The 112303-nt window shown below is 69.6% G+C and carries 113 protein-coding genes, 1 pseudogene and 1 riboswitch (2 of these 115 cut by a window edge); of the genes and pseudogenes, 76 read left to right on the forward strand and 38 right to left on the reverse strand.

Annotated features, from left to right (window positions below):
• Positions 1–1469, forward strand: the 3' portion of a protein-coding gene (locus tag ACIBGM_RS35025; RefSeq protein WP_396387973.1) for a copper-translocating P-type ATPase. 604 nt of this gene lie to the left of the window's left edge; 1469 of the gene's 2073 nt are visible here — the last part of the coding sequence; its start codon lies beyond the left edge, outside the window; its stop codon occupies positions 1467–1469.
• A 49-nt stretch (positions 1470–1518) separates the two neighbouring features.
• Here the strand turns inward: ACIBGM_RS35025 and ACIBGM_RS35030 are convergent, their stop codons facing one another.
• Complete coding sequence (locus ACIBGM_RS35030; protein WP_396387974.1) at positions 1519–2082, reverse strand: DUF305 domain-containing protein; 564 nt, start codon at positions 2080–2082, stop codon at positions 1519–1521.
• Between the two features lie 56 nt (positions 2083–2138).
• Positions 2139–2630, reverse strand: coding sequence for a hypothetical protein (locus tag ACIBGM_RS35035; RefSeq protein ID WP_396387975.1), 492 nt, complete (start codon positions 2628–2630; stop codon positions 2139–2141).
• A gap of 542 nt (positions 2631–3172) precedes the next feature.
• Here ACIBGM_RS35035 and ACIBGM_RS35040 point away from each other — a divergent pair.
• The 7 genes from ACIBGM_RS35040 (at position 3173) to ACIBGM_RS35070 (ending at position 11954) form a co-directional block, all read left to right on the forward strand.
• A complete protein-coding gene (locus ACIBGM_RS35040) occupies positions 3173–4519 on the forward strand; it encodes a purine-cytosine permease family protein (protein WP_396387976.1) in 1347 nt (448 codons plus the stop codon).
• 57 nt (positions 4520–4576) lie between these two features.
• Positions 4577–6133 carry a hydantoinase/oxoprolinase N-terminal domain-containing protein gene (locus ACIBGM_RS35045; protein WP_396387977.1) on the forward strand — a complete coding sequence of 519 codons (1557 nt, stop codon included), beginning with the start codon at positions 4577–4579 and terminating at the stop codon, positions 6131–6133.
• Positions 6130–7206: a DUF917 domain-containing protein gene (locus ACIBGM_RS35050; protein WP_360532821.1), complete on the forward strand. Its 1077-nt coding sequence runs from the start codon at positions 6130–6132 to the stop codon at positions 7204–7206. The genes ACIBGM_RS35045 and ACIBGM_RS35050 overlap by 4 nt, the downstream gene beginning before the upstream one ends.
• Positions 7203–8318: a DUF917 domain-containing protein gene (locus ACIBGM_RS35055; protein WP_360532824.1), complete on the forward strand. Its 1116-nt coding sequence runs from the start codon at positions 7203–7205 to the stop codon at positions 8316–8318. The genes ACIBGM_RS35050 and ACIBGM_RS35055 overlap by 4 nt, the downstream gene beginning before the upstream one ends.
• A gap of 81 nt (positions 8319–8399) precedes the next feature.
• A complete protein-coding gene (locus ACIBGM_RS35060; RefSeq protein WP_396387978.1) occupies positions 8400–9476 on the forward strand; it encodes a DUF917 domain-containing protein in 1077 nt (358 codons plus the stop codon).
• Complete coding sequence (locus tag ACIBGM_RS35065; protein WP_360532829.1) at positions 9473–10999, forward strand: helix-turn-helix domain-containing protein; 1527 nt, start codon at positions 9473–9475, stop codon at positions 10997–10999. Before ACIBGM_RS35060 ends, ACIBGM_RS35065 begins: the two co-directional genes overlap by 4 nt.
• Before the next feature lie 187 nt (positions 11000–11186).
• Positions 11187–11954 carry an alpha/beta hydrolase gene (locus ACIBGM_RS35070; RefSeq protein WP_396387979.1) on the forward strand — a complete coding sequence of 256 codons (768 nt, stop codon included), beginning with the start codon at positions 11187–11189 and terminating at the stop codon, positions 11952–11954.
• A 2-nt stretch (positions 11955–11956) separates the two neighbouring features.
• Here the strand turns inward: ACIBGM_RS35070 and ACIBGM_RS35075 are convergent, their stop codons facing one another.
• From ACIBGM_RS35075 to ACIBGM_RS35085, 3 genes are read right to left on the reverse strand one after another with little or no spacing between them, the layout of a single operon-like run.
• A complete protein-coding gene (locus ACIBGM_RS35075; RefSeq protein ID WP_360532835.1) occupies positions 11957–12919 on the reverse strand; it encodes an aldo/keto reductase in 963 nt (320 codons plus the stop codon).
• Positions 12916–13668, reverse strand: coding sequence for an SDR family NAD(P)-dependent oxidoreductase (locus ACIBGM_RS35080; RefSeq protein ID WP_396387980.1), 753 nt, complete (start codon positions 13666–13668; stop codon positions 12916–12918). Before ACIBGM_RS35080 ends, ACIBGM_RS35075 begins: the two co-directional genes overlap by 4 nt.
• Positions 13665–14981 (reverse strand): L-fuconate dehydratase, encoded by a 1317-nt coding sequence (locus ACIBGM_RS35085; RefSeq protein WP_360532841.1) that lies wholly within the window; start codon positions 14979–14981, stop codon positions 13665–13667. Before ACIBGM_RS35085 ends, ACIBGM_RS35080 begins: the two co-directional genes overlap by 4 nt.
• A 107-nt stretch (positions 14982–15088) precedes the next feature.
• Between ACIBGM_RS35085 and folP the strand changes: the two genes are divergently transcribed.
• Genes folP through ACIBGM_RS35100 form a run of 3 tightly spaced genes read left to right on the forward strand, consistent with a single transcriptional unit; the run spans position 15089 to position 17408 of the window.
• The gene (gene folP / locus ACIBGM_RS35090; protein WP_396387981.1) at positions 15089–15964 is read left to right on the forward strand and encodes a dihydropteroate synthase; all 876 of its coding nucleotides are present in this window, start codon (positions 15089–15091) and stop codon (positions 15962–15964) included.
• A 14-nt stretch (positions 15965–15978) separates the two neighbouring features.
• Positions 15979–16704 (forward strand): pyrimidine reductase family protein, encoded by a 726-nt coding sequence (locus tag ACIBGM_RS35095; protein WP_360532847.1) that lies wholly within the window; start codon positions 15979–15981, stop codon positions 16702–16704.
• 2 nt (positions 16705–16706) lie between these two features.
• Positions 16707–17408 (forward strand): class III extradiol dioxygenase subunit B-like domain-containing protein, encoded by a 702-nt coding sequence (locus tag ACIBGM_RS35100; protein WP_396387982.1) that lies wholly within the window; start codon positions 16707–16709, stop codon positions 17406–17408.
• Here ACIBGM_RS35100 and ACIBGM_RS35105 read toward each other — a convergent pair.
• Positions 17401–18027, reverse strand: a complete 627-nt coding sequence (locus ACIBGM_RS35105; protein ID WP_396387983.1) for a hypothetical protein — start codon at positions 18025–18027, stop codon at positions 17401–17403. The two genes, ACIBGM_RS35100 and ACIBGM_RS35105, sit on opposite strands and share 8 nt — an antisense overlap.
• A 134-nt stretch (positions 18028–18161) precedes the next feature.
• Between ACIBGM_RS35105 and ACIBGM_RS35110 the strand changes: the two genes are divergently transcribed.
• Complete coding sequence (locus tag ACIBGM_RS35110) at positions 18162–18788, forward strand: hypothetical protein (RefSeq protein ID WP_396387984.1); 627 nt, start codon at positions 18162–18164, stop codon at positions 18786–18788.
• Between the two features lie 33 nt (positions 18789–18821).
• Here ACIBGM_RS35110 and ACIBGM_RS35115 read toward each other — a convergent pair whose 3' ends face one another.
• Positions 18822–19796, reverse strand: coding sequence for an iron-siderophore ABC transporter substrate-binding protein (locus ACIBGM_RS35115; protein ID WP_360532858.1), 975 nt, complete (start codon positions 19794–19796; stop codon positions 18822–18824).
• Positions 19797–19871: 75 nt separating this feature from the next.
• Between ACIBGM_RS35115 and ACIBGM_RS35120 the strand changes: the two genes are divergently transcribed.
• The 8 genes from ACIBGM_RS35120 to egtD all read left to right on the forward strand — a co-directional run bounded on the left by ACIBGM_RS35120 (position 19872) and on the right by egtD (position 27762).
• The gene (locus ACIBGM_RS35120; RefSeq protein ID WP_396387985.1) at positions 19872–20885 is read left to right on the forward strand and encodes a FecCD family ABC transporter permease; all 1014 of its coding nucleotides are present in this window, start codon (positions 19872–19874) and stop codon (positions 20883–20885) included.
• Positions 20882–21910, forward strand: coding sequence for a FecCD family ABC transporter permease (locus tag ACIBGM_RS35125; RefSeq protein ID WP_396387986.1), 1029 nt, complete (start codon positions 20882–20884; stop codon positions 21908–21910). The genes ACIBGM_RS35120 and ACIBGM_RS35125 overlap by 4 nt, the downstream gene beginning before the upstream one ends.
• A complete protein-coding gene (locus ACIBGM_RS35130; protein ID WP_396387987.1) occupies positions 21910–22683 on the forward strand; it encodes an ABC transporter ATP-binding protein in 774 nt (257 codons plus the stop codon). Before ACIBGM_RS35125 ends, ACIBGM_RS35130 begins: the two co-directional genes overlap by 1 nt.
• On the forward strand, positions 22680–23339 hold the full coding sequence (locus ACIBGM_RS35135) for a (2Fe-2S)-binding protein (RefSeq protein ID WP_360532870.1): 660 nt from the start codon (positions 22680–22682) through the stop codon (positions 23337–23339). The genes ACIBGM_RS35130 and ACIBGM_RS35135 overlap by 4 nt, the downstream gene beginning before the upstream one ends.
• Before the next feature lie 391 nt (positions 23340–23730).
• Entirely contained in the window at positions 23731–24726 is a 996-nt protein-coding gene (locus tag ACIBGM_RS35140; protein ID WP_396388043.1) for a glutamate-cysteine ligase family protein, read from the forward strand.
• Positions 24723–26057 carry an ergothioneine biosynthesis protein EgtB gene (gene egtB / locus ACIBGM_RS35145; RefSeq protein ID WP_396387988.1) on the forward strand — a complete coding sequence of 445 codons (1335 nt, stop codon included), beginning with the start codon at positions 24723–24725 and terminating at the stop codon, positions 26055–26057. Before ACIBGM_RS35140 ends, egtB begins: the two co-directional genes overlap by 4 nt.
• Positions 26057–26800 carry an ergothioneine biosynthesis protein EgtC gene (gene egtC, locus ACIBGM_RS35150; RefSeq protein WP_396387989.1) on the forward strand — a complete coding sequence of 248 codons (744 nt, stop codon included), beginning with the start codon at positions 26057–26059 and terminating at the stop codon, positions 26798–26800. Before egtB ends, egtC begins: the two co-directional genes overlap by 1 nt.
• Positions 26797–27762 (forward strand): L-histidine N(alpha)-methyltransferase, encoded by a 966-nt coding sequence (egtD, locus tag ACIBGM_RS35155; RefSeq protein ID WP_396387990.1) that lies wholly within the window; start codon positions 26797–26799, stop codon positions 27760–27762. The genes egtC and egtD overlap by 4 nt, the downstream gene beginning before the upstream one ends.
• A 15-nt stretch (positions 27763–27777) precedes the next feature.
• Here the strand turns inward: egtD and ACIBGM_RS35160 are convergent, their stop codons facing one another.
• From ACIBGM_RS35160 to ACIBGM_RS35170, 3 genes are all read right to left on the reverse strand, one after another.
• Complete coding sequence (locus tag ACIBGM_RS35160) at positions 27778–29046, reverse strand: sugar ABC transporter substrate-binding protein (protein ID WP_360532884.1); 1269 nt, start codon at positions 29044–29046, stop codon at positions 27778–27780.
• 47 nt (positions 29047–29093) lie between these two features.
• Positions 29094–29927 carry a carbohydrate ABC transporter permease gene (locus ACIBGM_RS35165; protein WP_396387991.1) on the reverse strand — a complete coding sequence of 278 codons (834 nt, stop codon included), beginning with the start codon at positions 29925–29927 and terminating at the stop codon, positions 29094–29096.
• 67 nt (positions 29928–29994) lie between these two features.
• Positions 29995–30897 carry a sugar ABC transporter permease gene (locus ACIBGM_RS35170; protein WP_360532890.1) on the reverse strand — a complete coding sequence of 301 codons (903 nt, stop codon included), beginning with the start codon at positions 30895–30897 and terminating at the stop codon, positions 29995–29997.
• Between the two features lie 210 nt (positions 30898–31107).
• Here ACIBGM_RS35170 and ACIBGM_RS35175 point away from each other — a divergent pair, with 210 nt between their 5' ends.
• Both ACIBGM_RS35175 and ACIBGM_RS35180 read left to right on the forward strand, forming a co-directional pair.
• The gene (locus ACIBGM_RS35175) at positions 31108–32112 is read left to right on the forward strand and encodes a LacI family DNA-binding transcriptional regulator (RefSeq protein WP_396387992.1); all 1005 of its coding nucleotides are present in this window, start codon (positions 31108–31110) and stop codon (positions 32110–32112) included.
• Between the two features lie 28 nt (positions 32113–32140).
• Complete coding sequence (locus ACIBGM_RS35180) at positions 32141–32863, forward strand: alpha/beta hydrolase (RefSeq protein ID WP_360532896.1); 723 nt, start codon at positions 32141–32143, stop codon at positions 32861–32863.
• Between the two features lie 39 nt (positions 32864–32902).
• Here the strand turns inward: ACIBGM_RS35180 and ACIBGM_RS35185 are convergent, their stop codons facing one another.
• Complete coding sequence (locus ACIBGM_RS35185) at positions 32903–33598, reverse strand: CHAP domain-containing protein (RefSeq protein ID WP_360532899.1); 696 nt, start codon at positions 33596–33598, stop codon at positions 32903–32905.
• A gap of 107 nt (positions 33599–33705) precedes the next feature.
• Here ACIBGM_RS35185 and ACIBGM_RS35190 point away from each other — a divergent pair, with 107 nt between their 5' ends.
• Both ACIBGM_RS35190 and ACIBGM_RS35195 read left to right on the forward strand, forming a co-directional pair.
• On the forward strand, positions 33706–34389 hold the full coding sequence (locus ACIBGM_RS35190; protein WP_396387993.1) for an NBR1-Ig-like domain-containing protein: 684 nt from the start codon (positions 33706–33708) through the stop codon (positions 34387–34389).
• A 98-nt stretch (positions 34390–34487) separates the two neighbouring features.
• The gene (locus ACIBGM_RS35195) at positions 34488–36350 is read left to right on the forward strand and encodes an alpha/beta hydrolase (protein WP_396387994.1); all 1863 of its coding nucleotides are present in this window, start codon (positions 34488–34490) and stop codon (positions 36348–36350) included.
• Between the two features lie 72 nt (positions 36351–36422).
• On the opposite strand, the gene ACIBGM_RS35200 is transcribed toward ACIBGM_RS35195, so the two are convergent.
• The 3 genes and pseudogenes from ACIBGM_RS35200 to ACIBGM_RS35210 all read right to left on the reverse strand — a co-directional run bounded on the left by ACIBGM_RS35200 (position 36423) and on the right by ACIBGM_RS35210 (position 38007).
• A complete protein-coding gene (locus ACIBGM_RS35200) occupies positions 36423–36623 on the reverse strand; it encodes a hypothetical protein (RefSeq protein ID WP_396388045.1) in 201 nt (66 codons plus the stop codon).
• 598 nt (positions 36624–37221) lie between these two features.
• Positions 37222–37356 (reverse strand): annotated as a pseudogene (locus ACIBGM_RS35205) (type IV toxin-antitoxin system AbiEi family antitoxin domain-containing protein); the annotation flags it as partial.
• Positions 37357–37503: 147 nt separating this feature from the next.
• On the reverse strand, positions 37504–38007 hold the full coding sequence (locus ACIBGM_RS35210; RefSeq protein WP_360535514.1) for a MarR family transcriptional regulator: 504 nt from the start codon (positions 38005–38007) through the stop codon (positions 37504–37506).
• Positions 38008–38105: 98 nt separating this feature from the next.
• Between ACIBGM_RS35210 and ACIBGM_RS35215 the strand changes: the two genes are divergently transcribed.
• The 7 genes from ACIBGM_RS35215 (at position 38106) to rpe (ending at position 44394) form a co-directional block, all read left to right on the forward strand.
• A complete protein-coding gene (locus ACIBGM_RS35215; protein WP_396387995.1) occupies positions 38106–39020 on the forward strand; it encodes an ATP-binding cassette domain-containing protein in 915 nt (304 codons plus the stop codon).
• Positions 39017–40615: an ABC transporter permease gene (locus ACIBGM_RS35220; RefSeq protein ID WP_396387996.1), complete on the forward strand. Its 1599-nt coding sequence runs from the start codon at positions 39017–39019 to the stop codon at positions 40613–40615. The genes ACIBGM_RS35215 and ACIBGM_RS35220 overlap by 4 nt, the downstream gene beginning before the upstream one ends.
• Before the next feature lie 85 nt (positions 40616–40700).
• Positions 40701–41081 (forward strand): PPOX class F420-dependent oxidoreductase, encoded by a 381-nt coding sequence (locus ACIBGM_RS35225; RefSeq protein WP_360535518.1) that lies wholly within the window; start codon positions 40701–40703, stop codon positions 41079–41081.
• On the forward strand, positions 41074–42261 hold the full coding sequence (gene cbiE / locus ACIBGM_RS35230) for a precorrin-6y C5,15-methyltransferase (decarboxylating) subunit CbiE (protein WP_396387997.1): 1188 nt from the start codon (positions 41074–41076) through the stop codon (positions 42259–42261). Before ACIBGM_RS35225 ends, cbiE begins: the two co-directional genes overlap by 8 nt.
• Positions 42258–42998 (forward strand): precorrin-4 C(11)-methyltransferase, encoded by a 741-nt coding sequence (cobM, locus tag ACIBGM_RS35235; RefSeq protein WP_396387998.1) that lies wholly within the window; start codon positions 42258–42260, stop codon positions 42996–42998. Before cbiE ends, cobM begins: the two co-directional genes overlap by 4 nt.
• Positions 42995–43726 (forward strand): cobalt-precorrin-6A reductase, encoded by a 732-nt coding sequence (locus ACIBGM_RS35240; RefSeq protein WP_396387999.1) that lies wholly within the window; start codon positions 42995–42997, stop codon positions 43724–43726. Before cobM ends, ACIBGM_RS35240 begins: the two co-directional genes overlap by 4 nt.
• Positions 43727–43731: 5 nt before the next feature.
• Positions 43732–44394, forward strand: a complete 663-nt coding sequence (gene rpe, locus ACIBGM_RS35245; RefSeq protein WP_360535526.1) for a ribulose-phosphate 3-epimerase — start codon at positions 43732–43734, stop codon at positions 44392–44394.
• On the opposite strand, the gene ACIBGM_RS35250 is transcribed toward rpe, so the two are convergent.
• The gene (locus ACIBGM_RS35250) at positions 44362–45576 is read right to left on the reverse strand and encodes an MFS transporter (RefSeq protein ID WP_396388000.1); all 1215 of its coding nucleotides are present in this window, start codon (positions 45574–45576) and stop codon (positions 44362–44364) included. The two genes, rpe and ACIBGM_RS35250, sit on opposite strands and share 33 nt — an antisense overlap.
• Before the next feature lie 45 nt (positions 45577–45621).
• Here ACIBGM_RS35250 and ACIBGM_RS35255 point away from each other — a divergent pair, with 45 nt between their 5' ends.
• Complete coding sequence (locus tag ACIBGM_RS35255; RefSeq protein WP_396388001.1) at positions 45622–46422, forward strand: HAD-IIA family hydrolase; 801 nt, start codon at positions 45622–45624, stop codon at positions 46420–46422.
• Here ACIBGM_RS35255 and ACIBGM_RS35260 read toward each other — a convergent pair.
• The 5 genes from ACIBGM_RS35260 to ACIBGM_RS35280 all read right to left on the reverse strand — a co-directional run bounded on the left by ACIBGM_RS35260 (position 46419) and on the right by ACIBGM_RS35280 (position 51160).
• Positions 46419–47138, reverse strand: a complete 720-nt coding sequence (locus tag ACIBGM_RS35260) for a polysaccharide deacetylase family protein (protein ID WP_360535532.1) — start codon at positions 47136–47138, stop codon at positions 46419–46421. The genes ACIBGM_RS35255 and ACIBGM_RS35260 overlap by 4 nt on opposite strands.
• A 144-nt stretch (positions 47139–47282) precedes the next feature.
• Positions 47283–48023, reverse strand: coding sequence for an amino acid ABC transporter ATP-binding protein (locus tag ACIBGM_RS35265; protein ID WP_396388002.1), 741 nt, complete (start codon positions 48021–48023; stop codon positions 47283–47285).
• Positions 48007–48774: an amino acid ABC transporter permease gene (locus ACIBGM_RS35270; RefSeq protein WP_396388003.1), complete on the reverse strand. Its 768-nt coding sequence runs from the start codon at positions 48772–48774 to the stop codon at positions 48007–48009. Before ACIBGM_RS35270 ends, ACIBGM_RS35265 begins: the two co-directional genes overlap by 17 nt.
• Positions 48774–49682 carry an ABC transporter substrate-binding protein gene (locus tag ACIBGM_RS35275; protein ID WP_360535538.1) on the reverse strand — a complete coding sequence of 303 codons (909 nt, stop codon included), beginning with the start codon at positions 49680–49682 and terminating at the stop codon, positions 48774–48776. Before ACIBGM_RS35275 ends, ACIBGM_RS35270 begins: the two co-directional genes overlap by 1 nt.
• A 641-nt stretch (positions 49683–50323) precedes the next feature.
• On the reverse strand, positions 50324–51160 hold the full coding sequence (locus ACIBGM_RS35280) for a hypothetical protein (RefSeq protein WP_396388004.1): 837 nt from the start codon (positions 51158–51160) through the stop codon (positions 50324–50326).
• A 184-nt stretch (positions 51161–51344) separates the two neighbouring features.
• Here ACIBGM_RS35280 and ACIBGM_RS35285 point away from each other — a divergent pair, with 184 nt between their 5' ends.
• Entirely contained in the window at positions 51345–53414 is a 2070-nt protein-coding gene (locus ACIBGM_RS35285) for a VWA domain-containing protein (protein ID WP_396388005.1), read from the forward strand.
• 563 nt (positions 53415–53977) lie between these two features.
• Here ACIBGM_RS35285 and ACIBGM_RS35290 read toward each other — a convergent pair.
• Complete coding sequence (locus tag ACIBGM_RS35290; protein ID WP_360535543.1) at positions 53978–54658, reverse strand: hypothetical protein; 681 nt, start codon at positions 54656–54658, stop codon at positions 53978–53980.
• A 36-nt stretch (positions 54659–54694) separates the two neighbouring features.
• Between ACIBGM_RS35290 and ACIBGM_RS35295 the strand changes: the two genes are divergently transcribed.
• Positions 54695–55207 (forward strand): CGNR zinc finger domain-containing protein, encoded by a 513-nt coding sequence (locus ACIBGM_RS35295; protein ID WP_360535545.1) that lies wholly within the window; start codon positions 54695–54697, stop codon positions 55205–55207.
• Between the two features lie 156 nt (positions 55208–55363).
• On the opposite strand, the gene ACIBGM_RS35300 is transcribed toward ACIBGM_RS35295, so the two are convergent.
• Positions 55364–56746, reverse strand: a complete 1383-nt coding sequence (locus ACIBGM_RS35300; protein WP_396388006.1) for a protein kinase — start codon at positions 56744–56746, stop codon at positions 55364–55366.
• A 160-nt stretch (positions 56747–56906) separates the two neighbouring features.
• On the opposite strand from ACIBGM_RS35300, the gene ACIBGM_RS35305 reads away from it, so the two are divergent.
• The 8 genes from ACIBGM_RS35305 (at position 56907) to ACIBGM_RS35340 (ending at position 64173) form a co-directional block, all read left to right on the forward strand.
• Positions 56907–58052 (forward strand): MFS transporter, encoded by a 1146-nt coding sequence (locus ACIBGM_RS35305; protein ID WP_396388007.1) that lies wholly within the window; start codon positions 56907–56909, stop codon positions 58050–58052.
• A 57-nt stretch (positions 58053–58109) separates the two neighbouring features.
• A riboswitch (FMN riboswitch) is annotated at positions 58110–58243 on the forward strand.
• A gap of 123 nt (positions 58244–58366) precedes the next feature.
• Positions 58367–59395 carry a bifunctional diaminohydroxyphosphoribosylaminopyrimidine deaminase/5-amino-6-(5-phosphoribosylamino)uracil reductase RibD gene (gene ribD, locus ACIBGM_RS35310; protein ID WP_396388008.1) on the forward strand — a complete coding sequence of 343 codons (1029 nt, stop codon included), beginning with the start codon at positions 58367–58369 and terminating at the stop codon, positions 59393–59395.
• On the forward strand, positions 59396–60007 hold the full coding sequence (locus tag ACIBGM_RS35315) for a riboflavin synthase (RefSeq protein ID WP_396388009.1): 612 nt from the start codon (positions 59396–59398) through the stop codon (positions 60005–60007).
• Positions 60004–60672 (forward strand): nicotinamide riboside transporter PnuC, encoded by a 669-nt coding sequence (gene pnuC, locus ACIBGM_RS35320; RefSeq protein WP_396388010.1) that lies wholly within the window; start codon positions 60004–60006, stop codon positions 60670–60672. Before ACIBGM_RS35315 ends, pnuC begins: the two co-directional genes overlap by 4 nt.
• A gap of 1 nt (position 60673) precedes the next feature.
• Entirely contained in the window at positions 60674–61912 is a 1239-nt protein-coding gene (locus tag ACIBGM_RS35325; protein WP_396388011.1) for a bifunctional 3,4-dihydroxy-2-butanone-4-phosphate synthase/GTP cyclohydrolase II, read from the forward strand.
• A complete protein-coding gene (gene ribH / locus ACIBGM_RS35330; RefSeq protein ID WP_360535559.1) occupies positions 61912–62382 on the forward strand; it encodes a 6,7-dimethyl-8-ribityllumazine synthase in 471 nt (156 codons plus the stop codon). Before ACIBGM_RS35325 ends, ribH begins: the two co-directional genes overlap by 1 nt.
• 4 nt (positions 62383–62386) lie before the next feature.
• The gene (locus ACIBGM_RS35335; protein WP_396388012.1) at positions 62387–63016 is read left to right on the forward strand and encodes a methyltransferase; all 630 of its coding nucleotides are present in this window, start codon (positions 62387–62389) and stop codon (positions 63014–63016) included.
• 59 nt (positions 63017–63075) lie between these two features.
• Positions 63076–64173 (forward strand): MFS transporter, encoded by a 1098-nt coding sequence (locus tag ACIBGM_RS35340; RefSeq protein WP_396388044.1) that lies wholly within the window; start codon positions 63076–63078, stop codon positions 64171–64173.
• Positions 64174–64623: 450 nt separating this feature from the next.
• On the opposite strand, the gene ACIBGM_RS35345 is transcribed toward ACIBGM_RS35340, so the two are convergent.
• The 4 genes from ACIBGM_RS35345 to ACIBGM_RS35360 form a co-directional block, all read right to left on the reverse strand.
• Positions 64624–65292, reverse strand: a complete 669-nt coding sequence (locus ACIBGM_RS35345; RefSeq protein WP_360535565.1) for a dihydrofolate reductase family protein — start codon at positions 65290–65292, stop codon at positions 64624–64626.
• A complete protein-coding gene (locus ACIBGM_RS35350; RefSeq protein ID WP_396388013.1) occupies positions 65292–65795 on the reverse strand; it encodes an SRPBCC family protein in 504 nt (167 codons plus the stop codon). Before ACIBGM_RS35350 ends, ACIBGM_RS35345 begins: the two co-directional genes overlap by 1 nt.
• Before the next feature lie 3 nt (positions 65796–65798).
• Entirely contained in the window at positions 65799–66140 is a 342-nt protein-coding gene (locus ACIBGM_RS35355; RefSeq protein ID WP_360535569.1) for a metalloregulator ArsR/SmtB family transcription factor, read from the reverse strand.
• Positions 66141–66472: 332 nt separating this feature from the next.
• Positions 66473–67438, reverse strand: a complete 966-nt coding sequence (locus ACIBGM_RS35360) for a hypothetical protein (protein WP_360535571.1) — start codon at positions 67436–67438, stop codon at positions 66473–66475.
• A gap of 61 nt (positions 67439–67499) precedes the next feature.
• Here ACIBGM_RS35360 and ACIBGM_RS35365 point away from each other — a divergent pair, with 61 nt between their 5' ends.
• Complete coding sequence (locus ACIBGM_RS35365; RefSeq protein WP_360535573.1) at positions 67500–68468, forward strand: transcriptional regulator; 969 nt, start codon at positions 67500–67502, stop codon at positions 68466–68468.
• Here ACIBGM_RS35365 and ACIBGM_RS35370 read toward each other — a convergent pair.
• Positions 68456–68941, reverse strand: a complete 486-nt coding sequence (locus ACIBGM_RS35370; RefSeq protein WP_396388014.1) for a MarR family transcriptional regulator — start codon at positions 68939–68941, stop codon at positions 68456–68458. The two genes, ACIBGM_RS35365 and ACIBGM_RS35370, sit on opposite strands and share 13 nt — an antisense overlap.
• Positions 68942–69008: 67 nt before the next feature.
• Here ACIBGM_RS35370 and ACIBGM_RS35375 point away from each other — a divergent pair, with 67 nt between their 5' ends.
• Positions 69009–69647 (forward strand): NAD(P)-dependent oxidoreductase, encoded by a 639-nt coding sequence (locus ACIBGM_RS35375; RefSeq protein WP_396388015.1) that lies wholly within the window; start codon positions 69009–69011, stop codon positions 69645–69647.
• Complete coding sequence (locus ACIBGM_RS35380) at positions 69647–70135, forward strand: anthrone oxygenase family protein (protein ID WP_396388016.1); 489 nt, start codon at positions 69647–69649, stop codon at positions 70133–70135. The genes ACIBGM_RS35375 and ACIBGM_RS35380 overlap by 1 nt, the downstream gene beginning before the upstream one ends.
• On the opposite strand, the gene ACIBGM_RS35385 is transcribed toward ACIBGM_RS35380, so the two are convergent.
• Positions 70075–71091: a P1 family peptidase gene (locus ACIBGM_RS35385; protein ID WP_396388017.1), complete on the reverse strand. Its 1017-nt coding sequence runs from the start codon at positions 71089–71091 to the stop codon at positions 70075–70077. The genes ACIBGM_RS35380 and ACIBGM_RS35385 overlap by 61 nt on opposite strands.
• Between ACIBGM_RS35385 and ACIBGM_RS35390 the strand changes: the two genes are divergently transcribed.
• The 4 genes from ACIBGM_RS35390 to ACIBGM_RS35405 are packed head-to-tail and all read left to right on the forward strand — an operon-like array spanning position 71090 to position 73462.
• A complete protein-coding gene (locus tag ACIBGM_RS35390) occupies positions 71090–71791 on the forward strand; it encodes an MBL fold metallo-hydrolase (RefSeq protein ID WP_360535583.1) in 702 nt (233 codons plus the stop codon). The two genes, ACIBGM_RS35385 and ACIBGM_RS35390, sit on opposite strands and share 2 nt — an antisense overlap.
• Positions 71792–71831: 40 nt before the next feature.
• Entirely contained in the window at positions 71832–72095 is a 264-nt protein-coding gene (locus ACIBGM_RS35395) for a phosphoribosyl-ATP diphosphatase (protein WP_360535585.1), read from the forward strand.
• 46 nt (positions 72096–72141) lie between these two features.
• Positions 72142–72990, forward strand: coding sequence for an ATP phosphoribosyltransferase (gene hisG, locus ACIBGM_RS35400; protein ID WP_360535587.1), 849 nt, complete (start codon positions 72142–72144; stop codon positions 72988–72990).
• Position 72991: 1 nt separating this feature from the next.
• Positions 72992–73462 (forward strand): PH domain-containing protein, encoded by a 471-nt coding sequence (locus tag ACIBGM_RS35405; protein WP_360535589.1) that lies wholly within the window; start codon positions 72992–72994, stop codon positions 73460–73462.
• 28 nt (positions 73463–73490) lie between these two features.
• Here ACIBGM_RS35405 and ACIBGM_RS35410 read toward each other — a convergent pair whose 3' ends face one another.
• Positions 73491–74378, reverse strand: a complete 888-nt coding sequence (locus tag ACIBGM_RS35410) for an aldose 1-epimerase family protein (protein ID WP_396388018.1) — start codon at positions 74376–74378, stop codon at positions 73491–73493.
• A gap of 96 nt (positions 74379–74474) precedes the next feature.
• On the opposite strand from ACIBGM_RS35410, the gene ACIBGM_RS35415 reads away from it, so the two are divergent.
• Genes ACIBGM_RS35415 through ACIBGM_RS35425 form a run of 3 tightly spaced genes read left to right on the forward strand, consistent with a single transcriptional unit; the run spans position 74475 to position 76858 of the window.
• Entirely contained in the window at positions 74475–74831 is a 357-nt protein-coding gene (locus tag ACIBGM_RS35415) for a YciI family protein (protein WP_360535593.1), read from the forward strand.
• A gap of 6 nt (positions 74832–74837) precedes the next feature.
• Positions 74838–76070: an RNA polymerase sigma factor gene (locus ACIBGM_RS35420; protein ID WP_396388019.1), complete on the forward strand. Its 1233-nt coding sequence runs from the start codon at positions 74838–74840 to the stop codon at positions 76068–76070.
• The gene (locus ACIBGM_RS35425) at positions 76067–76858 is read left to right on the forward strand and encodes a class I SAM-dependent methyltransferase (protein ID WP_396388021.1); all 792 of its coding nucleotides are present in this window, start codon (positions 76067–76069) and stop codon (positions 76856–76858) included. The genes ACIBGM_RS35420 and ACIBGM_RS35425 overlap by 4 nt, the downstream gene beginning before the upstream one ends.
• Here ACIBGM_RS35425 and ACIBGM_RS35430 read toward each other — a convergent pair.
• Positions 76812–77477 carry a hypothetical protein gene (locus ACIBGM_RS35430; RefSeq protein WP_360535599.1) on the reverse strand — a complete coding sequence of 222 codons (666 nt, stop codon included), beginning with the start codon at positions 77475–77477 and terminating at the stop codon, positions 76812–76814. The two genes, ACIBGM_RS35425 and ACIBGM_RS35430, sit on opposite strands and share 47 nt — an antisense overlap.
• On the reverse strand, positions 77464–77958 hold the full coding sequence (locus ACIBGM_RS35435; RefSeq protein WP_360535601.1) for a hypothetical protein: 495 nt from the start codon (positions 77956–77958) through the stop codon (positions 77464–77466). Before ACIBGM_RS35435 ends, ACIBGM_RS35430 begins: the two co-directional genes overlap by 14 nt.
• A gap of 178 nt (positions 77959–78136) precedes the next feature.
• Between ACIBGM_RS35435 and ACIBGM_RS35440 the strand changes: the two genes are divergently transcribed.
• Together ACIBGM_RS35440 and ACIBGM_RS35445 are read left to right on the forward strand one after the other, a co-directional pair.
• The gene (locus ACIBGM_RS35440) at positions 78137–78631 is read left to right on the forward strand and encodes an SseB family protein (protein WP_396388022.1); all 495 of its coding nucleotides are present in this window, start codon (positions 78137–78139) and stop codon (positions 78629–78631) included.
• Positions 78628–79338, forward strand: a complete 711-nt coding sequence (locus ACIBGM_RS35445; protein WP_360535605.1) for a TetR/AcrR family transcriptional regulator — start codon at positions 78628–78630, stop codon at positions 79336–79338. The genes ACIBGM_RS35440 and ACIBGM_RS35445 overlap by 4 nt, the downstream gene beginning before the upstream one ends.
• Here the strand turns inward: ACIBGM_RS35445 and ACIBGM_RS35450 are convergent.
• Positions 79335–80501: a glycosyl hydrolase gene (locus ACIBGM_RS35450; protein WP_396388023.1), complete on the reverse strand. Its 1167-nt coding sequence runs from the start codon at positions 80499–80501 to the stop codon at positions 79335–79337. The two genes, ACIBGM_RS35445 and ACIBGM_RS35450, sit on opposite strands and share 4 nt — an antisense overlap.
• Positions 80502–80537: 36 nt before the next feature.
• Positions 80538–81554, reverse strand: a complete 1017-nt coding sequence (locus ACIBGM_RS35455; protein ID WP_396388024.1) for a LacI family DNA-binding transcriptional regulator — start codon at positions 81552–81554, stop codon at positions 80538–80540.
• Positions 81555–81639: 85 nt separating this feature from the next.
• Between ACIBGM_RS35455 and ACIBGM_RS35460 the strand changes: the two genes are divergently transcribed.
• The 6 genes from ACIBGM_RS35460 (at position 81640) to ACIBGM_RS35485 (ending at position 86122) form a co-directional block, all read left to right on the forward strand.
• The gene (locus ACIBGM_RS35460) at positions 81640–82932 is read left to right on the forward strand and encodes an ABC transporter substrate-binding protein (RefSeq protein WP_396388025.1); all 1293 of its coding nucleotides are present in this window, start codon (positions 81640–81642) and stop codon (positions 82930–82932) included.
• A complete protein-coding gene (locus tag ACIBGM_RS35465; RefSeq protein WP_360535613.1) occupies positions 82932–83810 on the forward strand; it encodes a sugar ABC transporter permease in 879 nt (292 codons plus the stop codon). The genes ACIBGM_RS35460 and ACIBGM_RS35465 overlap by 1 nt, the downstream gene beginning before the upstream one ends.
• 115 nt (positions 83811–83925) lie before the next feature.
• On the forward strand, positions 83926–84843 hold the full coding sequence (locus ACIBGM_RS35470) for a carbohydrate ABC transporter permease (protein ID WP_360538414.1): 918 nt from the start codon (positions 83926–83928) through the stop codon (positions 84841–84843).
• A gap of 41 nt (positions 84844–84884) precedes the next feature.
• Positions 84885–85325, forward strand: a complete 441-nt coding sequence (locus ACIBGM_RS35475) for a winged helix-turn-helix domain-containing protein (RefSeq protein ID WP_396388027.1) — start codon at positions 84885–84887, stop codon at positions 85323–85325.
• A gap of 63 nt (positions 85326–85388) precedes the next feature.
• Positions 85389–85868 carry a DUF2975 domain-containing protein gene (locus ACIBGM_RS35480; RefSeq protein WP_360538418.1) on the forward strand — a complete coding sequence of 160 codons (480 nt, stop codon included), beginning with the start codon at positions 85389–85391 and terminating at the stop codon, positions 85866–85868.
• Positions 85868–86122, forward strand: a complete 255-nt coding sequence (locus tag ACIBGM_RS35485; protein WP_360538420.1) for a helix-turn-helix transcriptional regulator — start codon at positions 85868–85870, stop codon at positions 86120–86122. Before ACIBGM_RS35480 ends, ACIBGM_RS35485 begins: the two co-directional genes overlap by 1 nt.
• A gap of 78 nt (positions 86123–86200) precedes the next feature.
• On the opposite strand, the gene ACIBGM_RS35490 is transcribed toward ACIBGM_RS35485, so the two are convergent.
• Complete coding sequence (locus tag ACIBGM_RS35490) at positions 86201–86578, reverse strand: DUF1844 domain-containing protein (RefSeq protein ID WP_360538421.1); 378 nt, start codon at positions 86576–86578, stop codon at positions 86201–86203.
• Positions 86579–86940: 362 nt separating this feature from the next.
• Between ACIBGM_RS35490 and infC the strand changes: the two genes are divergently transcribed.
• The 7 genes from infC to ACIBGM_RS35525 all read left to right on the forward strand — a co-directional run bounded on the left by infC (position 86941) and on the right by ACIBGM_RS35525 (position 91342).
• Positions 86941–87585 carry a translation initiation factor IF-3 gene (gene infC / locus ACIBGM_RS35495; protein ID WP_396355221.1) on the forward strand — a complete coding sequence of 215 codons (645 nt, stop codon included), beginning with the start codon at positions 86941–86943 and terminating at the stop codon, positions 87583–87585.
• 87 nt (positions 87586–87672) lie between these two features.
• Positions 87673–87867: a 50S ribosomal protein L35 gene (rpmI, locus tag ACIBGM_RS35500; protein WP_360538422.1), complete on the forward strand. Its 195-nt coding sequence runs from the start codon at positions 87673–87675 to the stop codon at positions 87865–87867.
• Positions 87868–87943: 76 nt separating this feature from the next.
• Positions 87944–88336, forward strand: coding sequence for a 50S ribosomal protein L20 (gene rplT / locus ACIBGM_RS35505; protein ID WP_131367113.1), 393 nt, complete (start codon positions 87944–87946; stop codon positions 88334–88336).
• A gap of 28 nt (positions 88337–88364) precedes the next feature.
• A complete protein-coding gene (locus ACIBGM_RS35510; protein ID WP_396388028.1) occupies positions 88365–89177 on the forward strand; it encodes a TrmH family RNA methyltransferase in 813 nt (270 codons plus the stop codon).
• Positions 89174–90088 carry a CehA/McbA family metallohydrolase gene (locus ACIBGM_RS35515; protein ID WP_360538425.1) on the forward strand — a complete coding sequence of 305 codons (915 nt, stop codon included), beginning with the start codon at positions 89174–89176 and terminating at the stop codon, positions 90086–90088. Before ACIBGM_RS35510 ends, ACIBGM_RS35515 begins: the two co-directional genes overlap by 4 nt.
• Positions 90089–90223: 135 nt before the next feature.
• Positions 90224–90793 carry a hypothetical protein gene (locus ACIBGM_RS35520; RefSeq protein WP_360538427.1) on the forward strand — a complete coding sequence of 190 codons (570 nt, stop codon included), beginning with the start codon at positions 90224–90226 and terminating at the stop codon, positions 90791–90793.
• Between the two features lie 42 nt (positions 90794–90835).
• Positions 90836–91342 carry a hypothetical protein gene (locus ACIBGM_RS35525; RefSeq protein ID WP_360538429.1) on the forward strand — a complete coding sequence of 169 codons (507 nt, stop codon included), beginning with the start codon at positions 90836–90838 and terminating at the stop codon, positions 91340–91342.
• Between the two features lie 662 nt (positions 91343–92004).
• Here ACIBGM_RS35525 and ACIBGM_RS35530 read toward each other — a convergent pair.
• Positions 92005–92709 (reverse strand): TetR/AcrR family transcriptional regulator C-terminal domain-containing protein, encoded by a 705-nt coding sequence (locus ACIBGM_RS35530; RefSeq protein ID WP_360538431.1) that lies wholly within the window; start codon positions 92707–92709, stop codon positions 92005–92007.
• A gap of 56 nt (positions 92710–92765) precedes the next feature.
• Between ACIBGM_RS35530 and ACIBGM_RS35535 the strand changes: the two genes are divergently transcribed.
• The 7 genes from ACIBGM_RS35535 (at position 92766) to ACIBGM_RS35565 (ending at position 108180) form a co-directional block, all read left to right on the forward strand.
• Positions 92766–94289 (forward strand): MFS transporter, encoded by a 1524-nt coding sequence (locus ACIBGM_RS35535; protein WP_360538433.1) that lies wholly within the window; start codon positions 92766–92768, stop codon positions 94287–94289.
• Positions 94290–94502: 213 nt separating this feature from the next.
• Complete coding sequence (gene pheS, locus ACIBGM_RS35540; RefSeq protein ID WP_360537539.1) at positions 94503–95612, forward strand: phenylalanine--tRNA ligase subunit alpha; 1110 nt, start codon at positions 94503–94505, stop codon at positions 95610–95612.
• Positions 95612–98227: a phenylalanine--tRNA ligase subunit beta gene (gene pheT / locus ACIBGM_RS35545; protein ID WP_360537537.1), complete on the forward strand. Its 2616-nt coding sequence runs from the start codon at positions 95612–95614 to the stop codon at positions 98225–98227. Before pheS ends, pheT begins: the two co-directional genes overlap by 1 nt.
• Before the next feature lie 4 nt (positions 98228–98231).
• Complete coding sequence (locus ACIBGM_RS35550) at positions 98232–99779, forward strand: gamma-glutamyltransferase (RefSeq protein ID WP_360537535.1); 1548 nt, start codon at positions 98232–98234, stop codon at positions 99777–99779.
• 71 nt (positions 99780–99850) lie between these two features.
• Positions 99851–100822 (forward strand): glycosyltransferase family 2 protein, encoded by a 972-nt coding sequence (locus tag ACIBGM_RS35555; protein WP_396388030.1) that lies wholly within the window; start codon positions 99851–99853, stop codon positions 100820–100822.
• Complete coding sequence (locus tag ACIBGM_RS35560; RefSeq protein ID WP_396388031.1) at positions 100819–103026, forward strand: hypothetical protein; 2208 nt, start codon at positions 100819–100821, stop codon at positions 103024–103026. The genes ACIBGM_RS35555 and ACIBGM_RS35560 overlap by 4 nt, the downstream gene beginning before the upstream one ends.
• Positions 103027–103215: 189 nt before the next feature.
• Complete coding sequence (locus ACIBGM_RS35565; RefSeq protein ID WP_396388032.1) at positions 103216–108180, forward strand: Ig-like domain-containing protein; 4965 nt, start codon at positions 103216–103218, stop codon at positions 108178–108180.
• Here the strand turns inward: ACIBGM_RS35565 and ACIBGM_RS35570 are convergent.
• Genes ACIBGM_RS35570 through ACIBGM_RS35580 form a run of 3 tightly spaced genes read right to left on the reverse strand, consistent with a single transcriptional unit; the run spans position 108177 to position 110158 of the window.
• A complete protein-coding gene (locus tag ACIBGM_RS35570; RefSeq protein ID WP_360537529.1) occupies positions 108177–108695 on the reverse strand; it encodes a GNAT family N-acetyltransferase in 519 nt (172 codons plus the stop codon). The two genes, ACIBGM_RS35565 and ACIBGM_RS35570, sit on opposite strands and share 4 nt — an antisense overlap.
• A 33-nt stretch (positions 108696–108728) precedes the next feature.
• A complete protein-coding gene (locus tag ACIBGM_RS35575) occupies positions 108729–109628 on the reverse strand; it encodes an RNA polymerase sigma-70 factor (RefSeq protein WP_396388033.1) in 900 nt (299 codons plus the stop codon).
• Positions 109607–110158, reverse strand: a complete 552-nt coding sequence (locus ACIBGM_RS35580; RefSeq protein ID WP_396388035.1) for a carboxymuconolactone decarboxylase family protein — start codon at positions 110156–110158, stop codon at positions 109607–109609. The genes ACIBGM_RS35575 and ACIBGM_RS35580 overlap by 22 nt, the downstream gene beginning before the upstream one ends.
• A 165-nt stretch (positions 110159–110323) precedes the next feature.
• Between ACIBGM_RS35580 and argC the strand changes: the two genes are divergently transcribed.
• Together argC and argJ are read left to right on the forward strand one after the other, a co-directional pair.
• Complete coding sequence (argC, locus tag ACIBGM_RS35585) at positions 110324–111355, forward strand: N-acetyl-gamma-glutamyl-phosphate reductase (protein ID WP_396388036.1); 1032 nt, start codon at positions 110324–110326, stop codon at positions 111353–111355.
• Positions 111352–112303, forward strand: partial view of a bifunctional glutamate N-acetyltransferase/amino-acid acetyltransferase ArgJ gene (gene argJ, locus ACIBGM_RS35590; protein WP_396388037.1) — the 5' portion only. Its footprint extends 251 nt past the window's final position; 952 of the gene's 1203 nt are visible here — the first part of the coding sequence; it begins with the start codon at positions 111352–111354; the stop codon falls past the right edge of the window. The genes argC and argJ overlap by 4 nt, the downstream gene beginning before the upstream one ends.

Below are 112303 nucleotides of genomic sequence, written 5' to 3' on the forward strand. Positions count from 1 at the left end.
GCGTGCCGGCCGACGGGACGGTGGTCGACGGGCAGGCCGAGGTCGACGAGTCGATGATCACCGGCGAGTCGCGCCCGGTCGCCCGCGCCGTCGGCGACCCGGTCGTCGCCGGAACCGTTGCCACCGACAACGCCCTGCGGATCGAGATCACCGCGGTCGGCGACGACACCGCGCTGGCCGGGATCCAGCGTCTGGTCGCGGAGGCGCAGGCCTCGTCGTCCCGCGCGCAGGCGCTGGCCGACCGGGCCGCCGCGTTCCTCTTCTACTTCGCGTCGATCGCCGGCGTGATCACGTTCGGAGTCTGGACGTTGCTCGGTGAGATCAACGAGGCCGTCACCCGGACCGTGACCGTCCTGGTGATCGCCTGCCCGCACGCCCTCGGCCTCGCCATCCCGCTGGTGATCGCGATCTCCACCGAGCGCGCCGCGAAGGCCGGCGTGCTGGTGAAGGACCGGCTCGCGCTGGAGCGGATGCGGACGATCGACGTCGTACTGTTCGACAAGACGGGCACGCTGACCAAGGGCCAGCCGGTCGTCACCGGCGTCGCGGCGACCGGTTCGGTGACCGAGGACGAGTTGCTGGAGCTGGCGGCCGCGGTCGAGGCGGACAGCGAGCACCCGCTCGCCAAGGCGATCGTCCGGGCGCACTCGGAACGCGTTCCGGCCGGCGGACGGGGGAGTGTGACCGCTTCGGACTTCCGGTCGCTGACCGGCCGCGGCGTACAGGCTGTTGTCAATGGCAACGAGGTTGCCGTCGGCGGTCCGGCGCTGCTGCGGGAGTACGGCGTACCGGAGCCGGCGGAGCTGGAAGCAGACGTAGCCGCCTGGAAGGGGCGGGGTGCCGCGGTGCTGCACGTGGTCCGGGACGGGCAGGTGCTCGGCGCGGTCGCGTTGGAGGACGAGGTCCGTGAGGAGTCCAAGCAGGCTGTGGACGCGTTGCACCGGCGGGGGGTGAAGGTCGCGATGATCACCGGTGATGCGCACCAGGTGGCCGAGGCGGTGGCGAAGGAGATCGGGATCGACGAGGTGTTCGCCGAAGTCCTGCCGCAGGACAAGGACGCCAAGGTCGCGGAGCTGCAGGCCCGTGGGCTGAAGGTCGCCATGGTCGGCGACGGCGTGAACGACGCGCCCGCCCTGGCCCGCGCCGAGGTCGGTATCGCCATCGGCGCCGGCACCGACGTCGCCATCGAGTCCGCCGGCGTGGTCCTCGCCGCCGACGACCCGCGCGCGGTCCTGTCGGTGATCGAGCTCTCCCGCGCCAGCTACCGCAAGATGTGGCAGAACCTGGCCTGGGCCACCGGCTACAACGTGATCACGGTCCCGCTGGCGGCCGGCGTACTGGCCTTCGCCGGAGTCGTCGTGTCCCCGGCCGTCGGCGCCGTCCTGATGTCCGTGTCCACCATCGTCGTAGCCCTCAACGCCCAACTCCTGCGCCGCCTCAACCTCAACCCGGCCGACCTGGCGCGCTGACCCCTGCTGGGCTCTCACTGACGCGGTGGGAGCCCAGCAGTCTTTTAGGTCAGCTGTTCTTGAGGAGGTTCTGCATCGTGGTGATCTCGGCGGTCTGAGCCGCTTGGATCTTCTTGGCCAAGGCGATGGCGGCCGGATCCTTGCCGCTCTTCTGCTCGGCCGTCGCCATGGTGACGGCACCCTGATGGTGCCTGATCATCAGCTGCATCCAGGCCTGGTCGAACCCGGCGCCCTTCGCCTTGCCGAGCTCGGACATCTCCTCCTCGCCCATCATGCCCGGCGCTTCCTCGGCCGCGCCGTGGCCGCCGTGCTCCGGGCTGGGCACCGGCTTACCCCAGGCGGTCAACCACCCGGACATCACCTTGATCTCCGGATCCTGCGCGGCCTTGATCGCCACCGCAAGACGCTTCACCTCAGGCGTGGTCGCCTGGTAGCCGGCCATACTCGCCATCTGCACCGCCTGCTGGTGATGCGGAATCATCTGCGTCGCGAACCTGACATCCGCGTCGTTGAACGCGGCGGCGGTAGCGGTCGAGCCAGGCTCTGGTGCCGCGGCCTCACCACAACCGGCCAACGCCAACACCAACACAGTCGAACTGAAAACGCGCTTCATCACATGCATTCCTTTGAAGTCGAAGATTTCGGGTACGGCGGAAGGCGCGCGTCGGCCTATATCCGCAACACACCCAACTTCGACAACTCGGGCCTCGGCCACGGTGGAGAGCGCTCACCCGCCACCAGTCGCCCGACTGGCGGAATCACCACGACGGGTCGCCACGCCAGCAGACTCCGCAAACCCAGCGCGAGCGCCAGCAACAACAGAAGCCCGGTCAACACAGCCACACAGACCGAAACCATCTCGTGCTGCTCACCAGCGGGCGCGATGTCCACCCGTCCAAGCGCATCGAGCAGCACAAGCGGCAACACCACCTCGTGCTGCCCAGCAGGCATCACGCTCTCGTGCTGCTCCTGCCGGCCCGCTCCTGCCGGCTCCGCCATGTCCCCGTGGTGGCCGGACAGCGCCGGATGAGTGGGCGGGGCGGCCATCGCCGCGTCGTGGTGGGCTGTCAGGCTGTGCATGGCGAAGACTCCAACGGCCAGCGCGAGCACACCGAGGACGCGCAGCAACAGCGCTCCGCGGAACTCGGGCCGGTGATCCATCGGGCCCAAGGCTACAGATCCCAGCCAGGACTCGTGGGACCGCGGAGGAAGCCGTGGGGTTGAACAGGAAATACCGGCTCTTGTGAAGGATGTGTGGGCGCGGGTTGACCGGGCGCACACCGTTGGGTTGTCGGGTTTGTGAGCGCCGAGGGCGGACCGCCGGGCCATCACAATCGGCCGGCGTCGGCGGTGCCAGGCGGGTGCCGGGTTGGAGGTGGTGATTGTGATGGCCTGGCGGTCCGCGGCATCGGGATCCCGTTCACGGGTGGTCCGGGTGGCATGGGCGCGGTGCACTCGACCGCCCTGGGTGGCGAACTAGGGCACCAAGTTGACCCACACATCAGTCAGAAGAGCCGGAATACGCTGTTCAACCACCCCGGATGGGCTCCACACCACCGAGTTCTGGCTGAGTGGACGAGGTGGTCAACAGGTGGGGGATGGGCTGGGTGCACAGTTGGGTGGGGTTGGGTGTGCACAATCCACGGTGATCGGGGTCGGCTTGCGTCGTACGTTCGGTGGAATCCCCAGTGCTGGAGGTTCCTATGGCCGGTTCACAGGTCGGTACCGATGACTATGCGCTTGCCCGCGTTCCGGCGAGTGCGCGTTATTCGTGGTGGTCTGTCGCGACGCAGCGGTTCGGGCAGATCTCTGCGCTCAGTCAGTTCCTGCTCGGGGCGACGCTCGGGTTCGGGATGAGTTTCTGGACCGCGTTCTGGGCGTTGACGCTCGGCGCGGTGATCCTCGAGCTGGTCGCGATCCTGATCGGCATCATCGGCGCCCGCGAAGGGTTGCAGACGTCGGTGATCGCGCGCTGGGCCGGGTTCGGCCAGGCGGGGTCGTCGCTGATCGGGCTGGCGATCGGGATCAGCCTGATCGGCTGGTTCGGCATCCAGTCCGCGGTGTCCGCGGCCGGTCTGAGCTCCCTGATCGGCGTGCTGCCGACCTGGGGCTGGTCGCTCGTGTTCGGGCTCGCCGTGACCCTCGTCGTACTGCGTGGGTTCCACTCGATGGCCTGGGTCGCCTACGTGACGGTCCCGGCGTTCCTCATCCTGGTCGGCTGGTCGATCATCAGCGAGCTGTCCGACCACAGCCTCGGCGCGCTGGCGAGTTCGGCGCCGCCCGGGCCGGAGCTCAGCCTGCTGCAGGGTACGACGCTCGTCGCCGGTGGATTCATCGTCGGGGCGGTGATCACCCCGGACATGACCCGCTTCAACCGCGGCACCGGCGACGTGGTGAAGCAGACCCTCGTCGGCATCACGCTCGGCGAGTATGTGATCGGCCTGTCCGGCGTCCTGCTCGCGCACGCGGTCGGTTCGGCGGACGTGATCACCATCGTCACCTCGTCGGTCGGCTGGGTCGGCACGCTCGTCATCATTCTCGGCACGCTGAAGATCAACGACTGGAACCTCTACAGCTCCGGCCTCGGCGTGGTGAACTTCATCGGCACCGTCTTCGGCCGGCACGTCAACCGGGCCGTGGTCACGCTCGTGGTCGGCGTCCTCGGCAGCCTGCTCGCGGCCGGCGGGATCCTGGACAAGTTCACCGACTTCCTGATCCTGCTCGGGGTCGCGTTCCCGCCGATCGCCGGGATCATGGTCGCCGAGTACTTCGTGGTGAAGCGCTGGCGCCCCGACCTCGACCGGTCCCGTGAGCACGGCGCGCTGCCCGCGACCGCGCCGACCTGGGTGCCGGCGACGATCGTGATCTGGATCGGCGCCGCCCTGATCGGCAAGTACGTCGAGTGGGGCCTGCCCAGTATCAACTCGCTCGTGGTCGGCTTCGCCGCGTACGTCGTGGCCGGCAAGCTCGGCCTGGTCCGTGGCGTCGGCACCAGCCGCACCATGGACAGTGAGGACACCGAAGTCACCGCCGTCCCGGCCACCAGCTAGTCATCGCGGTACGGCGGCCGGTGTCGGCCGCCGTACCTGAAATCCAGGAGGATCCGAATGCGTATCGGCATCGATGTCGGTGGCACCAACACCGACGCCGTGCTGCTCGAGGGCAACACCGTGCTCGCGGCGAACAAGTCGGCGACGAGCGAGGACGTGACCGCGGGCATCATCGACACCCTCGACCGGTTGCAGGCCGAGCGGTCGTTCGACCCGGGCCAGGTGCAGGCGGTGATGATCGGCACGACGCACTTCATCAACGCGCTGGTCGAGGCCCGGCGGCTGGCTCCGACGGCCGCGCTGCGGCTGGGGCTGCCCGCGACCGCCTCGCTGCCGCCGCTGGTCGACTGGCCGCAGCGGCTGGTGGACGCGGTCAGCGGGCGCAGCTACCTGGCGCACGGCGGGCACGAGTTCGACGGCCGGCACATCGCCGAGCTGGACGAGGACGAGCTGCGCCGGCAGGCCGCGGACATGGTTGGGCACGGCATCCGGTCGGTGGCGATCTCGTCGGTGTTCTCGCCGGTCAGCAACGAGTTCGAGCTGCGGGCGGCGGAGATCCTGCGGTCCGAGCTGGGCGACGACGTGGCGATCTCGTTGTCGCACGAGATCGGCCGGATCGGCCTGCTGGAGCGGGAGAACGCGACGATCATCAACGCGGCGCTACGGGAGCTCGCCGCGAGTATCGTCGACGGTCTGGCCGGCGCGGTCGCCGGTCACGGCATCGCCGCCCCGCTGTACCTGAGCCAGAACGACGGCACCCTGATGGACGTCGACTTCGCCCGCCGCTACCCGGTCGCGACGTTCGCGTCCGGCCCGACGAACTCGATGCGCGGCGCGGCCCTGCTGTCCGGCCTGGACACCTGCGCGGTCGTGGACGTCGGCGGTACGACGAGCGACGTCGGCGTACTCACGCACGGTTTCCCGCGGGAGGCGACCACCGAGGTCGACGTGGCCGGCGTACGGACGAACTTCCGGATGCCGGACGTGCTGAGCATCGGCATCGGCGGTGGCAGTTTGGTGGCCGAGGACAACGACCTGGTGACGGTCGGCCCGCGTTCGGTGGGCTACCGGCTGACCGAGGAAGCACTGGTCTTCGGCGGTACGACGTTGACCGCGACCGACGTCGCGGTTGCGTCCGGACGGGCCGAGGTCGGGGACTCGGCCCTGGTCACCGAGCTCGACCCGCGTCTGGTGAAGGAGGCGCTCGCCCGGGTCGCGGCGGACATCGCGGACGCCGTGGAGCGGATGCGGACGTCGCCCGAGCCGCTGCCGGTGGTGGCGGTCGGCGGTGGGTCGATCCTGCTGCCGGACGATCTGCCGGGCAGTCTCGCCGTCCATCGGCCGGATCACTTCGCGGTCGCGAACGCGATCGGCGCGGCGATCGCCCAGGTCGGCGGCGAGGTGGATCGGGTGTACGCGATCGATCCCGGCCGGCGCGACGCGGTGGTCGACGAGGCTCGTCAGGAGGCGGTGGACCGGGCGGTCGCGGCCGGTGCCGATCCGGCGGCGGTCCGGATCGTCGACTTCGACGAAGTACCGATTCCCTACTTGCCGGGCAACGCGACCCGGATCCGCTGCAAGGCGGTCGGCGACCTGCGGTTGGGGCAGTCATGACGACGCTGACTGCCGCTGATCTGCAGGCGCTGGCGCGCGGAGCCGCCGTACTCGGGACTGGTGGTGGCGGGGATCCGCACATCGGGCGGCTGCTCGCCGAGCAGGCGTTGCGTGCGCACGGTGACGTCGAGATCGTCGGTGTGGACGAACTGCCGGACGACGCCTGTGTGTTGCCGGTGGCAATGATGGGCGCGCCGACCGTGATGGTCGAGAAGCTGCCGTCCGCGGACCAGATCGCGATCGCCGTCGAGACGCTGGCCAAGTACGTCGGCAAGACGCCGACGCACATCGCCTGTATCGAGGCTGGTGGGGTCAACTCCACGGTCCCGGTGATCGCGGCCGCGCAGCTCGGTCTGCCGCTGGTCGACGGCGACGGGATGGGACGCGCGTTCCCAGAGCTGCAGATGGTGCTGCCGACTCTGGCCGGGATCGAGGCGACGCCGATGTCGATTGTCGACGAAAAAGGAAACCGCGGGGTTTTCGACACGATCTCCAACACCTGGGCCGAGCGGCTGGCGCGGTCGGCGACCGTGGACATGGGGTGTTCGGCGATCGTCTCGCTGTATGCGATGACCGGGGCCGAGGTCCGTGCGTCGTTCGTGCCGGGCACGCTGAGCCAGTGCCTCGCGATCGGTCATGCGATCGAGCTTGCGCAGCGTGAGCTCAGTGATCCGGCGGCCGCGGTCGTGGACCGGCTCGGCGGGCGGTTGCTGCATGTCGGCAAGGTGGTCGACGTTCAGCGCCGTACGACGACGGGCTTCGCGCGGGGTGACGCGGCGGTCGACGGGCTCGACGCGTCGCTCGGGCGCCTGCTGGTGCTGCGGTTCCAGAACGAGCATCTGGTCGCGGAGATCGACGGCACCGCGGTCGCGACCACTCCGGACCTGATCATCGTGCTCGACACTGAATCCGGCGAGCCGATCACCACCGAAGCGCTCCGCTACGGGCAACGCGTCAGCGTCCTGGCCGCGCCGTCCGACGAACGCTGGCACTCGCCGGCCGGCATCGAGCTCGTCGGCCCGCGCTACTTCGGCTACGACCTGGACCCGATCCGCGCCTTGGAGACGGTATGAGCTGGCAGTTGGGGATCGAGCATCTGCGGGATCTTGCCCGTGGGGCGGCGATCCTGGGCACCGGTGGTGGCGGGGATCCGCTGATCGGGCGGTTGCTGGTGGAGCAGGCGATCCGGGAGCACGGGCCGGTGACGGTGCTGGATCCGGACGAGCTCGACGACGACGCGTTCGTCATCCCGACCGCGCAGATGGGTGCGCCAACGGTGATCGTGGAGAAGATCCCGCGCGGCAGCGAACCGGTCGGCGCGCTCCGGGCCCTCGAACACCACCTCGGCCGCACCGCCGACGCGACCATGCCGATCGAGTGCGGCGGGATCAACTCGATGATCCCGCTCCTGGTCGCGGCCCGGACCGGCCTGCCGGTCGTCGACGCCGACGGGATGGGCCGCGCGTTCCCCGAGCTCCAGATGGAGACCTTCTCGGTGTACGGCGTACCGGGGTCGCCGATGGCGATTGCAGGCGAGCACGACGAGACGGTTGTCATCAATACGGGTGTCGACAATCGACAGATGGAGTGGCTGGCCCGCGGGATCACGATCCGGCTGGGCGGCGTCGCGCACATCGCGGAGTACTCGATGACGGGCGCCGACGTGAAGCGCACCGCCGTACCGCGGACGCTGTCCCTCGGATTGTCGCTCGGGCGTGCGGTCCGGGAGGCGCGCGAGTCGCACAGCGACCCGATCGAGGCGATCCGTACGGCGTTGGCGCCGACGCTCTACAACCACCTGCGGGTGTTGTTCCGCGGCAAGGTGGTCGACGTGGAGCGCCGTACCGTCGAGGGCTTCGCGCGCGGGCGGGCGCGGTTCACGTCGTACGACGGAGAGTCCTCGCTCGAACTGCGGTTCCAGAACGAGAACCTGGTCGCGGAGGTCGACGGGACGGTCGTGTGCACCGTGCCGGACCTCATCTGCGTGCTGGAGGGTGACACCGCCGAGCCGATCACCACGGAGGGCCTCCGCTACGGGCAGCGCGTCACGGTGGTCGGCATCTCCACGCCTGACCTGATGCGGACACCGGAAGCACTGGCCGTGTTCGGGCCGTCGTGCTTCGGACTGGACGTGGAGTTCGCCCCGGTCGAACGCCTTACCGACCTGGTTGGCACGACCCCCTGAGACCTCGGCCCACCGTTGCGACCCCTCCGCGGTGGGCCAGGGTTCCACCCACAGCCGTGCTCGCGGTGACATCATCGGCCCATGACGACGGTCATCCGGGAGCAGGATCTGGGGGCGTTGGTCGTCGGCGTCACGCTGCTCGGGTCCGGTGGTGGCGGCGACAGCCGGGCGTTCGGACGGATCCTGCAGCGCCGGCTGGGGACCGGTGACCTGTCGCTGCGCGACGCGTCGGCGGGTGTCGAGGGCAACCTGAGCCCGGTCGGTGTGGTCGGGGCGACCAGTGTGCTCACCGAGAAGCTGCCGAGCGGGGGTGAGTTCGCCGCCGCAGTGCAGGCGGTCAGCCGGTGGACCGGTCAGCCCGTGGACGGGTTGATGTCGCTGGAGGCGGGCGGCCTGAACGGTCTCAGCGCGCTGGTCGCTGCAGTGGACATGGGCCTGCCGTTCGTCGACGCCGACCTGATGGGCCGGGCGTTGCCGCGACTCGACCAGTTCTCCTGGGCGGTGGCCGGGCGCTCGCTGACACCGTGTGCGTTGAGCGAGCCGGGCGGACAGGTCGTTGTCGTCGACAACATCGATCCGGCCGGGCTGGAGCGCGCCGTACGGAGCTTCGTCGTCCACACCGGCGGCTGGGCAGTGCTGGCCCTCGCGCCGACACCGGCCGCGGCTGCGACCGCCGACGCGGTCAACGGGAGCCTGGCACGTGCACTCGAGCTCGGCCGCGTCCACGCCGATCTGCCTGTCTCGGCAGCGCCGTCCGAGGTGGCCGAGGCACTCGGTGGACGGCTACTGGGCGACGGGCGGGTCGATGAGGTGGCCCGGTACGGCGGTCGGTCGCACGGCCCGGGTGGTGCGTTCGGGCGGGGCACAGTCTGTGTTGTCGATGAGCCGAGTCGGGCTGTGGTCCGGATCGAGACCGAGAACGAGTACCTGCTGGCGATGGTCGACGGCGTACCGGTGGTGACCACACCGGACCTGGTGTGCGTGCTGGACCGGCGGACGCTGCAGCCGATCGCGGTCGACGCGATCCGTTCGGGTGACGAGGTGCTGGTGCTCGGGTTGCCGGGGCCGGACTGGTGGCGGCACGGCGAGCGGCTGACCCACGTGGGTCCGCGAGCCTTCGGTCTCACGTGCGACCCACTGTTGCTGGAGGCATCGTGACTGCGCTGGCTGCGATGCTGACCTCGCCAGGCTGGCGGGACGTCGTCGTACTGGGTGGTGGGCAGGCGGAGCCTGGGCCGTCGCTGAAGGGCTCGCGGGTGTTGATGGATGTCGCTGGGCATCCGGCGCCGATGGGCGGTGAACTGCTCGTCGTACTGCTCTCGTCGGACCACACCGACTGGCGGATCGATGCGCTGATCAGCAGGGCCTCGGCCGCGGGTGCTGCGGCGGTGTTGCTGGCTGGGGTGGAGCCGTTGGGGCGTGGGGCTCAGTTGCTTGCCGAGCGACTGCAGTTGCCGGTGCTGGGGAGTCCGGATCCGTTGGCTGCCCACGACTACCTCAACCGGGTGACGGCGGAGCCGGAGTTGGTGCGAGCCGATCTGGTGCAGCGGGCGGTGACTGCGCTGCGGCGGTCCGACGGTGAGCTGGAGTCGGTGCTGCGTACGGCGGCCGACGTACTGGAACGGCCCGTCACGCTGGCTGGGTCTGACGGCGGCACATTGGCTGGTGAGCCGTTGGAGCCTTCTGAGCGACCGGAGTTGGTTGCTGCGTTGCCTGCGGTGCCGGTGGCGTGGGCAGCGCCGTACCGGGTGGATCTGTCGAGTGGTGCAGTGCTGATTGCGGTGTCCGTGTTGGGTGCTGGGCCTGCTTGTTGGTTGGTGGCTCGGTTGCCCGGGGTGGTCGCGGCTGAGGTGGCCGCCGTACCTGAGGTGCTGACTGTGGTTGCGCCGGCTGTGGGGCAGCGGCTGGCGTTGCGGCGGTTGGAGCTGGAGCGGGACGCTCGGCAGCGCACGTCGTTGCTGGGGGAGTTGTTGCATGGCGAGCCGTCCGAGGCGACGCGGCGACGTGCCGTGGACCTGGGGTGGCAGCTCGACGGGTGGCACACGGGTATCCGCATCGGTGCGGACGGGCAGGTGGATGTGGCTGGTCGCCGTACTGATGTGGTCGAGGCGTTCGATGCTGAGGGGTTGCAGGCGGTGGTGGTCGAGCAGGGGGACGGCTGGTCCGCTTGGATCACCGCCGCGCGTGAGCCGACGGCGACTGAGGTGCAGCAGCAGGCTGCAGCCATCCGGCGTGTCCAACGCCGTTTGGTGCAGACCGTGGACGCGTATGTCGGCGTTGGTCGCGTACAACCCGGGCCGAGCGGCATCGCCACCTCCCTTGCTGAGGCCGGCGATGCTGCCGGGCTCGCCCGCGGTCGCCCGGAGACTGGCCGCTTCCTACACGTCGACCGGCTCGGCCTCGCGCAACTGCTGCTGGCCTGGACGCGCACCGACACGTTCCAACCGGCCGCCCGCGCCCTCCTCGCCCCGATCGAACACCAACCCGGCGACCTGGTCGGCACTCTCGCCACCTACCTCGACACCGAATCCTCCTTGGCCGAAACCGCCGCCGTCCTCGGCATCCACCGCAACACCGTCTCCGCCCGGATCAGCAAGATCCAGCAACTCCTAGGCGTAGACCTGACCAACCCCGACGAACGCCTGGCCCTCCACCTAGCCTGCCGAACCGCCCGCGACTGATCGCTGGAAATTGGGGCGCGGGATGGGGTGGGGGTTGGTAGCGTGTGGGCGACCGTGTGAGTGTGAGGAGGTGAGTCCCATGAAGGTTGTACGTACGTGGGTGCTCCCCCTCGTCGCCACGGTCGGCGATTGACGTAGGGGTCGCCGGGAGCGCCGGACCACTTGGCACTCCCGAAAGGCAATTCCCATGCATTCTTTGCGTTTCACCAACGAGGCATCGTCGAACGGTGTCGTCGAGCGTGACTTCATGGTGGGCGACGTCCCCGGCGTACTCTGGTCGCCAGCAGCTGGTCTCGAGCATGCGCCGCTGGTGCTGATGGGGCACGGCGGCGGCATGCACAAGAAGACGCCTGCACAGGTGGCGCGTGCTCGCGATGCAGTCACGCAGTGGGGCTACAACGTGGCCGCCATCGACGCGCCAGGGCACGGCGAACGGCCGCGTACCGCGGACGACGAGCAGGCCCGCCTCGACCTCCGGCAGGCGTTGACGGACGGCGACCACGAACGCTTCAAGGCGGTCAGCATCCGCTTCGCGATCTCGCTTGCGGAGCGCGCCGTACCCGAATGGCAGGCGACTCTGGACGCACTCCAGGAGCTGCCCGAGATCGGTACCGAAGCACCGATCGGGTACGGCGGGGGCATCTCGCTGGGCACGGCGATCGGCGTACCGCTCACGGCGACCGACTCCCGCATCTCAGCCGCCATCTTCGGTGGCGGCTTCTTCGTGTACGACGAACAACTCGAAGCCGCCCGCCGGATCACCGTCCCGATCCAGTTCCTGCTCCCGTGGGACGACGAACACGTCGACCGTCAGTCCGGCATCACCTTGTTCGACGCCTTCGCCACCCAGGAGAAAACCCTCCACGCCAACCCAGGCGACCACCGCACCATCCGCTGGATCGGCCTCGACAACGAGTTCCTCCCCCGCCACCTCGGCCGTCCACCAGCCGCCTGAGCTCAGGGCGTGGGGGCGTCCTCGCGGAGGAGGCCGGTGGATTTCAGGTCGGACCAGAGGCCACCTGGGATTTCCGTTCGGGCCAGCTCGGCGTTGGTGTGGACTTCGGCGGGGGTGCGGCAGCCTACGGCCAGGCCGGCCACGGCGGGGTGCGCTAGCGGGAAGGCGAGGGCCGCGGCGGGAAGAGTGACGCCGTGGGACTCGCAGACGTCGGCCAGTTTGTTGGCCTTGTCCAGCAGCGACGCGTCGGCGGGAGCGTAGTTGAAGGTGGCATCGGCGGCGGGGCGGGGCCGGGAGAGGAGGCCGGAGTTGAAGATGCCTACGGCAACGATCTGGACGTCGTTGGCGACACAGGCGGGCAGGACGTCGTCGAGGCCGTCGGGGTCGATCAGGGTGTAGCGGCCGGCCAGCATGATCACGTCGATGTCGACCTCCTGGACGAACCGGGTGAGCATCGCGCTCTGGTTCATCCCGGAGCCGATCGCGCCGATCACGCCCTGGTCGCGAAGCTCGATCAGGGTCGGGAAGGCGGTGCCGACGGCCTCGTCGTAGTGGTCGTCGGGGTCGTGGACGAAGACCACGTCGAGCCGGTCGGTGCCGATCCGGCGCAGCGAGTCCTCGATGCTCTGCAGAACGCCGTCCCGCGAGAAGTCCCAGCGCCGGCGACGATTCGAGTTGATCGCGAAACCTTCGTCGTCGGTGGCGGCATCGTCGGCGGTGTAGATGATCCGCCCGACCTTGCTCGACAGCACGTACGCGTCCCGCGGCTTCCCGGCCAGGCCGCGGCCGAGCCGCTCCTCGGCCAGCCCGAGACCGTAGTGCGGCGCGGTGTCGAAGTACCGCCAGCCTTCGTCCCAGGCTGCGTTCACTGTGGCGACGGCGTCGGCTTCGCTCACCTCGCCGAGCAGGTTCCCGATCGGCGCCCCACCGAGGCCGACCCGCTGATCCGCTGGAAACAGTTTCATGACCGCGCCGCCGGAAGCCTAAGGTTCTGCATCCCGCCGTCGACGGCGAGCGCCGTACCGGTCGTGGAACCGGACAACGGGCTGGCGAGATACGCGATCGCGGCAGCTACCTCGTCGGCCGAGACCAGGCGCCCCATCGGCTGGCGGGCCTCGAGTGCGGCCCGTTCCGCCGCCGGGTCCGCGGCGACTTCGAGGAGGCGGCCGACCCATGGCGTGTCCGCCGTACCAGGGTTCACGCAGTTCACCCGGATGCCTTCGCGCACGTGGTCCGCGGCCATTGCCATGGTCAGAGCCAGTACGGCGCCCTTCGACGCCGAGTACAGCGCCCGGTTCGGCAGACCCGCGGTGGCGGCGATCGAGCAGGTGTTGACGATCGCGGCGGCCGACGACTTGCGCAGGTACGGCAGCGCGGCCCGGGTCACCCGGGCGATGCCGACCACGTTGACGTCGAGGACGCGGTGCCACTCCTCGTCGTCGTTGGCCGCGACCGTGCCCTGGGCGCCGATGCCGGCGTTGTTCACCACGATGTCGATCCCGCCGAGTTGCAGCGCGGCTGCGGCGACCGCGTCCCGGACCGAGCTGTCGTCGGTGACGTCCGCGGCGATCCCGGTCAGCGGCTCGGAGACGTCAGGCTTGAGGTCGAACACGACCACCTGGGCGCCCCGCGCGACCAGCAGCGTGGCGGCCGCGAGGCCGATCCCCGAAGCACCTCCGGTCACCACGGCCTTCAGGCCGGCGAAGTCGGTCACTTGCCCTCCTTGGTCAGGTCGGTCCAGATCTTGCCACTCGGGTACCGGTAGTCACAGAGCGTCTCAGCATCCATCTCGGCCCCGAACCCGGGCTTCAGCGGCGCGACATAGTGCCCGTCCTTGATCACGACCGGGTCGAGGAAGTGCTCGTGCAGGTGGTCGACGTACTCGATCACGCGGTCCTGTGCCGAACCGCTCACCGCCACGTAGTCGAACATCGACAGGTGCTGCACCAGCTCGCACAGCCCGACCCCGCCGGCGTGCGGGCACACGGGCACACCGAACTTCGCGGCCAGCAGCAGGATCGCGATGTTCTCGTTCACCCCGGCGACCCGGGCCGAGTCGAGCTGCAGGACCGACAGCGAGCCGGCCTGCAGCAACTGCTTGAACACCACCCGGTTCTGCACGTGCTCGCCGGTCGCGACCCGGATCGGCGCGATCCCGGCCGCGATGGCCGCGTGCCCGAGGATGTCGTCCGGGCTGGTCGGTTCCTCGACCCACCAGACGTCGTACGGCGCCAGCGCCTTGACCCACGTGATCGCGTCGGCCACGTCCCAGCGCTGGTTGGCGTCGATGGCGATCCGGATGTCCGGGCCGACCGCCTCGCGGGCCAGCCGCATCCGCCGTACGTCGTCGTCCAGGTTGGCGCCGACCTTCAGCTTGATCTGGGTGAACCCATCGGCGACGGCCTCGTGGCAGAGCCGGACCAGCTTGGCGTCGTCGTACCCGAGCCAGCCGGGCGTCGTCGTGTACGCCGGGTAACCGCGCTCCCGCAGCAACGTCTCCCGCTCGGCCCGCCCGGACTCGGCGGCGCGCAGGATCTCCAGCGCCTCCTCGGGCGTCAGCGCGTCGGTGAGGTACCGGAAGTCGATCAGGTCGACGATCTGCTCGGGGGTCAGGTCGGACAGCAGCTTCCACAGCGGGACGCCGGCCCGCTTGGCGGCGAGGTCCCACACGGCGTTGACGACGGCGCCGATCGCCATGTGCATGACGCCCTTCTCCGGGCCGAGCCAGCGCAGCTGCGAGTCGTGCACGAGCGAGCGCCAGAACCCGCCGAGGTCCTTCAGCGTCGAGTCGAGGTCGAGTCCGATGACGTGGTCGCGGAGCGCCTCGATCGCCGCGGTCTGGACGTCGTTGCCGCGGCCGATGGTGAACGCGAACCCGTGCCCTTCCAGCCCGTCCTCGGCGTCGGTCCGCAGGATCAGGTACGCCGCGGAGTAGTCCGGGTCGGTGTTCATCGCGTCGGAGCCGTCCAGGTCCAGCGACGTGGGGAAGCGGACGTCGTACGTCTCTAACTCGGTGAATCGTGGCATGAGGACCCGATCTGCTGCGGTGGGCGGGCTGACGCGTCGAATCCTATAGGATATGTGGCGGATTGGGCAGTGGTGGGGCCTGGCGGCCGGCCACGTAGAGTCGGCCCATGGCGGAGCGCGGGGTACTGCGGCTGGGCGGCCGGACGTTCGGCGAGGGCGAGTTCGCGCTGATGGCGATCGTCAACCGGACCCCGGACTCGTTCTTCGACCGCGGCGCGACGTACGCGACCGAAGCGGCGTACGAGGCGATCGACAAGGCGGTCGCCGACGGCGCCGACCTGGTCGACATCGGCGGCGTCAAGGCCGGGTACGGCGAACCCGTGAGCGAGGCCGAGGAGCTTCGCCGGACCGTGGACTTCGTCGCCGGGATCCGGTCCCGGCACCCCGGGCTCGTGATCAGCGTCGACACGTACCGCAGCGGTGTCGCCCGCCAGGTCGCCGAGGCGGGCGCGGACTTGATCAACGACACCTGGGCGGGCGCGGACCCGGAGGTGGCCGGGGCCGCCGCCGAGTTCGGCGCCGGACTGGTCTGCAGCCATGTCGGCGGCCTCTCGCCGCGCACCGACCCGCACCGGATGGCGTACGACGACGTGGTCGCCGACGTGATCCGTACGACGACCGCCCTCGCCGACCGCGCGGTCGCCGCCGGGGTCCGGCCGGACGGGATCCTGATCGACCCGACCCACGACTTCGGCAAGAACACCCTGCAGTCGCTCGAACTGACCCGCCGCCTGGACGAGCTGGCCGCCACCGGCTGGCCGGTCCTGGTCGCGGTGTCGAACAAGGACTTCATCGGCGAGACCCTGGAGCTGCCACCCGGGCAGCGCGGCAACGGGACGCTGGCCGCGCTCAGCGTGTCCGCCTGGCTGGGCGCCCGGGTCTTCCGCGTGCACGACGTGCCGGCCGCGCGGCAGGCGCTCGACATGATCGCCGTACTGCGGGGCACCGGTCAGCCTGCCGGAACCCGACGAAGCCTCGCCTGAAGGAGCCTGACCTGATGCGCCGACTGGAAGACCTCAGCGACGCCGACCTGGCGGCGGCCTACGAGCCGGCCGACCGCTCGGTGCCACACCTGCGCGCGAACTTCGTCAGCAGCCTGGACGGCGCGGTCGAGATCGACGGCCAGTCCAAGGCGTTGTCGAGTGACTCGGACAGCCGGTTGTTCAGCCGGATCCGGATGCTGGCCGACGTTGTGATGGTCGGCGCCGGGACGATCCGGGACGAGGGCTACAACCCGCTGCGGTTGTCGGCGGCGAGCCGCGAGTGGCGGCGGGCGTCCGGCCTGCCGGAGAACCCGACCCTCGTGGTGGTCTCGTCGCGGCTCGAGCTGAGCCCGGTGAACCCGATCTTCCAGTCGGCGGTGCGGCCGATCGTGGTCACGCACTCCGCGTCCCCGCCGGAACGCCGCGAGGCGCTGGGCGAGGTGGCCGACGTCCTGGTACTGGGAGCGGCCGAGGTCGATCTGACCGCGGTCGTCAAGGAGTTGGGGGAGCGGGGGATGCCGCAGATCCTGTGCGAGGGCGGTCCGCACCTGCTGGGGTCGCTGACCGAGGTGGACCTGGTCGACGAGCTGTGCCTGTCGCTGGCGCCGCTGCTGGCGGGTCCGGGCGCCGGGCGGATCACAGCCGGCCCGGAGACGACACTGACCCGGCGGATGAAGTTGGAGACCGTGCTGACGGCGGACGACGGGTATGTGTTCCTCCGCTACCTCCGGGAGGGGTGAGCGTGCCAGTAGTGAGTGCTGCGGTCTGCCCGCACCCGCCCTTGCTCGTCCCAGAGGTCGCATCCGGTGCGGCAGGAGAGCTGGACGACCTGCGCGCTGCCTGTCTGACAGCGATCGAGCAACTGGCCGCAGCGGATCGGCTGCTGGTTCTCGGCTCGGCTCCGGCCGGTACGACATCGGTCGGGCCCGTTTCCTACGATGGCTCCGCCGGTGGGTCCTTCGGCGCCTACGGTGCGCCTGGCGTGCGGGTCGGGGCCGGTGACGCGGTGCTACCGCTGTCCTTGGCCATGGGTGCCTGGCTGGTCGAACAGACCAAAGCCGCCGGGCTGCCACGCTCCTACCTCGCCGTTTCCAGCGCCACCTCGCCTGCGCAGTGCGTGCAGCTCGGCCGGGAGATTGCGGCAGGCAACGATCGGATCGGGTTGCTGGTGATGGGTGACGGCTCGGCTCGGCGCAGTGAGCACTCTCCGGTCCACCTGCATCCACGGGCGGAGATCTTCGACACCACGGTCGCGACCGCGTTGGGTGCCGCCGACTCCGTCGTACTGGCTGCTCTCGATCCCGACCTTGCCGCCGAGCTCCAGGCGGCCGGGCGTGCGCCTTGGCAGGTGCTCGCTGGTGTCCTGGAGTCTGGGCTGACCGGCAATCTCGCCTACCACGCGGCGCCGTACGGCGTCGGCTACTTCGTGGCCACGTTCACCTAGGGACAGGCGGCCAGCGGTCAGCTGTGTCGGCCAGGTCGTCGCGACCGGCTGCCCGTAGTTGTTCGACGAGGTCCGAGCGAGCCGCTTGTACGGCGGCCACCGCGGCGTCGGCGGTGTCGTGCGGACCGGACCAGTTGCAGACCGCGTCACCGGCGTACCAGACGCCCGTCGACGAGCGCCGTACGTGGGACGCGGCCAGACGTGCGGCCGGCAGGTCCGTCGCGGCCAGCTGAATGACGGCGTCGACCGCGACAACATCAGCGTCCAGGTCCAGCAGCGGCCGCAGCTCTACTGCGTCCGTCAGCACGAACTCGTACCCGGCAGGCGCTCGCTCAACCAACCAGGCGAGCGCCTCCTCGGCAGTCTCCTGCAGCAGCCGCGCGTTGTCCGGATCGGCCAGCGTCTGCACACCACACAGCCGCGTATGAGTAGGCCGAAGCTCGTTCTGCCACAGCCGAACCTGCAACTCGTCCCGCCCCGCCAACCGCCGCCCGAGGATGCGCGCCAGCCCGACGACATCGAAGTGGAGCTCGTCCAGCGTTCGGGTCCGCCCCGGCTCGCCGGGCCGGGTGCCACGCGTCGTCCACGCACCCACATGCCACCGCTCCAGCGCCGTCATACGCCCGACCTTATCGAGCGCGCACGCCGGTCACTCTCCGCTGTGGACGCAGTCACGGTTTTGGTCCATGGTTGAGCATCACACCGGTGGCCGGGGGGCCATCGAGTACGACGTATCACGTGGGGGGAACCACAGTGAGCCAGACCAAGACAGGCACGCCTGCCGGAAAACCGGACCAGCAGAAGGAGGGCTGGCACCGGCATCCTGCCTTCATCGCGATGATCACCGCGCTCGGCGCCATCGTCAGCGCGGCATTGGCCATCTTCCTCGGCCAGACCGGCGCGCTGCCCTCCAGCATCAACCCGGCGCCGGCACCGACCACCATCTTCGCGACCGAAACCGTCACTGCCACCAGCACGGTCACCCAGACGGTCACGGAGAGCCCGACCACGGGTCCGGACAGCCCCAGCACCACGCCGACGGTGGAGACGCCGCCGCCGGGTAGCTTGGCGATCACCGTGGAGCTGGGGCGCAACGGGAAAATCGGGCCGGACGAGTACCGGGCCGGATCGTTTCCGCACGCTGCGGCGGTGGTCTACGACGAGACCGGCAAGTACCTGACCAGGGGGTGCTACCTGACCTGGGAGCTGAAGCGCGGGTCGACGGTGATCAAGTCCACCCGCACCGAGACCTGCGGCGGGACCACGTTCTACTTCCAGCCCGGGTACCTCGAGGTCGCCGGGATCTATCAGCTGTCGGTCTCCGGTCTCACCGACGCCGGAGCAAAGGGGACGAAGGCCGTGCAGTTCAAGGTCATCTGAGGTGATGGCCCGCCCGGGCGGGCCATCACACAGTCACGCCTTTGCCGGGGCCGGGACGTCGAAGGTCTTGGCCAGGTCGGTGAGGATGACCCAGGCGCCTTGGAGGCCGACGGCGGTCATCCAGGTGAGGTCGGGGACCTCGTGGACCTTGGCGGCCAGCGGGGTCCAGAGCGGGTTGGCCCTGAACTGGGCGGCGGTCTTGGCGCTCAGGCCCTTCTCGTCGGCGTACTCGGTGACGAAGATCGCGTCGCCGTCGGCGTCCTTGATCCGCTCGGGGCTGATCTCCAGCGCGAAGTCCTCGACGTCCTGCGACTTCGGCCGGGCCAGGCCGGCGTCCTTCAGCACGATGCCGGAGAAGCTCTTCTTCTGGTACAGCCGGGTCGGGCCGTCGACGAACCGGACGATCGAAATGGTCGGGTCGCCCGCCTTGGCGTTGATCGCGTCGCCGACGGTCTTGGCCGCCTTCTCGTACGCCGAGAGCTCCTGCTCAGCGAGCTCCTCCTGGCCGAGCGCCTTCGCCTCCAGCCGGATGTTGTCCTTCCAGGTCGGCCCGGTGGTCTCCGACATCACCGTCGGCGCGATCGCGGACAGCTGGTCGTAGAGCTTCTCGTGCCGGACCTTCGCGGTGATGATCAGGTCCGGGTCGAGGGCGGCGATCTTCTCCAGGTTCGGCTCGGCCAGCGTGCCGACGGCCTGCGCCTCCGACCCGTACGCCGTCCGGTCCTCGCCGAGGTAGTCCGGCAGCTTCCCGTTGATGCTGCGGTAGTCGGTGTAGCCGACCACCGGGGTGTCCAGGATCAGCGTGGCGTCGACGAAGCTCGCGTCCAGGGCGACGACGCGCTTCGGCTTGGCCGGGATCTCGGTCGTGCCCATCGCGTGCTCGACGGTGCGCGGGAAGCCGGCATCCGAGCCGGCGGCGGCCGATGGCTCCTCGTCGGACGAGCCGCCGCACCCGGTCAGGGCGAGGGCGGCGACAGCGAACAGGGCGGTCAGGCGGGTCAGACGCACGGGTGTTCTCCAGGGGGACAAGGACGCAGGTTAAGGTGGCTCACCACCTCAGTGAAGTAAGGCAACCCTAACCATATGCGCTCCGCTGTCCCTGTCGCACTTCCGGTACGGCGTACCGGCGCGCTGCTGCTCCTGGTCGCGATCCTGGTGCTGGCGTTCGCGGCCAGCCTTGCGTTCGGCTCCCGCTGGCTGGGTCCGGGCGCGCTCTGGCACGCGCTGATCTCGAACACCGGCACCGACGCCGACGTGATCGTCCGCAACCTGCGCTTCCCACGCACTGTGGTCGCCGTGCTGATCGGGGCCTGCCTCGGCATCGCCGGTGCGTTGATGCAGGGCCACACGCGGAACGCGCTGGCCGAGCCGGGGATCTTCGGAGTGAGCTCGGGCGCTGCATTCGCCGTCGTACTCGGGCTGCAGCTCGGTCTGGTCGAGTCGGTGGCGTCGACGGTCTGGGTCGCGCTCGCGGGTGCGCTGCTCGCGACCTTCGGGGTGCAGCGGCTCGCATCGCGGGGGAGTGGTGCGTCGCCGGTCGGGCTGGCGCTGACAGGCGCCGCGGTGGCCGCGATGCTCGGTGCGGCGACGTCCGCGATCGTGCTGCTCGACGCGAACACGCTGGACAGCTATCGCTTCTGGGCGGTCGGTTCGGTGGCCGGTCGCGGGCTGGACGTCGCTGGTCAGGTGCTGCCGTTCGCTGTGGTCGGTCTGCTCCTTGCCGCAGTCAACGCCCGCGACCTGGACCTGCTGGCGCTCGGTGACGACGTGGCCGCGGGGCTCGGGTTGTCCATCCGTCGCGCCAGACTGGTCGGGCTCGCGGCGATCGGCCTGCTGACCGCGGCGGGAGTCGCAGCGTGCGGTCCGATCGGATTCCTCGGACTGCTCGCGGGGCACGTCGCGCGGCGGATGTTCGGCGCCCGCAACAGCTGGCTGATCCCGGCAGCGGGCCTGATCGGTGCGATGTCGCTGGTGATGGCGGACCTGGTCGGTCGCTTGGTCGGTGGTGCCGGTGAGGTGCAGGCCGGTGTGGTGCTAGGCATCGTCGGAGCGCCCTTGTTCGTCCTTGTCGTCAGACGTCGTGCGGTGGCCTTGTGAAGTCGCGGACTGTCTTCCTGAGCGTTCTCTTCGCGGCCCTGGCTGTCGTGGTGGCCTTGGTGTCCTTGAGTGTCGGTACGACGAAGCTCCCGGTCGCGGATGTGGTCGAGGTACTGCTCGGCGGAGGCCGCCGCGGCACCAGACTGGTCGTCCTGGAACTCCGCCTGCCTCGGGTAGCGACTGGTCTGCTCGTCGGCATCGCGTTCGCCGTGTCAGGTGCGCTGCTGCAGACCCTGTCGCGCAACGCACTCGCCAGCCCGGAGATCGTCGGCGTCAACTCAGGTGCGTCCGCCGGCGCGGTCGCCGTGATCGTCCTCGCCGGCACCGGTGGCGGGAACATCTCCGGCGTCGCAGCAAAGGTCGGCATCCCGTTGGCCGCCGTACTGGGCGGACTGCTCGCTACGCTGATCGTCGGCGCGTTGTCGATCCAGCGTGGCGTGGTCGACGCGGGGCGAGTGGTGCTGATCGGCGTTGGTGTCGCAGCCGCGGCCAACTCGCTCGTCGCCTGGTTGCTGGTGATCGGTGACGTCAACGACGCGGGTCGCGCTGCGGCGTGGCTGGCCGGTTCGCTTAACGCCCGCGCGTGGAGCGACGCCGTACCGGTCGGACTGGCCGTGTTGTTGCTCTTGCCAGTAGCAATGATGTTCAACCGGGACCTGTCCGCGCTGGTGCTCGGTGACGATGTCGCGTCGTCGCTAGGCGTGCGCGTGGCCCGCATCCGGCTCGCGTTGCTGGTCATCGCGACCGTGCTGGCCGCTATGGCGACCGCAGGTGCTGGGCCGATCGCATTCGTCGCGCTGGTCGCGCCGCAGATCGCGCAGCGGCTGACCCGGATGGAGCGGCCGCCGTTGCTGACGACTGCGATGCTCGGCGCGCTGTTCGTCGTACTGGCGGATCTGCTGGCCCGGAACGGGTTGCAGTGGCTGCAGGTCGGGCCGTACGAGCTGCCTGTCGGCGTGGTCACGGCCGCGGCGGGCGCGCCGTACCTGCTACATCTCATCGGTCGCCAGCAGAGGGGACGCTAATGCACGTAGAGAACATCACCCTCGCGTACGGCGCTGATGCGCCGGTGGTGACCGGGTTGACGCTGGAGGTGCCGGCTGGGCGGCTGACTGCTGTCGTCGGGCCTAACGGGTCCGGCAAGTCGACACTGCTGCGTGGGATGAGCCGGCTGCTGACTCCGCAGAGCGGTCAGGTGCTGCTGGACGGGAAGGACATCCACAAGCTGCCGGCTCGCGACTTGGCCCGGCAGCTCGGTGTGCTGCCGCAGGGGCCGGTCACGCCTGAAGGGATCACCGCAGCGGAGCTGGTGTCGCGTGGTCGGCATCCACACCGGGGGCTGTTCGGCCGGCTGACCGCTGAGGACGACGCAGCGATCGACGAGGCGCTGGCAGCGGTCGAGCTGACCGAGCTGCGCGAGCGGTCGGTGGACCAACTGTCCGGTGGGCAGCGGCAGCGGGTGTGGATCGCGATGGTGCTGGCGCAGGGTACGCAACACCTGCTGCTCGACGAGCCGACGACGTACCTGGACCTGGCTCACGCTGTCGACGTCATGAACGTCGTGCACGCGGCTGCTGCGTCCGGACGGACTGTGGTCGCCGTACTGCATGACCTGACTCTGGCGGCCCAGTACGCCGACCACCTGGTGGTGATGGGGGATGGCCGGATCGCGGCTGAGGGGCGGCCGGTCGACGTACTGACCGAGGAACTGCTGGACGATGTGTTCGGGCTGCAGGCCACCGTGGTGGAGGTCGGGGGCGCGCCGGTCGTCGTACCCGACCGTAGGCTGGCCGGGTGACGTACTCCGTCGATCGCCTGGCCGCCATCGTGGACGACGCGGTGGCGTGGGTCTCTGTGCGCGTCGCGGACGCCGTGCCGGGGCCGGAGTGGGTGTCGTGCGCGGACGTGGTCGCGGAGCAGCAGGCCGGTGGCGACCCGACATACGGGTGGCGGAAGACGGTGCGGGAGGACTACGCCCGCGAGTACGCCATCGAGCCGCCGGTGCGGATCGCGGCCATGATCACGCTGATGTGGTACGTCCAGGTGCCGTCGATCATCGCCGGAGTCGCTACCGCGGTGACCGGCATGTCACCGGACGTATCGCCGGGGTCGCTGGCCTTCCGGCGGCATCCGACGGCGCACTACCCGTTCGAGGTCGCGCTGCTCACGGATCAGGTCGTCACCGTCGACGAGGCGGCCGCACAGCTCAGCAAGCACACGACTGCGTTCCTGGAGTCCTACCGGCCCGAGGTGAAGCTCGGCTCGCTGCAGCGGTTCGGGGCGGTGAAGGACGAGCTCCGGCAGGCGATCCGGATGCCGGAGGAGGCGCCGTACGCGGATCGGGCGGCCGCGGCTTTCGACGTGTCGCTCGAGGACAAACTGCGCATCTCGTGTTGCTACTACTACGCGCTGCCCAACATCAAAGCCTGCACGACCTGCCCTCGTTTTCGGTGACTTCAAAACTGCCTGACCGGGGCGGTGGGGTGGTGGGGAAGGAAAATGTCGGTGGGGCCGGGCACGATGGCCGGCATGACTTTTTCAGCGTGTCCGGCGTCACTGACGGGTAACCTGCCGTCGGTTGTCCGGCCGGTGGTCCGGGGCTAGGTTCGACGACGTGGCCTCGCCCGGTGGTGCCCCGGCGACGACTCCGATCGGCTCTCGGGCCGATGCGGAGGGGTTCGTCGCGATGGTCTGTTTCAAGCATGGTCCTCCGCTACTGCACGGTGTCGAGCTGGAGTGGACCGTGCATCACGCGGAGGATCCGCGGCGGCCCCTCGACGCCGATCGACTCAGCAAGGCCCTGGGCGATCATGCGCCCGCCACCCTGGTCCGCGGCAGCCCGCAGCTGCCTCTCGGCCGGGGTGCTCTGGTCACGGTGGAACCGGGTGGCCAGGTGGAGCTCTCCGGTCCCGCCGTGGAATCGATCCCCCGGTTGATCGACGACACCGCCGCCGACGCGGCCGAACTGACCTCCCTCCTTCTCGACGCGGGGCTCGTCCCGGGCGATCACGGCCTGGACGCCTTCCGCGCCCCCCGCCGCATCCTGACCGTCCCGCGGTACGCCGCGATGGAGGCCGCTTTCCAGCGGCTCGGCCCGCACGGTCCACGGATGATGTGCAGCACGGCCGGCCTGCAGATCTGCCTCGACGCCGGCGAACCGGATCAGACCGCTCTGCGCTGGCGAGCCCTGCACGACCTCGGCCCCGCCCTGGTCGCGCTGTTCGCCAACTCGCCGCGCCGGGCCGGCGCCGACACCGGCTGGGCGTCCGCCCGCACCGAGGCGACCTTCGGGACCTGCGCGCCGTTCACCGAGCCGCCGCCGCTCGACAGCGACCCCGCTGCCGCCTGGGCGCGGACGGCGATGGAGGCGCCGGTGCTGTGCTTCCGCCGTGGCGACTCCTGGGACGCACCGACCGGGCTGACGTTCGGCGCCTGGGCGGACGGCGAGCTGCCCGGCGACAGACCGACGTACGACGACCTCGAGTACCACCTGTCCACCCTGTTCCCGCCGGTGCGGCCGCGCGGGTATCTCGAGGTGCGCTACCTCGACGCGCAGACCGGCGACGGGTGGATCGCCCCGACCGTCCTGCTCACCGCTCTGATGTCCGGCCCGGTGCCCATCGACCAGGTGCTCGCCGCCGCCGAGCCGGCGGCCGGGCGCTGGTTCCCGGCCGCGCGCGAAGGGCTCGAGGACAAGGCCGTCCTCGACGCCGCCCGCGCAGTGGTCGAGCTGGGCACAAGCGTGCTGGACCAGACCGGCGTCACCCCCGAACTCAGCGATCAAGTCGCGACCCGACTCCATCGCATCGTCGACGACACCCACGGAAGGCGAGCCTCATGACCCACCAACTCTCTGAACTCTCTGCCGAGGGGCTACGGGCGTATGTCGCCGAGCAGCTCGAGCGGTCGCGGGCGCGGACCGTCCAGCTGGCCGACGCGGTCGACACCGACGACCTGATCAAGCAGCACTCCAGGCTGATGTCCCCGCTGATCTGGGACTACGCCCACGTCGGCAACCAGGAGGAGCTCTGGCTGGTCCGCGACGTCGGCGGCCGTGAACCGCTCCGGCAGGACATCGACGAACTGTACGACGCGTTCATGCACGCCCGCGCCGACCGGCCCACACTTCCGCTGCTCGGCCCGTCCGAGACTCGTTCGTACGTCGGCGAGGTGCGGGACAAGGTGCTCGACGTCCTCGACCACGTGAAGTTCGACGGCGGCCGCGAGCTGGTGGACAACGCCTTCGCGTTCGGCATGATCGCGCAGCACGAGCAGCAGCACGACGAGACCATGCTGGCGACGCACCAGCTGCGCGCCGGCGTGCCGGTGCTCGACGCGCCGCCATCTCCGTCCGGACGCCGACTGGCCGCGCCCGAGGTGCTCGTGCCAGGTGGTGTCTTCGAGATGGGTACGTCGGTCGAGCCGTGGGCGCTGGACAACGAGCGACCCGCGCACGCCGTACACGTCGCGCCGTACGTGATCGACACCGCGCCGGTGACGAACGGCGACTACCTGCGCTTCGTGCTCGCCGGCGGGTACGCCGATCCGCAGTGGTGGTCCGCGGACGGGTGGGCGCACGTGCAGAAGGCGTCGCTGGTCGGGCCGCGGTTCTGGGAGCTCGCGGATGGCGAGTGGTGGCGGGTGCGGTTCGGGCACCGGGAGCGGTTGCCGCTGGACGAGCCGGTGATGCACGTCTGCTTCTACGAGGCCGAGGCGTACGCGAGGTGGGCCGGGAAGCGGCTTCCGACCGAGGAGGAGTGGGAGTTCGCGGCGCGGTTCGACCCGGCCACCGGGCGGACGCGGCGGTTCCCGTGGGGCGACGAGAACCCGGGTCCGCAGCACGCGAACCTCGGCCAGCGGCATCTCGGTCCGGCGCCGGTCGGGGCGTATCCGGCGGGCGCTTCACGGCTGGGCGTCGAGCAGTTGATCGGCGACGTCTGGGAGTGGACGTCGAGTGACTTCCGGCCGTACCCGGGCTTCCGGGCGTTCCCGTACGACGAGTACTCGCTGGTGTTCTTCGGGACCGACTACAAGGTGCTGCGCGGCGGCAGCTTCGGGACCGACGAGGTGGTGGCGCGCGGGACCTTCCGGAACTGGGACTACCCGATCCGCCGGCAGATCTTCGCCGGCTTCCGCTGCGCCCGCGACCCGCGCCCCGAGGAGCTCGCCTAGTGTGCCGCCACCTGGCCTACCTGGGCCCACCGGTCACTCTCGCGTCCCTCGTCCTCGAGCCCAGGCACTCCCTCTACGAACAGAGCTGGGCCCCCGCCGACATGCGAGGCGGCGGCACAGTCAACGCCGACGGCTTCGGCCTGGGCTGGTACACCGACGCCACCCCGATCAGATATCGGCGGAACGTGCCGATCTGGACCGACCAGAACCTGCTGGAGTTGGCCGGCTCCATCCGATCGGGCGCCGTGCTCGCCGCGGTGCGCAACGGCACCGTCGGCATGCCGTACGGCGAGGCGGCGGTCGCACCGTTCAAAGCGGGCAACTGGCTGTTCAGCCACAACGGCCGGATCCCGGGCTGGCCGGAGTCCACGCTGAAGCTCGCGGAACGACTCCCGGTCGCCGACCTCCTCCAGCTCGAAGCACCCGTGGACTCGGCGTTCCTGTGGGCTCTGATCAGGCATCAGTTGAACGAGGGCCGGCAGCCCGCGGACGTGGTTGCCGAGGTCGTGCAGGAGGTCGACTCGCTCGCGCCGGGGTCGCGGCTGAATGTGTTGGCGACCGATGGGCAACAACTGATCGCGACCACCTGGACGCACTCGTTGTGGGTGCGGCAGACCTCCGACTCGATCACCGTCAGCTCGGAGCCGTTCGGCGCCGACGGCTGGACCGAAGTACCGGACCACTCACTGCTCGCGGCCACCGCCACCACGCTGCGCATCACGCCGATGGAAGGACAGTTGTGACCCAGATCGACGTACACCTGACCCCGGACTACGCCGCCCGCTCCCTCCGCGAGGACGTCCGGGCCGGGCTGACCGCAGAACCGAAGTGGTTGCCGCCGAAGTGGTTCTACGACGCCCGCGGCAGCGAGCTGTTCGAGCAGATCACCCGCCTGCCGGAGTACTACCCGACCCGGGCCGAGCGCGAGATCCTGCAGGCCCGCGCGGGGGAGATCGCCGCGATCACCAAGGCGCACACCCTGGTCGAGCTCGGCTCGGGGTCGTCGGAGAAGACGCGGCTGCTGCTCGACGGACTGCGCGACCACGGCACGCTGACGACGTTCGTGCCGCTGGACGTGTCGGAGTCCGCGCTCCGCGACGCCGCCGACGCGATCAACGTCGACTACCCGACCCTCGACGTCCACGGGGTGGTCGGCGACTTCACCGCGCACCTCGACAAGCTGCCCGGTGACGCGCCGCGGGTGGTCGCGTTCCTCGGCGGCACCATCGGCAACCTGCTACCGGCCGAGCGCGAGCTCTTCTACGCCTCGGTCCGCGACGTCCTCGAGCCAGGGGAGTGGCTGCTGCTCGGCACCGATCTGGTCAAGGATCCGAAGACCTTGGTCGCCGCGTACGACGACAGCGCCGGCGTCACCGCGGAGTTCAACAAGAACGTGCTGCGGGTGATCAACCGCCAGCTCGGCGCGGACTTCGACGTGGACGCGTTCAGCCACGTCGCGCTCTGGGACGCCGAGAACGAGTGGATCGAGATGCACCTGCGCGCCGAGCGGGCGATGCAGGTGCTGATCCCGGAGATCCACCTCGAGGTCGACTTCGCCGCGGGCGAGGAGCTCAGCACCGAGATCTCCGCCAAGTTCCACCCGCACACCGTGCACGCCGAGCTGGACAAAGCGGGCTTCACCGAGGCGGCCTGGTGGACCGACTCCGAAGCCCGCTTCGCCCTCTCCCTCTGGCAAGCCGTGTGACTCAGCCGCCCGACGTCAGCCGCCTTGTTTGATCAGGTCGTTGATCTTTTCCACGTAGCCCTGGAGGTCGGAGACGGGCTTCTTGCCGTTGAGGATCGGCAGGTAGTTGGCCGTGGTGAGGTCGGCTACCTGCTGTGCCCACTGGGTGGTGTAGCGGACGCCGACCGTCTTCTCCGCACCCAGCCCGGCCTTCACGGTCTCGACGACGGTCGGCTGCTGGGCCTTGGTCAGCGCGTCGAAGTAGCTCGTCTGTGCCGGGGTGTACGCCGGCGGCGCCACCGGCGAGGCGGGCAGTACGGCGTTCCACACATCGGTGTTGATGTACTGCAGCACCTTGAACGTCGCGTCCTGGTTCTTCGTGTACGACGGCGTGCAGACACCGACTGCGTCGTACACGGTCGCCGGGGTGTCGACCTGTGGCAGCGGCGCGAACCCGTACTTCACCTTCGGCTTGTCGGTCTGGAACCCGGCGGCCAGCCACTGCCCGCCGAACATCATCGGCACCTTCCCGGCCGCGAACAGTCCCTGCACGTTGGAGACGTCGTACCCGGGCGGCGCGACGGTGCCGGCCTTGATCGCGTCGACCAGCTTCTGCACGCCCTCGCTGTACTTGGCGTCCGCCTCGGCCTTTGTCGGGTGGTTCACGTTGTCGGTGAACGGCGCGCCGCCGGCCGAGACGGAGTACGTGCTCATCGTGAACGGCCCGTCCAGCGCGGTCAGCGGGTCCGCCACCAGACCGTACTTCGCGCCGTTCTTGCCGGTCAGCTTCGCGGCGGCGGCGTACATCTCGTCCCAGGTCCAGCCGGCCTTCGGCTCCGCCAGGCCCGCGGCCTTGAACGCGTCCGCGTTGTACCAGATGCCCGACACGTTCATCAGCGACGGCAGGCCGCCCATCTGGCCGTCGGCGGTCTTCCAGTTCTCCATCGCGGACGGGACGAACTTGTCCGCCTTGAAGTCCCCGTCGCCGTTCTCGATCTTCTCGGTCCAGTCGACCAGCAGGCCCTGCGTCGTGTACTGCTGCTCGGTGTCGTTGCCGCACCAGAACAGGTCCGGCAGCTTCTTGGCCTGGGTCAGCGAAGCCAGCTTGTCGCCGTAGTTGCCGCTCGGGGTCTCGAGCAGCTCGACCTTGATGTTGTCGTCCTTGAACTCCGCCAGCGCCTTCTTGATCGCGGCGTTGGTCTGGACGGACTCCCACGTCATCACGGTCACGGTGACCGGGCCGTCCGCCGTACCGCCGGAGTCCGAGCCGCCGCTGCACGCCGTTGCCGTCAGCAACCCGGCCAATGCCAACGTTGTACCAAGGTGGATGCGTTTCACGCCGATGTTCCCCTCTATTTCTGGTTCGTGCTGCCGAGAGCGCCGAGACCCTGGATGAAGTAGCGCTGCGCGGCGAAGAAGATGATCAGCGGCGGCAGCATGTACAGCAGGTTGGTGGCCATGTAGTAGCTCCAGTCCGGGGTCTGCCCGGCGAAGGACGAGATGAACGACGCCATCCCGACCGACAGCGGCCACTTCTCGGCGGAGTACAGGTAGACCAGCGGGTTGAGGAAGTCGTTCCAGGACGCCTGGAACGCCAGGATCGCCATCGTGATCCAGGCCGGCCTGGTCAACGGCAGCATCACGCTGGTGAAGATCCGGAAGTGCCCGGCGCCGTCGATCTTGGCGGCCTCGTCGATGGAGTACGGGATGGCCAGGAAGTACTGCCGGGCCAGGAAGATGAACAGCGGGTTGCCGCCGAAGAAGGCCGGCACGATCAGCGGCAGCCAGGTGTCGTACCACCCGATGCTCTTGTAGAGCTGGAACAACGGGATCAGGCCGACCACGCCGGGTAGCAGCATGCTGCCGACGAACAGGTAGAACCACACCTTCCGGCCCGGGAACCGCAACCGGGCCAGCGCGTACCCGGCCATCATCGAGGTCAGCACCCCGCCGAGCACGCTGAGCGCGGTGATGATCGTGGAGTTCAGCAGCAGCCGCGGGAAGTGGATCGCCTCCGGGCCGTTGACGAAGTTGCTCCAGTTCCATTCGGTCGGCAGCAGCTTCGGCGGCACGTCGAACACCGCCGTCTTGCTCTTCAGGCCGATGGTGATCATCCACAGCAGCGGGACGACCATCACCGAGCAGATGAACAACGCGGTCACGTACCAGGCCGTCGTACCGGCCACACGGGGCTTCTTCTTCGGTCGCGGCGACGAGGGCTGCTCCGTCGTCGGGGCGACCGGGGCGGCGACGTCAGTCGGGAGTGTTGTCACTGTAGGTCCAGAGCGAGGAGAACTTCGCGGTCAGGGCGATGACGGCGATGATCAGCACGAACAGCACCCACACCTGCGCCGACGCGTACCCGAGTTGCGGGACCCGGCCGAGGTTGGAGAAGCCGTTGTTGTAGATCGCCAGCATCAGCACGTTGGTGCTGAAGCCGGGTCCGCCGCCGGTGAGGATCTTCGGCTGGTTGAACGTCTGCAGGGCGGCCGTGGTCTGCAGGATCACCTGGAGCAGCATGATCGGGCTGATCATCGGCAGCGTGATGCGGAAGAACACCGGCCACGAGCCGGCGCCGTCCACCCGGGCCGCCTCGTAGAGCTCGGTCGGCACCGCCTGCAGCGCGGCGAGGAAGATGATCATCGTCCCGCCGACACCCCACAGCATCACCAGCACGATCGACGGCATCGCCATCGTCGAGCTCTGCAGCCACTGGCTGGTCGGCAGGCCGAGCCGGTCCAGCACCGTGTTCAGCAGGCCGACCTGCGGGTTGAGGATGAACTTCCACAGCGTGATGGTCGCGACCACCGGGAGGACGACGGGCAGGTAGGCGAGCGTGCGGACGATCCGCACCCCGGCGAACCGCTGGTTGCAGAACATCGCCAGCGCCAGCCCGATGATCAGCGACAACGGCACGTAGAGCACCACCAGGTACGCCGTCGCACGCAACGACGGCCAGAACGCCGGGTCCACCGTGAACAGCCGGCGAAAGTTGCCCAGGCCAACGAAGACCGGATCGCTCAGGCCGTTGTACCGGGTCAGCGAGAGGTAGAAGGAGCGGATCAGCGGATACACCACGAACACGGTGAACCCGATGATCGCCGGGGCGATGAACAGGTACGCCGCCTTCGTGTCGGAGCCAGCGTTGCGACTCATGCCGCCGGCACGGGCCCGGCGCGTCGGCTGCGGTCCGCCACGGGCACGGCGTACCCGGCTCGATCCGCCGCGAGACGAAAGACTCACCCGGCCTCCTGGACGGTAACGTTTCCAAGGTTTTACTGTGGGGTGACGATGCCGTGTCGTGAAAAGGAAGTCAACCCCGTGTCCGAAACGTTTCCAACGCAACCTGAGGCGAGCCGCCCGACGATGATCGACGTGGCCCGCCGGGCCGGGGTCGGGCTGGGCACCGTGTCGCGGGTGGTGAACGGCGGCCACGGTGTCCGGGAGGAGACCGCGCAGCGGGTCCGGGCCGCGATCGCCGAGCTCGGCTTCCAGCGCAACGAGGTGGCCCGCGCGCTGCGGCCGGGCAAGAAGTCGTCGAGTCTGGCGCTGGTGCTCGGCGACCTGACCAACCCGTTCTACGCGACCATCGCGAAGGCGTCCCTCGAGGTCGCCGGGCAGTCCGGGTTCGCCGTCGTACTGGGCAGTGTGGACGAGGACCCGGAGGGCGAGAAGCGGGCGATCCAGGAGTTGGTCAGCCGCCAGGTCGCCGGGTTGATGATCGTGCCGGACCAGGGTGACCACTCGTTCCTGGCCGGCGCCGGCGTACCGGTGGTGTTCGTCGACCGGCCGGCGCACGGGATCGAGGCAGACATCGTGATGGTCGACAACGAGGGTGGTGGCCGGCTCGCGACCGAGCACCTGCTGGAGCAGGGGCATGAACGGATCGCGATGCTGCTGGCCCCGTCGTACTACACGACCGGGCGGCGGCTGCGCGGGTACCGGCGGGCGCATCGGTCCGCGGGGATCGAGGTCGACGAGTCGCTTGTCGTCCAGTTGCCGGAGGGCAACGCCGCGGCCGCCGAGAAGGCGACCCTCGAGCTGATGCTGCGGCCGGATCCGCCGACCGCGTTGTTCGCCTCGACCAACTTCCTCACCGAGGGTGTGCTGCGGGCGCTGCAGGAGGTCGGCCAGGAGCCGGCCGTGGTCGGGTTCGACGACTTCCGGCTCGCCGACATGCTGCCGACCCCGGTGACGGTCGTTGCCTCCGACATCCACGAGCTCGGGCGGAACGCGGCTCAACTGCTGCTGGACCGGGCTTCCGGTTCCGACAACCGGCCGCCGCAGCGGATCGTGCTGCCGTGCGCGCTGATCCCACGCGGTTCGGGCGAGCGCCCGGTGGATTCTGCCCGGAAGAGAAGGGCTCGTTGAAGCGAACCGCCGTGGTTATAGTCGCCGGGTGCACTACGAGAGCTTCGGTGACGGCCGGCCGATCTTCTTCCTGCCCGGCTGGGGCGGCGACGCCGGTGAGGGTCGCGACTTCCATGAGCCGGTGTTCGCCGGCCGGGAGGGGTGGCGGCGGATCTACGTCGATCCACCGGGGACCGGCAAGTCTCCGGCCGATCCGTCGATCACGGACCAGGACGGCATGGTCGGGGCGATGCTCGGCCTGATCGACGAGCTCGCCGGCGGCGCGCGTTTCGCCCTCGCCGGTACGTCGGCCGGCGGCCTGCAGTCCCGCGCAATCGTCAAGCGCGACCCGTCCCGCGTCCTCGGCCTGCTCCTCCGCGTGCCCGGCATCATCGCCGACCGCACGCAACGGACGCTGCCGGCCGAGGACGTTGCCAGGACGCCCGCCGTGCTCGACAAGGAGCGCAAGTACTACGACGTCGCCGACGCGGCCGCGGATTTCGACTTCCTGGACCGCATCCAGTCCGACATCCGCACCTACGCGCTCAGCGAGGACCCGGCCACGCGCTTCGACGGGCCGACGCTGATCGTGACCGGTCGCCAGGACACCATGACCGGCTACGCCGACGCCTGGTCGATCCTCGACGACTACCCCCGTGCCACCTATGTCGTGCTCGACCAGGAAGGCCATGGGCTGCCTGTGCAGAGCAAGGCCGTCTACCACGCGCTGGTGGCGGACTGGCTGGACAGAATCGAGCACCTGGACGCGTGAGGGGCGGAACGCGCGTCCAGGTGCTCGAGATCGGGTGGCTCAGAAGTTCGGCCAGGCCCAGCCGAGGTAGTTGCTGAAGTACGGGAGCTTGGCCAGCCCGATCTTGCCGCCGACGCTGGTGGCCCAGAAGTAGCCGTCACCGCGGGCCACTCCGACGTGGCCGTACGGTGCGGCGAGGTCCCAGAACACCAGGGCGCCCTTCGGCGGGTTCAGGTCACCGCGGTGGGCGGCGCCGCGGGCGACGGCGTCGTTCCAGTTGGCCTTGGCGGAGGCGTAGATCCCGGTCTTGCCGTAGGAGTTCTCGGCTGCCATTTCGCAGTACCCCTGGTACGCCGTCGAGCCGTTGCGGGCCGCGTACCACGCGATGGACTTGTCGGCCCGCGGGTTGCTCGCGCACAGCGGGGCGACCAGGCCGGAGCTTCCGGTGTCGACGTACGCGTCCGAGATGAAGCCCTTGCCGGGGACGTGGTCCCAGATCAGGCTGCGGCCGAACTTGCCGGTGACCGGCTCGCCGTAGAGCTGGCAGTCGATCTCGACCGGGCCGTTCGGCTGGGTCCCGACCGCGCTGAAGCTGGTGGCGTTACCGGATCGGATGGTCACGCCGACCCCGCTATCGGTGACCACGGTGCCGGTGGCGGCGTGTGCGGGCAGGGTGCCCGCGCCGACCAGGGCGCCGGCGCCGAGCAGGGTGATGGCGGTGAGGCGGGCGGTGCTGCGCAAGAGGGCGGTACGCATGATGTTTGTCCTTTTCGCTCAGTGGGTGGCGAACTGGCACTGACTTTCAGAGAATCAGAGGGTTACGGTGTTGTCGCAGTGGGCAACGATCGATTCGGGAGTGCGCCGTGAGGCCAGCACAGGCTCGTGTTGTGATCGGCTGCCGGATGCGTGAGCTCCGGGAAGCGGCCGGCGTACCGCTGTCGCGCGCCGCCGCCCTGTCCGGCTGGGACAAGGGCCACCTGTCCCGGGTCGAGCGCGGCCACACCAAGCCCAGCCGCGAGCTGATCGAGTGGTACGACGCCTCGTTCGGCGCCGGCCAGGCGCTCGTCAACCAGTTGATGGAGCTGGACGCCGCCGTACGGGCCAGTCGCGACGTGTCGCTGCGGGACATGCGCCGGCACGTGCAGCCGGTGCTGCTCGGCGGATCCGTTCCGATCGACCACCACCCCGACGACCGGGCCGAGCTGGTGGGGGAGACGGTGCCGGACGGGACGCGGGTGTGCCGGGACGAGGAGTTCGAGAAGACGTGGGAGGTCCGGAACAGCGGTGAACGGCCGTGGCGCGACCGCTGGCTGACCCGGCAGGGCGCGGCCGGGACGCCGGGCTGGCTGCGATCACCACATCGCGCTCGGCTGCCGGACGCCGTACCGGGGGAGATCGTGACGGTGTCGATGACGATGCAGGCGCCGTCGCAGGTCGGCGCGTCGACGGCGTACTTCAAGATCACCGACGACGCCGGCCGGCTGTACTACCCCGGACTGGAGTCACCACCGATGTACTGCACGATCTTCACTCTCTACGAACTTTAGGGATTGCCCTTGACCTTCGGTCGACGGGTGTTGCTGACGGCCCGATCCGGCTTACGTTGCTGTTCCTGAACCCGCCCGGACCCACAGGAGTTGGCAGCGTGATCAGACTTCCCAAGATCGCACTGGCCCTGGCTGCGGCACTCGTCGTACCGCAGGTGGCCATCAGTTCGGCAGCGGCGGCGCCCGCGGCCAGAGGCCCGGTGGACCCGCCGGTCCCGTCCATCCCGCAGCGGTACCTCGACCAGCCGGTCAACTGGCAGGTCTGCGCGTTCGACGCCCAGGTCAAGCAGCTGTACCCGCAGGCGCCGACCACGAACTGCGCGAAGGTCAAGGTCCCGATGGACTGGGCGAACCCGGACGCGCACCCCGACGTCGAGGTCGCGATCGCCTACAGCAAGGCCACCGGGACGTCGAAGGGCCTGATGACCACCAACCCGGGCGGACCGGGTGGCGCCGGGCTGACGCTGTCGGCGTCGCTGGCGATCGAGAAGACCCGGCTGTTCAGCGACTTCGACCTGCTCGGCTTCGACCCGCGCGGGTTCGGCCAGAGCACCCCGCTGCAGTGCCTGACCACGACCGAGAAGCTGAACGCGCTGCCGACCACGCCGGACTTCAAGGAACGCACCCGGCAGACCCACCAGGTCGAGGTGGCCGAGGCGAAGCTGTTCGCCGAGGCGTGCTCGGCCACCGAGTTCGGCCAGTTCGTCAGCAGCCAGCAGACGGTCTACGACATGGAGTTCCTGCGGGCGCTGTTCAAGGCCCGGCAGCTGAACCTGATCGGCTACAGCTACGGCACCTGGCTCGGCGGCTGGTACGCCGACACCTACCCGTCGAAGGTCGGCCGGTTCGTGATCGACTCGAACATGGACTGGACCCACACCCAGTGGGACAACGTGAACTTCGACCCGTTCTCCGGCCAGCGTCGGCGCGACACCCAGCTGTTCCCGTGGATCGCCCGGCACGCCGACCAGATCGACGGCCTGGGCAGCACCTTCAAGCAGGTTCGCGGCAACTACAACGCGATCCGCGCCGGGCTGGTCAAGCTGGTCAAGGCCGGCACCTCGACGGTGCGCGGTGACGACCTGGACGGCACGATCTACAGCACCCAGTACGGCAACGTCCGGTTCATCCGGGCGACGCTCGACATCCTGGTCCACGACGAGTACCTGAAGGACCCGTCGGCCTCGGGCGACATCGAGCTCCGGCACGTCGATCGCGCCTGGGCCCGGATCTCACCGGAGCTGCAGGCGTTCGAGACCCTCGCCGCGATGCGCGCCCGGTACGGTGTGACGCCGGCGCCCGCCGCGACCGCGGCCGCCGTCAAGGTGGACTCGACGCACTCGATCCTCGCCGATGCCCGCGAGGCCGCGGCGAAGTCGTCCGGGGACGCCGTGGTCAACCTCGGCGCCGTCGGTACGACGGTCCGCTGCAACGACACCAGGTGGAACGCCGACCCGCGGTTCTACTTGCGCGAGGCGGACCGGATGGCCGCCAGGTACGACTTCTTCGGCTACATGAACGGCGTGCCGTTCTGCGCCTTCTGGCCGTACGCGCCGCAGGACCGCAAGCTCGACCTGAAGGGCTCGCCGCGGATGCTGATGATCCAGGGTGAGCTCGACCCGGCGACGGCGTACGAGGGCGCACTGCGCACCCACAAGGACACCGCCAAGGCCACCCGCTTCGTCGCCATCGACGACGAGGGCCAGCACGGCCAGTACGTCGGGTCCGCCTCCGCCTGTGCCGAAGCCATCGGCGACACCTTCGTCTTCACCGGCGAACTCCCCGGCAAGAACCAGCTCTGCGGCACCTCCCCCCTCCCCGCCGAGCTGTCCGTCTACCCCGTCAACGGCCCCGTAGACGGCAACGCCGTACACCTCCCCAACTCCAAACCCCGCGGCGACCGCATCAACCCCCTCCTCCAACGAAACCTCGACATAGTTGCCAACGGCACCCTCCGCTAGCCGGTTGGTCCACCGCATGGGGACCTCGGACATCTGACCAGATGTCCGAGGTCCCGGCATGCTGTCCACGGGTCAGGCCAGCCGGCGCAGCAGCCGCGCGGCGGTGGCGCGGGGGCGATCCAGGTCCGGCCAGATCACGCGGGCGACCTGGTACCCGTGCTCGCGGAGGCGGTCCTCCCGCCACTTCTCGGCGATGACGGCTTCGGCGGTCTCGCCGTACTTCAGGGCGCCGTCGAACTCGACGACCAGCTCGCCGGGCAGGAGGAAATCCACCCGGGCCGATCAGTTGGCGGTCATCCGCGAGGATCTCCACCTGGAGGCGTGGCTCCGGCAGTTGGCAGTTGTCCATCAGGACGCGCAGCCGGGACTCGCCGACCGATTCGCTCAGCCCGTCGGCGAATCGCGCCGCGGCACGCGCTGCGGGTGACCCGGCCCAATGCTGATGGCGATCCGCGGTCCGGACGAGCCGCTCGGAGCAGGTCAGCCCGTCCCGGAGCGCTGCGTCAGCGAGGACAACGCCGACCTCGTACGACGCGGTGCACGCCGCCTCCGTGATCGCTCGGTCGACGGTCGTCACGCGCACACCGCCGACCTCTGTGATCTCGTCTGCCTCCAGCGGGGACCGATGCACCGACAGCGTTTCGCTGGACCGAATGCGCCCTGTCGATCGGGTCACGTGGACCCGACGGAGGTCAAGACCCCAGGTCGGCAGGCCATGCACAACAGCCGCCGATTGATGGCTGACGACGACGTTCTCGAGCCGATCCGTCACGGCCCGGACAGCCAGCAGGTGCAGCCTCCTCGCCCGCTCCCATGGCGGCTCGTCCACCGGCCACTCACTCCGCTCGACGAAGGCATCACGACTGAGTCTCGCCCACTGCCCCCGACGCAGCCGCCTCCGCAGCTCCGCGTCGCTGTACCCCGCCGCCATCACATCGCTCCGCCTGAACCACCCCTGCCGCCGTTCTACCGTCACCTTCAATTTCGGATTCACACCCAACAACATGCCGCCGTTCTCCCCACCCCTCCGCCGCGCATCCGTCACCTGTGGACAACTTCGCGAGGTAGCTCGGACACGAAACGGGGACCTCGGACATCTGACCAGATGTCCGAGGTCCCCACGTGGTGTCCGAGGTACGGCGTGACGCGATGGCTAGGCGCCGTACTCGGCGTTTAGTTCGGCGTCTAGTTCGGCTTTGCGTTTTACCCAGCGTTCGCTGAGGCCTTTGACTTCTGCGCCGATGAAGTCGATGAAGGCGAGGGAGACGCGGATGCGGCGGTGGGCGGAGGTGCCTTCGCCGGCGGCGTCGAGGACCTTCTGGAGGGAGGCGGCCCAGCGGACCAGGGCCTGGTCCTCGCTCATCATGGTCTGGTACCAGGCGTCGTCCTGGACGACGTAGACGTCGCGGCGGCTGCCGGGTTCGCGTTCGCGGTTGGCGAGGCGGAGCTGGAGCAGGTAGTTGACCGCGCCCGAGACCGCGGCGGGGCTCGCCTGCAGTTGGTCGGACAGCTCGGCTGCGGTCATCCGCCCGTCCTCGCTGGACAGGATGGCGGCGAACACACGCGCGGCCATCCGCGGCCAGCCCGTGTCGGCCAGCAGGTTGCCGAACTGCTCGGCGTACCGCCGGACGGCTTCGTCGTCTCGTTGTGCACTCACCGCCCCATCATCCCCTCTGTGGTGACCGATCCACCGATCGTGTGAGAACCGTGTTAGTAAGATTCACAATCTTCTGAATGAAGTGTACGTTATGAATCATGACATCAGCCATCGTGGTCTCAGGACTGCACAAGTCGTACGGGAGTACGCACGCCCTCGACGGTCTCGACCTGGAGGTCAGGACCGGTGAGGTGCACGGGTTCCTCGGGCCGAACGGCGCCGGGAAGTCCACCACCATCCGGGTGCTGCTCGGGCTGCTGCGCGGTGACGCCGGCGATGTCTCGCTGCTCGGCGGCGACCCGTGGCACGACGCGGCGAAGCTGCACCGCCGGCTCGCCTACGTCCCCGGTGACGTGAACCTCTGGCCGAACCTGACCGGCGGCGAGGTGATCGACCTGCTCGGCCGGCTGCGCGGCGGGCTGGACGCGAAGAAGCGGGACGACCTGCTGCGCCGGTTCGACCTCGACCCGACGAAGAAGGGCCGCACCTACTCGAAGGGCAACCGGCAGAAGGTCGCCTTGGTCGCCGCGCTGGCCAGTGACGTCGAGCTGCTGATCCTGGACGAGCCGACGTCCGGCCTGGACCCATTGATGGAGGAGGTGTTCCGGCAGTGCATCGAGGAGGAGCGCCAGCGCGACCGCACCGTGCTGCTGTCGAGCCACATCCTGTCCGAGGTCGAGGCCCTGTGTGACCGGATCAGCATCATCCGCCGCGGCAAGGTGGTGGAGACCGGCACGCTGTCCGACCTGCGTCACCTCACCCGTACGTCGATCCACGCCGAGCTGGCCGGGTCGCCGAACGGCCTGGCGTCGCTGCCCGGCGTCCACGACCTCGATGTCGAGGGCAACCGGGTCCGGTGCGAGGTGGACACCGCCCAGCTGGACGCGGTGATGCGGCAGCTGTCCGCGAGCGGGATCAAGAGCCTGGTCGCGCAGCCGCCGACGCTGGAGGAGCTGTTCCTGCGGCACTACGAGGACGAGGTCGAGGCCGAGCCGATGGCGGCGGTCCGATGACCGACTTCGTCGGGACCGGGACCCTGGTGCGGCTCGCGCTGCGGCGGGACCGGATCCTCATCCCGGTGTGGATCGTGGTGTTCGTCTCGATGGCGGCCGGGTCGGCGCAGGCCTCGATCGACCTCTACCCGGACGTCAACTCCCGCATCGAGGCGGCCCGTACGTCGAACGCGTCGCCGGCCCTGGTGTCGCTCTACGGCCGCATCTTCGACGAGAGCTCGCTCGGCGAGCTGTCCCTGTTCAAGCTGACCGCGTTCGGCGCCGCGCTGGTCGGGTTGCTGGCCGCGATCCTCGTCGTACGACACACCCGGACCGAGGAGGAGACGGGCCGGCTGGAGCTGCTCAGTGCGGGTGTCCTTGGCCGGTACGCCGCTCTGACCGCAGCGCTGATCGTGTCGGCGGCGACCGTCGTACTGCTGGGCCTGCTGACCGCCCTGTCGCTGATCGGCGTCGGACTGCCCGCCGCAGGCTCGTTCGCCTTTGGACTGCAGTGGGCTGGAGCCGGGCTGGCCTTCGCTGGCGTCGCTGCGGTGACTGCTCAGCTCACCGAGGGCGCTCGGGCTGCGAACGGGTTCACCGCTGTCGTCCTGGGCGTGGCCTACGTACTGCGGGCGATCGGTGACTCGTCCGCCGACGGCAGGTCCGAGTGGGTCTCGTGGCTGTCACCGATCGGCTGGTCCCAGCAGGTCCGCGCGTACGCCGGCGACCGGTACGCCGTACTGCTGCTGCCGCTCGTGTTCCTCGTCGTGCTCGTGCTCGCTGCGATGACGCTGATCCGCCGACGTGATGTCGGTGCGGGTCTCGTGCGACCACGGCCGGGGCCTGCTACCGCGTCGGCGTCACTGCGGTCGCCGCTCGCGCTCGCCTGGCGTCTGCACCGAGGCTCCTTGTACGGCTGGGGTGCTGCGTTCCTGCTGCTCGGACTGCTGGTCGGCAACATCGCCAGCAACGTCGACGGCTTCGTGACCAGTGAGAGCGCCAAGGAGATGGTGTCGAAGCTTGGTGGCGTCGAGGGCATCACCGACGCGTTCCTGTCGACCGAGATGGGCATGGTCGGGCTGTTGGCCTCCGCCTTCGGCATCCAGGCCGCGCTGCGGCTGCGCTCTGAGGAGACTGCGCTCCGGGCCGAGCCGCTGCTCGCGACCGGAGTCACACGGGCGCAGTGGCTGGGCAGTCATGTGCTGATGGCGCTGTTCGGCACCGCTGCGCTGATTCTGGTCGCCGGGCTGGGCTCTGGCATCTCCAGTGGGGTTTCGCTCGGCAACATGGGCCGTCAGGTGCCGCGCATGCTCGCGGCCGCGGCTGTACAGTTGCCCGCGATCTGGCTGGTCACCGCGCTGGTCGTCGTACTGTTCGGCTTGGCTCCGAAGCTGGTCACGGGGGCCTGGGTGCTGTTCGGCATCTTCCTGCTGATCGGGCAGTTCGGCGCCCTGTTCGACCTGCCGCAGGCGGTGATGAACCTCAGCCCCTACGGCCACACCCCGCGGCTGCCGGGCGGTCACTTCTCCGTCACACCGGTCATCTGGTTGACGGCGATCGCCGCAGCTCTGACAGCGACCGGCCTGGCCACATTCCGCCGCCGCGATATCGGGTAAGGAGACGTGCGCCGGTCTGAGGGGTCCGGCGCCAACGGCCCGCCCGGCTGGTTGCCGGGCGGGTCGGTCTGTCTACGATCTCGGAGTGCCTTGGAGTGACGGACTTGTCGAGTTCTGGACCGAGCGGCATCTGTGTGTGCTGAGCACCGTCCGTGCGGACGGAACAGTGCACTCGACGCCGGTCGGTGCCACGTTGGACGTCGAGGGCGGACTGGTGCGGGTGATCTGCTCCGGTACGTCGCACAAGGCCCGGACGATCCGCAAGGCCGGCTCGGCCGCCGTCTCGGTCACCCAGGTCGACGGACGGCGGTGGTCGTCGCTGGAGGGTCGCGCGGTCGTCAGCGACGACCCGGAGCGCGTGGCGGACGCCGTACGGCGGTATGCGAAGCGCTACCGTGAGCCGCGGCCCAACCCGCGCCGGGTGGTCATCGAGATCACCGTGACGAAGGTGCTGGGCAATGCCTGAGCCGGTGACAGTCGTGGGGATCGGTGCGGACGGCTGGGACGGGCTGTCACCCGCTGCACAGAGCGCGGTCCTGGCGGCCGACGTACTGATGGGCAGCACGCGGCAACTGGCTCTGGTGCCTGGCGACGGTTTCGAGCGGGTCGCATGGCCCTCGCCGCTGTCCGAAGCGCTGCCCAGGCTGCTGTCGGAGTACCAAGGCCGGCAGGTCTGTGTGCTGGCGAGTGGGGATCCAACGTTCCACGGCATCGGTACGACGCTGGCCCGGCTGCTCGGCGCGGACGCCGTACGGGTGATCCCACATCCGTCGAGCGTGTCGCTGGCCTGTGCACGTCTCGGCTGGCCGCAGGACCAGGTACAGGTGATCAGTCTGGTCAACCAGCCCGTCGAGCGGCTCCATCCACACCTTCAGCCGGGGAGGCGTCTGCTGATCCTCAGCCGGGACGCTCAGACCCCCGCGCAGGTGGCCGGACTGCTCGCCGAGCGCGGCTACGCCTCCAGCACCTACACAGTCCTCGAACAGCTGGGCGGACCGACCGAGCGCATCCGCTCTGAGCTGTCCGGCGACGTCGATGCGCTCAACGTGATCGCCGTACGCTGCCAGGCGGACGCCGGCGCTCCACTGCTCTCGACGGTGCCCGGGCTGCCGGACGACGCCTACGAGAGCGACGGCCAGCTCACCAAGCGGGAGGTCCGCGCGGTCACGCTCTCCCGGCTCGCGCCGGTGCCCGGCCAGTTGCTGTGGGACGTCGGCGGCGGCGCGGGCAGCATCGCGATCGAGTGGTCCCGCCACCACCCCACCTGCCGTGCGATCGCGATCGAACGCGACCCGGACCGAGCCAAACGCCTGGAGCGGAACGCGGTCTCACTCGGCGCCTCGGTCGCGGTCGTGCTGGGCAAAGCGCCCGACGCGTTGAGCGGCTTGGAGACCCCCGACGCGATCTTCATCGGCGGGGGAGCGACCGCGGCCGGGATGGTCGAGGCCTGCTGGAACGCCCTCGCCCCCGGCGGCCGGCTCGTACTGAACGGCGTGACGCTCGAGACCGAGACCCTGATCGCCCGCTGGTACGGCGACCTCGGCGGCGACCTGATCCGGTTGGATGTCCAACGTGCCTCGGCGGTCGGAACCATGACCGGCTGGCGTCCCGCCATGCCCGTGACGATCTGGAGCGTGACCAAGTGAGGGTGCACTTCATCGGCGCAGGTCCCGGCGCCGCCGACCTGATCACCGTCCGCGGCCGCGACCTGATCGCGTCCGCCCCGGTCTGCCTGTACGCCGGCGCGTTCGTCCCGGTCGAGCTCCTCGGCCACTGCCCACCCGGCGCCCGCAAGGTCGACACCGCCAACCTGACCCTCGACGAGATCATCGGCGAGCTCGCCGTCGCGCACGCCGACGGACTCGACGTCGCCCGGCTGCACTCCGGCGACCCGTCGGTGTTCAGCGCGATGGCCGAGCAGATGCGCCGCCTCGACGACCTCGGCATCCCGTACGACGTGACGCCCGGCGTCCCCGCCTACGCGGCAGCCGCGGCCACCCTCGGCCGGGAGCTGACCGTCCCCGAGGTCGGCCAGACAGTCATCCTCACCCGGATCGCGGGCCGCGCGTCGGCCATGCCGCCGGGGGAGGACCTGGCCACGCTCGGCGCGAGCCGCGCCACGCTCGTGTTGCACCTCGCCGTCCAGGTCATCGACCGCGTGGTCGAGGAGCTCACCCCGGCGTACGGCGCCGACTGCCCGGTCGCTGTGGTCGCGCGGGCGTCCCGCGACGACGAGGTCGTCCTGCGCGGCACGCTCGCCACCATCGCGGACCAGGTGCGGGCTGCGGACATCCGCCGTACCGCGGTGATCATCGTCGGGAAGGTCTTGTCAGCGACCGCTTTCCGCGACAGCCACCTGTACTCGACCGCCCGGGCTCGATGAAACTCCTCCTGCTCGGCGGCACCGGCGAGGCCCGCTCGCTCGCGCAGGTGCTGGCTGGCTCCGGGGTTGACGTCGTCTCCTCGCTGGCCGGACGCACCACCGACGCACGGCTGCCTGTCGGCGCGGTCCGGCGGGGCGGCTTCGGCGGTGCTGACGGCTTGACCGACTGGCTGCGAGACAACGCGGTCGATGCCGTGGTCGACGCGACCCATCCGTTCGCCGCCACCATGACCGAGCATGCCGCCGCCGCTGCGCATCAGCTCGACCTCCCGCTCCTCGTCCTCCGCCGCCCGGGCTGGACCGCGGCCGAGGGCGACGTCTGGCACTGGGCCGACTCACCCGACGCCGCCGCGCGCCTGCTGCCCGACATCGGCTCGCGCGCCTTCCTCACCATCGGCCGCCAAGGCCTCCACGCCTTCGCTGACGCTGGTGTCTGGATGCTCGCCCGGTGCGTCGATCCGCCGGAGCCGATGCCGACCTGGTGCGAGCTGATCCTCGACCGCGGCCCGTACGACGTCCCCGGTGAGCTGACCGTCTTGCGCGAGCACGACATCGACGTACTCGTGACCAAGGACAGCGGCGGCCCGCAGACCTCGGCGAAGCTGGTGGCAGCGCGGCAGCTCGGCCTACTGGTGATCGTGATCCGGCGCCCGCCGCTGCCCGCAGGCGTCCAGGTGGTCGAGACGACGACCGAGGTCCTGGCCTGGGTCGAGGCTCACGTAGATTGACGCCCATGGGGATTCAGATCGCGCCGAGCATCCTGTCCGCCGACTTCGCCCGGCTGGCCGACGAGGCGCGCGCGGTGTCGAACGCCGACTGGCTGCACGTCGACGTGATGGACAACCACTTCGTGCCGAACCTCACCCTCGGCATGCCGGTGGTCGAGTCCCTGGCGAAGGCGACCGACACCCCGCTCGACTGCCACCTGATGATCGAGGACCCGGACCGCTGGGCGCCCGGGTACGTCGAGGCCGGCGCCTCGAGCGTCACCTTCCACATCGAGGCGTGCCGCGCGCCGATCCGCACCGCGCGGGAGATCCGGGCCAAGGGCGCCCGGGCCGCGATGGCGCTCAAGCCGGCCACCCCGATCGAGCCGTACGAGGACCTGCTGCCCGAGCTCGACATGATCCTGATCATGACCGTCGAGCCCGGGTTCGGCGGGCAGAAGTTCCTCGACGTCTGCGTGCCGAAGATCCGCCGGACCCGCCAACTGCTCGACAAGCACGGCCTCGACCTGTGGGTGCAGATCGACGGCGGTGTCTCGGTCGACACCATCGAGCGCTGCGCCGACGCGGGCGCCGATGTCTTCGTGGCAGGCTCGGCCGTGTACGCGGCCGACAACCCGAACGCGATGGTCGACCAGCTACGCACCCTCGCTGCGGACGCCGCTGGCTGACACGTCCTCGGCGGCTTGCTCCGGCGGGATCCGGAGCAACAGGACGAACGACGCCGCGGCCAGCACGGCGGCGAACAACCACACGTAGCGGACCCCGTAGCTTTCGACGATCGCCCCTGCCACCGCCGAACCGATCGCGGCGCCGCCCATCGCCGCACTGCCCATCCAGCCGAAGACCTCGGTCCGCACGGTGTCCGGGGTGAGCGCGCCGAGACGCTCGTACAACGCACCGATCGCCGGAGCGAGTGTCAGCCCCGACAACGTCAGCGCGATCCCCAACGACACCGGCGACCGGGTCGCGAACACGCACAGCAGCATCCCGACCGTGACCAGAGCCGCTCTTCGCCACAGGTACGACGTACGGCGGCCGGGCAACGCACCCGCGATGGCGCCGCCGACGAGACTGCCGAACGCCCAGACGGCCTCCAGGATCCCGGCGATCAGCCGCTGACCGTGCTCGTCCGCGAACGCGACGATGCCCAGTGAGATGCCGTTGAACGCCGTCACCCACAGGCCGAAGGAGAGGATGAGCGGCAGGCGGTGGCGGTGCCAGAGCAACTGCCGCGCGGTCAGCCGTGGCCCGTTCGCCTCGTCGTGGTGGAGTGCCGCCGGTTGCTGCAGCGCGTACCACCAGATGAAGGCTGCGGACATCGCGGCCGCGAGCAGCACACCGAGCCGCGGGCTCGCCACACTCACAGCCGTTGCCCCGAGCATCGGGCCGACGATGAACAACAACTCCTGTGCGGTGGCGTCCACGGCGTACGCCGTCCGTAGGGCTGGACCGCGGACCACGCGCGGCCAGGCAGCACGCAGCGTCTGCATGACGGGTGGCACGAGCGAGCCGGCGAGGAAGGTCAGCGCCGGCATGACCCGGTAGAGCGCGTCCGGTAGAGCTGCCAACGCGGCCAGCGCCACGCTCCAGGACATGCCGGTGACAAGGAGCACGCCACGCGCGCCGCGGCGGTCGGCTGTCCTGGCCCACAGCGGTCCTGCGATCGCCATCCCGATCGAGTAGGCCGCTGCGACGACTCCGGCCCAGCGGAACGATCCGCTCAGGTCCTTGGCCAGGAACGCGACCGGCACCATCGTGGCCAGCACCGGGAGTCGCGCCAGCAGCGACGCGGCCAGCAGCGCCATCACGCCGCGGGTGCGCCACAGCTCGCGATACCCGGAAAGCTCCATGCCCGCATTCTCACGCCGCCCACCGACAATTTTGCGAGCACTACGATGGGGGCCATGTCAGAGCACAAGCCCGTGGAGAGCTGGCTGACGGATATGGACGGCGTCCTCGTGCACGAGGAGCGCGCCATCCCCGGGGCGAGTGAGTTCATCGCCGCGCTGCAGAAGTCCGGGAGAAAGTTCCTGGTGCTGACCAACAACTCGATCTTCACACCGCGCGACCTGCGCGCCCGACTGCTTGCCGGTGGCATCGATGTCCCCGAGACCGCGATCTGGACCAGCGCGCTCGCGACCGCGCAGTTCCTCGACGACCAGCGTCCCGGTGGGACGGCGTACGTGATCGGTGAAGCCGGCCTGACCACGGCGCTGCACGAGATCGGCTACGTGCTGACCGACCGGGCGCCGGACTACGTCGTGCTGGGGGAGACCCGCACGTACTCGTTCGAGGCGATCACGAAGGCGATCCGGCTGATCTCCGACGGCGCCCGGTTCCTCGCCACCAACCCGGACCCGACCGGCCCCTCGACCGAGGGACCGTTGCCCGCGACCGGCTCGGTGGCTGCGCTGATCACGCGGGCGACCGGCGTCGCGCCGTACTTCGTCGGCAAGCCGAACCCACTGATGATGCGCAGCGCGCTGAACCAGATCGAGGCGCACTCAGAGCTTTCGGTCATGATCGGCGACCGGATGGACACCGACGTGATCAGTGGCCTCGAAGCCGGCCTCCGCACCGTTCTCGTCCTGTCCGGCTCCACCGGTGAACACGAGGTCGACCGCTTCCCCTACCGCCCGACCCGCATCGTCGAGTCCATCGCCGACATCGTACCCCTGGTGGAAGCGCTGGCCTAGCAGGTCACCGTGCGGAAGCCGTAGCCCTGGGCCTTGAGGGCCTTCAGGATGGTGGGCAGCGCGGCCACCGTCTGTGTACGGTTGCCGCCGCCGTCGTGCATCAGGACGACCGAGCCGTTCTGGACGCCGGACAGCACGTGCTTCACGATCGCCGCCGTACCGGGTTTGGTCCAGTCGCGTGAGTCGACGGTCCACACGACCAGCTGCTTGTTATAGGCCTTGGCGCGTTGGGTGACCTGGCTGCTGATCCCGCCGTACGGCGGCCGGAGGCAGCCCGGCACCTGGCCGGTCTGGGCACGGATCGCCTGGTCCGTGTCCGCGACCTGCTTCTTGAACGCGGTCGCGGACAGGTGCCGGAGATCTGCGTGCGTCCAGGTGTGGTTCTGCACGCTGTGGCCGGCGTCGTGGATCCGCTTGGTCAGCGCCGGGTGCTTCACCACGTTGCGGCCGACCTCGAAGAACGTCGCCTTGGCGTCATACTGCGCCAGGATGTCCAGGATCTTGGGGGTGTAGACGGGGTCTGGGCCGTCGTCGAAGGTCAGAACGACGTACTTCGCCGGCTTCGCGGCTGCTGCTGCCGATGGTGGTGGAGCTGGGCTGGGCTGGGGGTTGCTGGGTGTGCGCGCTGCCGCGACCACGACTGTGCCGATGACTGCGCTGACAGCCATCATCATCGCCAGACCGACCAAGCGGTTGCCGGCGCGCGTCAAAGCCATGTGTCCCCCAGGGCGGTGGCGGTCATCACTTCCCGTCCACTTTCGGTGCGATCCACCGAAAACCCGGCAGGGCACGCCGCTGCCGCGTCAACAATCCCCGGATACCGGACGCCGCGCGATGACCCGGTTCGTCGCGCCAGGGGCTCAGAGCACCTGGGACAGGAACTGCCGCAGCCGGGGCGACTCCGCCGCGGTGAAGATCTCCTCCGGCGCGCCGGACTCCACCACGACCCCGTGGTCCATGAACGCGACCTGGTCGGCGACCTCGCGGGCGAACCCCATCTCGTGCGTGACGACGACCATCGTCATCCCGGCCTGCGCGAGATCCGCCATCAGGCCGAGCACGCCCTTCACCAGCTCGGGGTCCAACGCCGACGTGGCCTCGTCGAACAACATCACCTCGGGCTTCATCGCCAGCGCCCGCGCGATCGCGACCCGCTGCTGTTGCCCACCGGACAGGGTGCCCGGCCGCGCCGGAGCCTTGTTGGCCAGGCCGACGAGCTCGAGCTGCTCCAGCGCCGCTGCCTGCGCCTCCTCCGGTCCGAGCTTCTTGATCTTGCGCAGCGGCAGCGTGATGTTCTCGAGCACGGTCTTGTGCGGGAACAGGTTGAAGTGCTGGAACACCATCCCGATCCGCCGCCGCAGCTCGTCCGGGTTGCCCGTCAGCACCGACTCACCGGCCAGCCGGACATCCCCGGCGTCCGGTTCGAGCAGCCGGTTGACCGCCCGCAGCAACGTCGACTTGCCGGACCCGGACGGCCCGATGACACACGCCGTACGCCCAGCCGGTACGGCGAGGTCGACGCCGCGCAGCACCTTGTTGCTGCCGAACGCCAGCTCGACGCCCTCGACCTCGAGACTGGCCGCCTCAACGGTGGTCTGCATGCGCGAGCTCCTCCCGTACGACGGTGTCCGTACTGCTCTCGTCCGACGGGCGGCCCTCACGCAGGCGCTTGTCGAAGTAGTTCACCAGGTGGGTCAGCGGCACCGTGATCACCAGGTAGAAGATGCCGGCCAGCAGCAGCGGCGACAGGTTGCCGTTGGTCGCGGCCGCGTCCTGGCCGATCCGGAACAGCTCCCGCTGGCTGGCGAGCAGGCCGAGGAAGTAGACCAGGCTCGACTCCTTCACCAGCGCGATGAACTGGTTCACGAGCGCCGGCAGCACTCGCCGTACCCCTTGCGGGATGACCACCATGCGCATGCCGGACGTGTAGCTGAAGCCGAGCGCCCGGGCCGCCTCGAGCTGGCCCTTCTCCACGCTCTGGATGCCGGACCGGAAGATCTCGCCGATGTAGGCGGCGGCGATCAGGGACAGCGCGAGGATGCCGAGCGGGTACGGGTTCGGGCCCCACCAGTGCCGGGTGATCGGCGACAGACCCTGCCCGATCAGCAGGATGGTCAGGATTGCCGGCAGGCCGCGGAAGATGTCGGTGTAGACCTTCGCCGGCCAGCGCAGCCAGCGCCTGCGGGACAGGGCGAGGACCGCCACGACCATGCCGAGCAGGGTGCCCAGCACGACCGAGGCGGCCGCCAGAATCAGGGTGTTGACCAGCCCCACCTTGAGCATCTCGGGCAGGACTTCCTTCATCGACCCCCAGTCGAGGAAGGTGTCGTTCAGCGTGGACCAGATGTCCATCAGCCGGCTGCGGGGCTGCTGCTGGCCGCGGGCGTGCTGCCGGCCGCGGGCGTGTTTCCGGCCGCCGGCGTGCTGAACTTGACGGTGCCGCTGCCCGGCTTGAAGTTCGCCGGTACGGCGCGACCCGGGTAGTACTGCTCGACCAGCTTCGTCCAGGTGCCGTCGGCGATCACCTCGTCGAGCGCCTTGTTCAGCGCTTCGCGCAGCTTGTCGTTGTTCTTGGCCACCGCGAACGCCATCGGCGCGTCACTCAGCTCCTTGGCAGCCAGGATCACCGTGCCGCCGCCCTGCTCCTTGGCCATCTTCTCGCCGATCTCGGCCGGCGAGACCCACGCGTCCGCCGTACCGGCCTTGAGCTGGCCGAGCGCGGCGTTGTAGTTCGGCACCCGGACCGGGTTCAGGTTCTTCTGGGTGGCGTAGTCGTCCTGGACGGTTCCCTGGACGACCACCACGCGCTTGCCCTGGAGCTGGTCGAACGTGCTGATGCCGGAGTCCTTGGTGGTGTTCAGCCCGAGGTAGCCGAAGTCGTACCCATTGCTGAAGGCAACCGTCTTCTTGCGCGCCTCGGTGACCGTGATGGACGAGCTGCCGAGGTCGAACTGGCCGCCGTTCACCTGCGACAGCAGCGCGGAGAAGTCGGTGCCGACGAACTCCGGCTTCAGGTTCAGCTTCGCCGCCACCGCGGTGATCAGGTCGTTGTCGAACCCGGTGAACTTGCCGTCCTTCACATACACGTTCGGCGGCGCGTCCGTCAGCGTGCCGATCCGCAGCGTCCCACCGTCGATCAGCCCCAGGTCGTCACCGGCCGCGGCCGAGTCGCCATCGCTGCCGCAGGCAACCATCGAGAACGCCAGGGTGACCGCGGCTCCCACCGCAACGATCCGCCGAAAGCCGCTGAACGCGCGCACAACATCTCCTCAGAACGTCGAAAGCAGGCCCAACCGCCCGCCCCCGAACCCAACACCACCCCCACTTCCGCCATTCCACCCCGACACCCACTGAGACACCCCCACAATGTCCACCCACCCCGTGCTATATCGACCGCGAAATCCCTTGTATTGACGCCAATCCAAGTGACCCCGACCACACGCCGCCCCTCCGGCGTGGCACGAATCACCCCATGACCCGCTCTATTGCGCCGTGGAGAAAAGCGTCACGCCTCGGTGAATCGACCGCTCCGATGTCGGTGCGAGTGTTGAGAGCCGCAACCGCGGCCTGCTCGAAGCCAGCCTCCTCAAACGCGGCGTACACAACTGCGGCGTGCTCACCCGCCGAGGCTCACCCGCGGAGGCTCAACCACGAAGGCCCAACCCACGAAGGCCCAACCCACGAAGGCCCAACCCACGAAGGCCCAACCCACGAAGGCCCAACCCACGAAGGCCCAACCCACGGCGTCCTCGGCCGCGTGCCAACCCGCGGTGTGCTCAGCGATACGTGCTCAACCGGGGCGCGCTGAAGGCCGACGTGCTGAACCGGGCGTGCCCGAGGAAGGCGTGCTCAACTGCGTGCCCAACTCCGGCGTGCTCGGAGTGGTCGGCCGTGGTTGGGCTCAGCCGTGGTGGTGATCGTAGTGGGCGAGGGCGTCGGCGGTGCGGCCGGTGCCGTATGCCAGCAGCAATTCGGCCAGCGCGGGCGAGTCACCCGCGATCGCCGCCGCCGCCCGCTGGATCTCGTCCGCCGAAGCAACAGCCCGCAACAGATCCTGGATCTCACGTACGACGGCCCGCGCCGACGGCTCTCCCACCGCCGACACCGCCGGCGCCGCCACGGAATGCCCCGCCTGAGGTTGCACCCCGATACCCAACGTCGGCGGAGTGGCGAACGCCGCGCCAGCCGCAGACCCCGCCCCGGCCTGCCCGCCCGCACCACCTACACCGGCTATCTGCCCGGCCGCACCACCTGCCTGCCCGCCTGCACCACCCGCACCGGCTACCTGCCCGGCTGCACCGCCCGCACCGGCGACCTGCGAGCCCGGACCAGCGACCTGGCCGGCTGCGCCAGCGACCTCCCCGGTCGCACGACCCGCCTCCCCGGGCGCACCGGTCCCTGCCCTCGGCAGGTGGGCCGTGTCTGAGCGCGTGAAGGCACCGGTGGTACCGCGGATCGCGTCGAGCTCCGCCGCGATGTCGTACTCCGCGACCTCCCCGATCATCGCCAGATGGGCAAGGTCGTCGAGCGCCTTGAGTCGCGAGACCACCGCCGGGTTGCCGATCTTCACCCGCTGCGCGCTCATCAGCTGCGACAGCATCGGCGCGGACATCCCGATCACCTGCGCGACGCCGCCTTGCGTCAGCCCGAGCGGCCCGACCACCCGACGGACGAGCTCGCCGAGCGGCTCGCCGTACAGCTCGGTCTGCTGCTGCAGGTTGTGCGCTGTCTGATCCATGCCTGTGATCCCTCCAGCCGCCGCTCGGTAGCGACTGCAAACCATCTTCGCAGTTGCGAACACAGATTTCCAGTCGATCCCACCGGCTGTGGATAGTCTCAGCTCAGGGCTGGTCGAAAATGAGTTGACATTTGCGATTGCAAACTGCGAGAGTTTGCGGCAGCGAATCTCACTGGAGGAAACGATGACGGCTCTGCAGCGACACCGCCGCCCCGCGGTGTGGGCGATCCTCGCCATCACGCTGACCGCCCTACTGGCCGGCCTGACGACCGGATCTGCGTACGCCGACCCGGAGCCAGGCAACAGCAAGCTGGTCCTGGTGCTCGACTCGTCCGGCTCGATGAAGGAGCCGGCCGGCGACGGTCAGACCAAGATCGTCGCCGCACGGACGGCTCTCGGCCGCGTGGTGACCAAGCTACCGGCGGAGGCCGAGGTTGGCCTGCGGGTGTACGGCGCGACGGTCTTCAAGCGCAGCCAGCCCGGCGCGTGCACGGACACCCAGCTGACGGTGCCAATCGGGACGAACAACCGGCCGCAGTTGCAGGCCGCGATCGCGAAGTACAAGCCGTACGGCGAGACCCCGATCGGCTACGCGCTGCAGCAAGCCGCCAAGGACCTCGGTCCGGACGGCCGGCGCACGATCGTGCTCGTCTCCGACGGCGAGGCGACCTGCGCGCCGGATCCGTGCGAGGTGGCGCGATCGATCGCCAAGCAGGGCATCGACCTGAAGATCGACGTCGTCGGCTTCCGCGTCGGTGGGAACGCCCGCAGCCAGCTGCAGTGTGTCGCCCGTGAGGGGCGCGGCGACTACTACGACGCCGACTCGACGATCGACCTCGAGGCCGGCCTGGACCGCCTGTCCACCCGAGCGTTCCGCCCCTTCCGCATCTCCGGTACGCCGATCGTCGGTGGCCCGCAGCAGGAAGGCGCTCCGGTGGTTGCCCCAGGCCACTACTCGGACACGTTCGGCGGCGACGAGACCGCCAAGTACTACCTGATCAAGCGCAGCATCAAGGGCTCGACCTTGCGAGCCGGAGTGAGCTTCCGGCGCATCCCCGGCGAAGAGCTGGTGATCCAGGCGGAGGTGAAGCTCAAGACCCTTGGCGGCGACCAGTGCGGCTGGAGCTACCCGCGGGTGTTCGGCAGCGACCAGGGCCTGGCGACCGGCACTGCCTCGACTTGGTCGGACTGGCAGGAGGAGTGTGCGGATTCCGACCAGATGGTGCTGACCGTCTCTCCGGGCAAGGACTACCGCGAGCTCAAGGGTGTGCCGTTCGAGCTGCGGGTCGACGAGGAGCCGCCGGTGACCTCGACGACGAACCTGCCCGATGAGGCCGGCGATCCGGTGTGGACCCAGATGCCCGGCTCGACTCCGCGCGAGATCATCCCCGGATCGAGCTTCCCGGACGCTCCGTTGCTCGAGGCTGGCAGCTACAAGACGACGATCATGCCGGGTGAGCTTCAGCTGTACCGCGTGAAGGCCGACTGGGGTCAGCGGATCCAGGCCCAGTTCACGGTGCCCAAGCTCGGCGCGGCGACCAGTAAGGCGCTGGGTGGCATTCGCTACCTGGACACGGCGCTGATCTCCCCGATCGGCGAGGACGTGTACTCCGTGTTCGCGAAGAACGTGCCGGGTGGAGCGGGCAAGCGCGGGGTGCTGTCCAAGGATGGCGTGATCCAGGCGCTCACCACCAAGGAGATCCGCTACCTGAACCGCAACGGCGCCAACAACCAAGACACCGGTACCTCGATGCCGGGCGAGTACTACGTCGCCGTCTCCCTGACCCGCAAGGACAACGACCGAGCCTTCACCGTCCCGCTCACCCTGACCGTCGGCGTGGTCGGCACACCTGGCACCGGCAAACCCGAGTACGTAGATGGCGCGACCCCGGTGGCCGGGACCTCAGTCACCCCCACACCCACCGCCACCCCGACCGCCACCGGCACCGAATCCGGCAACACCCCTCAGGCCGGCGGTCCCACCCAAGGCAAGGCGCCCACCACCGACACCACCCCGGTAGCCCTGATCGCCGGCCTCTCCGGCGGCGGCGCAGTCCTCCTCGTAGTTGGAGCTCTGGCCCTCCTCCGCCTCCGCCGCAAACCAGCCATCACCCAACCCAGCGCCACTGCCTGGCACCCGGCCCCCCAGCAGTACCCCAACCAAGCCGGCCACCCCAACCAGGGCGGCCACCCAAGCCAGGGCAGCCACCCCAACCAGGGCGGCCAACCACAGTCCCAGCCGCCGTACAACTAACCACCCCACCAGAGCCCGGGCCCAAAGCCCGGGCTCTGTCCACGTCAGCCCCGCCCACTCCTCACCGCCAGCCGCCATCGATCGCCCACAACCCGAGCATGAAGTGATCCCGCGGCATCTCCCCGCAGCAACCAACCCCACCGACCGACCAGCCGACCGACCCAGCTTCCACCGCCTGCTCGTGGCGATCGGCTCGCGTCTCACCTGCCGGTGATCACAGGCCGCCTCGCCAGTCGTACGACGAATCCGCCGGTCGAACGGCTGGCCGACTCAGCTTCCGTCGCCCGTCTCCTGGCGATCATCACGCGTCGACCGCCGTACAACCGACCCCGTCGTCCGGGCTGTCGGCCGATCTGGCTTACATCACTCGTGCCCCCGGGATCGCAGCCCGGCTTACCAGTCGTGCGACCTCCTGCCGGTCGAATAGCCGGCCGACTCAGGTCCCGTCGCCCGAAGCGCTGGCGACCACAGTCCGGTGTCAGTAGTCGCGCGGCCAAGCCCGCCGGTCGGACGGTTGGTCGAGCGGGAGTCGAGGCTTGTCGTGCTTGCTCGGGGTGGTGGGGTTAGCTGTCGGGGTGGAGCCAGGGGATTCGGAGTTTTTGGGCGGCTGGGCGGAAGGTTTGGGTTAGGTCGGCGCGTTCGGGGTCGTCCTGGGGGAGATCTTCGGCGAGGGTGGCTTGGGCGGCGACTGTTTGGGGGCGGGCGCCGAGGGCGGCGCGTAGGTGGAGGGATCGGCGGAGCATGGCGATTCGTTCGGTGGGCTCCTTGAGATGTGCGAGGTGCCGGATGATGTACGACTCGAGGTAGCAGTCGTTGGTTTTCGTTGCGATGTCTAGGGCTGTCCCGTAGCGCCGGAGGGCGCCGTCCGGGTCGTCGTCGATGTTGTCCAGCAGGACGCCCCAGTGGTACTCGGCCCAACCTCGCTGCTTCTCGTTGCCGGTCTCGACCGCTGCGCGGTAGCCGGCCTCGGCCACGGCGCGGTCGTCGGCGCGCGGGTGGTGGCGGAACAGCAGGCGGCTGTAGGCCATTCGTGCCGTGAGCAATTGTGCTGTCGGTGATGCGGGATCGAGTGCCGCGACTGCTTTCTCGGCCTCCTCATGGTGCTCGATCTGGAAGAACCAGCGGTCTACGGCGATCTCGGCGCGCAGTTCGGGATCGGCGTCCGGGCCCAAGGTGGCGAGGGCGGCATCCCACTCGCCGAGCAGGTGCAGGCGCCGGGCGATGTAGGTGTCATCGGCTAGCATGACGCCTACCATAAGAATCGTGATGTAGGTGGTCAAGTGTCTTACGGTGACTACATCGGGAACGTGACGCGGCTGGCTGTCGAGCTGGCCAACACGGGCACGCTCGATCAGGACGGCGAACTGGTGGCTGCGTTCTTCGCAGAGCACGAGATCACGCCGCCGCCGGACGGCGAGTACGGCGAACTGCCTGAGCTCGTGCGGACGGCGCTGGCGCAGTCTGTCGATGGTGGCGCTCCCGATGCCGTGCATCGCTTGCTGCGTGAGTACCCGCCGGATATGCACTTGTCTGATCACGACGGCGGCTGGCACGTGCACTTCAGTCGCAACGGCACTCCGGCCAGGCGCTGGGTCGGTCAGTTGGTTGCCGCCAAGCTCGCCTTGGTTGCTGCGGGGGATCCGTCGGTGACGCTCGGGCGGTGCGCGGCGGCGGAGTGCGGCAACTACTTCGTGGATCAGTCACGGAACCGGACACGGCGGTTTTGCTCCAACCCGTGTGCGAGTCGGACGACGGTCGCGGCGTACCGGGCTCGGGCGGCGAAGGAGTCCTAGCAGGTCTGCTCTGGAGTCGCAGGGGCTGCTCTGGAGTCGCCGACAGGTTGATCGCGCGGCCAAGGCTGGGCTAGGGCCGCGGCCACGCTGAGGATCGTCACCTGCCTGGCGGGACGTGAGCTGCGGGCGGTGCTGAGTGCGTGCCGGGTCTGTGGGTTAGTTCAGGAGGAGCCAGGCGGCGGTGGCTAGGAGTGCTAGTCCGCCTGTGAGGCTCAGTGAGGCGAGCCAGACCAGTGGGCGGTTTCGGGGGCGAGTGCCTTGCGTTGGGGTGACAGTGGGCGAGGCGGGGGTGCTGGGCGCGGTGGCGGTTGCTGGCGAGGCGGGCGTGCCGGGGGATGTGGAGGTGCTGTGCGGGGCGGGGGAGCCGTGCGGGGCGGGGGAGCTGGGGGATGCGGGGGTGCTGTGCGGGGCGGTGGTGGTGGAGCTGGAGCCGGTGGGGGAGCTGGAGGTAGTGGGGGATGGGGCTGCGGGGTCCGTGGGGTGGCTTTGGGTGGAACTGGGTCTGGCGGGGTTGGGGTTGGTGGTGGCTGCGGACGCGGTTGGTGTGGGTGCGGCGGTGGGGTGGGGGGACGGTGGTGAGGTGAGGTGTATGGCGGCCGTGTGAGTTGGTGCTGCCGGCTGATGGTCGGTGTTGGTTGGGGATGGGGTTGCGGGTGAGGGGGTGCCGGCGGGCGCTGAGGGCTTGGGCGCGGGGCCGGTGGGGGTCCAGGGGGGTGGGAGGGGTGGGAGTTGGTCGAAGACTTCGGGGGAGTCGGGGTGGGTGGACCAGGGAGCGGTGTTGGCGGGTGGGAGGGCGCCGGACTCGGCCAGGAGACGGCCGGCGGCGTGGGCTGTGGTGGGGCGGTGGGTGGGGTCGGTCGCCGTACTGCGGTGGATGAAGTCGGCGAGGGGGCCTTCGACGGGTGGGAGTTTGCCGTCGGGGCCGGGGCGTTCGCCGGTGAGGAGTTCGGCGGCGACGGCGCCGACGGTGTAGAGGTCCTGGCGCGGGTCGGGGTCGGCGCCGGCGAGTTGTTCGGGGGCGAGGTAGCCGGGGGTGCCGAGGATCGTGCTGTGGCGGGTCATGCGTGGTTCGTCGAGCAGGCCGGCGATGCCGAAGTCGGACAGGCGCAGGTGCGGGCGGCCCTCGCCGGTGGCGTCGAGGAGGAGGTTGGCGGGCTTGAGGTCGCGGTGTACGACGCCGGCCGCGTGTACTGCGGACAGGCCGTGCAGGAGTTGGTCGAGCAGTACGGCGACGTACGACGTCGGCAGCGGGCCGTGGTCGCCGAGCAGAGTCGCTACCGAGCCGCCGCGGACGAGGTCCATCGCGAACACGACCTTGTCGTCGTCGGCCGCCCAGCCGTGCGGTGCCACCACGTGTGGGTGGTCGATGCGCAGCGACTGTTCCCGGACGAACCGCAGCAGCGTCGCGGCGTCGTGCTGGCCGAGTACCTTAGCCGCCACGTACGCCGACCGTCGCAGGTCCCACGCCCGCCAGACCGAGCCCATTCCACCGGTCCCGATCAGGTCGATCAGCCGGTACCGCCCCGCAAACGCCTCCACCGGCAAGAACCTACCGCCCCACCAGTCGACCCATCGACCGCGCTCGAGGACGCATGCAGGCGGGGTAATCGGGAGGCGGGGGTGGGGGTGGGGTGGTGGAATGGGGTGAGTGAGGGACTCCAGGGTTGTGGCCGCACCGGGGGTGGGGGTTCGGCGGGTTGTGGCGGCGTTGGCTGTCACGACGACGGTGGGGTACGGGGTGCTCACGTATGCGTTCAGCGTGTTGCTGGGGCCGATGTCGCGGGAGTTGGGGATCTCGACGACGACCGCGGTGGGGGCGTCGACGGTGGCGGTGCTGGTGACCGGGGTGATGTCGATTCCGGTGGGGCGGTGGCTGGACGCCCGGGGTGGGCGCGCGTTGATGACGACCGGGTCGGTGCTGGCGGCGGTCGCCGTACTGGGGTGGTCGCAGGTCCAGAACACAGTCCAGTTGTACGGCGTCTTCGTGGGGATCGGGATCGCGTCGGCGATGGTGCTCTACCCGCCTGCGTTCGCGGTGGTGGTTGCCGTGGCGAGGCCGGAGTCGCGGACCAAGGCGATCCTCACGATCACGCTGGTCGGTGGGCTGGCGAGCTCGATCTTCATCCCGTTGACCGGGTGGCTGGAGCACGCGCGTGGGTGGCGGGGAGCGTTGGTCGTCCTTGCTGGTCTGGTGGCCGTGATCGCGATTCCGCTGCATGCGTTCGCGGTACGGCGGAGCATGCCGCGGCTCGCGCCGGGACAGCCGAAGGGATCGCCGCGGCGGGTGCTCAAGGACGCCGGGTTCTGGGTGCTCGCCGGCTCCTTCGTCGTACATAGTGCGGCCTTGGCCGTGATCTCGGTCCACCTGGTGCTGTACCTGATCAGCCTCGGCCACCGACCGGCGACAGCGGCGACGCTCGCCGGGTTGCTGGGGCTGCTGTCGGTGACCGGACGGATCGTCGCCAGTGTCTCGGCCCGGTGGTTGCCGATGGCCACCATCACGGCCTGCGTCCTGACCGTGCAGGGCGTGGCCATCTCGTTGCTGCCGGTAGTGGGTCAGCAGATCGGCGGGGCGGTCGTCTGCCTGACGCTGTTCGGGCTCGGGTTCGGGGTGTCGTCGATCGCGACGCCGGCGATCCTGCTCGACCGGTACGGCGCCGACGGGTTCGGCACCATCTCCGGGATCCTGACCACGCCGGTCACGATCGCGAAGGCAGTCGGGCCGCTGGGTGGCGCGGCGCTGGCCGAGGCATTCGGGTACCGGCCGCTCATCCTGACCGTCGCGGCGGCCTGTCTGACCGCCGCGGCCGGGCTCGCCGTCACGCAGCGGATGCCCAGGATGTGACCTGGGTCCTGGCCCGCTGGACCAGTGGTGGCACACTTGAAGTACGAGTGAACCCACTCGCGTGCTCCGGGGTCGGTGTAATTCCGAGCCGGCGGTGACAGTCCGCGACCCGGCCGCAGCAGTCGAGCGGCCGGTTGACCTGGTGGAATTCCGGGACCGACGGTGAAAGTCCGGATGGGAGGCGCACGCGATCGGCGGGTGCGCTCTGACGTTCGGCAACGCGACCCACAAGGTCGACGCGACCCCGGACGGCAGTGCGTGTGCGCCGGTTGTCACGAACCCCGGAGTGCGTCCGTGACAACGAGGGACCGTGAGTGAACAACGCTTCGCCGATCGACGTCGCCTGGATGCGGCGTGCGGTCGAGTTGGCCGCCAAGGGCATCGGTAGCACGCACCCGAACCCGGTGGTCGGCTGTGTCATCACCGGCCGCGACGGGCATCCGGTCGGTGAGGGATTCCATGCCGTTGCCGGTGGCCCCCATGCCGAGGTCGAGGCGCTGGCCATGGCCGGCGAGCGGGCCCGCGGCGGTACCGCGTACGTGACGCTCGAGCCGTGCAACCACACCGGCCGGACCGGTCCGTGTGCCGACGCGTTGATCGAGGCCGGTGTCGCCCGCGTGGTGTACGCCGTACCGGATCCGAACCGGCAGGCCGCCGGCGGCGCCGAGAAGCTGCGGAACAAGAACATCGTGGTCACCGAGGGCGTGCTGCGGGACGAGGCGGAGGCGGTCAACCACGTGTGGCTGCACAGCGTCCGGATGGGCCGCCCGTTCGTCACCTGGAAGTTCGCCACCACCCTGGACGGGCGGTCGGCCGCCCCGGACCGGACCAGCCGGTGGATCACCGGGCCGATCGCGCGCGCCGACGTACACCGGAAGCGCGCCGAGTGCGACGCGATCGCGGTCGGCACCCAGACGGTGCTGGACGACGACCCAGAGCTGACGGTCCGCGACGAGCACGACGTACCGGCGGCCCGGCAGCCGCTGCGGGTCGTGGTCGGCGACCGGGAGATCCCGGAGACCGCGCAGGTCCGCAACGACCGCGCGGAGACGCTGATCCTGCCGACGCACGACCCGGCCGAGGTACTGCGCCAACTCGACGACCACCACATCCGGCACCTCTGGCTCGAGGGCGGCCCGACGCTGGCCGCCGCCTTCCTGCGCGCCCAGTTGGTCGACCAGATCGTCGCGTACGTCGCCCCGGCCGTGCTCGGCTCCGGGTACGCCGCGATCGGCGACCTCGGCGCGGAATCGATCGACCACCTTCGGCGGTTCAAGCTAGCGGACGTCACCCGTCTCGGCGACGACGTCCGGCTGACCCTGACTCCTCTTGGAGGGAAGTAGATGTTCACCGGCATCATCGAAGAACTCGGCGCCGTCGAGTCGCTGGACCTGCTGGACGGAGACGCCGCCCGGCTCACCATCAGGGGCCCGAAGGTGACCGAGGACGCCGGCCACGGCGACTCGATCGCGGTCAACGGCTGCTGCCTCACGGTGATCGAGCACGGTGACGGCGTCTTCACCGCCGACGTGATGCGCGAGACCCTGCAGCGGACGAGCCTGGGCAGCCTGGACAAGGGCTCGAGCGTCAACCTCGAGCGTGCGGTCACGGCCCACGCCCGGCTCGGTGGGCACATCGTCCAGGGCCACGTGGACGGCACCGGCACGATCGCGAGCCGGACGCCGGGCGAGCACTGGGAGGACGTCCGGGTCGCGACCACGCCCGAGATCCTCAAGTACGTCGCCGAGAAGGGCTCGATCGCCATCGACGGCGTCTCGCTGACCGTCACCGACGTGGACGACGCGACCGGCAGGTTCGGCGTCAGCCTGATCCCGACCACGCTCGAGCTGACCGTGCTCGGCCGCAACCAGGTCGGCGACACCGTGAACCTCGAGGTCGACGTGATCGCCAAGTACGTCGAGCGGCTGCTCACCGCCAAGGGAGTGGACCGGTGATCGACTGGTTGCTGCACTCTGAGGTGGAGATCGCCGGCTCGCCGGTGCTCGTCCGCGAGATCGTCGGCAACGTGTTCGGCCTGGGCAGCGCCCTGTTCGGGATGCGCCGGCTGGTCGCCGCCTGGCCGGTCGGCATCGTCGGCAACGTCCTGCTGTTCACCGTCTTCGTCGGCGGGATCTTCGACACGCCGCAGGACAAGGACCTCTGGGGCCAGGCCGGTCGCCAGGTGTTCTTCGCGCTGGTCAGCCTCTACGGCTGGTACCGCTGGTACCAGACCCGGCACGGCGGCGCCGGCAAGGCGGTGCAGCCGCGCTGGGCGACCACCCGCGAGCGGTTCGAGCTGCTCGGGTTCGCGGTCGTCCTGTACGCGATCTCGTACTTCGTCCTGCGCGAGCTCGGCTCGTGGGGACCGCAGTGGGACGCGTGGATCCTGACCGGGTCGATCCTGGCGACGTACGGGATGGCCCGCGGATTCGTCGAGTTCTGGCTGATCTGGATCGCCGTCGACGTGGTCGGCGTACCGCTGCTGATCCAGGCGAAGTTCTACCCGTCGGCGACGATGTACATCGTCTACGGGCTGTTCTGTGTCGTCGGGTTCGCCTCCTGGTGGCGGATCCAGAACCGGGAGCGCACCGTGGCTCCGGAACCAGTGGTGGTGGGCTGACATGGGTGACGTGCTGAAACTCGACACGATCGAGCACGCGATCGAGGAGATCCGGGCCGGACGGCCGGTGATCGTGGTCGACGACGAGGACCGCGAGAACGAGGGCGACCTGATCTTCGCCGCGTCCAAGGCGACGCCGGAGCTGCTGGCGTTCCTGATCAGGTACAGCTCCGGCGTGGTCTGCGTCCCGATGGAGGGCGCCGAGCTGGACCGGCTCGGCATCCCGCTGATGACGCCGCACAATCGGGAACGGATGCGGACGGCGTACACGATCTCGGTCGATGCCCGCGACGGCATCAGCACCGGGATCTCGGCCGCGGACCGTGCCCGGACGATCCGGGTGCTGACCGACTCCGCGTCGGAGCCGTACGACCTGGTCCAGCCGGGGCACGTTTTCCCGCTGCGCGGTCGCGACGGCGGCGTCCTGGTGCGGCCGGGGCACACCGAGGCGTCGATCGACCTGGCCCGGATGGCCGGGCTGACGCCGGCCGCGGTGATCTCGGAAATGGTGAACGACGACGGCACGATGAAGCGCGGTCCCGAACTGCGCGAGTTCGCCGACGAGCACGGGCTGGTGCTGGTGTCGATCGACGACCTGATCCGCTACCGGCGCCGTACCGAGAGCCAGATCCAGCGCGTCGCGACCACCACGCTGCCGACCCAGTACGGCGATTTCGTTGCCCACGGCTACCGGAACATCGTCGACGGGTCGGAGCAGCTGGCGCTGGTCCGGGGCGACCTCGGGGCCGGGCCGACACTGGTGCGGCTGCACTCGGAATGCCTGACCGGTGACGTGTTCGGGTCGCTGCGGTGCGACTGCGGACCGCAGCTGGACGAGGCGCTGCGCCAGGTCGCGGCCGAGGGCGGCGTCGTCGTGTACCTGCGTGGTCACGAGGGTCGCGGGATCGGACTGCTGCACAAGCTGCAGGCGTACGAGTTGCAGGATGCGGGCCGCGACACGGTCGACGCGAACCTGGACCTCGGGCTGCCCGCGGACGCCCGGGACTACGGCACCGGCGCGCAGATCCTGGCCGACCTGGGCGTCACGTCCGTCCGGCTGCTGACCAACAACCCGGACAAACTGGCCGGCGTCCAGGGCTACGGCATCGACGTGGTCGAGCGCCGCAGTATCTCGATCGACCCGACCGAGCACAACCTGCGGTACCTGCGGACCAAGCGCGACCGGATGGGCCACCACCTGCCCGCCGGTGTCCTCGCCGAAGAGAACGGAGCCGGCTGATGTCGGGCAGTGGAGCACCCACCATCGAGACCCCGCGGGCCGACGGCGCCCGCGTCGCGATCGTCGGAGCGCAGTGGCACCCGAAGGTGACCGACGCCCTGGTGGCCGGCGCGATCCGCGCGCTGGACGAGTCCGGCGTCACCGACTACACGGTGATCCGGGTGCCGGGATCCTTCGAGCTCCCGGTCGCGACGTTGCATGCGGCCAAGAGCGGGTACGACGCGGTGATCGCGCTCGGCGTCGTGATCCGCGGGGACACCCCGCATTTCGAGTACGTCTGCCAGGCCGCGACCGAGGGCCTCATGCAGGTCGGCGTGACCACGGGCGTCCCGATCGGCTTCGGCGTACTCACGTGTGACAACGACCCGCAGGCGCTCGACCGCGCCGGCCTCCCGGACAGCCGGGAGGACAAGGGGTACGAGGCAACCCAGGCCGCTCTCTCGACGCTGGTGGCGATCCGTAGCCTTTAGCCTCATGGACTGGCACCGCTGGCACGGCGACTACGACGTACCCGGTTCGTTCCTCGCGCGGCGTCTGGAGGTTGTGCAGGCGCAGCTCCGGCTGGCGCTGGATGCTGCGCCGCCGGGCCCGCTGACGGTGGTGAGTCTCTGCGCCGGCGAGGGCCGCGACCTGCTCGAGGTGCTTCCAGCGCATCCGCGCCGGGACGACGTGCGGGCTCGGCTGGTCGAACTCGATCCACGCAGTACGGCGGTTGCCGCCGAGGCGATCCGGGTCACGGGGCTGACCGACGTCGAGGTCGTCGAGGGCGATGCGGCGTTGACGGATCAGTACCGCGGGCTGGTGCCGGCGGACGTCGTACTGGCGTGTGGGGTGTTCGGGAACGTCGTGGACGCGGACATCGAGCGAATTGTCGAGACGTGTCGGCAGTTGAGCAAGACCGGTGGGACGGTGATCTGGACTCGGCATCGGGGTGCGCCCGATCGGGTGCCGGCGATCTGTGGGTGGTTCGAGGAGCGCGGGTTCGAGCGGGTGTTCGTCTCCGATCCGGAGGCCGGCTTCGGGGTCGGCGTCCACCGGTTCGGCGGGATGCCGGAACCGCTGGTGCTGGGGCGGAGCATGTTCACGTTTGTGCGGGACCTGTGAGGTACCGGCCGCTGGTTTGGTTGGCGGTGGCAACGTTCTCGACGGGGATCGACGGGTATGTGCTGGCGGGGTTGTTGCCGGCCATCGCTTCGGACTTGCGGGTCGTCGAGGCGGCGGCTGGGCAGCTGGTGTCGGCGTTCGCGTTGACGTCGGCTCTGGCGGCGCCGTTGCTCAGTACGGCGACGAGTCGGTGGGAGCGGCGTCGTACGATCGCGATCGCGTTGGGCGTGTTCGTGGTCGGGAATCTCATCGTCGGGCTTGCGCCTACCTATGCGGTGGCGCTCGGCGGGCGGGTGGTGGCGGCGCTGGGTGGGTGTCTGCTCAATGCTGCTGTCACTGGGTATGTGATTGCGCTGACGCCGGTCAAGGATCACGGGAAGGCGTTGTCGTTCGTGCTTGGCGGGTGGATGGCGGCGACTGCGCTCGGGGTGCCGGTCGGTCTGGTGCTGGGGCAGTCGAGTTGGCGCTTCCCGATGATTCTGGTCGCGGTCGTGGGGACGGTCGCGTTGGCCGGGATCGTGCTCAAGCTTCCGCGGTTGCATCTTCCGGCCGGGACGTTGGCCGATCGTCTGCGGCCGCTTGGCCAGCCGCGTCTGCTGGCCGGGCTGCTTGTCACGACGGGGATTCTGTGCAGTAGCTACACCTGCTTCACGTACGCCACGTTGATCCTCGATCCGGCCTTTCCCGCTGAGTGGATGATGATCCTGGTCATGTTCGGGTACGGCATGGCCAGCATGCTGGGCAACGCGGTCACTGGGCGGCTCACTGACCGCTTCACGGCGCTTCGGGTGCTGACCGTCGTACTGATCGGGCTGTTGCTGGATGCTGTCTTGGCTGCGCTGGTGTTCAAGGTCAGCGGCGTACTGGCTGTCGTTGGCTTGCTGTGGTTCTTTGCCGCCGGCATCGGCAATGGCGGGGCGGCCGTCCCCCAGCAGGCGCGTCTCGCCTCCCTGGCCCCCGATTCCGCAGCCATCGTGATGGCCCTCAACGGCAGCGCCATCGCCCTCGGCTGCGCGTTGGGCAGCGCCCTGGGCGGCGTGGCCCTCGCGGCTGGCACTCCCGCCCCCGCGCTCCCGGCCGTGGCCGCGCTGATCCTGGCGCTGACCCTGGCCCTCCACCTGCTCGTCGCAAGGACCCGCCAATACGAAACGGTGTAGCCGTGGGGCCGTCTTCCCACGCGGCCACTCCTTCGACGCGACCACCACACGCGCTCCCACGGTTCCTTGCGTGCTACCGCCCGCACAGTGCTCGGCGCCTTCCGGCCCGAAAATCGTGACCTCTCGTCCGAGCGAGCGTAGGCGACACGGTTCCCACCACCGCTCGGAGGGATATCCGTTCGACCTGTGGGTTCTCCCCGTGCGTGCCAAGGGAGAACCCACAGCTGGGCCGGATAGCCCCTCGTCCGAGCGAGCGGGCGTAGCGACACGGTTCCCGCCACCGCTCGGAGGGATATCCGTTCGACCTGTGGGTTCTCCCCTTGCGTGCCAGGGGAGAACCCGCGGCTGGGCCGGATAACCCGTCGAGTACGGCGTCGGGGGCAACCGGCCGCTGGTGGGTGTCGGTAGTTCGGCGTGGCGCCGGCATCGGGTTGGTGTGCGGACGGACGGTTATCGCTGCCGGACTGTGTAGGTCAGGTGGGTTACTCGTTGCGTCGGTTCCGCGCGGACGGGGTCCAGAGCTATGCGGCTCGCGTCCACGCCCTCGAAGAGGCGGACGCCGGAGCCGAACAGCACGGGGGACAGCGTGATGGAGAACTCGTCGATCAGGCCGGCGTTCAGGTACTCCAGAATCGTCGCGCCGCCGCCGGAGATGCGTACGTCGCGGTCGCCGGCGGCAGCGCGGGCCTGGTCGAGCGCGGTCTCGATGCCGTCGTTGACGAAGTGGAAGGTCGTACCGCCGGGCCGCTCCCAAGGGTCACGCTTCTCGTGCGTCACGACGAAGACCGGCGTGTGGAACGGCGCGTCCTCCGGCCAGGAGAGCTCGCCGGCGTCGAACATGCGCTTGCCCATGACGTTCGCGCCGATGCGCTCGAACGTCGCCTGCGCGATGTCGTTGTCGCGCCCTTCCTCGCCGCCCTTGCCGAGCTTCAGGTTCTCCCGGAAGAACCGCTGCGGGAACGCTGCCTGATGGAGTTCCATCCACTGCGCCATCCAGCGCCGTACCGAGGGGTCGTCGGGCTTCTTCTCGGGCCCGAAGAGGTCCTCGACGGGCACGGCCTCGGGGGCGATGAACCCGTCCAGCGACATCGATACGCTGAAGAACACCTTGCCGGCCATCAGCCCTCCACTCCGTTCCGGATCTCGGTGACGTAGGCAGCCAGGTTGTTCAGGGTCTGCCGGCCGCCCTCAATCGCGTGGTACTTCTCGACCGCCTCGTCGCGCTGCTCCTTGGTACGGAACACCGTGCGCATCTCGATCCGGGTCGCCGTATCGTCGCGCTCGAACGTGAGGACCGAGGCGAAGGCGTTCGGGTCGTCGCGGGACTCGCCGTGCAGCAGGGCGATCCGCTCCGGCGGGGCGACCTCGGTCCAGGAGATCCACTCTTGGTAGTCCGTGCCGTCCGGCCCGTGCATCACGAAGTCCCACTCCCCGCCGACGCGGAACTCGAACGCCCGCGTGGTCGTGGTGAACCCCTCCGGTCCCCACCATCGCGACAGGTGCCGCACCTCGGTGAACGCCTCGAACACCAACTCCCGTGGGGCGTCGATGACCCGGGAGATCACGACCTCGCGGTCGGCCATCGCTGCCTGCGCCGGCGCGTCCTGTCCTGTCGTTGCCATCGGTTACTCCTCCTGCCTTGCCTGCTTGAGGTCTTGCACGTACGCGTCCAGCCGGTCGAAGCTCTCGTTCCAGAACCGCTCGAACCCCCCGGTCCACTCGTGAACCAGTCGCAGCTCGCGGGCGTCCAGTCCGTACAGGCGCTGCTTGCCTGCCTTGCGATCCCGCACCAACCCCACCTCCCGGAGCACCCGCAGGTGCTTGGAAGCACCCGGCTGCGTGATCCCCAACTCCCGGGCCACCTCGGTCACCGGCCGCTCACCCGCCCGCAGCAGCACCAAAATCTCCCGCCGCTGCGGCTCGGCAATCGCGTTGAACACATCTGACGTCGTCGCTGCTCGGGCCACATCCCCATCATATGCCCATATCGGCATGCGTCAAGCAGAGGCGGGGCGACTCGACGGGAAGGTCGGCAGGCAGCTTGACTCCGGCAGCTTTGAACGGACTGATGGCGTGAGCGGATCCCGGCCCAACCGCGGTTCACCCGACGGGCTTGTCCGTCGGGTGCGCCCGCCCGGTGTGGTCGAGTGCGCGCGGCAGCGCGCAGCACGCGGGCGACAGCCCGCAGGTCGCCGGCGGCAGCCTGGCTGGGGCGCCGGCGACGAGCCGGAGGGTGGGTGGGAGTGCGCGTAGCGGCCGCGACGTAGGCGTGGCTGCGTGGGGAGCGTGGGGAGAGGAACTAACCGATTCTTGTGTGTTGCATTTTCCAGTTGGGGTGCCAGGTTTGGCCGTCGTCGGTGGAGAAGGACTGTTCCCAGGCGGCCTTGTCGGTGCCTGGAGTCCAGGTGAAGCGAACGTCGATTGGTTGGCCTTCCCACACGTCGGGGCCTTCGAAGATGCCGGTGCCGTCGGTGGTGAAGGAGCCGATGACCGGGGTTTCGAGTTGGCCGCGGAGGCTGTTGATCCAGTGGATGGCCCAGGTCTTCGTCGTCGGGTTGTAAATCCGCAGCGTCGCGCCCCGGAACCCCTCGGTCGGGAACCATCCCTCGTCGAAGCTGATCGCGCCGTCGAAGTACGACCAGACTTCCATCTCCGACTCGACGTCGTACCACTCGGCCGGTGAACCCAGTGCGGGCCGGCGGCGGCTGTTGTGCATGTCCCAGCGCCCGACGAGGAAGTCGAAGTCATCGGTCAGCTTCGGTACGTCGAGTGCGGGCGGCGGGGTGTCCCGGCGGGTGAAGTCCATGACCCAGTTGAGCTCCCAGGTCTCGCCGCCGTCGTTGGAGTAGCACTGCTCCCAGTGCGCGGTTCGCTCGGTGATGTCCGACCACTCGTAGCTGACCATCACCTTCTGCCCGTTCACGACCTCGTCCGCGCCGATGAGCCGGCAGGACGTGCCGTCGTCCGTCCAGCCGCCGCGCACCGGCGGGTAGAGCTCCATGGTGCGGCCGTCGATCCACCAGATGCTCCACTCCTTGGCCACCGGGTCGAACAGCCGCACCGACATCCCGTACGACGACCTCGTCGGGAACCGCATCTCGTCGATGCTGATCGCCCCGTCGAAGTGCGTGCGCGCCGTCGTGGTGCCCTCGAACTCGTTCCACTCGTCGCAACCCACGAAGACCTGCTTCAGGGTTCGGTGCCGGACGTCGAAGTACCCGTTCAGGAAGTCGAAGTCGCCGGTCACCTTGGTCCATGTCGTCATGCAGCCAGCATCCGACCGATACCTGACAGCGAGTGGCAGTGTTCGGAGCTAACCTCGACGCATGCGTTCGAGCCGGCTGCTGTCGATCCTGCTGTTGCTGCAGACCCGCAGGCAGTTGACCGCGCGTGAGCTCGCCGACGAGCTGGAGGTGTCGCTCCGCACGATCTACCGCGACGTCGAGGCGCTCGCGGCAGCGGGCGTGCCCGTGTACGCCGACCAGGGCAGAGCCGGCGGCTATCGCCTTGTCGAGGGGTACCGCACGAAGCTGACCGGACTCACCGAGCAGGAGGCGGCCGCGCTGTTCCTGGTCGGCATGCCCGGCGCGGCCGCGGCGCTCGGGCTCACCGCGGAGACGAGCGCGGCCGAGCTCAAGCTGCTCGCCGCGCTGGCTCCGGACCAGCGCGACCGCGCCGGCCGCTTGAAGAACCGCTTCCACCTCGATCTGCCCGCGTGGTACCAGGACGCCGAGAACTCGCCACACCTGTCCGCCGTCGCCGACGCCGTACTCCACGACCGCCGGATCAAGGTCCTTTACCGCCGCTGGGAGGCGCCCCGCGAGGTCGAGCGCGTGCTCGAGCCGTACGGTCTCGTGCTCAAGAACGGAGCCTGGTACGTCGTCGCCGCAACACCCGGCGGGATCCGCACCTACCGCGTCTCCAGCATCCTCGAGCTCACCCCGACCGACGAGGAGTTCGAGCGCCCGGCCGACTTCGATCTCCCCGGTTTCTGGCAGGAGCGCCTGGCCGGGTTCGACCAGACCCGCTTCACCGCCGAGGCCGTCGTACGCGTGTCACCCGATCTCGCCGCCAACATGCACGACGTGTCCTTCCCGATCCTGGTGAAGGCGGTCGCTGCCGCCGACCCGGCCGAGGACGGCAGCGTGACCGTCACCATCCCGATCGAGTCCATCGGGAACGCCGCCGCCACCCTCTCTCGCTTCGGCGCCTCCCTCGAGGTCCTCGACCCACCGGAGCTGCGCACCGAGCTCGCGAGCCTCGGCCGGAAACTGCTCAACCTCTACGAGTCCTGACCCAACGTCTCGGTCGCGGAGCGGCCGGCCTCGGCGCTGCGCCGGAGGAAGCGGGCGATCAGCTCGAGCTCGTCCTGGCTGTAGTCGGCCAGCACGTCGTCCATCGCGCCGAGCATCGGCTGGTAGAGCCGGAAGACCTCCATCCCGCGGTCGGGCAGGACGCGGATGGTCACGCTGCGCCGGTCGCCGCGAGCGCGATCCCGGGCGATCCAGCCGGCCCGCTCGAGCCGATCCAGGATGCCGGTCAGCGTTGCCGGGTGCAGGCCGGCCTGGCGGGCGAGTGCGCTCGGGGTCAACGGACCACTCCGCGCCAGTACGTCGAGACAGTCGAGGTCAACGTCCTTCAGCGCCAGCCTGCCGCCGACCTGGTGATTCAGCAGGGCGAGCTGGATCCGCAGGTCGCGCAGCGCGGCCTTGATCTCGTTGCCGGTCCGCCGGCGGTGACGCGGGTCACCCGGTTGTGTCTGTTCCATATATTATGATTTCCGTACTATATGAGTTGCAGATGACCTGACTGACGATAGCGCAGGAGGAGTACGGATGAGGCTCACGGTTTTCGGTGCGACGGGCGGGATCGGCGGTCACGTCGTACGGCAGGCTTTGGATGCGGGGCACGAGGTGACGGCGGTGGTTCGCGCGTCGTCGTCGTACGACGTGGCGCATCCGGCGCTCGAGGTGGTCAGAGTGCCCGGGCTGACCTCGGCCGAGCCGCTTGTCGAGGCGGTGGACGGCAGCGACGCGGTCATCTCCGGCGTCGGACCGCGCGGGCGCAAGGACGGACCGGTCGCGTCCGGCAGCACGCAGTCGATCCTCGCTGCGATGACGAAGACCGGCGTACGGCGCTTCGTCGCGGTGAGCGCGGCGCCGCTCGGCCCGGCCGCTCCCGATGAGAGCTTCCTCAACCGGCGTCTCCTGCTGCCGATGATCAACGCGTTCGCCGCTGACGTGTACGCCGACCTGCGGGTGATGGAGGGCGACATCAAGACCAGCGACACCGACTGGACGATCGTGCGGCCGCCGAAGCTCACCAACAAGGCGCTGACCGGCACCTATCGAACGGTTGTCGGCGGCACGGTCTCCCGCGGCTACACCATCTCGCGCGCCGACGTCGCCCACCTCATGCTCGCCGCCCTCACCACCCCGGCAACCATCGACCAGCCGGTCGGGGTGGCGTACTGATGGACAGGCTCCTACGCGCCGCCAGCCTGCTGTTCACCGGCCTGTTCGCCGGCTTCCTGCTCGGCGTCCTCGTGCTGGAGAACTCCTTGCGCGGGTACGGCGCCGAGGTCTACACCCAAGTCCGGCAGGTCGAGCTGGACGCCCTCGACACGCTCGCGTCGGTGACGTTGATTCCGGCGATCATCGCGACTGTGGTCCTGGTGATCCGGGGCGGCAATCGGCGGACGGGGCTGCTTGCAGCCGGATTGCTGGTGCTGGTGTTGGTCACGTCGCTCGTGATCAACCTGCCGATCAACGCGGAGCAGGCTGACTGGTTGGTGCAGAGTCCGCCGGCGGATTGGGCGGCTGTCCGGGATCGGTGGCAAGTGGCTCATCTGGTCCGCACCGTCGCGGCCGTGCTCGCCTTCGGTGTTCTGGTCGCCGGCGGTCAGGCGAGCAGACCGGCGGACTCCAGGCGGGAGACGAGGAGGTCGTGGGCGACCGCATGAGCGGTGCGTCCCTGAAAGCCTGTGGTGGTCGTAGCCATGGTGAGGGAGTTGAGGAGGGCTTCCTCGGTTGACTCCATCGTGGCCTGGAAGACCGGGCGGAGGCCCTTCTCGGCAAAGGTTCGACCGCGATTGGTAGTGAACGCGATCGCGTAGTCGCCGCTGCCCGGGGCGTAGTCGGAGCCGACGCGGGACATGGCGAACACGGCGCGGCGGGCGACGCGGCCCAGCTGGCGGGCGTCGAGGGGGAGATCGGTCGCGACGACGATCATGCAGGAGTTGCCATCGGCATCGAGCGGGGGAGCCGGGATCTCGGTGCCGCGGACGGTCAGCGTGCCGGAGAAGTTCGCCTGGACCAGTACGCCGATCGTCCCCGAGTCGACCGTCCGGGACGCCGTACCGATGCCGGCCTTGAAGCCGAGGGCCGTCGTCCCGGTGCCGGCGCCGACGCAGCCCTCGGCCGGCAGGTCGGCGGAGGCCGAGTCGAGCGCGGCGTGGACGTGTGCGGGCGTGATCGGGCGGCTGCGGATGTCGGAGAGGTGACCGTCGTTGGTCTCGCCGACGACCGGGTTCAGGCTGGTCGCGCGCGGGTTCCGGTCGAGCAGCCAGGTGAGCAGAGCGTCGGCGACCCGGAAGACGCTCAGCGTCCCGGTGAGCAGTATCGGCGTCTCGATCACGCCCAGCTCGTCCACCTGCGTCGATCCGACGAGCTTCCCGTACCCGTTGCCGACCGCAACCGCCGCCGGAAGACCCTCCGCCGCCGGAAGGCCGTCCGCAGCCGGTAGGTCGTCCGCAACCGAGGACGGCACGATCGCGGTCACTCCGGTGTGCAGGTCGCCGGAGGAGATCGTGGTCTGACCGACGCGTACTCCCGGTACGTCGGTGATCGCGTTGAGCGGACCGGTCGGCAGCGTGCCGATGGTGATGCCGAGGTCGCGGACTCTGCGGGGAGTTTGCATGGCAGCTATCGTCGGCCAGGTGCTGGAACAGCTGAACGGCCGGGTGTGGCTCTACCCGCATGATCCCGACCCGGACGCGATCCGCCCGTCGGTCGCGGTGATCGCCGACGACCGGGGGAGTGTCGTGGTCGACGCCGGCAACAGCCCGGAGCACGCCCGCGAGATCCAGGCGGCGATCGCCCAAGCGGGCCTGCCGGCCGCCCGTTGGCTGGTCTACACCCACCACCACTGGGATCACGTCTGGGGAGCCTGTGCCTGGGACGACATCACTGTCGTCGCCCACACGGCCGCCGTCGAGATCCTGGCCGCCGAGGCCGGGCGCCCGTGGAGCCACCGCTATCTGCGCGGCCAGGTCCAGGCGAACCCCAGACTCGGACCCAGCTTCCGCGCTCGCGCCCTCGCCGTACCGGACTGGACGGACTTCCGGATCGTCCTCCCGGACCAGACCTTCGACGACACCCTCACGCTGCCGACCGGCGTCGTACTGCGTCATGTCGGTGGCAACCACGCGCCCGACTCGCTGGTCGCGACCGACTCCGGCGTGATCCTGCTCGGCGACGCGTTCTACCCGCCGCCGTTCCATCTGCGCTCGGAGACCGACACCATCGACCACGGCATGATCAAGCGCCTGCTCGCCGAGAATCACACCTGGTACGTCGATGCTCACTCACCGCCACGGGGTCCCGGTAGACGGACCTGACCGGACGCCGTCAGCACCGGGCCTCTAGGCTGGGCGCGCGATGAAGACCTTTGAGGAACTGTTTGCCGAGCTGGGCGAGAAGGCGCTGACGCGGCCGGAGGGATCCGGGACCGTGGCGGCGCTGGATGCCGGCGTGCACGCGATCGGCAAGAAGCTGGTCGAGGAGGCCGCCGAGTCCTGGATGGCCGCCGAGTACGAGAGCAAGGAGCGGGCCGCCGAGGAGCTGTCCCAGCTGCTCTACCACGCGCAGGTGATGATGCACGCGCTCGGCCTGGACCTCGACGACGTGTACCGACATCTGTAGGAGCTGATCCCGCACACCATCGGTTCACTCCAGAAAGGGCAGTGTCATGCTGCGCGTCGCAGTACCGAACAAGGGCTCGCTGAGCGAGGCCGCCACCGAGATCCTCACCGAAGCCGGCTACAAGCAGCGCCGGACCACCAAGGACCTGACTCTGACCGACGCCGCGAACGAGGTCGAGTTCTACTACTTGCGCCCCCGCGACATCGCCGTGTACGTCGGCGAGGGCACACTCGACGTCGGGATCTCCGGCCGCGACCTGGTGCTCGACTCGCACGCCGACGCCGAGGTGATCATGGAGCTCGGCTTCGGCGGGTCCACCTTCCGGTTCGCCGGTCCGCCCGGGGCCGCGACCTCGATCAAGGACCTGGCCGGCAAGCGGATCGCCACGTCGTACGCCGGGGTGTTGGCCGACCACCTGGCCGAGAACGGGGTCGACGCCTCCGTCGTCCGCCTGGACGGCGCGGTCGAGTCGGCCGTCCAGCTGGGTGTCGCGGACGTGATCGCGGACGTCGTCGAAACCGGTACGACGTTGCGCCAGGCCGGGCTCGAGGTGTTCGGCGAGCCGATCCTGAAGTCCGAGGCGGTGCTGATCAAGCGGCACGGCGTGGAGACCCCGCCGAACGGGCTGCACCAGCTGGTCCGCCGGCTGGAGGGCGTCCTGATCGCGCGGAACTACGTGATGATGGACTACGACATCCGCGCCGAGCAGGTCGACGCGGCCACCGCGGTCGCGCCGGGCCTGGAGTCGCCGACGGTGTCGCCGCTGCACCGGCAGGGCTGGGTCGCCGTCCGGGTGATGGTGCAGCGGGCCGACGCGCAGCGGATCATGGACCAGCTCTGGGAGGTGGGCGCGCGTGCCATCCTCACCACGGACATCCACGCTTGCCGGATCTGAGATGAGCGCCGACGATCGGCTCTTCACGTTCCACCCGCGGATCGTCGCGTTGATGGCCGGTGGGATGGGGCTGTCGCTGATCGCGGTGTTCGGGGTGATCTGGTTCCGGCTGTCGGAGGACTCCCGGGACACGTTCAGCTGGTTCCAGCGGCTGACTTTGCTGGCGTTCTTCGGCGCGGTGCTGTGGATCCTCTACCGGATGACGACGCTGCGGGTGTCGGCGTACCCGGACCGGCTGCGGGTGCGGAACGTCTTCAAGTCCTACACGCTGCGGTGGGACGACGTGACCGCGCTGCGGTTCAAGCCGGGTGACGCGTGGCTCCAGCTCTTCGATGCCGACGGCAACCGCCTGGGCATCCTCGCGATCCAGGCCGCCGAAGGCATCCGCGCGAGCCGCGCAGCCAAGGAGTTGGCTGCCGTTGCCCGCGCCCGCGGCGCGGGCCCGGCGCCCCGAACTGGAGAAAAGAAGTAAGAAGAAGGAAGAGGCTTGGGCGCCGGTCCTAGACCGACACCCGGAACATAGTCGTGTGTGAGTCGCCGGGCTTCAGGACCACCAGGTTCTGCCCGGTGATGAACGCGTTCGGCGGACACGTCATCGGCTCGACGGCGAGCGCCGTACGCCCGATCGCGCCGCCGGTGTAGAGCTGCAGCCAGGCGGTGTCGCTGGTCAGGACCGACCTGGCGTCGGTGTCCGGATCGGTCAGCGTGACCGACCACGTGCTGCCACCGAGCCCGGTGAACGCGTTGTCGATCTCGAGGTCACCGAGCACCCGGCCGGTGCTGAAGTCGTACGGCGAGTCGTGGATCGGCGACAACCCGATCGGGGTCATCCGCTCCGGCGATACCTCCAGCCACTCGGCCGCGCGGAACTCCAGCACGCACTCGTCGATCGACCGCCCGACACTCAGGTAGGGGTGGGTCCCATACCCGTACGGCGCATCGCTCACGCCGGCGTTGGTCGCGCCGGCAGTCACCGTGAGCCCGTCGGAGCTCAGCTCGTAGCGGAGCCGCAGCTCGAGCTGGTGCGGGTACCCAGGCTGGCCGTGCAGCCGGTGACCGACCTCGACCACGGCCGGGTCGGCGCCTTCGTCCACGCGCTCCCAGTTCGCCCAGCGGGTCAGGCCGTGGATCGCGTTCTGCCGGCCCGGCTCGGTCAGGTACAGCTGCTCGTCGACACCCTCGAACGTGTACTTCCCGTCCGTGATCCGGTTCGGCCACGGGAACATGTGCTGCCCGATCCCGGCCCGCGCCGGCTCGTCCTCGCCGTACCCGAGCAGCACCTCGCGTCCGTCGTACGTGAGCCCGCGCAGTCCGCCGCCGACGCTCACCACCGTCGCCGCGTACCCGCTCGCCTGCAGTCCCCACTGCTCCCCGGAAGGCAGAATCATGCCCACCATCCTGACAAACTTTCTTCGAGGCGGCTGTCCATCGGGGCCTGACCCGTTCGTGGTGATGCTGTCAACACGCCAACAGGAGGTTCCGAGATGAAGTATCTGCTGCTGATCAACGCCGGTGAGGTCGACCTGAGCGATGGCGGGGCTGTCGGGTGTGAGCCGGAGGACTGGATGCGGTTCGACAAGGAGATCCAGGAGGCCGGCGTCGTGGTCGCGTCCGAGTCGCTGGCCGACCTGGTCACCTCGACCCGGGTCCAGGTCGCGAACGACGGGCAGCGGACGGTGACCGACGGCCCGTACGCCGAGACGCGTGAGGTCCTGGGTGGCTTCTACGTGATCGACGTACCGGATCTCGACGTCGCGCTCGAGTGGGCCGCGAAGTGCCCCGGGTCCCGCGGCGGCGGCTCGATCGACGTCCGGCCCGTGGCCGAGTTCCCGGGGGCCTGACGGACTATGCACGCCGAGGTCGAGGCGGTGTTCCGGGAGGAGCGCGGGCGGTTGCTGGCCGCGCTCGCCCGGCGGTTCGGTGACCTCGACCTCGCCGAGGAGGTCACGTCGGACGCGATCGAGACGGCGCTGACGCGCTGGCCGGTCGACGGCGTACCGCCCAATCCGGGTGCCTGGTTGATGACCACGGCGCGGCGGAAGGCGGTCGACCGGCTGCGTCGCGACCAGGTGTACGCCGCCAAGCTCGCCATCCTGCAGGTCGACGCCGACCGGCCGGCTCCGGCGCCCGTCGGAGGCGAGCTGCCGGACGAGCGGCTGCAACTGTTCTTCACCTGCGCGCACCCGGCCCTGGCGGCCGAGGACCGTGGCGCCTTGACGCTGCGGTGCCTCGCCGGGCTGACCACGCCGGAGGTGGCGCGCGCGTTCCTGGTCCCGACCGCGACGATGGCGAAGCGGATCGTCCGGGCGAAGAAGAAGATCAAGGACGTGCGGATCCCGTTCCGCGTCCCGGGTCCGGACGAGCTTCCGGAGCGGCTGCCGGGGGTGCTGCAGGTGATCTACTCGGTCTTCACCGAGGGGTACGCCGCCAGCTCGGGACCCTTCCTGCAGCGCCTGGACCTGGCCGAGGAGGCGATCCGGCTCGCCCGGATCCTGCGCCGCCTGCTCCCGGCCGAACGCGAGGTCGCCGGCCTCCTCGCGCTGATGCTGCTGATCCACGCCCGCCGCGACGCCCGCACCGGCCCGGACGGCCAGGTGGTCCTGCTCGACGACCAGAACCGCACGCTCTGGGACCGCGAGATGATCGCCGAAGGCAGCGAGCTCGTCGTCGCCTCGCTCACCGGCGGCCCCGCCGGACCGTACGGCGTCCAGGCCGCAATCGCTGCCCTCCACGACGAAGCAACCGACGTCGCGAGCACCGACTGGCCACAGATCGTCGCCCTGTACGACGTCCTGATCGGCATGGATCCGTCTCCGGTCGTCGCCCTCAACCGGGCAGCCGCCATCGCCATGCGCGACGGGCCCGAGAAGGGGCTGGCGCTGCTCGACGAGCTGTCCGACGAGCCGCGGCTGCGCGAGTACCACCCTTACCCGATGGCCCGGGCGGACCTTCTGCACCGCCTCGGGCGTTTGCCTGAGGCAACGGCGGCGTACGAGGAAGCCCTCGCGCTGGCGGGGACCGAGCCCGAGCGCGCACACCTGCGGCGGCGCCTCGCCACGATCACCGAGGAGACCCCGTGACGGACCGGTTGAGTCGAATCGCGCGCGGCTGGGACCAGGCGGCCGACGGCTACGAGGCGTACTTCGTACCCCGGTTCGCGCCCTGGGTGGCCGCTGCCGTGGAGGCTTTGGAGACCCTGCCGGACGGGCCGATCCTAGTGCCGTGCTGCGGGACCTTCCCCGAGGCGGAGTTGCTGCTCGAGCGATTCCCCGGCCGGGAGCTCGCCGGGATCGACCTCTCGGCCGGGATGGTCGAGCGTGCCCGCGAACGCCTCGGTCCGCGCGTGACCGTGGTTCAGGGAGATGCGAACATCCTCGACGCGCGCTGGTCCGGGGCATGCGCCGGCGTCGTCTCGGCCTTCGGTCTCCAGCAGCTTCCCGACCCTGAGGCCGCGATTCGCTCGTGGACGGATGCGCTGAGGCCGGGCGGCCGGCTGTCGGTCGTCTACTGGCCCGAGAACACCGAGGACGACGGGCCGTTCGCGGCGGTGGCGAAGGCGATCGGCGAGCGCAGCGACTACTCGTGGGAGGACCGCCTGCTCGACGGCCTGGACGCAGTGGTCGAGCGCGACGAGTTCGTGGCGTACCCGATGACCCATCCCGACGCGGCGACGTACTTCGACACCTCCAACCACGGCGGATCGATGCGGGCGCTGGCCCTGGCTCGCGGCGACGACTACATCGCGCAGCTCCGGCAGAGGTACCTGGAGCAGGCGCCGGCGGGGGAGTGGACTCATCACCCGCGGGCGCGGCTGATCGTGGTCAGGAAGCCGCCGAGTCGTGCGGCGGCAGCGCCACCGACTTCGTGACCAGCTCGAGGGCCGGGTCGTGCGGGACCGACGGGTTGCCGTCGACGATGACGTGCGCCCGGTCCCGGGTGCCCTGCTCGGCGAAGTGGTCGCGCTCCCAGCGCATCCACTCCAGCCAGTGGTCGCGCAGCGCCTCGCCGTCGCGGGCGATCCCGCGCTCGAGGCGTACCTCGTTCGACGTCTCGATCCAGACCCGCAACGACTGCCAGTGGTCGGCGTCGCGGTCGCAGGAGGTGACACCCTCGACGATCAGCAGCTCGACGGTCACGGGTACGACGTGCAGTTCGGCGTACATGCCGGTGTGCCAGTCGTAGCGCCGGTACCGTCCTTCGCGGCAATCCGCGATCCGTTGCAGGACGTGGTCGCGGAGCAGGCCGAAACCACGGACGGCACCGGTCCAGCCGTCGTACAGGTCGTCCATGTGGATGACCCGGGTGTTGAGGTCGCGGGCCTCCGCGCGGGTCGCGAAGGTCGCGGCCAGGGTGGACTTGCCGGAGCCGGCCGGTCCGTCGACGCTGATCAGCCTGGTGTTGCCGAGGCGGGGCGGGGCGGACTGGACGTGGTCCAGCAGGGAGTCGATGGTCAGCGGGTGGGGGGCGTTCGTGTCAGTTGATTCCATGGCGCTTCAAGATGTCCTCGATCTCGTCGAACTCCGACGATTCCTGCTGCTTCGCCTTCGACCCCTTGGCCGGCTTGGCAGCTTTGGCGGGAGCGGCCGACGCGGGTTCCGGACCCGTGGCGGTCAGCTCACCCGCGGGCGAGGCGGGCTTTGACTTCGGTGCCTTCTGGTTCCCCCCGCGGCCCCGGGCCACACCCGAGACGACGTAGAGCACGACCGAGACGCCGAACAGCGCGACCCCGGCCCACACGGTGGGCGAGAAGATCAGGTGGGTGACCCAGCTCACGCTCGAGCGCACCACGTCCCAGACCAGCTCGAGCAGGCCGGTCAGGTACAGCGAGACCGGCAACAGGGACCAGGCCACGCCACGGGTGCCGGCCGCCGCCCCGCGGCGCCGCCAGGCGGCCCACGAGCCGATCAGGCCGAGCAGCGTGAGGCCCACACAGAACGGCAGCAGCGTCAGATCGTTGAAGTCAGGCACGTATCCAGGCTCGCACAGTCCGTGCCCGATCCAAGGGGGGAAGAGCCCTGACGCACCCCTGAAAGGAGCCCGGACCGCCACGCCATCACAATTGGTGGCCGGGATGCGGAGTGAGCGTGGCTGGTGCTTCGCGGGTGCGATTGTGATGGCCTGGGGGTTCGGAGGCAGAATCATGCGCATGCAACCCGAGCGCCGCCTGGCTTTCACCGGTTTCGACAACGACGACGGGTCGGCCGACCCCGCGCTGGCGAAGGCGCTCGCGGAGGGTGACCACGGCGCGGTCCTGGCCGCGCTGGCCAGGGCCCGGCTGCTGGTGCCGGTGGTGGCGATCCTCGGCGAGGTCGAGTACGACGAGAACGGCCTGGCGCACGACAAGACCTCCGACATGGCGGTCGCGCTGCTCCAGGGCCAGGACGGCCGCAACGCTCTGCTCGCCTTCACGGGCAGCGAGTCACTCGCCCGCTGGAGCCCGGACGCCCGCCCGATGCCCGCGCTGTCCCAGCTGGTCGCGACCGCGGCGATCCAGGAAGGCGCCGCCGCGATCGTCATCGACGTGGCCGGCCCGGCCGCCGCCGTGATCGAGACCGACGACGTACGCCGCCTCGCCGCCGGCCACCAGGTCATCCGCCTGGAAGACGGCACCTACGCCTGGATCGAGCCGGCCGAGCAGTGAGCACCGGGGAGCTGCCGCCGGGGCTCGCCCTGTCCTGGGGTGTGCTGCCGGTGCAGCGTCGCGGTCCCAAGCCAGGGCTGTCGGTGGACCGGATCGTCGACACCGGGATCGAGTTCGGCGACCGGGACGGGTTCGAGGCGATCTCACTGCAGCGGATCGCGGCCCACCTCGGCGTCACCACGAACGCGATGTACCGCTACGTCCGCTCGAAGGACGAACTGATCGTGCTGGTCCACGAGAAGGCGATCGGTACGCCGCCCGAGCTGCCAACGGACTGGCGAGCGGCCGCGACCACGTGGGTGCAGGCCCAGGTCGATCGGTTCGCCGAGCGTCCGTGGCTGCTCGACGTGCCGATCCGCGGTGCGCCGGTCACGCCCAACATGCTGCGCTGGGTCGAGGTGATGCTGCAGGCGCTGGCCGGCACCGGGCTGAGCCAGCACGACAACCTGGGATGTCTGCTCCTCCTGAACGGGTTCGCGCACAACTACGCGAGCATGGTCCGCCAGCTCTCGGCCGGCGACAACACGCCCGTCCAGGCGGAGGAGGTCGGCCGCTTCCTGGTCCCGCGGCTTGCCGAGGGCAACTACCCGATGCTGCTCGCGCTCTACACCAACCAGGAGTACGAGGACGGTGTCGACGACGACTTCGAGTTCGGCCTGACCCGGATCCTGGACGGCATCCAGGTCCTGATCGACGCGAAAGCCTAGGGCAGCACGATCCGGACCGGGCCGTCGGCGCGAGCGGCCACCCACTGCAGGTGGAACTCGCTGCCGGGGGCAACCTCCGGCCTACGCTGCGGCTCCACACGCAGGTTGACCGGTGCGGTCAGGGTTGTCGCCTGCGGGTGTTGCACGCCGTTCGAACGCGCCTCGGCGATCACCTCCGCCAAGGCATGCGCGGCCGGCTTGCGCTGGTGGTCCACGGTGAACAGGCCCAGGTCGTACTCCCGGTCCGGAAAGTCCAGCAGCCGCCGATCGATGTCGTGCGACGACCACCAGGTCACACCCCACAGCGCCGGGTTCTCCAGCACCAGCTCGACCGTCCGCCGGGTGAACTCGGCCTGCAACTCCACCGGAATGTCAGGCCCGGGTACGCCGATCTCCTGCAGCCACACCGGCCGCGCCGGGTCCAGCGACGTCGCCGCGGCCAGCTCGACCAAGTAGTCCGCATGGCTGATCGTCGCCGGACCGAGCGGACCGTCCACCCGGGAGACCCCGTTGAAAACCCACGAGTGGACAGTGCTCAGATACCCCAGATCCACCACGTCTGCCGGATGGAACGGGTGGTCGGCCTTGTACCAGGCGTCGTCGAACAGCGAGTGCAGAGCCAGTACGCCGGGCGCCGCCTCCTTGACCGTGGTCAGCAACGCCTGCGCCCAGCCGGTCGAGCTCTCGAAGGTGGTCGCGCTGTCCGGCCAGAGGTTGTTGACCTCGTTCCCGAGCGTGATCGCGAAGACGTTCGGCTTCGTCGCCACGGCTCGCGCGACGGCGTCGACGTACGCCGTCAGTCCGTCGCGGATCGTGGTGTCCTCGAACAGGCTGGCCTTGTGCCAGGTCAGGACCCACGACGGCAGGAAGTCGAAGCTGGACAGGTGGCCCTGGACCAGGTCGACGGCGACGGTCAGGCCGTGCTCGGCGGCGGCGTCGACGGTGTCCAGCAGGTCTTCGATCGCGCGCTCGCGGATGATCGCCCGGTTCGGCTGGATCCAGGGCCAGATCGGGAACACCCGGACGTGGTCCAGGCCCAGTCCGGCCAGGTCTGCGAAGTCCCGCCGTACCGCCGCGCCGTCGTAGTCGAGCCAGCTGTAGAACCAGCCGGCCGACGGGACGTAGTTCGCGCCGAACCGGGGCGTGCCGGGATCCGAAAGCATGCGACGATGCTAAAACGGTTTAGAACCTACGGCAACTCAGGCCGGGGGAGCAGTGGACTCGCGGACGGTGAGGACCGGGTCGGGGCTGCGGCGGTTGATCACCTGGGCGGGGTCGGCGATGGTCTCGAGCAGCACCTCGGCGGCCTGCCGGCCGAAGTCGAAGGTGTCCCGGGACAGCGCGGTCAGCGCCGGGTGCATCAGCTGGGTCAGGATCGAGTCGTCGAACGCCACGATCGACAGGTCGCCCGGCACCGCGACGCCCATCTCCATCGCGACCCCGAGCCCGGCCACCGCCATCACGTCGCTGTCGTAGACGATCGCGGTCGGCCGCTGCGCCTGGGAGAGCAGCTTGCGGGTGATCGCGGCCCCCTCGGCGTCGCTGAAGTCGGTGGTCAGCGACGGCGCGTCGACCAGGCCGAGCCGGGGCGCGGCGTCCTTCACGGCCCGGATCCGGCGCTGGGTGTGCTGGAAGTTCGGTGTACCGGCGACGTGCGCGATCCGGCGGTGGCCGAGCGCGGCCAGGTACTCCACGATCGAGAGCATCGCCTCGCGGTCGTCGGCCCAGACCGAGGGCAGCGCGCCCCTCCCGCCGCGGCCGCCGATCACCACCGCGGGCAGCTCGAGCGCCTTCAGCTCGTCCACCCGCGGGTCCTTCACGGTCAGGTCGACCAGGATCACGCCGTCGACCCGGTGCTCCGAGGCCCAGCGGCGGTACACCTCGATCTCGGCCGCGGTGTCCTCGACGATCAGCAGCTGCAGCGAGATCGACTCCGCGGACAGCCCGGACTGCACGCCGGACAGCAGATGCGCGAAGAACGGCTCGACGCCGAGCGTGCGGGCCGGCCGGGCGATCACCATGCCGACCGAGTCGACCCGGGACGCGCCGAGCGCGCGGGCGGCGCTGTGCGGCCGCCAGCTCATCTGCTCGGCGATCCGCAGGATCCGCTCCCGGGTCGCGTCGCTCACGCCCGGCCGCCCGTTCAGCGCGAACGACACCGCGCCCTTGGACACACCCGCCCGGTTGGCGATGTCAGCGATCGTCGGTCTGGCCACGTGAACCCCTCTCACCCTTGACAGCGGATTCTACGATCCCGGATAGTGCAGGAGCTATACCGGTTTATCAATTCCAGGAGAATCCATGCGTAGACGTCGTCCAGCAGTGGTGGCCGTCCTGGCCGCCACGGCCCTCTCCCTCGCTGGTTGCGGTCTCGGTTCGGCCGAGGATTCCGGCAGCGCCGCCACGCCGACCGTCGACGCGAACGCAGCGGTGACCGGTGAGGTCAGCTTCCAGACCTGGGCGCTGAAGCCGAAGTTCACGTCGTACGTCGAAGGCGTCATCAAGGCCTTCGAGGCGAAGTACCCGGGCACGAAGGTGACCTGGCTGGACCAGCCCGGTGACGGCTACGACAAGAAGGTGCTGAGCCAGGCCTCGGCCGGCCAGCTGCCCGACGTCGTGAACCTGCCGCCGGACTTCGCGCTCTCGCTGGCCAAGCAGAGCATGCTGCTCGACGTCGGCGCCGCCGACGCCAAGATCACCGAGGAGTACGTCGAGGGCGGTGTGCAGGCGTACCAGTACCAGGGCCTGAACGGCACCTTCGGCTACCCGTGGTACCTCAACACCGACATCGACTACTGGAACGCGGACAAGTTCGCCGCGGCCGGCCTGGACGTGAAGAACCCGCCGAAGACCTTCGACGAGCTGTTCGCGGCCGCCAAGGTGATGCACGACAAGACCGGCGGCCGGGAGTACCTGATGAGCCGGCTGCCCGGCATCGGTGACTTCACCAACGCCGGCGTCAAGATCATCAGCGACGACGGCAAGAAATTCGAGTTCAACACCCCCGAGGCGGCCGCGCTGCTGGACAAGTACCGCGACGCCTACAAGGCCGGCTACCTGCCGCGCGACATCCTGACCCAGGAGTACCTGGGCAACTCCAAGCTCTTCACCCAGAGCAAGGTCGCCTGGACCACCGGCGGCGGCAACGCGATCCAGGACTTCGTCAAGGACAACCCGTCGCTGAAGGGCAAGGTCGTCCCGTCGCCCGCGCTGGACACCCCGCCGCTGTACGTGCAGGGCCTATCGGTGTCGGCCAAGACGAAGAACCAGGCGGCCGCGATCGCGCTGGCCCGGTTCGTCACCAACGCGGAGAACCAGGCCGCGTTCGCCAAGATCGTGAACATCTTCCCGTCCACCAAGGCGTCCGCCTCCGACCCGTACTTCTCGAAGTCCGACGGCACCCCGGAAAGTGACGCCAAGGTGCTCGCGTTCGAGTCGCTGGCCAAGGCGAAGGTGCTGACCCCGCCGATCATCAGCGGCGCCACCAACGACTTCATCGGGCAGCAGATCTCGCTCGCGATCGCCGGCAAGATCTCCTCCCAGGCGGCTCTGGACGCGGCGGTGGCGAAGGCCAACCAGCTGCTGACGCAGTAATGCGCTACCAGCGCTGGTTCACGCCCTGGGTGCTGGTCGTCCCGGCGCTGGCCTGGCTGTTGGTGTTCAGCCTGTGGCCGTCGATCAACACGGTCATCCTGTCGTTCACCAACGCCAGGCCGCTGGGCGGCGGCACGTTCGTCGGGCTGAAGAACTTCGAGACCCTGCTGCACGACGAGCAGTTGCGGTGGGCGCTGCTGAACAGCGTCATCTACATGGTGGTCTGCCTGCCGTTCCTCACGGTCCTGCCGCTGCTGCTCGCCGTCCTGGTGGAGAAGAAGCTGCCCGGGATCACCTTCTTCCGGACCGCGTTCTACACCCCGGTGGTGGCCTCGGCCGTGGTCGTCGCGCTGATCTGGCAGTGGATCCTGGACGACCGCGGCCTGGTCAACGGCCTGGCCGAGAAGCTCGGCGTCATCTCCGGGCCGCTGCCGTTCCTCAGCGACCAGTGGTTGTTGTTGCTCAGCGCAATCAGCCTGACGATCTGGAAGGGGCTCGGGTACTACATGATCATCTACCTGGCCGCGCTCGGGAACGTCGGGCGCGACCTGCACGAGGCGGCTGCGGTGGACGGGGCCGACGCGTTCCGCCGGTTCGTGCACATCACCGTCCCGGGCGTGCGCGGGACGATGATCCTGATCTCCATCCTGATCTCGGTGTCGGCGCTGCGGGTGTTCTCCGAGCTGTTCATCCTCAGCGGCGGCAAGGGCGGACCGGGCGGCCGGGACAACTCGGTCGTGATGCTGATCCAGCAGTACAGCCAGGGCTTCGAGGGCAACCTCGGGTACGCGTCGGCGCTGTCGATCGTGCTGTTCTTCGTCACCGTCGTACCGATGCTGGTCCTGGCCCGCCTGAACCGACGGGGAGCAGAAGCATGACTCTACTGAATTCCTCGCTGCCGCTCGGCGGGTCATGGGGCTTCGACTCCCGGCCTTCCCTCGTCACTCCAGTCGCTTCGCTCCCTCCGCTCCTCAGTCCAGGCCGGGAGGCCCCATGACCACGGTCACCGATCCGGCGCGGCCGGCCGTTGTGGAGGCTCCCGGTACGGCGCCTTCGGGGCGCCGGCGGGGGTCGTTCGGGTTCAACACGATCTCGACTCGGGAGAAGGTGGTCCGGTACGCGTTGCTGGTGTTCGTGCTGCTGATCACCATCGGGCCGTTCCTGTGGCAGCTGTCCACGTCGTTGAAGGGATCCGGGGAGGACATCTACACCCGGATCCCGCGGCTGCTGCCGGCTCAGCCGACGTTCGACCACTACGGCGCGGTGGCCGACACCATCCCGGTCTGGGGCTACGCCCGGAACTCGCTGGTGGTCGCCGCACTGGTTGTCGGCGGCAACGTGCTGGGGGCGTCGCTGGCCGGGTTCGCGCTGTCCCGGCTGCAGTTCAGGGGACGCAAGCTGGTGCTCGGGCTGTTCCTGGCCACGCTGGTGCTGCCGGGCGAGGTCACGATCATTTCGCAGTACGTGACGGTGCGGGAGTTCGGGCTGGCGAACACGCTGTTCGGGGTCGCGCTGCCGGGCATGATCGGGACGCTGAACGTGCTGCTGATGTACAACGCGTTCCGGGCGCTGCCGATCGAGGTCGACCAGGCCGCGATCGTGGACGGGGCGAACGCTTGGCAGCGGTTGGTCTTCATCGGCCTGCCGTCGGTGCGCGGGACGATCAGCGTGGTGGCGATCTTCGCCTTCATCGGGGCCTGGGACGACTTCCTCTGGCCGCTGATCGTGCTGACCGACCCGGACAAGTACACGCTGACCGTCGGGCTGCAGTACCTGTCCGGCACGTTCAGCAACAACCCCCGGCTGATCGCGGCGGGCACGATGATCGCGTTCATCCCGATCGTGATCGTCTTCGCGACTCTGCAACGGTTCTTCTTCAAGGGCGTGGAGGAAGGCGCTGTGAAGGGCTAGTCGGCCACTACCATGGGGGCTCGGCGAGCTGAGGGGTGGCCGTGGCGCTGCGATTCTCCGTGCTGGGCCCGCTGACCGTCCTGAGTGACGGTGAGCCGGTGGAGCTTGCCACCAAGCTGCGCACCTTGCTGGCCACGCTGCTCGTCCGGGCGGGCCAGCCGGTGCCGCTGCACATCCTGGCCGACCGGCTGTGGGGCGAGGAGCCGCCGGTCAACGTCAGGGGGTCGCTGCAGACCTATGTCACCCGGCTGCGCACCGCGCTCGGCGACGATGGCCAGGTCGTGCAGACGGTGCCCGGCGGCTACCTGGTGCAGGCAGACGCGTCGCAGCTCGACCTGGCCGCCTTCCGGGAGCTGGTCACTCGTGCGGACGCCGAGGAGGGCAACGACCAGGCCGAGGCTGCGCTGCTGCACCAGGCGCTCGAGCTATGGAGCGAGATGCCGCTGTCCGACCTGACGCCGGGCTCGGTGAGCAACCCCTGAAGTCGGGGGCGAGACACCGTCGTACCGATTGACTTTCGATAGATGGCGGTCGATAGTCGATGCATGAACTTGGTGCACCGGGTCGTCGTACCGCTGCGGGTCCTGCTGGTGATGCTGTTTGCGGGGCTGGTGGTGGCGCAGGTGATGAGCATGCCCGGGCAGTTCGCGTACATGGCGAAGGAGCAGCCCGACCTGGCGTACCTGCGCTGGCCGCTGACGATCTGGTCGATCCTGGAACTGCTCTGCATCCAGGTCGTCATCGTCTGCACCTGGAAGCTGCTCACCCTCGTCGCCAGCGACCGGATCTTCAGTGAGGACGCGTTCGCCTGGGTCGACGCGATCATCTGGGCGCTCGGCGCCGGCTGGGTGCTGTTCCTCGGCGTGTTCGTCTACCTCGGCGTCCTCGCCGACGACCCCGGCCTGCCGATCCTGATGTTCGGGATCGTCCTGGTCGGCGGCGTACTCGTGCTTCTCATGGTGGTCATGCGGGCCCTGCTGCGGCAGGCGACTACGCTGCGATCCGACATGGAAGCGGTGATCTGATGCCCATCGTGGTGCGCATCGACGTGGAGCTCGCGAAGCGCAAGATGGGCGTCGGGGAGTTCGCCGAGAAGGTCGGCCTCACCCCGGCCAACGTCGCCGTCCTCAAGAACGGCCGCGCCAAGGCCGTCCGCTTCAGCACCCTCGAAGCCATGTGCCGAGTGCTCAACTGCCAACCCGGCGACCTCCTCGAATACATCGACGACACCGCCGACCACCAACCCCCCACAACCACCCACACCGCCGACGCGAGCTGAAGTCGTCGAGTTGTCGATTTGGGTAGGTCCAATCCCGGTTTTGGCGCAGAAATCCACAACTCGATGGCGCGAAAGGAGTTACCGGCGGGAGGCGGAGGGGTGGACGGGGCCGGTGTATTTCTCGCCTGGGGCTTGGCCGGGGGCGTCGGGGATTGAGGAGGCTTCCTTGAAGGCGAGTTGGAGGGAGCGGAGGCCGTCGCGGAGGGGGGCGGCGTGGTGGTGGCCCAGGGAGGGGGCGGAGGCGTCGAGGAGGCCGGCGAGGGCGTCGATGAGGGAGCGGGCTTCGTCGAGGTCCTTGTGGTCGGGGAGGTCTTCGGCGAGGCCGAGGTTGACGGCGGCGGCGCTCATCAGGTGCAGTGCGGCGGTCGAGATGATCTCCACGCTGGGTACGTCGGCGATGTCGCGGGACACCGTGGACAGGGGGTCGGGCTGCGAGTTGGCACCTGATTCCGTCATGCTGCTACTCTTGCATGGCGACCGACCGGGTCCAGCGGTGACCCCTGAGCGGAATACTCAAGGGAATCCGGTGGTTCTGGTCTAAGCGGAGGGCCACCTCCCACCCAGTCGATGGACAGTCGGCGGGTCCCGGTCACGTCGAGGTTCCGGAGCGATCCGGTGGTCTCGGCGATCGTACGGCGTACCTCCCGGCAGGGTTGGGGCGTCGTCGATCTGGGAATTGGGCCTTCGTGTGATCGCACGAAGGCCTTCGTCGTTTCCGGGGGCCTGCGGCGGTCGCGAGGTGGCACCGAAACGAGCACAACCCAGGAGGACCCATCACCATTGAACTGCGCGTCAACGAGCGCATCCGCGTTCCCGAGGTGCGACTGGTCGGACCGAACGGTGAGCAGGTAGGCATCGTCCGGATCGAGGACGCACTTCGGCTGGCACAGGAGGCCGATCTCGACCTGGTCGAGGTCGCGGCGACCGCCCGGCCTCCGGTCTGCAAGCTGATGGATTTCGGCAAGTACAAGTACGAGACCGCGCAGAAGGCGCGCGAGTCCCGCCGGAACCAGTCCAACACGGTCATCAAAGAGATGAAGCTGCGGCCGAAGATCGACCCGCACGACTACGAGACCAAGAAGGGTCACGTCGTTCGGTTCCTGCGTGCCGGGGACAAGGTCAAGATCACCATCATGTTCCGTGGCCGCGAGCAGTCCCGGCCGGAGCTCGGCTTCCGGCTGCTGCAGCGGCTGGCCGAGGACGTCAGCGAGCTCGGCTTCGTCGAGTCCTCGCCGCGGCAGGACGGCCGGAACATGATCATGGTGCTCGGACCGCACAAGAAGAAGTCCGAGGCGCGCGTGGAAGTGGAAGCCGAGAAGGCGAAGCGGAAGGCCGAACGGGAGGCCGAGGAGCAGGCGGAGCGCGCGGAGCGCGCCGAGCAGGCTCAGGCCCACGAGGCCCAGCGCGCTGCCGGCACCGCGAAGAAGCCGAAGGGTCCGGCCGACAACCTCGACCCGGAGTGACGAAACGCTCCGGCCGTCGATGCTGACGCCGGAGCACCGTCAACCGAAGATCGAGTCAACGAAACACAATCAGGAGCACATACAGCCATGCCGAAGATGAAGACCCACTCGGGGATGAAGAAGCGCGTCCGGATCACCGGCTCGGGCAAGCTGCGCCGCGAGCAGACCGGCAAGCGTCACCTCGCCGAGGCGAAGCCGACCAAGCGCAAGCGCCGCCTGTCCGGCACCGTCGAGGTCGCGCCGTCGCACGTGAAGAAGGCCAAGAAGCTTCTCGGCATCTGATCCACCCTCCCCCGAACACCCCCCGCCGAGTGGGCACCATCTCTCTCCGGCGCAGAAATACAAGGAGTAACACCTCATGGCACGCGTGAAGCGGGCAGTCAACGCCCACAAGAAGCGCCGGGTCGTACTCGAGCAGGCCAGCGGCTACCGCGGCCAGCGCTCGCGGCTGTACCGCAAGGCCAAGGAGCAGGTCACCCACTCGCTCGTCTACGCCTACCGGGACCGCAAGGCGCGCAAGGGCGACTTCCGCAAGCTGTGGATCCAGCGCATCAACGCTGCGGTCCGCGCCGAGGACCTGACCTACAACCGGTTCATCCAGGGCCTGCGGCTGGCCGAGGTCGAGGTCGACCGCAAGATCCTCGCCGACCTGGCTGTCAACGACCCGGCCGCGTTCTCCGCGCTGGTCCAGGTCGCCAAGGCGGCGCTGCCGGCCGACGTGAACGCTCCGAAGAGCGACGCCGCGGCCTGAGTCTCAGCACCCCTTAAGTAGCACTCGAGTGGCGAGCCCTGGTCTGCTGACCGCGCAATCCGTGCGGATCAAGCAGGCCCGGCGGCTCGCCACTCGTGCGTTCCGCCGCAAGACCGGCCGCTTCCTGGTCGAGGGCCCGCAGGCCGTCCGGGAGGCGCTCGAACATCGTGAGCTCGTCCTCGAGGTGTACGGCGAACCCGACGTCGCGACCCGGCACCGCGACCTCCGCGACCTCGCCCGCGCCGCCGCCGTGCCGTGGTTCGAGGTCAACCGCGCCGCCATCGAGGCGCTCAGCGAGACCGTCACCTCCCAAGGCGTCGTCGCCGTCTGCTCACTCGTCACGGTCCCTTTGGACGAAGCAGTACGACGTACCGCTCGACTCGTAGCGGTCGGCGTCCAGGTCCGCGATCCCGGCAACGTCGGGACACTCATCCGTACGGCGGACGCCGCCGGAGCCGATGCCGTCGTACTGTCCGCGGAGTCCGTCGACCCGCACAACCCGAAGGCGGTCCGGGCCAGCGTCGGCAGCGTCTTCCACCTCCCGATCAGCGTCGACGCGGACGTCCCCGCGGCCGCGAAGTCGTGGCGTGACCAGGGCCTGCAAGTTCTCGCCGCCGACGGGTACGGCGCCTCCGACCTCGACACCTGCATCGACGACGGCACGCTCGCCAAGCCGACGGTCTGGCTGTTCGGCAACGAGGCGCACGGCCTGCCCGACGGATACGACGCGATCGTCGACCGCTCGGTGAAGGTCCCGATCTACGGCCGGGCCGAGTCGCTCAACCTGGCCACCGCCGCCGCGATCTGCCTCTACGCGTCCGCCCGGGCGCAGCGCCGATGACGGATCTGCCGTTCGACCTACCGGGACAGTTCTGGCGAGGGAACCTGCACACGCACTCGGACCGCTCGGACGGTGCGTTGTCACCGGTGGAGACCGCGCAGGTGTATCGGGAGGCCGGTTACGACTTCCTGGCTGTCACCGACCACTTCCGGCCGGAGTACGGGTTCCCGCTGACGGACACGCGAGAGTTGCGATCGGACGGATTCACCACGCTGATCGGCGCCGAGTTGCACGCGCCACGGACCGAGGCGGGGCAGGCGTGGCACATCGTGGCTGTGGGGCTGCCGCTGGACTTCACACCGCCGGGGGGCTCGGAGACCGGGCCTGAGTTGGCGCGGCGGGCGCGAACTGCCGGCGCGTTCGTCGGGATGGCCCATCCGTCGGCCTCGCTGCTGACGGCGGTCGACGCCGAGAGCCTGGACGCGGCCCACTCGGTCGAGGTCTACAACGCGCTCGCCGACCGCGAGAACCGTGGCGACAGCTGGCACCTGACCGATGTCCTCCTGAACCGCGGCCACCGGCTGACGACTTACGCCGCGGACGACGCACACCTGCAGCCCCAGGACCCGCCCCCGTGCCAGGCCTGGATCCAGGTCCGCTCGCAGGAACTCGAACCGGACGCGCTGCTGGCCGCCCTCAAGGCCGGCCACTTCTACTCCAGCACCGGCCCCGAGCTGTACGACGTACGCATCGAAGGTGACGTGGTAGTGGTCGCCTGCTCACCCGCGACGAAAATACTGCTGACCGGCGGTATGCCCGGCGCAGAGGTTGCCCAGGGCACTGATCTCGCCGAGTGCTCGCTCCCGCTGACCATGTTCCGCGGCCGCCACTGCCGCATCACTGTCGAAGACGCCACCGGCGCCCGCGCCTGGACCAATCCGATCCACATCCCGACACAGCCGATGTCCTAGCCGCGGATCAACCGACTGGCTCAGCGGTCGTCGCTGACAATCAGCGGCCTGTGGATAACTTGCTCGGTGAAGGCCGTCCTTGTGCAAGTCTGGCCACGCCTGCTTGCCCGCTGAACCGGCGAAAGGACATCCGACATGCTCTGGCCCGCGCTGCGCGCCCTCTCCCTCGGCGAGCTCTCCGAAGATCAGCTGACGTGGCTTCGGGAGACGTTCGGCCTGACCGAAGGCCCGCGAACCGAGGGGCCGGGCGCCGCGGACAGCATCGCACACCGGAGGCTGACCGACGAGCGGGGCGTCGAGCTGCTCCTCGACCTGGCCTGTATGGATGATGACGCCTGGGTGTTCGCACTCTTCCAGACGACGGGCGACAAGCCGTCCGCGGCGTTCGTCGAGGCCCAGCGTGCCGCGTTCCGAGCCGCGATCGACCACCTCGGCCTCGAACTCGTCGAGATCGAGCCGGCTGCCAGAGCCGACGAGGTGCTGGTCGCCCCCGCAGATCCGGCCGACACCGCGGAGTCCGCTGTCGGCGGTCACTGGTTCCTGCCCGACGAGCTGGAACTCGTGTGGTGGCATCTCGGTCTGCGCCGTGACGCGGCGCGTGAGGTCAAGGAGGTCAAACTGCGCCAACTCATGCTGACCCCCGCCTGGAACGAGGCTCCGGACAGAGTGCGCCGGGAGGTGCAGGAGTTCCTCGATGGCCACTGACGCGTTGCCACCCTCTTGGACGGACGAGCGGCGGAGCTCCGGATGGACACCGCAGACGCCGAGGGGCTGGTTCGCATGATCGCGACCAGCGAGCTGATGGACGCTTGGTCCTACGGCTCGAACAACAACGCTCGGGTGTTGGCGCTCCAGGAGATCACACGCGACGAGTTCGGGCCGCACTGTGCGTTGCAGATCGACGGCACCATGCGGCGGGCGGTCGATCTCGAGCTCAGGTACAACAGGGACGCGCTGACCGACTTCCTCCGGACGCAGTACACGATGACCCAGGAGTTCCTTCAGGAGCGCGGGATCACCGAACTGATCTCCTACCGGGCACTCGCCTGGTCAGAGGCGGCGGAACAGCCGCCGTGGGCCGTCGAAGACAGTCTCGGGACCATGGTCGACGTTCCGCAGCGCCCGCTGGCCGGCTGGTCGCCCGACCGCCAGATGGTCGCTGACCGGCTGAAGCAGCGGTGGGGCCGCGGTGTCATCCTCGCAGCACGGCACTCGGCCCTGGTTGGCACCCACGCACCGTCGCCGCGCGGCTGAATGCACCGGACAAGCTTGACGTGCGGATCGGACGAATCCTCGACGGCAGAGCGGAAGCGCCGTCGTGGTGGGTGCGGGACGACTCCGGCTACACCATCGCCCGGCGGGATCTGGAGTTCCTGGGGATCGACCAGCTGCACCTGCGGTGGATGGTCACCCGTGAGTCCCCGATGGGACTGACACCCAGGCTCTACCGACAGTTCGCCGGCGATCTGCTGAACGCGCTCGAGCACGACCGCATCGACGCGACACAGGTCGATGTCAGGCTCAAGGGCACCGCCGCCGAGTTCTTCTCGGGCCTGCGAAAGACCCTGCCCACCGAGGTGGAGCTGGCCGGCGAGCCGGAGGCCTTGGGCCGGATGCGTGAGTGGTTCGGCAGCGACGAGAACCGGCCGCTGCGCCGTCCGTTCGACGCCATGTACCGGCTCGGCCTCGAGCCGGAGCCGAGCGATTTCGACCTCGACATCAACAGCACGGCCGCGGTCCGGGCGGCCCGTGCGCACTGGCGCGAGCACCACGGTGACCGCTATCCCGGGGACTTCATGGGTGGCCATGGCTATTTGGACAGGCGGGCCGTCCGCGGCGCCTCGGGGCCGAGCCTTCCACGCGCTCAGGCCGGCGCTGCGGTGCGGCCGGAGCACCTGCGCCGGGCGTGGCTGAAGCTACTTCTTCAGGCGGCCCTCGAGGCCGTCGAGCAGGCAGTCGAGGCCGAAGACGAACGCCTCGTTGTGCATCGTCGCCAGGTCGCGGTTGGAGCGGCGGCGGAGCGATTCCTGCATCGTCGCGTTGTCGGCGGTGGCGACGCGGGCCTGCTCGAGCACGTCCTGGACCCATTCCTCCGTCGTCTGGCCCGAGTTCTTGATCGAGGTCTTGACGGCGACCTCCGCGTTCGCGGTGCCGAAGACGAACGACATCACGCTGCCCATCGCGAAGTCGACGTCGCGTTCGGCGAAACCGCCGGCGCCGAACAGGACCAGTCCGCGGGAGCCGAGCGACGTCGCGTTCGGGCCGATGCTCGGCCGGGTGTAGACGACCTCGGGCAGCCACGGGTGCCGCAGGATCATCGCGCGCAGGCTGTGCGCGAACAGCATCGCGCCGGACCGCCAGCCGGCCAGCTCCGGCTCGGGTACGTCGACCTCGCCGTACGTCTCGTCGATGAGCAGGTCGATCAGGTCGTCCTTGGTCGGCACGTGCCAGTAGAGGCTGGTCGCGCCGGAGCCGAGCTTGGCGGCCAGCTTGCGCATGCTCAGCCCGGCCAGGCCCTCGGTGTCCAGGGTCTCCATCGCGGCCTGCACGATCTGCACCCTGGTCAGCGTCTCCCGGGCAGGTGCGGCGGCCCGCGTGCGGGTCCAGATCGAGTCCTTCATGCGCCCATCCTACTCAGGACTCGCACACTGTACGAGTCTTGTCGTACAGTGTGCGAGTGACTAGTACACCGTTCGAGTCCACAGCGACCGGTCACCCGCGACGCTGGTGGATCCTGCTGATCCTGTGCTTGAGCCTGATGGTGCTGGTAGTCGACAACACCGTGCTCAACCTGGCCATCCCGTCGCTGATGCGCGACCTGGATGCGACTCCTGCCGACGTGCAGTGGATCATCGACGCCTACATCCTGGCGTTCGCCGGCCTGCTGCTGACCGCGGGCAGCCTGTCCGACCGGTTCGGCCGCCGGAAGATGCTGATTCTCGGGCTGGTCGTGTTCGGGCTGGCCTCGCTGCTGGCCACGCTGGCCGAGACGCCGTGGCAGCTGATCGCCTGCCGGTTCCTGATGGGTGTCGGCGGGTCGCTGCTGATGCCGAGCACGCTGTCGCTGCTGTTCACGGTGTTCCCGCCGGAGGAGCAGCGCAAGGCGATGGCCGGCTGGTCCATGGTGGCGATGGTCGGCGTGGTGGCCGGCCCGACGGTCGGCGGCGTACTGCTCGAGCACTTCTGGTGGGGATCGATCTTCCTGCTGAACGTGCCGATCGCGGTGCTGGCGATCATCGGCGCGGTCGCGATGATCCCGGAGTCGCGCGGGCCGGCGCGGGCCGTCGATCCCGGTGGCGCGGTGCTGTCGATGGTCGGGATGACCGCGGTGGTGTGGGCGATCATCTCCGTTCCCGTCGACGGGTTCGGGTCCGCGAAGGTGCTGGGTGGGCTGGCCGTGGGCGTGGCCGCGCTGACTGGGTTCGCAGTGTGGGAGAAGCGGAGCGCGCACCCGATGGTGCCGTTGGCGTTGTTCCGGAACCGCAACTTCAGCGGGACCAGCTTCTCGATCGTGCTGCTGTCGTTCACCGCTGGTGGGTTGCTGCTGGCGCTGACGCAGTACCTGCAGTTCGTGCTCGGGTACACGCCGTTGAAGGCCGGGCTGGCGCTGATTCCGTACGCGGCGTCGGCGATGCTGTTCAACGGTCTCGGGGCGACGCTGGGCAAGAAGCTGGCCGACCGCACGCTGATCGCGGCCGGGCTGGTGGTGATCGCGGCGGGCTTCGGGATCCTCACCCAGGTCAGTACGTCGTCCGGCTACGGCCTGCTGATCGTCGGGCTGCTCGTGATGGGCGTCGGCGGTGGTCTGGCCGGACCGGCGGCGTACACGCTCCTGATGCAGTCCGTCCCGGCGGAACACCGCGGGGTCGGCTCGGCCATGAACGACACGGTCCAGCAGACCGGCGCCGCCCTGTCGGTGGCCGTCCTGGGCAGCGTCTTGGCCGCCGCCTACTCCTCCTCCCTCCCGGACTCGGTGCCGGAAGCCGCCCGCAACTCGATCGCCGAGACGCTGGCCCTCGGCCCCGCCTTCGTCACCGCAGCCCGAGCCGCCTTCACCGACGCCATGTCCATAGCCATGACCACAGGCCTCATCGGAGCCCTGGCCGGCGCCTTGGTCGCCCTGGTCGCGCTCCCGCGCCGGGCAGCCGCCGAGCTCAGCCCCGAGTCGCCCACGCCGGAGCCCGCCTCGGCGGACACCTGATCGGTTGCCCACTCAAGTAGGGGGTTGCCCACTGAGAATCTCAGTGGGCAACCCCTCACTTCGGTGGATATCCGCTCAGCTCGGGGGTTGTGGCGGCCGGGGAGCAGGGGGTGGTGCGGGCGGGGGGAGTGGGGGCTGTGGACGGCCGATTCACGGTTCGGGGCTGGAGGTTTCTAGACTGCTTGTCGCAGAAGTTCCGATGGAGAGCGAGCCATGTCCGGTCCCAACACTGATTACGACCCGGTCGAAGTGACGCCGTTGCATGCCGATGAGGTGGAGCGGACCAGGGACGAGGCGCTGAAGGCGTTTGCCGAGGCGGCCGATCTGGCCGCCCTGCAGGAGGCCAAGTCCGCGCATCTCGGCGAGAAGTCGCCGATCGCGCTGGCCAACCGCGAGATCGGCGCGCTGCCGCCGCAGGGCCGCAAGGAGGCCGGCCAGCGGATCGGCGCGGCCCGGAAGGCGATCAACGAGGCCTTCGCGGCCCGGCTCGCCGTCCTCGAGGCCGAGCACGAGGAGCGGATGCTCGCCACCGAGCAGGTCGACGTGACGCTGCCGTGGCACACCCCCGAGCTTGGCGCCCGGCACCCGCTGTCGCTGATCTCCGAGCAGATCGCGGACGTGTTCACCGCGCTCGGCTGGGACGTCGCCGAGGGCCCCGAGATCGAGGCCGAGTGGCTGAACTTCGACGCCCTGAACTTCCAGCCGGACCACCCGGCCCGGCAGATGCAGGACACCTTCTTCGTCGAGCCGGCCGGGTCCGGCGCTGTGCTGCGGACCCACACCTCCCCGGTGCAGGCGCGCTCGATGCTGACCCGCAAGCCGCCGATCTACGTGATCTGCCCGGGCCGGGTGTTCCGCACCGACGAGCTCGACGCGACCCACACGCCGGTCTTCTACCAGGTCGAGGGCCTGGTCGTGGACGAGGGCATCACGCTCGCGCACCTCAAGGGCACCCTCGACCACTTCGTCGTCTCGATGTTCGGCGAGGGTCTGGAGGCCCGGCTGCGGCCGAACTTCTTCCCGTTCACCGAGCCGTCGGCCGAGGTGGACCTGAAGTGCTTCGTCTGCCGCGGCGCGTCCGTCGGCAACCCGGACCGCCCGTGCCGCACCTGCGGCAGCGAGGGCTGGATCGAGTGGGGCGGCTGCGGCGTGGTGAACCCGCGGGTCCTGCAGGCCTGCGGCATCGACACCGACCGGTACTCGGGCTTCGCCTTCGGCATGGGCCTGGAGCGGACGCTGATGTTCCGCAACGGCGTCGAGGACATGCGCGACATGGTCGAGGGTGACGTGCGGTTCAGCCGCCAGTTCGGGATGGAGATCTGATGCGGGTCCCACTGTCATGGCTTCGTGAGTACGTCGACCTGCCGGCCGGCGTCACCGGTCGCGGTGTCGCGGAGAAGCTGATCCGGGCCGGCCTCGAGGTGGAGACCGTCGAGGAGTCGGACCTGACCGGCCCGCTGGTGGTCGGCAAGGTGCTGACGTACGAGGACGAGCCGCAGAAGAACGGCAAGACCATCCGCTGGTGCTCGCTCGACATCGGCAAGGACGAGCCGCAATGGGTCGTCTGCGGTGCGAACAACTTCGCCGTCGGCGACCTGGTCGTCGTCGTGCTCCCGGGCGCCGTGCTGCCCGGCGGGTTCGCGATCTCCGCGCGGAAGACCTACGGCCACGTCTCCAACGGCATGATCTGCTCCAGCTCGGAGCTCGGCCTGGGCGACGACGGTACGCACGGCATCGTCGTACTCGAGCCGGGTGAGGCCCAGCCGGGTGACGACGCGATCGAGCTGCTGGCGCTGCAGGACGACGTACTGGACATCGCGGTCACGCCGGACCGGGGCTACTGCCTGTCCATCCGTGGTGTCGCGCGCGAGGCGGCGACGGCGTACGGCGTTTCGCTCAAGGACCCGGCCGAGCTCACGCTGACCGGGTCGGAGCGGGGCGGCTACCCGGTCCGCGTGGACGACGCCGAAGCCTGCAGTGTTTTCGTCACCCGCACGGTGACGGGGATCGACCCGAAGGCGCTGTCGCCGCGCTGGCTGCAGAAGCGGCTGCTCGCGACCGGGATGCGGCCGATCTCGATCGGCGTCGACATCACCAACTACGTGATGCTCGAGCTCGGCCAGCCGATCCACGGCTACGACAAGGCTCGGCTGTCCGGTGAGATCGTCGTACGGCGCGCCAACGCCGGCGAGAAGCTGATGACGCTGGACGACCAGAGCCGCGAGCTGGACGCCGAGGACCTGCTGATCACCGACGACTCCGGTCCGATCGGCATCGCCGGGGTGATGGGCGGCGCGACCACCGAGATCTCCGACTCGACCACCGACGTGGTGATCGAGGCCGCACACTTCCACCCGATCGTGATCGCCCGGGCGTCGCGGCGGCACAAGCTGTCGTCCGAGGCGTCGCGGCGGTTCGAGCGCGAGGTCGACCCGCTGCTTCCGCGGTACGCGGCTCAGCGCGTGGCCGAGCTGCTGGCCGAGCTGGCCGGCGGCACGATCGAGGCCGACGAGACCGTCGTCGACACCCACGCGCTGCCGGAGCCGGTTACCTTCCGGGCCGACCATGCGGCCCGGGTCGCGGGTGCCGCGATCACCATCGCGGAGACCGTTCGCCACCTGGAGTCCGTCGGTTGCAAGGTCGTGCCGGCTGCGCCGGGCGCGAAGCCGGCCCCGCTGGCCGCGGGCGTGCACGCGCCGGCCCTCGTCGTCGAGTCCCATCCAGACGCGACCGGCACCGACGCGGTCCTCGGCGGCGAGCACGCGGCGCACGGTGTCGCGGCCTTGGCCGGGGACGACCTGCTGACCGTGACGCCGCCGTCGTGGCGGCCGGATCTGCGGGACCCCAACGACTTCGCCGAAGAGGTCATCCGCCTGTTCGGGTACGACAACGTCCCGTCGATCCTGCCGCCCGCGCCGGGCGGCCAGGGCCTGACGGTCTCGCAGCGACGCCGCCGCCGGGTCGCGACTGCGCTGGTCGGCGCCGGGCTGACCGAGGTCGTGTCCTACCCGTTCACCGGGGAGGCCGACTTCGACGCGATGGGGCTGCCTGCCGACGACGCACGCCGTACGACGGTCAAGCTCGTGAACCCGTTGTCCGACGAAGAGCCGTCGATGCAGACCACGCTGCTGGCGACGCTGCTGCGGACCGCCGAGCGCAACGTCGGCCGCGGGAACACCGACCTGGCGATCTTCCAGACCGGTCTGGTCTTCCTGCCGAAGGCCGAGTCGAAGCCCGCGCCGCTGCCGTCCGTCGCGCAGCGCCCGAGCGACACCGAGATCCAGTCCCTGGACGACGCCCTGCCGGACCAGCCGCTGCACGTCGGTGTGGTGCTGACCGGAGCGCGGACGGCGACCGGTTGGTGGGGCAAGGGTCAGCCGGTCGCATGGTCGGACGCCGTGCAGATCGGGCGGAGTGTGGCGAACGCGGTCGGCGTCGAGCCGGTCCTGCGCAACACCGAGCTGGCGCCGTGGCACCCGGGTCGGTGCGCGGAGTTCACGGTCGACGGCAAGGTGGTCGGCCACGCCGGTGAGCTGCACCCGAAGGTGTGCCAGGCGTTCGGGCTGCCGGCGCGGTCCGGTGCGGTGGAGCTCGACCTGGATGCGCTGATCGCGGCGGCTCCGTCGTCGATCACGGCCGCGCCGTTCTCGTCGTACCCGGTGGCCAAGGAGGACGTCGCGCTGATCGTCCCGGCCGAGGTGGCTGCGGCCGAGGTCGAGGCGGCGCTGGTCGAGGGTGCGGGGGAGCTGCTGGAGTCGATCCGGCTCTTCGACCTGTACACCGGGGAGCAGATCGGCGAGGGCAAGAAGTCGCTCGCGTTCGCGCTGCGCTTCCGGGCGCCGGACCGCACCTTGAAGGAGAACGAGGTGGCGGACGTCCGGCAGGCCGCGGTCCAGGTCGCCGTCGATCGCTTCGGCGCCGTCCAGCGGGTCGGCTGAGACCATGACCGGCGGGCACCCGCGGGTGGCGGTTGCGGCGCCGAACACGGCGGCCGCGGAGGCCGGCGTCCGGGTTGCCGCCGAGGGTGGGAACGCGGTGGACGCGGCGATCGCGGCCACCCTGGTGACGATGGTGAACGAGATCGGCGTCGTCTCGCCGGCCTCGGGCGGCTTCGTCACCCTGCAGGTCGCGGGCGGCGAGGCGGTCACCATCGACGGCTGGGTGGAGATGCCCGGCCGCGGCCTGTCGACCGAGAGCTTCGGCCGCGGCGTCTGGGACGTCACGACCGACTACGGCGGCGGTACGACGACCACCGTCGGCCACGGCTCCGTCGCGACACCCGGTGGGATGAAGGCGCTCGACCTCGCGCACCGGCGGTCCGGCAAGGCGCCGTGGCACGAGGTCGTCCAGCCCGCGATCGACGTGGCCCGGAACGGCTTCGCGCTCAGCCGGACCTCGGGCTACTACCTCGGGTACACCCACGAGATCATCTTCGGCTGGCACCAGCCGAGCCACCGGGTCGTGCACGAGGACGACGGCGCGGTGATCAAGGCCGGCAGTACGGTCGTCATCCCCGAGCTGGCCGAGGCGCTCGAGCTGATCGCCCGCGACGGCGCCGAGACGATGTACACCGGCGAGCTCGCCCAGCTGCTGATCCGCGACATGGCCGAGAACGACGGCATCCTCACTGCCGAAGACCTCGCCGCGTACGAGGCCGTCGTACGCCCGGCCCTGACCGTCCGGCAGAACGGGTGGCGTCTCGCGACCAACCCGCCGCCTGCGGTCGGGGGAGTCGCCGTGGCCGCGATGCTCGCGCTGCTGGACGGCGTACCGGCGGACGGCAGCTGGTCGCAGTCCGAGCTGGAGCGGCTGATCGACGTGCAGCACGCCGTACTCGGAGCGCGTCTGGCAGAGCTGGACGCGGAGGACCGGCGGCAGCTGGAGGGGCAGAAGCTGCTCGACCTCGCCGCGTCCGGTGACCTGCGCGCGCTGAGCTCACCTAGTACGGCGACTGTCTCGGTCGTCGACGACCAGGGTGACGCGTGTGCGATCACTGTGTCGTCCGGCTACGGCTCAGGCGTGCTGACTCCCGGCACCGGGATCTGGTTGAACAACGCGCTCGGCGAGCAGGAGCTGCTGCACGGCGGACCGCACAGCCTGGCGCCGGGCACGCGGCTCACGTCGAACATGGCGCCGAGCGTCGCCCGCCGGGACAGCGACGGCGCTGTGCTCGCGATCAGCTCGCCCGGTTCGGACCGGATCCCGACCGCGCTGGCGCAGGTCTACGCGCTCTACACGCACGGCGGGCTGCCGCTCGCGGAGGCGGTCGAGCACCCGCGGCTGCACGTCCGGGTCCGGCAGGACGTGGTGGTCGACTACGAGGACGAGCTGCCGGTGTCCGGCGCGACCGGGCTGCCGACCCGCCCGATGCCGCCGCACTCCATGTACTTCGGCGGCGTCGCGGCCGCCTACTGGGATCCGTCCGACGGCCTCCTCGCGGTCGGCGACCCCCGCCGTACCGGAGCTGTCGCGATCTCCCCGCCACTCTGACCGTGCCGGCAACCCGACTCCGTCGTTAGTAAGGTCAACCCTTCGACAACCTGAACTGGAAGGTCTGCAGCATGCGGGACACGGACCCCGAGCTCTCCGTCGTCGTACCCATGTACGACGAGGAGGAGGTGCTGCCGATCTTCTTCGACCGGATGCATCCGCTACTGGACGGCCTCGGCATCAGCTACGAACTGCTGGTGGTCGACGACGGCAGCCGCGACAAGACCGCGGCGTTGCTGCTCGAGGCCGCCGAGGACTGGCCGCAGCTGCGGGTCGTGCGGCTGCTGCGGAACAGCGGTCACCAGGCGGCCCAGTCGGCGGGGTTCCGGCGGGCGCGGGGCCGGTACGTGGTGACGATCGATGCCGATCTGCAGGACCCGCCCGAGGTGATCGCGGATTTCCTCAAGGCGGCCCGCGACGAGGACGTCGATGTCGTGTACGGCGTCCGCGCGGACCGGTCGAGCGATTCGTGGCCGAAGCGAACCAGTGCCCGGCTCTACTACCGGCTGATGTGCCGGTTGGTGGGCAAGGACATCCCGTTCGACGCGGCCGACTTCCGGCTCGTCTCGCGGCGTGTCGTCGATGCCGTCAACGCCCTGCCCGAGGACGGCCGGGTGTTCCGGCTGGTGATCCCATGGCTCGGATTCCCCAGCGCCGAGGTGAGGTACGTCCGGGCGGAGCGGGCGGCCGGGACGACGAAGTACAACCTGTCGAAGATGCTGCGGCTGGCCTTCGACAGCGTGACCGCGTTCTCGGCGGCGCCGCTGCGGCTGGCGACCTGGCTGGGGTTGCTCGGTGGCGCGATGTCGGGGCTGTTCGTGGTCGGTGCGTTGATCATCAAGCTGACCGGTCGCAGTATCCCGGGCTGGACCTCGACCGTGCTCGCGGTGAGTGTGATCGGCGCGATCCAGTTGCTGTGTCTGGGCCTGTTGGGTGAGTACGTCGCCCGCCTGTTCCAGTCGAGCCAGCGCCGCCCGCAGTTCCTCGTCGGCTACGACAGCCTCGAAGACCAGGGGCATCCGGAACCCTTGCACCAGAGATGAAGCGGCTGCTCCCGTGGCTGCTGCCGACCCTGGCAGCGGTCCTCGGGCTCGTCGCGATCGACGTACCGCCCGGACCCATCGTCGAGTACGGCGCCTACTTCGTACTGGCGATCGCCCTGCCCGGCACGCTCCTGCTCCGCGCAGCCTGGCGGAGTACGGGCAACTGGGCGGAAGACCTCGGCCTCGGCTCAGTCGTCGGCGCGACCTGGCAGCTGATCGGCTGGGCCGTGTTCACCGCGCTCGGCTGGCAACGCTGGCTGATCGTCTGGCCCGCGCTCGTGCTCATCGCCTTCGCCTCTGTACGGCGGCTGCGCCAGCACTGGCGCATCACGCAGCCGGCGCCGTTACCGGTCCTGTGGACCTGGGGCCTCGCGGTCGCAGCGACCGTCGTACTGGCCGCGGCCACGCTGGGCGTGATGGCGTTTCACCAGTTACCGCCGGCGGGTTCGTCGTACTACCAGGACCTGCTCTACCACCTGTCGATGGTGAACGAGCTGATGCGCGCGGTGCCGCCGGAGCTGCCGCAGGTGGCGGGGGAGCGACTGGAGTACCACTGGTTCGCCAACGCCGACATGGCTGCGGCGGCGGACATCACGCGGCTGACGCCGGCCATCGTTCTGTTCCGGCTGTGGCTGCTGCCGTGGCTGGTGGTCGCCTTGCTGGTGTGTGCGACGTTGGCGCGGACGGTCAGCCGCACCTGGTGGACCGGAGTGCTCGCGGCTGTCGCACTGGCCGCGCCGCAGCTGTACCTGTTCTTCGACACCAGCGTGAACCTGTCGGCGCCACTCAGCTTCCTCAGCCCGTCGCAGACGTTCGGCATGGTCGCATGCGTTGCGACGGCGGTGTTCCTGATCGAGCTGCTGTTCCGCGACGCGCGCGGCGGGCTGTGGGTGGTCGCCTTCGCGGTGGCGGTGCTGGGCGGCGGGTCGAAGCCGACCGTGCTGCCGATCCTTGTCGGGGCCGTGGGGCTGGCCGCTGTCGTCATGCTGGTCCAGTCGCGGCGGCTGCCTGGGCGGGTGGTCGTAGCCGGGCTACTGCTGGTGGCGACCGGGGTCGGGACGATGCTGACGGTGGCGGGGAGCACGAGTGGATCGGGGCTGCAGTTCCTCGCCGTACTGAAGTCGAGTGGGGACTACGTTGCGGCGACCGGGGACCGGACGCCGGCGGGGGAGGGTGGGCTGTTCGTGCCGGCGTTGGCGCACGGCGCGGTGCTCGGGACGCTGGTCCTCTTGTGCATGTTGCTGATCAATCAGGCGACGGCGGTGGTCGGGTTCGGGGTGCTCGGCAGGCTCCGGCGCGAGCCGCTGGCGTGGTTCCTGGTCGGTGGGTTGGTCGCTGGCTGGGCCGGCTACCTGCTGATCGACCATCCGTCGGTGAGCGAGTCGTACTTCATCCACACCGCGATCCCGTTCAGCCTGGCCGCTTCCGGTTGGCTGGCTGCGGTGCTGGCTCGGGCGTATCCGGCGCGGTCCCGCCGGGTCGCGTTGCTCGGCAGTGCAGCGACTGCGGTGGTGCTCGCCGCGATCTACACCGGGGTGCTGTTGCTGGCCGACGCCAAGCCGGACGGACTGTGGGCGGTCGCCAGGCCGCTGGTCGCCGTACTCGTGCTGACTGTCGTGCTGGCCCCCTTCGTACGACGACGCGGTGGCGCGCTGGTCGTCGTACTGACGCTCTTGGCGATCGTGCCGATCAAGTCGTTCGCGCAGAACGCCGTCCATGGGGACACCGAGCGGGCGCAGACGTTCACTTCGCCGCGGTGGTGGGTGTATCCGGACGAGGAGTCGGCGGCGCTGTGGCTGGGGAAGCACTCGGCGCCGACGGATGTGGTGGCCGCGAACACGTGGTGCCGGCCGGCCGGGAAGCAGACGCCCGGGTGTGACGCGCGCGGGTATCTGGTCAGTGGGCTCGCGGGGCGCCGGACGTTGATCGAGGGGTGGGCGTACACGAACCAGGCGATGGCCGAGCAGGGCGTCGGCGGGCGGCGGTACACCGAGCAGCCGTCGCCGTGGCCGGAGCGGGTCGCGCTGACCAACCAGGCGCTCGCGGCGCCGACCCCGGACGTGCTGCGTCGGCTGCGCGAGGAGTACGACGTGCGCTGGCTGTACGCCGACGCCCGCGACGGAGCCGTGTCACCGGCCCTCGACCGGCTCGCGGTGCTGCGACACAGCGTCGGCAAGGTCCGGATCTACGACCTCGGAGAGTGATTACCCCGTAACATCGAGTCGGCGTAGACCGTTACCTCTACGCCGGCCCGCCCGCCCCGCGGCCGCGTACGACGCACTGCTCGGGAGGGCGGCAACATGCGGGCAACGCGACCGGGGCTGGCTATTGTGCTGGCCTCCGGACTCCTCTCGCTCCCCACGATCCAGGGCGCGGCCTACCAGGTGCCTTCGGTGCCTTTCGTTCAAGGGGAGTCGGCTACTGCGGTCATGCCTGGGTCCGGGCTCAAGCAGACGATCACCGTGTCCGGGCAGACCGAGTTGCTTGATGCGACTACCGCGGGACTGCGAGGGACTGGGCCGACGACCTACGCGCCGCCGATTGCGCGTACGACGCCAGCCCAGGACCTCATCGTCAACACCGGCACCTGCGCGTCCACGGGCGGCTGCGGCGACCGCGGCACCGTGTCGATCACGTTCAGCCAGCCGGTGCGCAACCCGGTCCTCCACCTCGCCGGCCTCGGCGGCGCGGTCACCCAGACGGTCAGCGGCAAGCCCACCGCCCAGTCCGAGCTCCACTCGATCCTGAAGCTCACCACCGCCGGCCTCAGCCTCAGCAAGGTCGGCGTGGGCAACAACCTCACCGTCACCAGCGACACGATCACCGCCACCAACCACGACGCCGGGCCGAACTGCATCAACACCAAGACGGTCACCGGCCCCGACGCCTCCGCGACGGCCGCCTGCGGCTCGGTCCGGGTGAACGGCGTCGCCACCAAGCTCACCTTCGACGTCACCGCGTTCTTCACCAAGCACCCGAAGCTCCCCGCCTTCAACGCCTCGTCGTCCGGCGACGCCTTCTCGGTCCTCGCCTCCACCGGCGAAGACTTCGGCGACGCGCCGGCGTCGTACGGATCGGCGTGGTCCGTCCTCAGCGACGTACGACTCGGCAAGGACGCGACCGAGGACAACGCGACCGTCACCAACGCCACCACCGGCCCGGCGACACCCGACCAGGCCGACGACGGCGTCACCTTCAAGCCGCTGCGCACGAACTCCACGTCGTACTCCGCCGAGCTCGCCCTGACCGGCGCCTCCAAGGCTGGCCGCGCCTGCGCCTGGATCGACCTCGACCGCGACGGCGCCTTCGAGCCGGCCGAGCACGCCTGCACCACGTTCGCCTCGGGCCAGAGCGCGGTCACCCTCAACTGGGCCAAGTACGCCCGCCCCACCGCCGGAGCGTCGTACGCCCGGGTCCGCGTCGGCTACAACAACGCCCAGGTCGACAAGCCGACCGGCGCCGCCGACGCCGGTGAGGTCGAGGATCACCCGATCCTGATCGCGCCGCCGCCTCCGCCGATCCTGCTCGACGACACCGCGACCACCCCTTTCAACGCCGGGATCACGGTCAACGTGCTCGGCAACGACAAGCCCGGTGAACCGGGTACGCCGCTCAAGCCCGGCTCGCTGTGTCTCGTCGACGACGGCAAGTGCGTGCAGATGGTCAACGTCGTCGGCCAGGCCAAGTACGTCGCCAAGCCGGACGGCAAGGTCGACATCGAGCCGGTCCCCGGGTTCTTCGGCCCGGCCAAGCCAGTCACCTATCGCGTGGCCGACAGCAACAGCACCACGGCCACCGCGAAGCTCGCGGTGACCGTCGCTCTCCCGGCCCGCCCGGTCGCCACCTCGGACACCGCAACCACCCCGCAGAACGTCAGCCTCACGCTCCGCCCGCTCGGCAACGACCGCGCCGCCCCGGGCGTGACGCTGGTCCTGGGGTCGATCGTGCTCCGCGACCCGGCCGACGCCGCCTTCAAGAAGAAGGTCGTCATCGCGAACGAAGGCCAGTACGTCGTGAAGCCGAGCGGCGGCGTGGACTTCGTGCCGCTGCCGCGCTTCACCGGCGTCGGCACCCAGCTCGGCTACCGGGTCACCGACACCACCAAGCAGACCGCCGAGTCCACGCTGACCGTCACGGTCACGCCGGTCACGCCGATCGCGAACGGCGACTCGGTCTCAACCGCCTTCGACACCGACGTCGTCGTACCCGTGCTGGACAACGACCTGCCCGGATCACCGGACGCGCCGCTGGATCCGGCGAGCCTGCGACTGGTCGACCCGGTCAGCCAGAAGCTGGTCGACAAGGTGAACGTCGCGCGGCAGGGGTCGTACCTGGTCGCCGTCGGCAAGGTGACCGTCCAGCCCGTGCACGGGTTCCAGGGTGTGGGTACGCCGCTGACGTATCAGGTTCTGGACAAGAACGGCACGCCCGCGCGGGCCGATCTCACCGTGTCGGTAGCCGCGCCCGGTCCGCCCGTGGCCAACCCGGACGCGGTCACGACGCGGCAGGGCGGCTCGGTCGTGGTCGCCGTACTGGACAACGACAAGCCGGGGCCGACCGGGTCGGCCCTCGCACCGGACAGCGTCCGGCTGATCCTGCCGACGCGAAGTGAACCGGTCCCCGAGCTGATCGTCGCCGGCCAGGGCAAGTACACCGCGAAGCCGGACGGCAAGATCTTCTTCGACCCGGTCCCGGCGTTCAGCGGCGCGGCCACGCCGGTCACCTACCAGGTTGCCGATGGCAACGGCGCGGTCGGCAAGGCGACTCTCGCGGTCAAGGTGACCAAGGTCCAGCCCGATGCCGCGGACGACAAGGCCAGTACGGCGTACGACGCCAACGTCACTGTGGCCGTGCTGACGAACGACAGCGCCGGCGACCCGGCCGTGCCGCTGGTCCCGAGCAGCGTGCGGGTGCTCGACCCGAAGACCCACGAGCCGAAGACCACGGTCGTCGTCGACGGCGAGGCGTCGTACACGGTGCAACCGGATGGCAAGATCGAGGTCGACCCGCTGGCGTCGTACACCGGGGTCGCGGCGCCGATCAGCTACCACGTGTCCGATGTGAACGGCACCCTCGCGACCGCGACGCTGACCGTCACCATCGCGAAGCCGCCGGCGCCGACGGCCAAGCCCGACACCGGCACCAGCAAGCAGAACGTGCGGATCCTCCTCGACCCGCTCGCCAACGACACCGCCGGCGAGGGCACCGGCCTGGACCCGCTCAGCCTGGTGCTGATCGACCCCGCCGACGGGTCGATGAAGAAGCTCGTCAAGATCCCGGGCCAGGGCAGCTACCAGGTCAACCCCGAGGGCACGGTCATCTTCGACCCACTGCCAGGCTTCACCGGTACGGCGGCGCCGTTGACCTACCGGGTGTCGGACTGGTTCGACCAGGCCACCCGGTCGACCATCACGGTGACGATCACCCCGATCACGCCGGCGGCGGTCGACGACACCGCGAAGACGCCGTACGAGAAGACCGTCGCGGTCAAGGTGCTGGTGAACGACAAGGCGGGGGACAAGTCGGCGCCACTGGTGCCGGGCAGCCTGCTGCTGACCGACCCGGCCGATGGGGTGCTGAAAGCAACGGTCAGCATCCCGAACGAGGGTGCCTACACGGCGGCCGGGGGAGTGGTGACCTTCGATCCGGGAGCGACGTTCCGCGGCCCGGGTACGCAACTGATCTACCAAGTGGCCGACAGCAACGGCACGTTGACGACGGCCAAGCTGTGGATCACCGTCGGGCTGCCGCCGACCGCGGTCGCCGACACCGCCTCCACGCTGCAGGACGTCGCGGTCACCGTGAACCTGCTGGCCAACGACAGCCCGGGCACCGACGCCAAGCTCGACCCGTCGTCGGTCGGCCTGCTCGACCCGGCGGCCCGGACGACGGGCTACGTGAAGAAGGTGACCGTCGCGGGCCAGGGGACGTACACGGTTCAGCCGAGCGGAGCGGTCGTCTTCGATCCGCTGCCGGCGTTCCGCGGTCGGGCGCTGGCGATCAACTACCGCATCGCCGACACGGACCAGAACATCGCCGCGTCGACGTTGACGATGACGGTCACGCCGGTCTGGCCGGTCACCGTGGACGACTCGGCGATCACGCCGTACAACCAGCCGATCACGGTCAATGTGCTGGCCAACGACAAGGCCGGCGACCCGTCCGCGCCGCTGGTCCGGTCCAGCCTGGTGCTGAAGAACCCGGCCGGCGGCTACGGCAAGACTGTCACGCAAGCGGGTGAGGGCACGTACGCCGCGGCCGACGACGGCTCGATCACGTTCACGCCGGTCAAGGACTACCAGGGTGTGACTACGCCGACGACGTACCGGATTACTGACGACAACGGGACGCATGCCGAAGGGCTGCTGTTCCTGCCGGTCGGCAAGGGACCGCAGGCGGCGCTCGACGCGATCACGACCAAGCAGAATGTCACCGTGGCGGCCGACCCGCTGGCCAACGACGAGCCCGGCACCAACGCGCAGCTCGAGAAGACCTCGGTCGAGGTGTACGGCGTGACGGCGAAGAGTTGGGGGCGGAAGGCGACGATCCCGGGTCAAGGCGCGTTCCTGGTGAACGAGGTGACCGGGCAGATCACGTTCGACCCGGTGCCGACGTACAAGGGTGTTGTCTCGATTGCCTATCGGGTGACGGACGCCAGCCGGAACACCGCTGCTTCGACGGTCGCGGTGACGGTCCAGCCGATCGTGCCGGTGGCGGCCGTGCGGGATCCGGCGGACGGGAAGGACAAGAAGGCGGTGACCGTTCCGGACGAGGGTGGTTTCGTGGCCGGCGCGGACGGCACGCTCACCTTCACCCCGGCCAAGGACTTCATCGGTACGACGCGAACCGTCGCCTACCGGGTCACCGACGCGAACGGCACCTCCAGCGCCGCCCTGCTCGAGGTCACCGTCGCCGCACCGATCCTCGCGAAGGCGACGACCGACACCGCGACCGGCACGCCGGGCAGCCCGGTCGCGGTCAACCCGCTGCTCAACGACAGCGGCGCGGCCGACCCGAGCACGGTCTGCCTACGGACTGGGTCGGCGACCTGCGTGAAGCGGGCGACCGACGAGTCGGGCACGTGGACCGTCGCCGACGACGGAACCATCAGGCTGACTCCGACGGCCGGGTTCACCGGCAACGCGAAGACGACGTACGAGCAGACCGACTCCAGCGGCGGCACCGTCAGCGCTCCGGTCAAGTTCACCGTCGGCGCCCCGGCGGCCGCGGGCGTCCGATCCGTCAACCGCGCCGTGATCCCGGCGACGGGCGGCCCACCGCCGATGCTGCTGACCCTCGGCGCGCTCCTGACGGCACTGGGTACGACGCTCGCCGTACTCTCCCGACGCTCCCGCTAGAGGTCCTGCACCAGCATGATCTCGTCGCGATACTCACCTGGTGCGACGCGGACCGCGCGCGGGTGGCGGCCGACGACCCGGTAGCTGAGCGGCTCGTAGAACTTCTCCAACCCCAGGCCGTCGCGGATCGTGAGCTGCAACTGCTCGAGCCCGAGGTCGACCGCCGTACCGCGCAACCCCTCCATCAGCATCCGGCCCGCGCCGCCGCCCTGGTGCTCCGGGTGGACCATCACCCTCAGCACGGTCCGCCAGTGTGCCTGCAACGCACTGCCCCGGCTCACGAGCAGGCCCATCCCGACGTACCGGTCACCGCTGTGCAGCACCCCGAGCACATCCACCCCGTCCGCGACCCGCCCCAGCGCCGCGTCCAGCGTCTCAGCCACCAGCCCCACCGGAGCCGGCGCCGTGAACCCCACCGCCCCACCCGCATCCGTCGCCGCCACCCACGTATCCAGCAGATCCGCCCGCAACCCCGCATCCAGAACCGCATCCGCCTCCACCATCAGGTACTTCACAACACCTCCACCTGCGACTGAGTTGCAGATAGTCTACGAGTCGAGTTCGTGGAGGGTCGGGATGGTGGTGAGTTTGTCGGGGTTGCGGATCAGGTAGAGGCCGGTGATGTGGTCGTCGGTGCTTTCCAGGAAGGCGACCGTGTCGGGCTCGTCGTCGTAGTACGCGATGAAGGCGAGCTCGCCGTTCAGTGGGGCGATCCGGATCTGGAAGTCCGGGTTCTCCGCGATCACCGCGAACATCCAGCGGGCGATCTTGTCCGGGCCATGGATCGGGCGCAGCGCCGCCTTCTTCTTGCCGCCGCCGTCGCTGATCAGGACCGCGTCGGGCGCCAGCAGCGACACCACCTGGTCGAAGTCGCCCGACCCGGCGGCCGCCATGAACCGCATGGTCAGCTCGTTGTGCCGTTCCTTGTCCACCTGGTGCCGCGGCTGCCGCGCATGCACGTGCCCGCGCGCCCGGTGCGCCAACTGCCGTACGGCGGCCTCCGACCGCCCGAGCGTGTCCGCGATCTCGTCGTACGGGAGGTCGAACACCTCGCGCAGTACAAAGGTCGCCCGTTCCAGCGGCGACAAGGTCTCGAGTACGACGAGCATCGCCATGCTGACCGAGTCCGCCATCTCCACGGCCACGGCCGGGTCGTCGTCGGAGTTGATCGGCTCCGGCAGCCACGGGCCGACGTACTCCTCCCGGCGCGCCTTCTGCTGGCGCAACCGGTTGAGCGCCAGCCGCGTGGTGATCCGGATCAGGTACGCGCGGGTGTCCCGCACCTCGTCGTGGTCGACGCCCGTCCACCGCAGCCACGTCTCCTGCACGACGTCCTCGGCGTCGGTGACACTGCCGACCACCCGGTACGCCGCACCGACCAGCACCGCCCGGTGTTCGTCGAACTCCCGCGCCAGCTCCTCCTCGGTCACGCCGGCCTCAGCTCGCACAGCTCCTTGAAGCCCTGGCTGGTCAGGCCCAGCGCGGCGTTCGTCCGGGAGCGGTAGTTCTCCAGCGACACCCAGGCGGTGAGCTCGACCAGCTGCTCGTCGGTCAGGTCCTGGCGCAGCCGCTCGAAGTGCTCGTCGGTGACGGTCGGCGGGGTCGCCGTCATCGCCTCGGTGTAGTCCATCACCGCGCGCTCCAGATCCGTGTAGGCGGCACTGTCCCGCCACCCTGGCACATCGCGCAGCTTCCGCGGGTCGACACCCTGGTGGTGGAACTCCCAGTAGCCGAAGTCCATGCACCAGCTGCAGCCGATCTGCGCCGAGGCCACCATCACCGCGAGCGCCTTCAGGGTCGGGTCGAGCTTGGTCCAGCGGGTGGCCGACCCCTCCATCAGCATCATCGACACCAGCACCCGCTTGTTGTGCATCGCCGCCTGCCCCGGGTCCAGCACCTTCCCGAACTTGCGCCGGCTGCCCCACTCCGCCAGCCGGACAAACCAGGTCCGCCGGTGCCGCAGTTCGATCCGAGCCATCACAGCCTCCTTCAGGTTCGCCGTCCCTCTTGCGGACACGCCCCACCCAGGCCCTTGTGACATGACCTGGCTCACACGCGGTTCTTCCCGGGCAGAGTGGGTAACTGACCTGCGGCGGGCCGGACGATCTTGGATACTCTTCCAAGCTATGGCATACTCATTCATATGAGTGTGAAGGTCGCGGTGGCCGGTGCCAGCGGATATGCGGGGGGTGAGCTGCTTCGGCTGCTGAGTGCGCATCCCGAGGTCGAGGTCGGCGCGCTCACCGCGGGCGGAAACGCCGGGACACCGCTCGGGCAGCACCATCCACACCTCGTGCCCCTGGCCGGGCGTCTCCTGGTCGAGACCACGGCGGAGAACCTCGCCGGTCACGACGTGGTGTTCCTGGCCCTCCCGCACGGACAGTCCGCCGGACTCGCCGAGCAGCTCGGCGAGGACGTCACCGTGATCGACTGCGGCGCGGACTTCCGGCTCACCGAGGCCGAGGTGTGGACCGAGTTCTACGGCGGCGAGCACGCCGGCTCCTGGCCGTACGGTCTCCCGGAGCTCCCAGGTCAGCGAGAAAAGCTTCGCGGCAGCAACCGGGTCGCCGTACCAGGCTGCTACCCGACCGTGTCCACGCTCGCCCTGCTCCCCGCCGTGCAGAACGGTCTCGTCGACCCCGGTCAGTTGGTCGTCGTCGCCGTCAGCGGTACGTCGGGCGCCGGCAAGGCGCCAAAGCCGCATCTGCTCGGCGCCGAGGTGATGGGCTCGGCCTCCGCGTACGGCGTCGGCGGCGTGCACCGCCACACCCCGGAGATCGAGCAGAACCTCACGCCGTACGCCGACCAGCCGGTGAGCGTCTCGTTCACCCCGGTGCTGGTGCCGATGGCACGCGGCATCCTCGCCACCTGCAGCGCGCCGGTTGCCGACGGCACCGACCTCGCGACCCTGCGGCAGGCCTACGAGGACGCGTACGGCGACGAGCCGTTCGTGCACCTGCTGCCCGAGGGGCAGTGGCCGCAGACGCAGGCCACCCTCGGTGCGAACACCGTGCAACTGCAGGTCACCCTTGACCAGCGCACCGGCCGCGCCGTCGTCGTGGCCGCGATGGACAACCTCACCAAGGGCACCGCCGGCGGAGCCGTGCAGTGCATGAACCTGGCCACCGGGCTCGACGAGACCCTGGCCCTTCCCCTCGTAGGAGTCGCACCGTGACCGTCGCAGTCACCCCGGACACCCAAGTCGATCGGAGCGCCGGGGTCACCGCGCCGGCCGGCTTCCGTGCGGCCGGGGTGATCGCCGGGATCAAGCCGGCGGGCACGCCGGACCTCACCGTCGTCGTCAACGACGGCCCGCACGACGTCGCGGCCGGCGTCTTCACCACCAACAAGGTGAAGGCGGCGCCGGTCCTGTGGTCCCAGCAGGTCCTGACCGCCGGCAAGCTGAAGGCCGTCGTGCTGAACTCCGGCGGCGCCAACGCGTGCACCGGCCCGGAGGGTTTTCAGGACACCCACAAGACCGCCGAGAAGCTGGCCGAGGTGCTCGGCGTCGGCGCGGCCGAGATCGGCGTCTGCTCGACCGGCCTGATCGGCGAGCGGCTCCCGATGCACAAACTCCTCCCGGGCATCGACGCGGCGGTGAAAGCTCTGGGCTCGGAGCCGGAGCACGGCCTGGCCGCGGCGACCGCGGTCATGACGACCGACAACGTGCCGAAACAGGGTGCGCTCGAGCACCCGGACGGCTGGAGCATCGGCGGGTTCGCGAAGGGCGCCGGGATGTGCGCGCCGAACATGGCGACGATGCTCAGTGTCATCACGACCGACGCCGTACTGGACCAGCCGCACCTCGACCACGCGCTGCGGAACGCGGTCGGCAAGACCTTCAACCGGCTCGACGTCGACGGCGGCACCTCGACCAACGACACCGTGCTCCTGCTCAGCTCGGGCGCGTCCGGCAAGACCGTCACCCCGGAGGCCTTCGAGGCCGCGCTGACCGTCTTGGCTGCTGACCTGGTGAAGCAGTTGCAGGCCGACGCCGAGGGCGTCACCAAGCACGTCAGCATCACGGTCCAGGGCGCGGCCACCGAGGCGGAAGCGGTCGCGGCCGCCAAGATCGTTGCTGAGGACAATCTCTGCAAGACCGCCTTCTTCGCCTCCGACCCGA

This window comes from Kribbella sp. NPDC050470, from assembly GCF_044458365.1.
In the GTDB taxonomy this organism is placed as follows: domain Bacteria; phylum Actinomycetota; class Actinomycetes; order Propionibacteriales; family Kribbellaceae; genus Kribbella.

Excerpts from the sequence above, each read along its gene's own strand:
- ACIBGM_RS35030 (WP_396387974.1), bottom strand. The coding sequence starts at position 2,082 with ATGAAGCGCGTTTTCAGTTCGACTGTGTTGGTGTTGGCGTTGGCCGGT.
- ACIBGM_RS35035 (WP_396387975.1), bottom strand. The coding sequence starts at position 2,630 with ATGGATCACCGGCCCGAGTTCCGCGGAGCGCTGTTGCTGCGCGTCCTC.
- ACIBGM_RS35040 (WP_396387976.1), top strand. The coding sequence starts at position 3,173 with ATGGCCGGTTCACAGGTCGGTACCGATGACTATGCGCTTGCCCGCGTT.
- ACIBGM_RS35045 (WP_396387977.1), top strand. The coding sequence starts at position 4,577 with ATGCGTATCGGCATCGATGTCGGTGGCACCAACACCGACGCCGTGCTG.
- ACIBGM_RS35050 (WP_360532821.1), top strand. The coding sequence starts at position 6,130 with ATGACGACGCTGACTGCCGCTGATCTGCAGGCGCTGGCGCGCGGAGCC.
- ACIBGM_RS35055 (WP_360532824.1), top strand. The coding sequence starts at position 7,203 with ATGAGCTGGCAGTTGGGGATCGAGCATCTGCGGGATCTTGCCCGTGGG.
- ACIBGM_RS35060 (WP_396387978.1), top strand. The coding sequence starts at position 8,400 with ATGACGACGGTCATCCGGGAGCAGGATCTGGGGGCGTTGGTCGTCGGC.
- ACIBGM_RS35070 (WP_396387979.1), top strand. The coding sequence starts at position 11,187 with ATGCATTCTTTGCGTTTCACCAACGAGGCATCGTCGAACGGTGTCGTC.
- ACIBGM_RS35075 (WP_360532835.1), bottom strand. The coding sequence starts at position 12,919 with ATGAAACTGTTTCCAGCGGATCAGCGGGTCGGCCTCGGTGGGGCGCCG.
- ACIBGM_RS35085 (WP_360532841.1), bottom strand. The coding sequence starts at position 14,981 with ATGCCACGATTCACCGAGTTAGAGACGTACGACGTCCGCTTCCCCACG.
- folP (WP_396387981.1), top strand. The coding sequence starts at position 15,089 with ATGGCGGAGCGCGGGGTACTGCGGCTGGGCGGCCGGACGTTCGGCGAG.
- ACIBGM_RS35095 (WP_360532847.1), top strand. The coding sequence starts at position 15,979 with ATGCGCCGACTGGAAGACCTCAGCGACGCCGACCTGGCGGCGGCCTAC.
- ACIBGM_RS35105 (WP_396387983.1), bottom strand. The coding sequence starts at position 18,027 with ATGACGGCGCTGGAGCGGTGGCATGTGGGTGCGTGGACGACGCGTGGC.
- ACIBGM_RS35120 (WP_396387985.1), top strand. The coding sequence starts at position 19,872 with ATGCGCTCCGCTGTCCCTGTCGCACTTCCGGTACGGCGTACCGGCGCG.
- ACIBGM_RS35130 (WP_396387987.1), top strand. The coding sequence starts at position 21,910 with ATGCACGTAGAGAACATCACCCTCGCGTACGGCGCTGATGCGCCGGTG.
- egtB (WP_396387988.1), top strand. The coding sequence starts at position 24,723 with ATGACCCACCAACTCTCTGAACTCTCTGCCGAGGGGCTACGGGCGTAT.
- ACIBGM_RS35170 (WP_360532890.1), bottom strand. The coding sequence starts at position 30,897 with ATGAGTCGCAACGCTGGCTCCGACACGAAGGCGGCGTACCTGTTCATC.
- ACIBGM_RS35175 (WP_396387992.1), top strand. The coding sequence starts at position 31,108 with ATGATCGACGTGGCCCGCCGGGCCGGGGTCGGGCTGGGCACCGTGTCG.
- ACIBGM_RS35185 (WP_360532899.1), bottom strand. The coding sequence starts at position 33,598 with ATGCGTACCGCCCTCTTGCGCAGCACCGCCCGCCTCACCGCCATCACC.
- ACIBGM_RS35215 (WP_396387995.1), top strand. The coding sequence starts at position 38,106 with ATGACATCAGCCATCGTGGTCTCAGGACTGCACAAGTCGTACGGGAGT.
- ACIBGM_RS35220 (WP_396387996.1), top strand. The coding sequence starts at position 39,017 with ATGACCGACTTCGTCGGGACCGGGACCCTGGTGCGGCTCGCGCTGCGG.
- cbiE (WP_396387997.1), top strand. The coding sequence starts at position 41,074 with ATGCCTGAGCCGGTGACAGTCGTGGGGATCGGTGCGGACGGCTGGGAC.
- ACIBGM_RS35240 (WP_396387999.1), top strand. The coding sequence starts at position 42,995 with ATGAAACTCCTCCTGCTCGGCGGCACCGGCGAGGCCCGCTCGCTCGCG.
- rpe (WP_360535526.1), top strand. The coding sequence starts at position 43,732 with ATGGGGATTCAGATCGCGCCGAGCATCCTGTCCGCCGACTTCGCCCGG.
- ACIBGM_RS35250 (WP_396388000.1), bottom strand. The coding sequence starts at position 45,576 with ATGGAGCTTTCCGGGTATCGCGAGCTGTGGCGCACCCGCGGCGTGATG.
- ACIBGM_RS35255 (WP_396388001.1), top strand. The coding sequence starts at position 45,622 with ATGGGGGCCATGTCAGAGCACAAGCCCGTGGAGAGCTGGCTGACGGAT.
- ACIBGM_RS35260 (WP_360535532.1), bottom strand. The coding sequence starts at position 47,138 with ATGGCTTTGACGCGCGCCGGCAACCGCTTGGTCGGTCTGGCGATGATG.
- ACIBGM_RS35265 (WP_396388002.1), bottom strand. The coding sequence starts at position 48,023 with ATGCAGACCACCGTTGAGGCGGCCAGTCTCGAGGTCGAGGGCGTCGAG.
- ACIBGM_RS35270 (WP_396388003.1), bottom strand. The coding sequence starts at position 48,774 with ATGGACATCTGGTCCACGCTGAACGACACCTTCCTCGACTGGGGGTCG.
- ACIBGM_RS35280 (WP_396388004.1), bottom strand. The coding sequence starts at position 51,160 with ATGGATCAGACAGCGCACAACCTGCAGCAGCAGACCGAGCTGTACGGC.
- ACIBGM_RS35285 (WP_396388005.1), top strand. The coding sequence starts at position 51,345 with ATGACGGCTCTGCAGCGACACCGCCGCCCCGCGGTGTGGGCGATCCTC.
- ACIBGM_RS35290 (WP_360535543.1), bottom strand. The coding sequence starts at position 54,658 with ATGCTAGCCGATGACACCTACATCGCCCGGCGCCTGCACCTGCTCGGC.
- ACIBGM_RS35315 (WP_396388009.1), top strand. The coding sequence starts at position 59,396 with ATGTTCACCGGCATCATCGAAGAACTCGGCGCCGTCGAGTCGCTGGAC.
- ACIBGM_RS35325 (WP_396388011.1), top strand. The coding sequence starts at position 60,674 with ATGGGTGACGTGCTGAAACTCGACACGATCGAGCACGCGATCGAGGAG.
- ribH (WP_360535559.1), top strand. The coding sequence starts at position 61,912 with ATGTCGGGCAGTGGAGCACCCACCATCGAGACCCCGCGGGCCGACGGC.
- ACIBGM_RS35335 (WP_396388012.1), top strand. The coding sequence starts at position 62,387 with ATGGACTGGCACCGCTGGCACGGCGACTACGACGTACCCGGTTCGTTC.
- ACIBGM_RS35345 (WP_360535565.1), bottom strand. The coding sequence starts at position 65,292 with ATGGCCGGCAAGGTGTTCTTCAGCGTATCGATGTCGCTGGACGGGTTC.
- ACIBGM_RS35350 (WP_396388013.1), bottom strand. The coding sequence starts at position 65,795 with ATGGCAACGACAGGACAGGACGCGCCGGCGCAGGCAGCGATGGCCGAC.
- ACIBGM_RS35360 (WP_360535571.1), bottom strand. The coding sequence starts at position 67,438 with ATGACGACATGGACCAAGGTGACCGGCGACTTCGACTTCCTGAACGGG.
- ACIBGM_RS35365 (WP_360535573.1), top strand. The coding sequence starts at position 67,500 with ATGCGTTCGAGCCGGCTGCTGTCGATCCTGCTGTTGCTGCAGACCCGC.
- ACIBGM_RS35370 (WP_396388014.1), bottom strand. The coding sequence starts at position 68,941 with ATGGAACAGACACAACCGGGTGACCCGCGTCACCGCCGGCGGACCGGC.
- ACIBGM_RS35375 (WP_396388015.1), top strand. The coding sequence starts at position 69,009 with ATGAGGCTCACGGTTTTCGGTGCGACGGGCGGGATCGGCGGTCACGTC.
- ACIBGM_RS35380 (WP_396388016.1), top strand. The coding sequence starts at position 69,647 with ATGGACAGGCTCCTACGCGCCGCCAGCCTGCTGTTCACCGGCCTGTTC.
- ACIBGM_RS35390 (WP_360535583.1), top strand. The coding sequence starts at position 71,090 with ATGGCAGCTATCGTCGGCCAGGTGCTGGAACAGCTGAACGGCCGGGTG.
- ACIBGM_RS35385 (WP_396388017.1), bottom strand. The coding sequence starts at position 71,091 with ATGCAAACTCCCCGCAGAGTCCGCGACCTCGGCATCACCATCGGCACG.
- ACIBGM_RS35395 (WP_360535585.1), top strand. The coding sequence starts at position 71,832 with ATGAAGACCTTTGAGGAACTGTTTGCCGAGCTGGGCGAGAAGGCGCTG.
- hisG (WP_360535587.1), top strand. The coding sequence starts at position 72,142 with ATGCTGCGCGTCGCAGTACCGAACAAGGGCTCGCTGAGCGAGGCCGCC.
- ACIBGM_RS35405 (WP_360535589.1), top strand. The coding sequence starts at position 72,992 with ATGAGCGCCGACGATCGGCTCTTCACGTTCCACCCGCGGATCGTCGCG.
- ACIBGM_RS35410 (WP_396388018.1), bottom strand. The coding sequence starts at position 74,378 with ATGATTCTGCCTTCCGGGGAGCAGTGGGGACTGCAGGCGAGCGGGTAC.
- ACIBGM_RS35415 (WP_360535593.1), top strand. The coding sequence starts at position 74,475 with ATGAAGTATCTGCTGCTGATCAACGCCGGTGAGGTCGACCTGAGCGAT.
- ACIBGM_RS35420 (WP_396388019.1), top strand. The coding sequence starts at position 74,838 with ATGCACGCCGAGGTCGAGGCGGTGTTCCGGGAGGAGCGCGGGCGGTTG.
- ACIBGM_RS35430 (WP_360535599.1), bottom strand. The coding sequence starts at position 77,477 with ATGGAATCAACTGACACGAACGCCCCCCACCCGCTGACCATCGACTCC.
- ACIBGM_RS35440 (WP_396388022.1), top strand. The coding sequence starts at position 78,137 with ATGCAACCCGAGCGCCGCCTGGCTTTCACCGGTTTCGACAACGACGAC.
- ACIBGM_RS35450 (WP_396388023.1), bottom strand. The coding sequence starts at position 80,501 with ATGCTTTCGGATCCCGGCACGCCCCGGTTCGGCGCGAACTACGTCCCG.
- ACIBGM_RS35460 (WP_396388025.1), top strand. The coding sequence starts at position 81,640 with ATGCGTAGACGTCGTCCAGCAGTGGTGGCCGTCCTGGCCGCCACGGCC.
- ACIBGM_RS35465 (WP_360535613.1), top strand. The coding sequence starts at position 82,932 with ATGCGCTACCAGCGCTGGTTCACGCCCTGGGTGCTGGTCGTCCCGGCG.
- ACIBGM_RS35470 (WP_360538414.1), top strand. The coding sequence starts at position 83,926 with ATGACCACGGTCACCGATCCGGCGCGGCCGGCCGTTGTGGAGGCTCCC.
- ACIBGM_RS35480 (WP_360538418.1), top strand. The coding sequence starts at position 85,389 with ATGAACTTGGTGCACCGGGTCGTCGTACCGCTGCGGGTCCTGCTGGTG.
- ACIBGM_RS35485 (WP_360538420.1), top strand. The coding sequence starts at position 85,868 with ATGCCCATCGTGGTGCGCATCGACGTGGAGCTCGCGAAGCGCAAGATG.
- ACIBGM_RS35490 (WP_360538421.1), bottom strand. The coding sequence starts at position 86,578 with ATGACGGAATCAGGTGCCAACTCGCAGCCCGACCCCCTGTCCACGGTG.
- rpmI (WP_360538422.1), top strand. The coding sequence starts at position 87,673 with ATGCCGAAGATGAAGACCCACTCGGGGATGAAGAAGCGCGTCCGGATC.
- rplT (WP_131367113.1), top strand. The coding sequence starts at position 87,944 with ATGGCACGCGTGAAGCGGGCAGTCAACGCCCACAAGAAGCGCCGGGTC.
- ACIBGM_RS35515 (WP_360538425.1), top strand. The coding sequence starts at position 89,174 with ATGACGGATCTGCCGTTCGACCTACCGGGACAGTTCTGGCGAGGGAAC.
- ACIBGM_RS35520 (WP_360538427.1), top strand. The coding sequence starts at position 90,224 with ATGCTCTGGCCCGCGCTGCGCGCCCTCTCCCTCGGCGAGCTCTCCGAA.
- ACIBGM_RS35525 (WP_360538429.1), top strand. The coding sequence starts at position 90,836 with ATGGACACCGCAGACGCCGAGGGGCTGGTTCGCATGATCGCGACCAGC.
- ACIBGM_RS35530 (WP_360538431.1), bottom strand. The coding sequence starts at position 92,709 with ATGAAGGACTCGATCTGGACCCGCACGCGGGCCGCCGCACCTGCCCGG.
- pheS (WP_360537539.1), top strand. The coding sequence starts at position 94,503 with ATGTCCGGTCCCAACACTGATTACGACCCGGTCGAAGTGACGCCGTTG.
- pheT (WP_360537537.1), top strand. The coding sequence starts at position 95,612 with ATGCGGGTCCCACTGTCATGGCTTCGTGAGTACGTCGACCTGCCGGCC.
- ACIBGM_RS35550 (WP_360537535.1), top strand. The coding sequence starts at position 98,232 with ATGACCGGCGGGCACCCGCGGGTGGCGGTTGCGGCGCCGAACACGGCG.
- ACIBGM_RS35555 (WP_396388030.1), top strand. The coding sequence starts at position 99,851 with ATGCGGGACACGGACCCCGAGCTCTCCGTCGTCGTACCCATGTACGAC.
- ACIBGM_RS35560 (WP_396388031.1), top strand. The coding sequence starts at position 100,819 with ATGAAGCGGCTGCTCCCGTGGCTGCTGCCGACCCTGGCAGCGGTCCTC.
- ACIBGM_RS35580 (WP_396388035.1), bottom strand. The coding sequence starts at position 110,158 with ATGGCTCGGATCGAACTGCGGCACCGGCGGACCTGGTTTGTCCGGCTG.
- argC (WP_396388036.1), top strand. The coding sequence starts at position 110,324 with ATGAGTGTGAAGGTCGCGGTGGCCGGTGCCAGCGGATATGCGGGGGGT.